The 112,891-nt window shown below is 59.7% G+C and carries 109 protein-coding genes, 7 tRNA genes and 3 pseudogenes (2 of these 119 only partly in view); 87 read left to right on the top strand and 32 right to left on the bottom strand.

Annotated features, from left to right (window positions below):
- Positions 1–1,076, top strand: the 3' portion of a protein-coding gene (locus BBAG_RS06990; RefSeq protein WP_003824928.1) for a diacylglycerol/lipid kinase family protein. 4 nt of this gene lie to the left of the window's left edge; 1,076 of the gene's 1,080 nt are visible here — the last part of the coding sequence; the start codon falls outside the window, past its left edge; it ends in the stop codon at positions 1,074–1,076.
- Between the two features lie 57 nt (positions 1,077–1,133).
- On the opposite strand, the gene BBAG_RS06985 is transcribed toward BBAG_RS06990, so the two are convergent.
- Positions 1,134–1,739: a TetR/AcrR family transcriptional regulator gene (locus BBAG_RS06985; protein WP_033509177.1), complete on the bottom strand. Its 606-nt coding sequence runs from the start codon at positions 1,737–1,739 to the stop codon at positions 1,134–1,136.
- A gap of 191 nt (positions 1,740–1,930) precedes the next feature.
- On the opposite strand from BBAG_RS06985, the gene dnaX reads away from it, so the two are divergent.
- From dnaX to BBAG_RS06965, 4 genes are all read left to right on the top strand, one after another.
- Positions 1,931–4,651, top strand: coding sequence for a DNA polymerase III subunit gamma/tau (dnaX, locus tag BBAG_RS06980; protein ID WP_003824924.1), 2,721 nt, complete (start codon positions 1,931–1,933; stop codon positions 4,649–4,651).
- A 3-nt stretch (positions 4,652–4,654) separates the two neighbouring features.
- Positions 4,655–5,257 (top strand): recombination mediator RecR, encoded by a 603-nt coding sequence (gene recR / locus BBAG_RS06975; protein ID WP_003824922.1) that lies wholly within the window; start codon positions 4,655–4,657, stop codon positions 5,255–5,257.
- A 143-nt stretch (positions 5,258–5,400) separates the two neighbouring features.
- Complete coding sequence (locus tag BBAG_RS06970) at positions 5,401–6,165, top strand: aspartate kinase (RefSeq protein ID WP_035137079.1); 765 nt, start codon at positions 5,401–5,403, stop codon at positions 6,163–6,165.
- Positions 6,166–6,207: 42 nt separating this feature from the next.
- The gene (locus BBAG_RS06965) at positions 6,208–6,771 is read left to right on the top strand and encodes an ACT domain-containing protein (RefSeq protein ID WP_003824918.1); all 564 of its coding nucleotides are present in this window, start codon (positions 6,208–6,210) and stop codon (positions 6,769–6,771) included.
- Positions 6,772–7,068: 297 nt separating this feature from the next.
- Here the strand turns inward: BBAG_RS06965 and asd are convergent, their stop codons facing one another.
- Positions 7,069–8,163, bottom strand: coding sequence for an aspartate-semialdehyde dehydrogenase (gene asd / locus BBAG_RS06960; protein WP_003824916.1), 1,095 nt, complete (start codon positions 8,161–8,163; stop codon positions 7,069–7,071).
- Positions 8,164–8,461: 298 nt separating this feature from the next.
- On the opposite strand from asd, the gene BBAG_RS06955 reads away from it, so the two are divergent.
- The 4 genes and pseudogenes from BBAG_RS06955 (at position 8,462) to leuA (ending at position 11,963) form a co-directional block, all read left to right on the top strand.
- Entirely contained in the window at positions 8,462–9,082 is a 621-nt protein-coding gene (locus BBAG_RS06955) for a DUF5701 family protein (protein ID WP_033509175.1), read from the top strand.
- A 308-nt stretch (positions 9,083–9,390) separates the two neighbouring features.
- Positions 9,391–9,561: pseudogene (locus tag BBAG_RS08880) on the top strand (zinc-ribbon domain-containing protein); the annotation flags it as partial.
- A 12-nt stretch (positions 9,562–9,573) separates the two neighbouring features.
- A complete protein-coding gene (locus tag BBAG_RS06950) occupies positions 9,574–9,975 on the top strand; it encodes a PASTA domain-containing protein (protein WP_033509173.1) in 402 nt (133 codons plus the stop codon).
- Between the two features lie 80 nt (positions 9,976–10,055).
- Positions 10,056–11,963: a 2-isopropylmalate synthase gene (leuA, locus tag BBAG_RS06945; protein WP_003824911.1), complete on the top strand. Its 1,908-nt coding sequence runs from the start codon at positions 10,056–10,058 to the stop codon at positions 11,961–11,963.
- Between the two features lie 246 nt (positions 11,964–12,209).
- On the opposite strand, the gene BBAG_RS06940 is transcribed toward leuA, so the two are convergent.
- The 4 genes from BBAG_RS06940 to BBAG_RS06925 form a co-directional block, all read right to left on the bottom strand.
- Entirely contained in the window at positions 12,210–14,567 is a 2,358-nt protein-coding gene (locus BBAG_RS06940; protein WP_231855859.1) for a transglycosylase domain-containing protein, read from the bottom strand.
- Positions 14,568–14,711: 144 nt separating this feature from the next.
- Positions 14,712–15,887, bottom strand: a complete 1,176-nt coding sequence (gene glf, locus BBAG_RS06935) for a UDP-galactopyranose mutase (protein ID WP_035142207.1) — start codon at positions 15,885–15,887, stop codon at positions 14,712–14,714.
- A 118-nt stretch (positions 15,888–16,005) separates the two neighbouring features.
- Positions 16,006–17,277, bottom strand: coding sequence for a DNA polymerase IV (gene dinB, locus BBAG_RS06930; RefSeq protein WP_003827326.1), 1,272 nt, complete (start codon positions 17,275–17,277; stop codon positions 16,006–16,008).
- A gap of 254 nt (positions 17,278–17,531) precedes the next feature.
- Positions 17,532–17,618: transfer RNA gene (locus BBAG_RS06925), tRNA-Ser, on the bottom strand.
- Positions 17,619–17,819: 201 nt separating this feature from the next.
- Here BBAG_RS06925 and BBAG_RS06920 point away from each other — a divergent pair.
- From BBAG_RS06920 to rpsI, 7 genes are all read left to right on the top strand, one after another.
- On the top strand, positions 17,820–19,199 hold the full coding sequence (locus BBAG_RS06920; protein ID WP_003827324.1) for a CapA family protein: 1,380 nt from the start codon (positions 17,820–17,822) through the stop codon (positions 19,197–19,199).
- A gap of 26 nt (positions 19,200–19,225) precedes the next feature.
- Positions 19,226–20,263, top strand: a complete 1,038-nt coding sequence (locus BBAG_RS06915; protein ID WP_003827322.1) for a D-2-hydroxyacid dehydrogenase family protein — start codon at positions 19,226–19,228, stop codon at positions 20,261–20,263.
- Between the two features lie 51 nt (positions 20,264–20,314).
- Positions 20,315–20,956, top strand: a complete 642-nt coding sequence (locus tag BBAG_RS06910; protein ID WP_003827320.1) for an IMPACT family protein — start codon at positions 20,315–20,317, stop codon at positions 20,954–20,956.
- Between the two features lie 109 nt (positions 20,957–21,065).
- Positions 21,066–21,689 carry a hypothetical protein gene (locus BBAG_RS06905; RefSeq protein ID WP_003827318.1) on the top strand — a complete coding sequence of 208 codons (624 nt, stop codon included), beginning with the start codon at positions 21,066–21,068 and terminating at the stop codon, positions 21,687–21,689.
- 38 nt (positions 21,690–21,727) lie between these two features.
- Positions 21,728–23,899 (top strand): 4-alpha-glucanotransferase, encoded by a 2,172-nt coding sequence (gene malQ, locus BBAG_RS06900; RefSeq protein ID WP_003827316.1) that lies wholly within the window; start codon positions 21,728–21,730, stop codon positions 23,897–23,899.
- Between the two features lie 290 nt (positions 23,900–24,189).
- Complete coding sequence (gene rplM, locus BBAG_RS06895; RefSeq protein ID WP_033508831.1) at positions 24,190–24,639, top strand: 50S ribosomal protein L13; 450 nt, start codon at positions 24,190–24,192, stop codon at positions 24,637–24,639.
- 20 nt (positions 24,640–24,659) lie between these two features.
- Entirely contained in the window at positions 24,660–25,151 is a 492-nt protein-coding gene (gene rpsI / locus BBAG_RS06890) for a 30S ribosomal protein S9 (RefSeq protein WP_033508830.1), read from the top strand.
- 224 nt (positions 25,152–25,375) lie between these two features.
- On the opposite strand, the gene glgX is transcribed toward rpsI, so the two are convergent.
- The gene (gene glgX / locus BBAG_RS06885) at positions 25,376–27,970 is read right to left on the bottom strand and encodes a glycogen debranching protein GlgX (RefSeq protein WP_033508829.1); all 2,595 of its coding nucleotides are present in this window, start codon (positions 27,968–27,970) and stop codon (positions 25,376–25,378) included.
- Positions 27,971–28,193: 223 nt separating this feature from the next.
- Here glgX and BBAG_RS06880 point away from each other — a divergent pair, with 223 nt between their 5' ends.
- The 4 genes from BBAG_RS06880 to BBAG_RS06865 all read left to right on the top strand — a co-directional run bounded on the left by BBAG_RS06880 (position 28,194) and on the right by BBAG_RS06865 (position 30,476).
- Positions 28,194–29,198 (top strand): zinc-dependent alcohol dehydrogenase family protein, encoded by a 1,005-nt coding sequence (locus BBAG_RS06880; RefSeq protein WP_003827308.1) that lies wholly within the window; start codon positions 28,194–28,196, stop codon positions 29,196–29,198.
- 202 nt (positions 29,199–29,400) lie between these two features.
- The gene (locus BBAG_RS08875) at positions 29,401–29,643 is read left to right on the top strand and encodes a hypothetical protein (protein WP_003827306.1); all 243 of its coding nucleotides are present in this window, start codon (positions 29,401–29,403) and stop codon (positions 29,641–29,643) included.
- A complete protein-coding gene (locus BBAG_RS08870) occupies positions 29,643–29,969 on the top strand; it encodes an MFS transporter (RefSeq protein WP_003827304.1) in 327 nt (108 codons plus the stop codon). Before BBAG_RS08875 ends, BBAG_RS08870 begins: the two co-directional genes overlap by 1 nt.
- Positions 29,970–30,077: 108 nt before the next feature.
- Positions 30,078–30,476, top strand: coding sequence for a VOC family protein (locus tag BBAG_RS06865; protein WP_003827302.1), 399 nt, complete (start codon positions 30,078–30,080; stop codon positions 30,474–30,476).
- Positions 30,477–30,758: 282 nt separating this feature from the next.
- Here the strand turns inward: BBAG_RS06865 and BBAG_RS06855 are convergent, their stop codons facing one another.
- Positions 30,759–31,892, bottom strand: a complete 1,134-nt coding sequence (locus tag BBAG_RS06855) for an ROK family transcriptional regulator (RefSeq protein ID WP_033508823.1) — start codon at positions 31,890–31,892, stop codon at positions 30,759–30,761.
- Positions 31,893–32,406: 514 nt separating this feature from the next.
- Between BBAG_RS06855 and adhE the strand changes: the two genes are divergently transcribed.
- The 33 genes and pseudogenes from adhE (at position 32,407) to BBAG_RS06690 (ending at position 52,541) form a co-directional block, all read left to right on the top strand.
- Complete coding sequence (gene adhE, locus BBAG_RS06850) at positions 32,407–35,133, top strand: bifunctional acetaldehyde-CoA/alcohol dehydrogenase (RefSeq protein WP_003827295.1); 2,727 nt, start codon at positions 32,407–32,409, stop codon at positions 35,131–35,133.
- A 649-nt stretch (positions 35,134–35,782) separates the two neighbouring features.
- Positions 35,783–36,091 carry a 30S ribosomal protein S10 gene (gene rpsJ / locus BBAG_RS06845; RefSeq protein ID WP_003827292.1) on the top strand — a complete coding sequence of 103 codons (309 nt, stop codon included), beginning with the start codon at positions 35,783–35,785 and terminating at the stop codon, positions 36,089–36,091.
- Between the two features lie 16 nt (positions 36,092–36,107).
- A complete protein-coding gene (gene rplC / locus BBAG_RS06840) occupies positions 36,108–36,758 on the top strand; it encodes a 50S ribosomal protein L3 (RefSeq protein ID WP_003827290.1) in 651 nt (216 codons plus the stop codon).
- A 6-nt stretch (positions 36,759–36,764) separates the two neighbouring features.
- Positions 36,765–37,424 (top strand): 50S ribosomal protein L4, encoded by a 660-nt coding sequence (gene rplD / locus BBAG_RS06835; protein ID WP_003827289.1) that lies wholly within the window; start codon positions 36,765–36,767, stop codon positions 37,422–37,424.
- 5 nt (positions 37,425–37,429) lie between these two features.
- Positions 37,430–37,726: a 50S ribosomal protein L23 gene (gene rplW / locus BBAG_RS06830; protein WP_003827287.1), complete on the top strand. Its 297-nt coding sequence runs from the start codon at positions 37,430–37,432 to the stop codon at positions 37,724–37,726.
- A 36-nt stretch (positions 37,727–37,762) separates the two neighbouring features.
- Positions 37,763–38,593, top strand: a complete 831-nt coding sequence (gene rplB / locus BBAG_RS06825) for a 50S ribosomal protein L2 (protein ID WP_003827286.1) — start codon at positions 37,763–37,765, stop codon at positions 38,591–38,593.
- Between the two features lie 14 nt (positions 38,594–38,607).
- Positions 38,608–38,886: a 30S ribosomal protein S19 gene (gene rpsS / locus BBAG_RS06820; protein WP_003808025.1), complete on the top strand. Its 279-nt coding sequence runs from the start codon at positions 38,608–38,610 to the stop codon at positions 38,884–38,886.
- Between the two features lie 15 nt (positions 38,887–38,901).
- Positions 38,902–39,261: a 50S ribosomal protein L22 gene (rplV, locus tag BBAG_RS06815; RefSeq protein ID WP_003827285.1), complete on the top strand. Its 360-nt coding sequence runs from the start codon at positions 38,902–38,904 to the stop codon at positions 39,259–39,261.
- Between the two features lie 2 nt (positions 39,262–39,263).
- Positions 39,264–40,067: a 30S ribosomal protein S3 gene (rpsC, locus tag BBAG_RS06810; protein ID WP_003827284.1), complete on the top strand. Its 804-nt coding sequence runs from the start codon at positions 39,264–39,266 to the stop codon at positions 40,065–40,067.
- A gap of 6 nt (positions 40,068–40,073) precedes the next feature.
- The gene (gene rplP, locus BBAG_RS06805; protein ID WP_003827283.1) at positions 40,074–40,493 is read left to right on the top strand and encodes a 50S ribosomal protein L16; all 420 of its coding nucleotides are present in this window, start codon (positions 40,074–40,076) and stop codon (positions 40,491–40,493) included.
- 1 nt (position 40,494) lies between these two features.
- Positions 40,495–40,746, top strand: coding sequence for a 50S ribosomal protein L29 (gene rpmC, locus BBAG_RS06800; protein WP_003827282.1), 252 nt, complete (start codon positions 40,495–40,497; stop codon positions 40,744–40,746).
- 2 nt (positions 40,747–40,748) lie between these two features.
- On the top strand, positions 40,749–41,009 hold the full coding sequence (rpsQ, locus tag BBAG_RS06795; protein ID WP_003827281.1) for a 30S ribosomal protein S17: 261 nt from the start codon (positions 40,749–40,751) through the stop codon (positions 41,007–41,009).
- 139 nt (positions 41,010–41,148) lie between these two features.
- The gene (gene rplN, locus BBAG_RS06790; protein ID WP_003827280.1) at positions 41,149–41,517 is read left to right on the top strand and encodes a 50S ribosomal protein L14; all 369 of its coding nucleotides are present in this window, start codon (positions 41,149–41,151) and stop codon (positions 41,515–41,517) included.
- Position 41,518: 1 nt separating this feature from the next.
- The gene (gene rplX, locus BBAG_RS06785) at positions 41,519–41,854 is read left to right on the top strand and encodes a 50S ribosomal protein L24 (protein WP_003827279.1); all 336 of its coding nucleotides are present in this window, start codon (positions 41,519–41,521) and stop codon (positions 41,852–41,854) included.
- Positions 41,851–42,426 (top strand): 50S ribosomal protein L5, encoded by a 576-nt coding sequence (gene rplE, locus BBAG_RS06780; RefSeq protein WP_003827278.1) that lies wholly within the window; start codon positions 41,851–41,853, stop codon positions 42,424–42,426. Before rplX ends, rplE begins: the two co-directional genes overlap by 4 nt.
- A 1-nt stretch (position 42,427) precedes the next feature.
- Positions 42,428–42,613, top strand: coding sequence for a type Z 30S ribosomal protein S14 (locus BBAG_RS06775; protein WP_003808046.1), 186 nt, complete (start codon positions 42,428–42,430; stop codon positions 42,611–42,613).
- Positions 42,614–42,696: 83 nt separating this feature from the next.
- Positions 42,697–43,095 carry a 30S ribosomal protein S8 gene (gene rpsH / locus BBAG_RS06770; RefSeq protein WP_003827277.1) on the top strand — a complete coding sequence of 133 codons (399 nt, stop codon included), beginning with the start codon at positions 42,697–42,699 and terminating at the stop codon, positions 43,093–43,095.
- A gap of 17 nt (positions 43,096–43,112) precedes the next feature.
- A complete protein-coding gene (rplF, locus tag BBAG_RS06765) occupies positions 43,113–43,652 on the top strand; it encodes a 50S ribosomal protein L6 (RefSeq protein ID WP_003827276.1) in 540 nt (179 codons plus the stop codon).
- Between the two features lies 1 nt (position 43,653).
- Complete coding sequence (gene rplR / locus BBAG_RS06760) at positions 43,654–44,025, top strand: 50S ribosomal protein L18 (protein ID WP_003827275.1); 372 nt, start codon at positions 43,654–43,656, stop codon at positions 44,023–44,025.
- The gene (gene rpsE, locus BBAG_RS06755; protein WP_003827274.1) at positions 44,022–44,750 is read left to right on the top strand and encodes a 30S ribosomal protein S5; all 729 of its coding nucleotides are present in this window, start codon (positions 44,022–44,024) and stop codon (positions 44,748–44,750) included. Before rplR ends, rpsE begins: the two co-directional genes overlap by 4 nt.
- A gap of 5 nt (positions 44,751–44,755) precedes the next feature.
- A complete protein-coding gene (gene rpmD, locus BBAG_RS06750; RefSeq protein ID WP_003827273.1) occupies positions 44,756–44,941 on the top strand; it encodes a 50S ribosomal protein L30 in 186 nt (61 codons plus the stop codon).
- Between the two features lie 2 nt (positions 44,942–44,943).
- Positions 44,944–45,396 (top strand): 50S ribosomal protein L15, encoded by a 453-nt coding sequence (gene rplO, locus BBAG_RS06745; protein WP_003827272.1) that lies wholly within the window; start codon positions 44,944–44,946, stop codon positions 45,394–45,396.
- A gap of 184 nt (positions 45,397–45,580) precedes the next feature.
- The gene (gene secY / locus BBAG_RS06740; protein ID WP_003827271.1) at positions 45,581–46,918 is read left to right on the top strand and encodes a preprotein translocase subunit SecY; all 1,338 of its coding nucleotides are present in this window, start codon (positions 45,581–45,583) and stop codon (positions 46,916–46,918) included.
- Between the two features lie 103 nt (positions 46,919–47,021).
- On the top strand, positions 47,022–47,588 hold the full coding sequence (locus tag BBAG_RS06735; RefSeq protein ID WP_003827270.1) for an adenylate kinase: 567 nt from the start codon (positions 47,022–47,024) through the stop codon (positions 47,586–47,588).
- Positions 47,589–47,765: 177 nt separating this feature from the next.
- The gene (infA, locus tag BBAG_RS06730) at positions 47,766–47,984 is read left to right on the top strand and encodes a translation initiation factor IF-1 (RefSeq protein WP_003827269.1); all 219 of its coding nucleotides are present in this window, start codon (positions 47,766–47,768) and stop codon (positions 47,982–47,984) included.
- A gap of 21 nt (positions 47,985–48,005) precedes the next feature.
- Positions 48,006–48,119, top strand: a complete 114-nt coding sequence (rpmJ, locus tag BBAG_RS06725; RefSeq protein ID WP_003808136.1) for a 50S ribosomal protein L36 — start codon at positions 48,006–48,008, stop codon at positions 48,117–48,119.
- Between the two features lie 145 nt (positions 48,120–48,264).
- Positions 48,265–48,642, top strand: a complete 378-nt coding sequence (gene rpsM, locus BBAG_RS06720) for a 30S ribosomal protein S13 (protein WP_003827268.1) — start codon at positions 48,265–48,267, stop codon at positions 48,640–48,642.
- Between the two features lie 82 nt (positions 48,643–48,724).
- Entirely contained in the window at positions 48,725–49,123 is a 399-nt protein-coding gene (rpsK, locus tag BBAG_RS06715; protein WP_003827267.1) for a 30S ribosomal protein S11, read from the top strand.
- Positions 49,124–49,201: 78 nt separating this feature from the next.
- The gene (locus BBAG_RS06710) at positions 49,202–50,200 is read left to right on the top strand and encodes a DNA-directed RNA polymerase subunit alpha (RefSeq protein WP_003827266.1); all 999 of its coding nucleotides are present in this window, start codon (positions 49,202–49,204) and stop codon (positions 50,198–50,200) included.
- Positions 50,201–50,284: 84 nt separating this feature from the next.
- Positions 50,285–50,752 carry a 50S ribosomal protein L17 gene (gene rplQ / locus BBAG_RS06705; RefSeq protein WP_003827265.1) on the top strand — a complete coding sequence of 156 codons (468 nt, stop codon included), beginning with the start codon at positions 50,285–50,287 and terminating at the stop codon, positions 50,750–50,752.
- Between the two features lie 187 nt (positions 50,753–50,939).
- Positions 50,940–51,848 (top strand): tRNA pseudouridine(38-40) synthase TruA, encoded by a 909-nt coding sequence (truA, locus tag BBAG_RS06700; protein ID WP_003827264.1) that lies wholly within the window; start codon positions 50,940–50,942, stop codon positions 51,846–51,848.
- 174 nt (positions 51,849–52,022) lie between these two features.
- A pseudogene (locus tag BBAG_RS08375) lies at positions 52,023–52,370 on the top strand (circularly permuted type 2 ATP-grasp protein); the annotation flags it as partial.
- 82 nt (positions 52,371–52,452) lie between these two features.
- Positions 52,453–52,541, top strand: a tRNA-Ser gene (locus BBAG_RS06690).
- Between the two features lie 116 nt (positions 52,542–52,657).
- Here BBAG_RS06690 and BBAG_RS06685 read toward each other — a convergent pair.
- On the bottom strand, positions 52,658–53,488 hold the full coding sequence (locus tag BBAG_RS06685; RefSeq protein ID WP_003827260.1) for a hypothetical protein: 831 nt from the start codon (positions 53,486–53,488) through the stop codon (positions 52,658–52,660).
- A gap of 75 nt (positions 53,489–53,563) precedes the next feature.
- Here BBAG_RS06685 and nusA point away from each other — a divergent pair, with 75 nt between their 5' ends.
- From nusA to ribF, 5 genes are all read left to right on the top strand, one after another.
- The gene (gene nusA, locus BBAG_RS06680; RefSeq protein WP_003827258.1) at positions 53,564–54,604 is read left to right on the top strand and encodes a transcription termination factor NusA; all 1,041 of its coding nucleotides are present in this window, start codon (positions 53,564–53,566) and stop codon (positions 54,602–54,604) included.
- Positions 54,605–54,763: 159 nt separating this feature from the next.
- Positions 54,764–57,523, top strand: a complete 2,760-nt coding sequence (infB, locus tag BBAG_RS06675; RefSeq protein WP_035142206.1) for a translation initiation factor IF-2 — start codon at positions 54,764–54,766, stop codon at positions 57,521–57,523.
- A gap of 237 nt (positions 57,524–57,760) precedes the next feature.
- On the top strand, positions 57,761–58,264 hold the full coding sequence (rbfA, locus tag BBAG_RS06670; protein ID WP_003827253.1) for a 30S ribosome-binding factor RbfA: 504 nt from the start codon (positions 57,761–57,763) through the stop codon (positions 58,262–58,264).
- Positions 58,248–59,384 (top strand): tRNA pseudouridine(55) synthase TruB, encoded by a 1,137-nt coding sequence (gene truB / locus BBAG_RS06665; RefSeq protein ID WP_003827251.1) that lies wholly within the window; start codon positions 58,248–58,250, stop codon positions 59,382–59,384. The genes rbfA and truB overlap by 17 nt, the downstream gene beginning before the upstream one ends.
- An 84-nt stretch (positions 59,385–59,468) precedes the next feature.
- A complete protein-coding gene (gene ribF / locus BBAG_RS06660; protein ID WP_003827250.1) occupies positions 59,469–60,641 on the top strand; it encodes a bifunctional riboflavin kinase/FMN adenylyltransferase in 1,173 nt (390 codons plus the stop codon).
- 15 nt (positions 60,642–60,656) lie between these two features.
- On the opposite strand, the gene radA is transcribed toward ribF, so the two are convergent.
- Positions 60,657–62,081, bottom strand: a complete 1,425-nt coding sequence (radA, locus tag BBAG_RS06655; protein WP_033508849.1) for a DNA repair protein RadA — start codon at positions 62,079–62,081, stop codon at positions 60,657–60,659.
- Between the two features lie 78 nt (positions 62,082–62,159).
- Here radA and BBAG_RS06650 point away from each other — a divergent pair, with 78 nt between their 5' ends.
- Positions 62,160–62,759, top strand: coding sequence for a hypothetical protein (locus BBAG_RS06650; RefSeq protein ID WP_033508821.1), 600 nt, complete (start codon positions 62,160–62,162; stop codon positions 62,757–62,759).
- An 84-nt stretch (positions 62,760–62,843) separates the two neighbouring features.
- Positions 62,844–62,933 carry a 30S ribosomal protein bS22 gene (locus BBAG_RS08370; RefSeq protein WP_004268639.1) on the top strand — a complete coding sequence of 30 codons (90 nt, stop codon included), beginning with the start codon at positions 62,844–62,846 and terminating at the stop codon, positions 62,931–62,933.
- Between the two features lie 187 nt (positions 62,934–63,120).
- Here the strand turns inward: BBAG_RS08370 and rpiA are convergent, their stop codons facing one another.
- The 3 genes from rpiA to pgm form a co-directional block, all read right to left on the bottom strand.
- Entirely contained in the window at positions 63,121–63,819 is a 699-nt protein-coding gene (rpiA, locus tag BBAG_RS06645) for a ribose-5-phosphate isomerase RpiA (RefSeq protein WP_003827246.1), read from the bottom strand.
- 108 nt (positions 63,820–63,927) lie between these two features.
- Complete coding sequence (locus BBAG_RS06640) at positions 63,928–64,890, bottom strand: ribonuclease H family protein (protein WP_033508847.1); 963 nt, start codon at positions 64,888–64,890, stop codon at positions 63,928–63,930.
- A 247-nt stretch (positions 64,891–65,137) separates the two neighbouring features.
- On the bottom strand, positions 65,138–66,814 hold the full coding sequence (pgm, locus tag BBAG_RS06635; protein WP_033508820.1) for a phosphoglucomutase (alpha-D-glucose-1,6-bisphosphate-dependent): 1,677 nt from the start codon (positions 66,812–66,814) through the stop codon (positions 65,138–65,140).
- Positions 66,815–67,138: 324 nt separating this feature from the next.
- Here pgm and BBAG_RS06630 point away from each other — a divergent pair, with 324 nt between their 5' ends.
- Together BBAG_RS06630 and BBAG_RS06625 are read left to right on the top strand one after the other, a co-directional pair.
- Positions 67,139–69,235: a glucose PTS transporter subunit IIA gene (locus BBAG_RS06630; protein ID WP_033508819.1), complete on the top strand. Its 2,097-nt coding sequence runs from the start codon at positions 67,139–67,141 to the stop codon at positions 69,233–69,235.
- A gap of 31 nt (positions 69,236–69,266) precedes the next feature.
- Positions 69,267–70,127 carry a PRD domain-containing protein gene (locus BBAG_RS06625; protein WP_407921667.1) on the top strand — a complete coding sequence of 287 codons (861 nt, stop codon included), beginning with the start codon at positions 69,267–69,269 and terminating at the stop codon, positions 70,125–70,127.
- A 51-nt stretch (positions 70,128–70,178) separates the two neighbouring features.
- On the opposite strand, the gene BBAG_RS06620 is transcribed toward BBAG_RS06625, so the two are convergent.
- On the bottom strand, positions 70,179–71,285 hold the full coding sequence (locus BBAG_RS06620; protein WP_033508817.1) for a diacylglycerol/lipid kinase family protein: 1,107 nt from the start codon (positions 71,283–71,285) through the stop codon (positions 70,179–70,181).
- Between the two features lie 112 nt (positions 71,286–71,397).
- On the opposite strand from BBAG_RS06620, the gene serS reads away from it, so the two are divergent.
- The 3 genes from serS (at position 71,398) to BBAG_RS08595 (ending at position 73,258) form a co-directional block, all read left to right on the top strand.
- Positions 71,398–72,684 (top strand): serine--tRNA ligase, encoded by a 1,287-nt coding sequence (gene serS / locus BBAG_RS06615; RefSeq protein ID WP_033508816.1) that lies wholly within the window; start codon positions 71,398–71,400, stop codon positions 72,682–72,684.
- Positions 72,685–72,981: 297 nt separating this feature from the next.
- Positions 72,982–73,066 (top strand) — tRNA-Ser (locus tag BBAG_RS06610).
- Between the two features lie 3 nt (positions 73,067–73,069).
- Positions 73,070–73,258 (top strand): hypothetical protein, encoded by a 189-nt coding sequence (locus BBAG_RS08595; protein WP_147554666.1) that lies wholly within the window; start codon positions 73,070–73,072, stop codon positions 73,256–73,258.
- Between the two features lie 89 nt (positions 73,259–73,347).
- Here BBAG_RS08595 and BBAG_RS06605 read toward each other — a convergent pair whose 3' ends face one another.
- Both BBAG_RS06605 and BBAG_RS06600 read right to left on the bottom strand, forming a co-directional pair.
- Complete coding sequence (locus BBAG_RS06605) at positions 73,348–74,028, bottom strand: LuxR C-terminal-related transcriptional regulator (RefSeq protein ID WP_003827235.1); 681 nt, start codon at positions 74,026–74,028, stop codon at positions 73,348–73,350.
- Positions 74,025–75,515 (bottom strand): ATP-binding protein, encoded by a 1,491-nt coding sequence (locus BBAG_RS06600; RefSeq protein WP_033508815.1) that lies wholly within the window; start codon positions 75,513–75,515, stop codon positions 74,025–74,027. The genes BBAG_RS06605 and BBAG_RS06600 overlap by 4 nt, the downstream gene beginning before the upstream one ends.
- A 113-nt stretch (positions 75,516–75,628) precedes the next feature.
- Between BBAG_RS06600 and BBAG_RS06595 the strand changes: the two genes are divergently transcribed.
- Entirely contained in the window at positions 75,629–77,518 is a 1,890-nt protein-coding gene (locus BBAG_RS06595; protein WP_081443777.1) for a PspC domain-containing protein, read from the top strand.
- Complete coding sequence (locus BBAG_RS06590; RefSeq protein ID WP_003827229.1) at positions 77,515–78,051, top strand: hypothetical protein; 537 nt, start codon at positions 77,515–77,517, stop codon at positions 78,049–78,051. Before BBAG_RS06595 ends, BBAG_RS06590 begins: the two co-directional genes overlap by 4 nt.
- On the opposite strand, the gene BBAG_RS06585 is transcribed toward BBAG_RS06590, so the two are convergent.
- The 5 genes from BBAG_RS06585 to BBAG_RS06565 all read right to left on the bottom strand — a co-directional run bounded on the left by BBAG_RS06585 (position 78,040) and on the right by BBAG_RS06565 (position 84,288).
- Complete coding sequence (locus BBAG_RS06585; protein ID WP_231855857.1) at positions 78,040–79,578, bottom strand: alpha/beta hydrolase family protein; 1,539 nt, start codon at positions 79,576–79,578, stop codon at positions 78,040–78,042. The two genes, BBAG_RS06590 and BBAG_RS06585, sit on opposite strands and share 12 nt — an antisense overlap.
- Before the next feature lie 207 nt (positions 79,579–79,785).
- On the bottom strand, positions 79,786–80,502 hold the full coding sequence (locus BBAG_RS06580; protein WP_003827224.1) for a DUF4125 family protein: 717 nt from the start codon (positions 80,500–80,502) through the stop codon (positions 79,786–79,788).
- A gap of 8 nt (positions 80,503–80,510) precedes the next feature.
- Entirely contained in the window at positions 80,511–82,580 is a 2,070-nt protein-coding gene (locus BBAG_RS06575; protein WP_003827222.1) for a DUF4037 domain-containing protein, read from the bottom strand.
- A gap of 188 nt (positions 82,581–82,768) precedes the next feature.
- On the bottom strand, positions 82,769–83,956 hold the full coding sequence (locus BBAG_RS06570; protein ID WP_003827217.1) for an MFS transporter: 1,188 nt from the start codon (positions 83,954–83,956) through the stop codon (positions 82,769–82,771).
- Between the two features lie 258 nt (positions 83,957–84,214).
- Positions 84,215–84,288, bottom strand: a tRNA-Pro gene (locus BBAG_RS06565).
- 261 nt (positions 84,289–84,549) lie between these two features.
- Between BBAG_RS06565 and lysS the strand changes: the two genes are divergently transcribed.
- The 4 genes from lysS to BBAG_RS06545 all read left to right on the top strand — a co-directional run bounded on the left by lysS (position 84,550) and on the right by BBAG_RS06545 (position 89,242).
- A complete protein-coding gene (gene lysS, locus BBAG_RS06560) occupies positions 84,550–86,223 on the top strand; it encodes a lysine--tRNA ligase (protein WP_003827211.1) in 1,674 nt (557 codons plus the stop codon).
- Positions 86,224–86,573: 350 nt separating this feature from the next.
- Entirely contained in the window at positions 86,574–87,674 is a 1,101-nt protein-coding gene (gene menA, locus BBAG_RS06555) for a 1,4-dihydroxy-2-naphthoate octaprenyltransferase (protein ID WP_047750300.1), read from the top strand.
- A 152-nt stretch (positions 87,675–87,826) separates the two neighbouring features.
- The gene (locus BBAG_RS06550) at positions 87,827–88,567 is read left to right on the top strand and encodes a phosphoglyceromutase (protein ID WP_003827206.1); all 741 of its coding nucleotides are present in this window, start codon (positions 87,827–87,829) and stop codon (positions 88,565–88,567) included.
- 120 nt (positions 88,568–88,687) lie between these two features.
- Positions 88,688–89,242 (top strand): TetR-like C-terminal domain-containing protein, encoded by a 555-nt coding sequence (locus BBAG_RS06545; protein ID WP_003827204.1) that lies wholly within the window; start codon positions 88,688–88,690, stop codon positions 89,240–89,242.
- 252 nt (positions 89,243–89,494) lie between these two features.
- Here the strand turns inward: BBAG_RS06545 and BBAG_RS06540 are convergent, their stop codons facing one another.
- Together BBAG_RS06540 and phoU are read right to left on the bottom strand one after the other, a co-directional pair.
- Positions 89,495–91,375, bottom strand: a complete 1,881-nt coding sequence (locus tag BBAG_RS06540) for an oleate hydratase (RefSeq protein WP_003827202.1) — start codon at positions 91,373–91,375, stop codon at positions 89,495–89,497.
- Between the two features lie 242 nt (positions 91,376–91,617).
- Positions 91,618–92,298 carry a phosphate signaling complex protein PhoU gene (phoU, locus tag BBAG_RS06535; RefSeq protein WP_003827201.1) on the bottom strand — a complete coding sequence of 227 codons (681 nt, stop codon included), beginning with the start codon at positions 92,296–92,298 and terminating at the stop codon, positions 91,618–91,620.
- A 222-nt stretch (positions 92,299–92,520) separates the two neighbouring features.
- Here phoU and BBAG_RS06530 point away from each other — a divergent pair, with 222 nt between their 5' ends.
- Positions 92,521–93,786: a sensor histidine kinase gene (locus BBAG_RS06530; protein ID WP_003827199.1), complete on the top strand. Its 1,266-nt coding sequence runs from the start codon at positions 92,521–92,523 to the stop codon at positions 93,784–93,786.
- An 86-nt stretch (positions 93,787–93,872) separates the two neighbouring features.
- On the opposite strand, the gene BBAG_RS06525 is transcribed toward BBAG_RS06530, so the two are convergent.
- Both BBAG_RS06525 and serC read right to left on the bottom strand, forming a co-directional pair.
- Positions 93,873–94,127, bottom strand: coding sequence for a hypothetical protein (locus BBAG_RS06525; RefSeq protein WP_003827198.1), 255 nt, complete (start codon positions 94,125–94,127; stop codon positions 93,873–93,875).
- A gap of 10 nt (positions 94,128–94,137) precedes the next feature.
- Positions 94,138–95,280, bottom strand: coding sequence for a phosphoserine transaminase (gene serC, locus BBAG_RS06520; RefSeq protein ID WP_003827196.1), 1,143 nt, complete (start codon positions 95,278–95,280; stop codon positions 94,138–94,140).
- Between the two features lie 193 nt (positions 95,281–95,473).
- Here serC and BBAG_RS06515 point away from each other — a divergent pair, with 193 nt between their 5' ends.
- From BBAG_RS06515 to BBAG_RS06505, 3 genes are all read left to right on the top strand, one after another.
- A complete protein-coding gene (locus BBAG_RS06515; protein ID WP_003827194.1) occupies positions 95,474–96,391 on the top strand; it encodes a CHAP domain-containing protein in 918 nt (305 codons plus the stop codon).
- A 168-nt stretch (positions 96,392–96,559) separates the two neighbouring features.
- On the top strand, positions 96,560–97,306 hold the full coding sequence (locus BBAG_RS06510; protein ID WP_033508813.1) for a C40 family peptidase: 747 nt from the start codon (positions 96,560–96,562) through the stop codon (positions 97,304–97,306).
- A 214-nt stretch (positions 97,307–97,520) separates the two neighbouring features.
- A complete protein-coding gene (locus BBAG_RS06505; RefSeq protein ID WP_033508811.1) occupies positions 97,521–98,555 on the top strand; it encodes a universal stress protein in 1,035 nt (344 codons plus the stop codon).
- Between the two features lie 80 nt (positions 98,556–98,635).
- Here BBAG_RS06505 and BBAG_RS06500 read toward each other — a convergent pair whose 3' ends face one another.
- Entirely contained in the window at positions 98,636–99,049 is a 414-nt protein-coding gene (locus tag BBAG_RS06500) for an OsmC family protein (protein ID WP_033508809.1), read from the bottom strand.
- 227 nt (positions 99,050–99,276) lie between these two features.
- Between BBAG_RS06500 and BBAG_RS06495 the strand changes: the two genes are divergently transcribed.
- The 3 genes from BBAG_RS06495 to BBAG_RS06485 all read left to right on the top strand — a co-directional run bounded on the left by BBAG_RS06495 (position 99,277) and on the right by BBAG_RS06485 (position 101,425).
- Positions 99,277–100,077 (top strand): thymidylate synthase, encoded by an 801-nt coding sequence (locus tag BBAG_RS06495; RefSeq protein ID WP_003827178.1) that lies wholly within the window; start codon positions 99,277–99,279, stop codon positions 100,075–100,077.
- Between the two features lie 74 nt (positions 100,078–100,151).
- Positions 100,152–100,814: a dihydrofolate reductase gene (locus BBAG_RS06490; protein ID WP_003827177.1), complete on the top strand. Its 663-nt coding sequence runs from the start codon at positions 100,152–100,154 to the stop codon at positions 100,812–100,814.
- Between the two features lie 89 nt (positions 100,815–100,903).
- The gene (locus BBAG_RS06485; protein ID WP_003827175.1) at positions 100,904–101,425 is read left to right on the top strand and encodes a low molecular weight protein-tyrosine-phosphatase; all 522 of its coding nucleotides are present in this window, start codon (positions 100,904–100,906) and stop codon (positions 101,423–101,425) included.
- Positions 101,426–101,749: 324 nt separating this feature from the next.
- Here the strand turns inward: BBAG_RS06485 and BBAG_RS06480 are convergent.
- Together BBAG_RS06480 and BBAG_RS06475 are read right to left on the bottom strand one after the other, a co-directional pair.
- Positions 101,750–101,825 (bottom strand) — tRNA-Phe (locus BBAG_RS06480).
- A 44-nt stretch (positions 101,826–101,869) separates the two neighbouring features.
- A tRNA-Asp gene (locus BBAG_RS06475) sits at positions 101,870–101,943 on the bottom strand.
- Positions 101,944–102,208: 265 nt separating this feature from the next.
- On the opposite strand from BBAG_RS06475, the pseudogene trmB reads away from it, so the two are divergent.
- Together trmB and BBAG_RS06465 are read left to right on the top strand one after the other, a co-directional pair.
- Positions 102,209–102,982: pseudogene (gene trmB, locus BBAG_RS06470) on the top strand (tRNA (guanosine(46)-N7)-methyltransferase TrmB); the annotation flags it as partial.
- 159 nt (positions 102,983–103,141) lie between these two features.
- Positions 103,142–103,213: transfer RNA gene (locus BBAG_RS06465), tRNA-Glu, on the top strand.
- Between the two features lie 162 nt (positions 103,214–103,375).
- Here the strand turns inward: BBAG_RS06465 and BBAG_RS06460 are convergent.
- Complete coding sequence (locus tag BBAG_RS06460; protein WP_003827171.1) at positions 103,376–103,936, bottom strand: 3'-5' exonuclease; 561 nt, start codon at positions 103,934–103,936, stop codon at positions 103,376–103,378.
- Positions 103,937–103,966: 30 nt separating this feature from the next.
- On the bottom strand, positions 103,967–104,449 hold the full coding sequence (mscL, locus tag BBAG_RS06455; protein ID WP_231855915.1) for a large conductance mechanosensitive channel protein MscL: 483 nt from the start codon (positions 104,447–104,449) through the stop codon (positions 103,967–103,969).
- Between the two features lie 252 nt (positions 104,450–104,701).
- Between mscL and fucO the strand changes: the two genes are divergently transcribed.
- Complete coding sequence (fucO, locus tag BBAG_RS06450; protein WP_045920441.1) at positions 104,702–105,853, top strand: lactaldehyde reductase; 1,152 nt, start codon at positions 104,702–104,704, stop codon at positions 105,851–105,853.
- 177 nt (positions 105,854–106,030) lie between these two features.
- Here the strand turns inward: fucO and BBAG_RS06445 are convergent, their stop codons facing one another.
- Together BBAG_RS06445 and trxA are read right to left on the bottom strand one after the other, a co-directional pair.
- Positions 106,031–107,035 carry an aggregation-promoting factor C-terminal-like domain-containing protein gene (locus tag BBAG_RS06445; protein ID WP_003827165.1) on the bottom strand — a complete coding sequence of 335 codons (1,005 nt, stop codon included), beginning with the start codon at positions 107,033–107,035 and terminating at the stop codon, positions 106,031–106,033.
- A gap of 149 nt (positions 107,036–107,184) precedes the next feature.
- The gene (gene trxA / locus BBAG_RS06440; RefSeq protein ID WP_003827163.1) at positions 107,185–107,523 is read right to left on the bottom strand and encodes a thioredoxin; all 339 of its coding nucleotides are present in this window, start codon (positions 107,521–107,523) and stop codon (positions 107,185–107,187) included.
- Positions 107,524–107,654: 131 nt separating this feature from the next.
- On the opposite strand from trxA, the gene BBAG_RS06435 reads away from it, so the two are divergent.
- From BBAG_RS06435 to BBAG_RS06410, 6 genes are all read left to right on the top strand, one after another.
- A complete protein-coding gene (locus BBAG_RS06435) occupies positions 107,655–108,281 on the top strand; it encodes an NUDIX hydrolase family protein (RefSeq protein ID WP_152595336.1) in 627 nt (208 codons plus the stop codon).
- A 118-nt stretch (positions 108,282–108,399) separates the two neighbouring features.
- Positions 108,400–109,245, top strand: a complete 846-nt coding sequence (locus BBAG_RS06430) for an alpha/beta fold hydrolase (RefSeq protein ID WP_003827158.1) — start codon at positions 108,400–108,402, stop codon at positions 109,243–109,245.
- Position 109,246: 1 nt separating this feature from the next.
- A complete protein-coding gene (nudC, locus tag BBAG_RS06425) occupies positions 109,247–110,362 on the top strand; it encodes an NAD(+) diphosphatase (protein ID WP_003827157.1) in 1,116 nt (371 codons plus the stop codon).
- A gap of 134 nt (positions 110,363–110,496) precedes the next feature.
- The gene (locus BBAG_RS06420) at positions 110,497–112,134 is read left to right on the top strand and encodes a L,D-transpeptidase (RefSeq protein WP_003827156.1); all 1,638 of its coding nucleotides are present in this window, start codon (positions 110,497–110,499) and stop codon (positions 112,132–112,134) included.
- A 56-nt stretch (positions 112,135–112,190) separates the two neighbouring features.
- Positions 112,191–112,595 carry a glycine cleavage system protein GcvH gene (gene gcvH, locus BBAG_RS06415; protein WP_003827154.1) on the top strand — a complete coding sequence of 135 codons (405 nt, stop codon included), beginning with the start codon at positions 112,191–112,193 and terminating at the stop codon, positions 112,593–112,595.
- Positions 112,592–112,891, top strand: the 5' portion of a protein-coding gene (locus BBAG_RS06410; RefSeq protein WP_003827151.1) for an App1 family protein. It continues 918 nt past the right edge of the window; only the first 300 of its 1,218 coding nucleotides appear in the window; its start codon is at positions 112,592–112,594; the stop codon falls past the right edge of the window. Before gcvH ends, BBAG_RS06410 begins: the two co-directional genes overlap by 4 nt.

Raw genomic sequence — 112,891 nt, 5'->3', positions numbered from 1 at the left:
ACAAGCAGAAACGGCATACGATCGTAGCGGTAGTCGGCAATCCGGCGTCAAACAACGGCAAAGGAGCCAAAGCCGGCAGCCGTGTGCTGGATTTGCTGAATGAGCGAGGCAGGGCACACGGTTTTGCGGCGAAGGACCTGACCGGCGAAACTGTTACCGAATCCATTGCCAACATGCAAGCCGCGCAAGGAACCTACGATTATCTGATTGTGGTCGGTGGCGACGGCATGGTCAGTCTGGGTGTCAATGCCGTTGCGAATAGCGGCACGCCAATGGGCATTGTCGGGGTTGGCTCCGGCAATGATTTCGCCAGGGGACTCAAGTTGCCGGTGAACCGTATCGAGACTGCGGTGGAGGGCATCGTCGGGGCCATCGTATGCGGCTCATGCATGGATATCGACATGGGGTATGTGAGCGGGCAGAACCTGGCCGACGCCATGCCGGGTGCAGGTGACGCCGGGCTTGGAAACGGGCGTTTCTTCGCGGGAATGCTGTCCTGCGGCATTGATGCGAGCATCAATGATCGAGCCAACCGTTCACGACTGCCGGGCGGATCGTTGCGCTACTTTGCCGCGGTGCTTGCGGAACTGCTGCATATGAAGCGATACGGGTACCACGTCGAGGCCACCACGGCCGACGGAACCGTCGAGGAATGGGATATGGCCACACCGCTGCTCACAGTGGCCAATTCAAGGCATATCGGCGGCGGCATCGAGGTTTCGCCGTATTCGTCCCTCGACGACGGATTGCTTGACATGGTGTGGATGAATCGTATGCCTGGCTGCGTTGAGCTTATGCGAGCTTTGCGCCACGCGTATGATGGCAGGTTGCTGGCCTCGCGATTCCTGTCTTGGCAGCGCGTGCGATCCGTGAGTATCACGCGGTCGGCTGATGGTGACGAGCCGCCTACGGCGATGGCCGATGGTGAGTGCGTGGGGCCGCTGCCGTTGCATGTCGAATCCCGCAAACAGATGTTGCGCGTACTCCTTCCTCCTGCGGTTGTCAACTGGCATCGAGGTCGGCGCGGCAAGGAACAGATCGATCAGTTCATCGCACGCGATGGCCGTGCCATATGAGCCGGGAACGCATCGGAAAAACATCCCGGGATTACGCCGGCACGAAGCCGAGACTGTTTAATCGAGGTGAACGTAATCGTTGAGATGCAATGTTTGCGCGATGAGCTTCTTCACCGTCAGATTCGGCACGTCAGGGTGCGAGCGGATAAGCGAGATCATTCCGGAGACCAGCAGTATGAACGTTTCATGCACGCAAATAATCGGCATGCCATAGTGGGTCTCGAAATCCTGAGCGGTGGTCCGCTGCAACATATCGGCTATGCGGTCGGTGATACGGTCGAGAAAACGGATGTACAGCGCGGCGTTGCCATCCTTGACTATTCGGTTCGAGAAGGGGCTTTCCTCCACGATGAGTTTGCGAATGAGCTTGACGAAGTCGTTCAACGACCCGTCGATGTCTCCGGGTTTGCGGGAGGCGTCCCACTGCTCCAGCTGCGCGAGAATGTCGCCGACCACATCGTCGAGAACCGCATCCGCCACCTCGTCTTTATCGGAAAAATAGTGGTAGAACAGGGAGCGTGTCATATGTGCCCGGTTCGCGATGTCGCTGACAGTGACTTTGGAGAAGCCCTGTTCGGCACATATGTCGCGTGTCGCGCGCACGATGGCTGCGCGCCGGGCGTCGCCCTTTCCACTGGGCATTGGGGTATTACCGGAGCTCATAGCACCAGTGTACGGGATGATGCAGGATACAACCGTACGATGGGCTGTGGTGTTGGCAGGCGGAAATCAGTACAGTAGATGTGTTGTGCGTCTTCCCCCTTAGCGGGCAAGACGATGTTGAGACGGGAATGCGGTAAGGTGACGGTGCGTATGCGATGCGTGCTGGCTAGTACCGGAAGGTGTTGAGAATTATGGCGTTGGCCCTTTATCGTCGTTATCGCCCTGATACGTTCGAAGGCGTTATCGGGCAGGAACAAGTCACTGTGCCACTGATGAGGGCCCTTGACGAAGGCAAGCTGACGCACGCCTACCTGTTTTCCGGGCCGCGGGGATGCGGCAAAACCAGTTCCGCGCGTATTCTCGCGCGTTGCGTCAATTGCGCTAAAGGTCCCACCTCGCATCCCTGCGGCGAATGCGAGTCGTGCAAGGATCTCGCTACCGGAGGCCCCGGTTCCATCGACGTGGTCGAAATCGACGCGGCTTCGCACAATGGCGTCGATGACGCCCGCGAACTGCGCGAGCGTGCCGGTTTCGCGCCGGCTCGCGACCGCTACAAGATCTTTATTCTCGACGAGGCGCATATGGTTACGCCGCAAGGCTTCAACGCCTTGCTGAAAATCGTTGAGGAGCCGCCGGAACATGTGATGTTCATCTTTGCCACCACCGAACCGGACAAGGTAATCGGCACTATCCGCTCACGTACCCACCATTATCCGTTCCGCCTGGTGCCGCAGGAGATCATGGGCCCCTATCTTGAGCAGATCTGCGACAAGGAAGGCATCAAGCCTGAGCCTGGTGTGCTGAAACTGGCCATGCGCGCTGGTGGCGGATCCATGCGAGACACCTTGTCGGTGCTTGACCAGCTGATGATTGGTTCCGTCGATGGGGTCATCACGCATGACGCTTCCGTGGCATTGCTGGGTTTCACGCCGGAAACGCTTATCGGGCAGGCCGTTGATGCGGTTATCGACGGCAATGGCGAAGCGCTGTACGACGTGGTGCAGAAAGTCGTGGTCGGTGGTTTCGACCCCCGTCGTTTTGTCGAGGATCTTCTGGCTCGTGTACGTGATCTTATGGTGCTTACGCTGGCTGGCGATCGAGCGGAAAGCGTGCTATCCGACTCCGCCGAGGGCGAGGATCTGGACGAGCTGCATCGTCAGGCCAAGGCGCTCGGCCTTTCCGCACTTACGGTAATGGCCGACACCATGAACTCCACGTTGAGCACTATGACCGGTGCCATTTCGCCGCGTATGCGATTGGAATTGCTCGCAGCACGCCTGCTGGCCGAGCATGAGAGCGGATGGTCCATCATGCAACAGACCGCTGCCGTTCCAGTCGCGCCCGGCGGCAATGCCGCTGCTCACGATACGAAGCCGGCCGTCACATCGGGCGCGCATACCGGTTTCGCCGGAGCTTCACGTCATGCCGGCGCGCCGGCGCAGGGCGGTTTCGCCGGCGCGGCCCGTAATCAGGAGCATGACCGGGGAAACGCTGGGGTGACGGTTTCGCCGGCACCCTCGACGACGGTGCCCGTACAGGCGGCCGATGCCTCGGAATCCGCACCTGCCGTAGTATCGGCTCCCGCGAATCTCCAGGCCGATGGCTGGGCGATGGGAACGCAGCCGGATGCCACTGTGCCGAATAACCGCACCCCGGACGAAACATGGGATGCGTTGGTGCGCGATCTTCCCGAGGACGTGCGTCGGTACGTGTCCCGCAGCAAAGTACTGCGCATCAAGTATGAAGCCCAGTCGAAATCCGGCAATCCTCGCCTATGGCTGAAATTCGATAAGGCATTGAGCAAATATGCATTCGCCCTGGCCGTGGCCAAGGAAGAAATCGACGGCACCACCAAGGTCGTGGACATTGTGCGTGCCGAAGTGCGTAAGGCATTCGGCGAGCGCGTTGAAATCGCTCCTACCAGGCTGACGGACGATGGCGTGCGTGCGCCGGCGTTCAAGCAGCTTCCGGCGAGCGAACAGCAGCGCATCAAAGCCCAGGTGCTTCAGGAGAACATGCGTTCCACGGCGGCCGGCGCTTCGCAGTGGGCGGAGAATTCCAATGATGCCGACCGTGAGCAATCCGACGCGTCGAACGAACAGCCGGGAGCGTCCGACGATGGTGACTCCCATCGATCGCTGAACGGGTTCGCCCCGGAAAGACCGGTTTCGCAAGCATCGGAGCAGAACGGGAATGGCTCGTCTCAAGCTGCCGAAGCGCAATCCGTAGCGGGGGACGACGATGACCCGTGGGCGACGCCTGCAGTGCCCGCTGTGCCGGCGAACCCCGATCGTCAGGGCGAGGGGCAGCCCGAACATCAGAGCGAGCATGAAAGCAAACATGTTGCGGTGCCGGATGTCAGCGATGGCATCGATCCGTGGGCCGTACCAACGGCATCCGCACAATCGGCATCTGCACAATCTGCATCGTCCGCTTCGGAACAGTCCGCAACGGTGACGGCACCGTCTGCAACCGGTGAATCCGTGACGGGCGATGCGAGTCGTCATAATGCGCAGGGGCGTGATTACGCTGCCCAGGAACCGCATTGGGGTGCCTCCGCAGGCGAGCATGTCCAGCAGCAGGAGAATGCCGGCACCAGCCAGCTCGCGGCGACTGACCCATGGCAGGCGTCAGGCGAACCTATCCCTCCGGGGCCTGAACTGGCTATCGACCCGGCGGTGGAACCCGACCCGTGGGCTATGTCCGCAGCTGCAGCCGCGCCGCCTCAGCCGCAGGTTGCCGCGGACGAGGATGAGTACTCGATGAGTGACGAATCCCTGGGGGAGGCTACGGCCATGAGCATGGACGACATCAAGCGCCTGTTCGAGGTCAAGAAGGTCGAGGAGTTCACGGCCGACGATCCGCACAATCCGCGTAACATGCACCAGACAACGAAGCATACGGAGGAGTGACGCATGGCATTGGCTTATGACGGTGCGATCCAACGGCTGATCGATGCTTTTTCCAAACTGCCGGGAATCGGTCCCAAAGGCGCTCAGCGCATCGCTTTCTACATCTTGGGCAGTGACGAACGTGAGGCGGCCGATCTGGCCGATGCCATCACCGAGGTGAAAGCGAAGGTGAAGTTCTGCGAGGTGTGCGGAAACGTATGCGAGGCGTCGCCATGCCCGGTATGTCTGGACCCGCGCCGCGATCACAGCATCATCTGCGTGGTCGAGGAGCCCAAGGACGTGATGAGCATCGAACGCACCCGCGAATACCACGGCCTGTACCATGTGCTCGGTGGCGCCATTAACCCCATGGCGAACGTGGGGCCCAACGATCTGAACATCGCCAAGCTGCTGGAACGATTGGGCGACGGCAGCGTTACCGAGGTGATCCTTGCACTCGACCCGAATATCGAAGGCGAGGCCACGACCACCTATCTGAGCCGGTTGCTCAGCCAGGTCGGCATCAAGGTGACGCGTCTGGCAAGCGGGTTGCCCGTGGGAAGCGATCTTGAATATGCCGACGAGATAACGCTCGGCCGTGCGCTTTCCGGTCGTAGGGAAGCCTGATGGTCAGCTGTATTACTGGCATCGGCATCGTCCCAAATCGTGAACGGGGTCAAGAACGGTAATACGCTTCTCCATATAATCGTCACACTTGCGTACTATGAGACGCGGGTTTGAAAACTTTCAAGACAGAGGATAGGACAGCAGTGGCTCTCATCGTGCAGAAATACGGCGGCTCCTCCGTGGCCGACGCCGAATCCATCAAGCGCGTCGCCCGCCGTGTTGTGGAGACGAAGAAAAAGGGCAATTCCGTTGCAGTGGTCGTTTCGGCCATGGGCGATACCACCGACGATCTCATCGATCAGGCGCTGAGTATCGATTCCAACCCGCCCGAGCGCGAGATGGATATGCTGATGACCGCAGGCGAACGCATCTCCATGAGCCTGCTCGCCATGGCCATCCACGCCGAAGGCGCCAGCGCACGTTCCTTCACTGGTCAACAGGCCGGCTTCTTCACCGACACTCGGTATGGTGCGGCGCATATCAAGTCCGTGAAGCCGGATCGCGTGAAGCATGCGCTTGAGGAAGGCGATGTGGCGATTGTCGCCGGTTTCCAGGGCATCAACGCCAACGGCGACGCCACCACGCTCGGTCGTGGCGGGTCCGATACCTCCGCAGTCGCTTTGGCGGTTGCCCTCGATGCCGACATGTGCGAGATCTACACCGATGTGGATGGCATTTTCACCGCCGATCCGCGCATCGTCCCGACCGCCAAGCGCATTCCCAGCATCGACTACGATTCGATTCTTGAAATGGCCGCATGCGGTTCGAAGGTGCTTGCGCTGCGCTGCGTCGAATACGCCCAGCGTTTCAACATGCCGTTGCATGTGCGTTCGTCCTTCTCCCACAGGCCGGGCACGCTGGTCGTGCCGAATGGTGTGGACCCGCGCACGCTGCCGAATCTCGACTAGTCAACGAAATCCCCATCCCAACAGAAGCGAAGGCAAGAGAACATGAGCGATAAGAACGAATCCATGGGCGACCTGTTCCCCGATCTTGGCCCGGAGGCCCCGGTCATCTCCGGTGTTGCGCACGACCGCAGCGAGGCTTTGGCCACCGTGCGTGGCGTGCCGAACGAGCCCGGCATGGCGGCCAAGGTGTTTACCGAGCTGGCCATGGCCGGCGTGAACGTCGACATGATCGTGCAGGCGGGCGCTTCCGTCGGCACCGCCGACATTTCCTTCACCGTGCCCGAATCCGCGGTCAAGCAGGTGCAGGAGATCCTCATCGAAAAGCACGATGTACTCGGTTACAAGTCCTTTGACGTGGATTCCAACGTGGGTAAGGTCGCCGTGGTGGGCGTCGGTATGAAAACCCATTCCGGCCTGGCCGCCAAGTTCTTCAACGCATTGAGCGACAAGGGCATCAACGTGCTGATCATCTCCACTTCCGAGATCCGTATCGCCGCCCTGGTGCCGCTGGATCAGCTCAACGACGCCGTCAAGGCGCTGCACACCGCGTACGGTCTTGACTCCGACCAGGTGGAGGCCGTGGTGTACGGCGGCACCGGTCGCTGATTCGGGTTCCGACTCGACGTTTTCCGCATGAGGCGGGTTCCACGCAAGCGTGTGGGCCCGCCTCAAGTGTTATGTAAGCATGTTTGTGCGTTTGCATATTTGCGTATTCGCGCATCATGCTGCGTACCGTTTTTCGCATCGAGCCTCCCTGCAAGCCATGCTGCGCGGCATCAGCCATATAAGCGCAGAAACGGAGGCCGGATCGGTTTTACCGACCCGGCCTCCGTTTCTGCGATGTATTGATGCGAACGCGTGCGTTATATGCGGCGCATTACCGCATTACCGCATCGCCGCGAATCACTTCTTGGTGATGTAGCCCAATGCCTTGAGCATTTCGGCGCTTTCCAGAGCGCCGCCGGCGGCACCACGCAGGGTGTTGTGCGCCAGTCCCACGAACTTCCAATCGAAGATGGAATCCTCGCGCAGGCGTCCGATGGAGACGCCCATGCCGCCCTCGTAGTCCACATCCTTGAGCACCTGCGGGCGATCGTCCTCGGTCAGGTACTGGATGAACTGCTTCGGGGCGTGCGGCAGGCCGAGTTCAGCGGCCTTGCTGGTGTAGTTGACCAGACGGTCGATGAGCTCATCCTTGGTCGGGTTCTTGCCGAAGTTGATGAACACGGTGGCGGTGTGGCCGTTGAGCACGGGCACGCGGATGCACTGCGACGTGATCTTCAGCGGGCCGTCGAACGGCACGATCTCGCCCTTGGCTTCGTCCACGTGGCCGAAGACCTTCAGCGGTTCCTTCTCGGACTTCGCCTCTTCGCCGGAGATGAACGGAATGATGTTGCCCACCATTTCCGGCCAATCCTTGAAGGTCTTGCCAGCGCCGGAAATGGCCTGGTAGGTGCTTACGATAACCTCATGCGGCTCGAACTCCTGCCATGCGGCCAGTGCCGGGGTGTAGGCCTGAATGGAGCAGTTCGGCTTGACGGCGATGAAGCCATGCGTGGTGCCGAGACGCTTCCTCTGGTGTTCGATGATCGCATAATGCTGCGGATTGATCTCCGGCACGACCATCGGCACGTCCGGCGTCCAGCGGTGGGCGCTGTTGTTGGATACCACCGGGGTTTCGGTTTTCGCGTATTCCTCTTCGATGGCGCGAATCTCGTCCTTCGGCATGTTCACTGCGGAGAATACGAAGTCGACGTCCTTGACCACGTCTTCAACGTCGGCCACGTTCTTGACCACCATGTTCTTGACGAACTCGGGCATCGGGGTTTCCATCTTCCAGCGGCCGCCGATGGCTTCCTCGTAGGTCTTGCCGGCGCTATGCGCGGATGCGGCAAGGGTGACCAGTTCAAACCACGGATGGTTTTCGAGCAGCGTGACGAAACGCTGACCGACCATACCCGTAGCTCCGAGAATGCCGACTTTGATTTTTTCGGACATAACAACCTCTCGCTTACATGATGGAATTGTTGCAAATTTCGTATGATTCACGCTTGAGGTCGACCAGCCGGCCCCAAACGACGTCGTGGGCGGCCACACGCGTTGTTTAATTCTACGAAAACGTGCAGTCAAGCCGTTTCCGCTATCCGTATGGTGGCCGTATGGTGGTCTGCGCGTCGGTGCCTGCCGGGGTTTCGGCTGGTTGTATGGTTGTTCGGCGGTATGATTCGCATGCCGTGGGTCTGGCGTGGTGCTGCGCTGGCGGAAACGCTCGTGCATGGTGCGTACACTAGTAGACATGTCGAAGGCATCAGAAGAGGCGCAAAAGCAGCTGGATCGAATCGTGGCGTTGGGATACCCGGATGTGGCCGATATGTCGGCCGACGCGTTCCGTGCGCTGGCGCGTCCGCTTATCCGTGCGTTGGAGGACTCCGACTTGGGGGCTGAGATTCTGCTGATTCCCACACGTGAGCTGGTGTCGCCCGAATCGTTGATCGCCCGAACCTCCATCAATCGCATGGCCGGGTTCACCACCATGCCGCCGCGTGATATCGCCAGTTTTCTTCCGCAGGACGGATTCGAGCCGCCTGAGGGGCCGTTCTATCTGGCGATCGAGCCGCATACCGGAACCTGCTATCTCAATCGTGAGCCCGATGTGGCGCGTAAGCTCATCGATGCCGACGATCGCCTCCCGCTTACCCTTGAGGAGGGGCTTGCCATCGCCACCCAGCATCCTGACTGGCTGGAGGTCAAGAACGGGTTCAATCTGCTTGGCTCGCGGTCGACGGATGGGCGTGTGCCGAGTATTTGGATGAGTCAGAATGCCCCGCGTCTTGGCGCGGTCTGGCCGAACTCCCGCCACGCGTGGCTGGGCAACGCCTACTGTGTCGCCCGCCGTGGTATCAGCCTGTTCCGTTGACTCTACCGCCCTGCACGCATGCGCCGAGCGGTTCGATGTTCCGCGAAGCAAAGGGCGTTCATCAGGCCTTGTGAGGGCCGTTATGTGCGTTTTCCCCGGCGGAAGGCGGTGCATTGGTGTTTTCCCGCATATACATAAAGTAAAGGTGTTGTCTGGTTGGGCTGCCGTATAGGTTCCGTAGGTGGTTTTGCGGTTCCGTAGGTGGTCAGATGTAGTACCGGACTTGAGAAACGGCTTACATAAGGCCGTTTCTGTTGTGGTTTTCAACGGCCAACCACCTACGGAAGGCGTAAACCCCCTACGGAACCATCCGTGTTTGCGAAAGACGCCGTCTCGCATCACATCGGGGCCGACCGGCAAATATACTGGCATACAGTGGAAGGGTTTGCCGCACCGTCAGAGAGGGGATAGGGGTATTCTGCACGCAATGCGGGAGCAGGAACGGCGAATACGATAGGTTCTGCACCAGTTGTGGTGCCGCCTTGGAAGCTGTGGCTCAGGAAGATGCGCTGCGGGATCAGCCTAGGGAAAATCTGGGTGACCCGGCGATTTCGGTGCAGGAACCTGCGCAAGGCGATGATGGCCTGCCGGCGGATATCGTAGGCCGGGACGTTGCCGGGGTGAAGGCGGATCTGGAGTCCAGAGGCTACACCGTCAAGACGGAGAAGCGGTTGTCTTCCAAAAAATACGTGGGCAAGGTATCCTGTTCCATTCCCGGCCCCGGCAGCAAGCTTAGCGACGGGCAGACCGTGACCTTGTATGAGGGTCGAGGCTTCGATGGGTGGGGCGAAGGTGCCGGGTTCAAGTGCGAATGGGGGCGGACCGCCGTCATGTTGGTCGAACTGTTGTCATATCACGAAACGCGGTTAATCATTGGCGCGGGGAGCCGCTAGGATTAGCCCAAGCGCATAGGTAACATGCGCGTAACAATTGATGGCCGGAGGAACCGGCAAAACCAAGATAAGGAGGAGTGATGGGTCAGGATCAATCGTCTGTGTTTGATCTCGCGGCTGTGGCTGCGGCGTCCAACGGAGGTAACAACGACCCGCTGCTGCCTCCGGCGCGTTTCATTGGAGCTCCGCAAAAGCCCAGCAAGATGCCGTACGCCAAGTACGTTGCATACGATAAGCAGGTGCCGTTTGATTACCCGGAGCGTACGTGGCCGGGCAAGCGACTGCAGCGTGCACCGCGTTGGTGCTCCGTCGATCTTCGTGACGGCAATCAGGCCCTCGTCAACCCGATGGATTCCGAGCGCAAGCTGCGCTTCTGGAATCTGCTGGTGTCGATGGGCTTCAAGGAGATCGAGGTCGGCTTCCCGTCGGCTTCCGAAACCGATTTCGACTTCATCCGCATGCTGATCGAGCGCGAACTCATCCCCGACGATGTCACCATCGTCGTGCTCACCCAGTGCCGTGAGCATCTGATTCGCCGCACGTATGAGGCGCTGAAGGGCGCCAAGCGTGCCATTGTGCATTTCTATAATTCCGTATCCGTGCTGCAGCGTGAGGTCGTCTTCCGTAAGAACAAGGAAGAGATCAAGAAGCTGGCCATCGACGCCGCCGAACTGTGCAAGAGCCTGGAAAGCGAAGCCGAAGGCATCGACCTGTACTACGAGTATTCCCCGGAATCCTTCACCGGCACCGAACCGGAATACGCCGTCGAGGTCTGCAACGCCGTGACCGGCGTGATCAAGCCGACCCCCGAGCATCCGATGATCATCAACCTGCCGGCAACGGTGGAGATGACCACTCCGAACGTGTTCGCGGACGAAGTGGAATACGTGTCCAATAATTTGAACGACCGCGACGCCATCGTGCTGTCCCTGCACCCGCATAACGACGAGGGTATGGGCGTCGCCGCCACCGAGCTTGCGGTGCTGGCCGGCGCCGACCGTGTGGAGGGCTGCCTGCTGGGCAATGGCGAGCGCACCGGCAACGTCGATCTGGTCACGCTTGGCCTGAATTTCCTGACCCAGGGCATCGATCCGCAGATCGACTACTCGAATGTTCCGGAGATTCGCAAGACCGTCGAATACTGCAATCAGATCAAGATCTCCGAGCGTCACCCCTATGCGGGCAACTTCGTGTTCACCGCGTTCTCCGGTTCCCATCAGGACGCCATCAAGAAGGGCCTTGAGGCTCGTCAGGTGGCCGCCGATCGTGCTGGTGCCGATCTGGACAAGTTCGTATGGCTGGTGCCGTATCTGCCGATCGATCCGAAGGATATTGGACGCTCCTACGAGGCGATCATCCGTGTGAACTCCCAGTCCGGCAAGGGTGGCATGGCGTATCTGCTCAAGACGAACCATAATCTTGATCTGCCGAAGCGCCTGCAGGTCGAATTCGACAAGGTCGTACAGAACTTTGCCGATGAAACCAAGAAGGAAGTCAAGGACGAGGATATCTGGCGTCTGTTCAAGGACGAGTATCTGCCGGTCGAGGAGTCTGGTGTCACTGCCGCTGGCGCGGTGGTCGGTGACAGCAGCGATGAGACCCTGAAGCAGTGGGGTCGCTTGAAGCTGCTCAAGGTGGCTGTGTCTTCCGGTGAGGACGGTTCCGATACCGTGCTGAAGGCCAAGGTGCTTGATCGTGGCATCGAACCGGGTGATGAGCCTCGTGAGCGTGAGGTTTCCGGCATTGGCAACGGGCCGATCGCCGCGTTCCTTAACGCGCTGTCGAACTTCGGCATCGAGGCTTCCGTCATGGATTATGCCGAGCACACCATGTCCGTCGGTACCGACGCCATGGCCGCCTCTTACGTGGAATGCCAGGTTGGCGAGGATGCCGAAGCCCAGATCATCTGGGGTGTCGGCATTGATTCGTCCATCACCACCAGTGCGCTGAAGGCCATCATCTCTGCCATCAACCGTTCCGAGCGCTGATTGCCGGCAACGCTTGCGCAAGCGTGAAGGATAAGGGCTGCACCTGTTTTCCGTTGAACGGGTGCAGCCCTTGCTTGTTGCCGTTGCGTTTCGTGGGCTAGAGCGTTGCGCCTTGTTGCCGTATGTGCGATGGCGAAAGTGCGGCCATAGCTATGAGAAAACCCCGTTCCGTATGAGGGATCATATGGAACGGGGTTCTTGTGTTCGCAGCGTATTGTGCTGGCCGCTAGGCCCGTTGATGCGGACTTACTCGGTGCCTCCGGTGGTTCCTCCGGAATTGGATTCGCCGCCGGTGCCGCCGCTGTTGTCGGTGGTTCCGCCGGTGTTCGTGCCGCCAGTGCCGGTGTTGGCGCCGCCGCTGTTGTCGGTGGCATTGCCTCCGGTATCGGTGCCGCCGCTTGTGGTGCCGCTATTGGTGTTCGTGCCACTGTTGCCGGTGGTACCGCTGTTGCTGTTGGTGCCTCCGGTGGAGTTCCAGCCATAGGATCGGTAGGAGTAGGAGTACGAGCTTGAATAGCCGGTGCCCCAGGTACCGTCGGAGCCGCCCACCTTGCCGTTGTCCTTGGCGGTCGGGAATACCTCGTTCGTGGTGTCCGCCAACGCCTGCTTCATGTACTGCGTGAACAGGTGCACGGGGTAGTCGGAGCCGCCGGTCCATTGTCCGAAGGCCGGGATCTGCTGCGGATTGCCGTTCGCATCCGGGTACCACATCGAGAACACAGATACCACGGAGGGCGTGTAGCCGCAGAAGCTTGCCGCATACGAGTTGTTCGAGGTACCGGACTTGCCGGCAATGGTGTGCCCGACATTCAACGCTTCGGTGGCGGTGCCGGATTGCACGACGCCGGTCAGCGCCTTGGTCACCAGGTTCGTATCGTTGGCTTGGAACACACGTTCGGTGGAGGACGGCGCCAGGTACAGGTCCTTGCCTGCGGAGCTTTTCACGCTGGCCACGATGTGCAGGGTCGGCTTGTTGCCCTGATTGGCGAGTGTGGCGTATGCCGCGGTCATGTCCTTGACGGTGAGCGCGTTGTTGCCGAGCACGGTGAATGGTTCGGAACCGTCGAGCGAAGTGCTTTCCACACCAGCCGTGCGAGCGGTTTCGGCGATTTTCTTCGTGCCGAGTTTGGTCTGCAGGTCCATGAACACGGTGTTCGACGACAGTGCCGTGGCCCGGTACAGGTTGATGTAGCCGTAGTTCTCGTTGCCGAAGTTGCTTACCGTGCTGGTGATGCCGGGGAAGGTGCGGTAGGAGTTGCCGTTGAACACGGTGTTCAGACTCACGCCTTCCTGCACCGCGGCGAGCAGTGCGAACGGCTTCATGGTGGATCCGACTTCATACTGTGCCTGCGTGGCGTTGTTGTACTGCTTGGCCAGGTAGTCGTCGCCGGCGTACACGGAGAGGATCGATCCATCCTGCGGGTTGGCGCTCATTGCTCCGAACTGCATGCCGTCCGGTACGACTCCGCTCATGCCGTTGTCGGAGGGGCTGACGACCTGCTGCATCAGATCCTGCTTGCCCTTGTCGATGGTGGTGATGATCTTGTATCCGCCGGTATCCAGATCATCGGTGGTGAAGGCCTTGGCTTGCACCAGTTCGCTGCGCACCATTTGCAGCAGGTAGCCGTTCGGCCCCTTGTACACGTCCTGCAGCTGGGTGTTCTGCGAAGTGGCCGGCATTTGAGCTTCCTTCGCTTCCTTGCCGGTGATGTAGCCGTCTTCGCGCATGATGTTGATGACGCGCTTGAATCGTGATTCGGCTTTCTTCTGGTTCACCGCCGGATCCCAGTTGGAGGGGGAAGGGATGATGCCGGCCAGCATGGCGGCCTCATTGAGGGTCAGATCCTGGGCGTTCTTATTGAAGTAGGCTTTGGCTGCCGCCTGGATGCCGTATGCGCCGCGGCCCAGGTAGATGGTGTTCATGTAATTGCACAGCACCTCATCCTTGTCCTGCGTCTGCGCGATCTTCAGCGCAAGGACGGCTTCTCGGATCTTGCCCTTGTAACTGGTGGTTTCGCCCAGATAATACCGTTCGGCGTACTGCTGGGTGATGGTGGAACCGCCTTGGCGCGTGCCTTTGGTCAGATTGTTGACGAGTGCACGGGCGATGCCCCTGATGTCGATGCCGTTGTCTTCGTAGAATGTGCGGTTTTCGGAGGCGACGATGGCGTTGCCGACGTATTTCGGCAGAGCGTTGCACTGGATGATGGTGCGGTTTTGCTTGGAGAATGTGCCGAGTTCCGTGACTCCGTCGTTGTAGTACACGGTGGTGTTCTCCGCCATGGCGACTTTTTCGGGCTGCGGAATCTCCGTGGTGATGTACAGATAGGCGAAGAGCCCGATGCCTGCGACGAGTCCTGCCCCGATCAGGCCGAGAATCCATTTGAGAATGAGATGCTTGCGGCGGCCTTTGAGTTTCGGGCCTTTGCCGTTGGTGCGATGGTTGCCGCCGCGGTAGTGGCGTGCGGCGGGCGCGTTCGTCGTCCTCTTCCTGGCCTTGGAACCGCTGTTCGTGCGACGGGTCCCGGTCGTTTTCGCGGAACCGGCGGATCGACCCGACGAGTGGGTGCTGCGGCCACTGCTTGCGCTACGAGTTTGTGACATATGTTCTATCGTAACCATAAGGCATGAGAAAACCTCTGTTTTTCGTCCGATGGGAGCGGAAAAACAGAGGTTTCCGTCGAATCCTCACAAATCCCTTCTACCAGAGGGCTGGTGTTTGCTACCTCTTGTTTTCTGGGTGTCGGCTCACTTCTTGAGCATTGGGGCGACCCGCTCCTCGTACGCGGTCAACGCCGTGTCGATCACCTGGTGCATGTCGTAGTACTTGTACGTGCCCAGACGCCCGCCGAACACCGTGAGCGGCTCCGCCTCCGCCAGCTCCTCGTAGCGCGCGTACAGCTCCCTGTCGGCCTCCGTGTTGATCGGGTAGTACGGCTCGTCCCCGCGCTCCGCGAAACGGCTGTACTCCTCCCACACCACCGTCCTGTCCGGGTTCTGCGAGTCCCGGCGCTCCGGGTTGAAGTTCTTGAACTCGATCGCGCGCGTGTACGGCACGTCCGCGTCGGAGAAGTTCATCACCGGGCAGCCGAAGTGGTCGCCCTCGTCGTAGCGCACCTCCCTGAAGTCCACGGTCCTCCACTTGAGCTCGCCCAGGGAGTAGTCGAAGTAGCGGTCCACCGGGCCCGTGTACACGACCGGCACGCCCGCCGCGGCCAGGTCCTTCCTGTTGAACGGCTGGGACCCGTCGAAGAAGTCGGCCCCCAGGGTCACGTGGATGCGCGGGTCGTCGATCATGCGCTCCATCCACGCGGTGTACCCGTCCGCGGGCAGGCCCTCCCACGTGTCCTTGAAGTAGCGGTTGTCGTAGTTGAAGCGCACCGGCAGGCGGCTGATGATGCCCGCGGGCAGGTCCTTCGGGTCGGTCTGCCACTGCTTGCCCGTGTAGTTCTTGATGAACGCCTCGTACAGCGGACGGCCGATCAGCGAGATGCCCTTGTCGTTGAGGTTCCGCGGGTCCGTGCCCGCCAGCTCGCCGGCCTGCCCGGCGATCAGGGCCCTGGCCTCGGCCGGCGTGTAGCTCGCGTGGAAGAACTGGTTGATCGTGCCCAGGTTGATCGGCAGGGGGTACACCTCCCCGTCGTGCGTGGCGTACACGCGGTGCACGTAGCCGGTGAACGACGTGAAACGGTTCACGTACTCCCAGACCCTCCTGTTGGACGTGTGGAACAGGTGCGCGCCGTACTTGTGGATCTCCGCGCCGGTCTCCTCGTCCATGTAGCTGTACGCGTTGCCGCCGATGTGGTCGCGCACGTCGATGATCTCGACCCTCGCGCCCGCGTGCTCCACGGCCTGCTGCGCCACGGTCAGGCCGAACAGGCCCGCACCCACAACCACCAGATCCGGATATTCGATTTGCGCCATAGCAAAACCTTTCATTGTCGATGTGCGCTTTTCCTGCGGTACAGTGTAGCGCCCACCCGTCTTTTTGCGTGTTCGCCGCCGTCTGGTATGGCGTGTGAAGGCAGGCGTGCGGTGCGTGTCAGATGCCGAGGTTCGCGGCCTGATTGCCGTATTTGCTGCGTACGGCGTCCAATGCTGCTTCCGCCGCTCGCAGTCTGTTCGATGTGGTGGTTTCGTCGGTACGTCCATGTTCTTCAAGCAGGTCATCCAGCGACGGCTGTATCGCGGTGTTATTCGCTTCGGTCAGGCCGCTGACGCTGACGCCAATGAGTCGCACGGGTCTGGGTAGCGGCTGTGTGGCGTCGTCGCCGCGCATGTCGAGCATGGCGTGCAGCAGTGTGACGCATGTTGGGTACAGCGTGCTTGCCGCGTCAGCCGGCTGGCCGAGGGTGCATGACCGAGTGCGGTATCGTAAATCCGTGAAACGGAGTTTTACGGTTACGGTGCGGGCCATGAAACCACGGTTGCGTAATGATCTGGCGATGGTGTTGCAGGATTCGCGCAGCTGCTGGCAGGCGATTCGCTGATCGGTGGTGTCCTCCAACAGCGTTTCCTCGGAGCCGATGGATTTTTCCACATGCGTCGGCGTGACAATGCGATCGTCCATGCCGCGTGACGCCATCCACAGGTGCCGTGCGTTGGCAGGCGAGCCTGTGGCCTGGGTGAGCTGTTCCATGCTGAGCTGGCTCAGATCGGCTACGGATGCGATACCCCACGTGTTCAGTCGTTGCTCGAGTTTTGGGCCGATTCCGGGAATGCTGCGCAACGGCATCATCTGCACGAACTCCGCCGACCGGCTGCTGGGGATGAGCAGCATGCCGTTGGGTTTGGCATTCGTGGATGCGATTTTCGCCACCAGCTTGTTGGCTGCGATGCCCACCGAGCAGGTTACGTGGAACCGGCGTTCCACTTCATGCCGGATCCATGCGCCGATGGCGCTGGGCTTGCCCCAGCGCAGCAGTGCGCCGGAAACATCCATATATCCTTCGTCCACGGAAACCTGTTCGAAGCGGTCGGTGACGGTGAGGAACACATCGCGCATGATCGATTGGGAGACTTTGCGGTAGTACCGTATGTCGACCGGCAGGAACACCGCATTGGGGCAGAGCTGCCGTGCGCGTGCCGATGGCATGGCCGAATTGATGCCGTATCTGCGCGCCTCGTAGTTTGCTGCGGATACCACGGATCGCGGGCCGGTACCGATCACGACGGGTTTGCCCTTCAGTTCTGGCTGGCGTGCCACTTCCAGCGAGGCGTAGAACGCATCCATGTCGATATGCAGCACGGTGCATCCGGACTCGTCATGGCCCCAGTCGCGTTTGGCCGCCGCCAACCTTGGTGCAGTGCTCATATCTTCATGGTACGGGCCGTGGCGCGGATTGTCGAACACTTGTTCGAGTGTCGTTCCGTTGCGGTGCGGTCGGCCGGTTACCTGGCGGGGTGCTGTGCCGTATGCCGCCAGCGCCGACCCCACTGTGGGCACGGATCGACTGGTCGTCGGCGGTGGAAGTGCAATGTACGTGCGCAACGACTGACGAAACGGTTCCACCATGAACGTTTCGGCACGAAAAAAGGGTTCCCGAATCGCTTCGGAAACCCTATCCGCGGAGTGAGGGGGATTCGAACCCCCGAGCCGCTAACGCAGCTAACACCTTAGCAGGGTGCCCCTTTCGGCCACTCAGGCATCACTCCGGTGCGTCATTACGACGCAACATCACGTTACTTTACACCACGTACGCAAGTCAACCCGCCGAAATATCGCAAATCGGGGAAATTCCTCATATTTCGCAGTCCTGCTGGCGTGTCGAGCGACGCTTCGAATATCCGTCGGGCTCGGCTACCCTTATTCGTAGAGACATGTGACGAGAAGAACACAGGAACGAAGGGATTGCAATGATGCAAGACAGCGGGGAACACTATCACGGACAGCATGCGGCGAAACGCTCACCCATGCCGATGATCGTTGCGGCCATTGTGGCATTGGCATTGGCCGTGGCGCTCGCGGTCGGCATATGGCATGCGGCGACAACGCATGGCAAACGGGCCGCGCAGGCAGGTAACGCCGCGGTCTCATCGAATACGACGAAATCCAAATCGTCGGCGTCGAATGCCGATTCCGCAACAACCGTTGCGAAGCATCACGGCAATTCGCCGGATTGCCCAGACACGGACTGCATCTCCATGCTGGTCAATGGCGATTTGCTGTTCCACGAAGGGCTGTGGGAGCATTTCGCCGGGCCCGACACCTCTGCGACGGACGGCACCGCATTCAACTTCGACCCGCTGCTCGAGCCGATGAAGAAGTACATCCAGGCGTCCGACATCGCCGTCTGCGAGTTCGAGACGCCCATCGCGCAGCGCGGCGGCCCGTACAGTGCGTATCCGATTTTCAATATTCCGCCCGAAGTGGCCGATGCCGCCAAGCATGTCGGCTATCAGGCGTGCACTCATGCCACCAACCATTCCTGGGACCAGGGGTCGGAGGGCATCGCCCGCCTGTGGGACACGTTGGAGGCCGATGGCATAGCGCAGACGGGATCGTATAAGACCGAGGCGGACTCGCTTCAGCCTCTGGTGCTCACATCGCCTACGGGTGGCGGCAAGCTGGGTCTCGTCACCGGAACCGTGTCGCTCAACGGCATGACCGCCGATCAGGACTGGCAGGTCGATCGGTTGCGCGAAAGCGGCGACCCTCATCACGACAGCGATATTCAGAAGGCGGTCGCCAAGGCCAAGAAGGCGCGCGAGCAGGGGGCCGATGTGGTGGCCATAGCTATGCATTCGGTGCAGGAATATCTCGATTACGCCGATTCGTGGCAGGTTTCCGAAGCGCATGAGCTGGCGGATACCGGAGCGTTCGACGTGATCTATGGCGCCGGCTGCCATTGTGCCCAGCCGATCGAGAAATATAACAACACGTGGATCATCTATGGTGTGGGCAACGCGGTGACGGTCACGTCGTATATTCCCGGTAATGAGACGAACAATCAGGGGGTGACCGCCCGCATTCAGTTCGCCGGTAAGAAAGGCGTGGCCGGGTCTTGGCGGGTGAATCGCATCGACTGGCTGCCGACTGCGAATATGCGCCAAGGGGAGTACCGGTGGTGTCCGATATCCTCCGACCATCCCGATGGGACCTGTTGGAGCGAGAGCGAGGATGAGACGCAACGGCAACGCATCTCGAAGGTGATTTACAGCATGGGCGCCGACACGAATGTGGTGCGTGAATGGAATCTTACCGCCGAGCAGCAGGCCAGGCAGGCGGGCAATTGACGTCCGATGCTCGTAGTGTGGCTGGTATGACGCAAGTGTATGAAACGCAGGCCGAGCGTACCGACCTGCCATTGGTGGTAATGCCGTCCGTACTCGATTCGATGGTCGAGCCGATTCGATTGCAGTTTCCGCAGTTGCACGATATCGCCCGTGTGCGCATGTTCGAAGAGTTCACGTCCGACGAGGATGCGATCGCAAGCCGCTTGCGCGATGCGGATGTGCTGCTGGTCGGCGGCTACCATATCAGCGACGATCTGCTGCGTCGTATTACAGGCCATGGCCCAAACGGCGCCGATGAGGGGCATGTCAGGTGCATCGTGTTCTGCGGTACGGGGGTGGCGAGCTATGTGGATCTGGACTTGGCTCGTGAATTCGGCGTGCGCGTGTGCAATGCCGAGCATTATGGCGACCATGCCGTCGCCGAGCATGCGTTTGCGCTGATGTTCGAGCTGATTCGCCATGTGGGCGAGCTTGATAAGGACGTCAAGGCCGGTAATTGGGCGTGGAAGGGCGGCGATGGTCTGCAGTTGGCCGGACGTCGTCTCGGCATCATCGGCCTGGGCGGCATCGGTTCGACAGTCGCTTCGATTGCCAAGGCGTTCGGCATGGAGGTTGGCGCCTGGAGTTCGCATGTTCCCGAAGCGCTGTTCGAGCGGTGTGGCGCCGAGCCTGTCGCGGATATGAATGAGCTTATCGCGTCCAGCGATGTCGTCTCCGTACATCTGCCGCTTATCGATGGTGTCACGCGCGGCATCATCACCGCGGAGCATCTTGAGCATTTGCGCCCGGGCACGTTGTTCATCAACACCGCGCGCAGCGAGGTCATCGAGCCGGGGGCGCTGCTTGCGCGCCTGCAGCGTGGCGATATTCCGGCCGGTCTTGACGTGTTCGACCATGAGCCGTTGAAGTCCGGCGACGCCATCTGCCAGATTCCCGGCATTGTGCTCACGCCGCATGTCGGTTGGCGTACCGACGGCGCGTTCAGGGAGCTCACCCGTCAGATGGTCGAATGCGTACGCGCGTTTCTCACCGGCGGCGAATGCAATGTCGTCGTGCATGAGTGACGGTATTCGGATTCACACGGCTGGCTGGTAAGGAAAGAGAGCCCGAAGCTTATGCGAACCATTCTCAACCCGGTTGACGCGCCGGCGCACGACGCCTTTGTGGAGAAGAAATCCGAATTCATAGGCGATGCCGCGCATGTCGACAGTCTGGATGAGGCGATCGCCTTTGTCGGCACGATTCGTGATCGGCACCCCAAGGCCCGTCATGTGGCGTATGCCGCCGTGGTGGGCGGTTCGGACGGCCGTGTGTCGGAGCGTATGAGCGATGACGGCGAACCGTCGGGTACGGCGGGCAAGCCGATCCTTGACGTGCTGCGCGCCAATGGTCTTACCGATTGCGTGGTTGCCGTCACCCGGTATTTCGGCGGTATTCTGCTGGGCTCCGGTGGTCTGATCCGCGCATATTCCACGGGCGCATCGATTGCCGTCAAGGCGGCGCAGGGCGCGGATATCGTGCCCTGCCAGCGGTATTTGGTGACTTTGGAGTATCCGCAGTTGGCGAGGTTCCAGCAATTGCTCGCCGGAGTCGACGGCGTGCAGTCGGATGAAACGTACGCCGCCGATATCACGCTGACCGCCACGTTGCCGTTGGGCAACGCCTCGTCCTTCGAGGATCGCGTGAGGGAGACGTTCAACGCCACCATCAGCCCCGAACCCATCGATACGGTGAACCGCGCCATCGCCAGCCGCTAGTGCTGCGTCGTGGTCGGTACGGCCTAAAACCGCCTGGTGTTATTCGCCTGCGCCTGTGCCCGGCGTGAATCGATTCGCAGCTGTCGGCTCTGGTCTACACTGGGAAGGCGTGACTGACGAAACAACCACCGAGAATTTTGAGCCGCTGACCGCTACCTATGAGCGTTTGCGCCATAGCGCCGATGCCACGGAACTTTCCGAATTCGCGCGTCGACCGTTGCCGGACCGTGACGATCAGGCGGCGTTTTCGCGTGCCACGGCACTGCTTGAGGCAGTGGGCGGCAATCCGAATACGCCGTTGGAAGATCGAGTGTTTCTGGCTGAATCGATGCCGTTCCCGAATGTGCTGGTGAAGCTCGCCAAGGATCCTCAGGCTTCGGTGCGCAAGGCCGTGGCTGGCAATACCGACGATAAGAACTGGCTGGTCGGCAGATTGACCAAGGATCCGGATCTTGAGGTGCGCGACGCGGCGTTGCGTAATCCGAAGACGTCGTGGAAGATGCGACTTGAGGGAGCGCAAAGCGAAAGCAGCGATGCTCGGATTCTGGACTTTCTCGCTACGCTGGGAACGGAACTCGAACCGGATGCGCCAAAGGTGTTGTCGTCCATGGTGCGTCGTGCCGTGGCGCTAAATCCCAACGTTTCTTTGCAAACGTTAGCTAAGTTGGAAAACGATCCTTCGCCGGAAGTTCGTCATGCCGTCGAAAAACGTCGCAAGGAACGCGGAAAATAGCTCGATATGTCTCAGCTAAGCCGTTACACTAAGAGATTATGAGCGAGAGAACCGAAAGCGAAGAGCGTCTAGCTCGACCGCTAATCCAGTTGGCGAAGTTGGCAGGAATTGTCACCAGTTATGTTGGCATGAGCCGCGACTACCACGAAATCAAAGATGATGTTCTGGTCGCGGTGTTGGGAGCTTTGGGCATTGACGCTTCAAGCGACGCGGCTATCAGGCAGTCCACCAAGCAGATTCTGAACGAACGGTACGGCAGACTGGTGGCACCCACCGTCCTGCATAATGTCGGTTCCGAAAGCCATGTGCTGGTGAATGTCGGCGTGACCGATGTGCCAAGCGCCACCATCACCCTTGAGAACGGCGAGCCGTACAGGGGCGTGATTCTTCCCGACGCCGGCGACGGATCCATTGCCCATACGGTGGATGATCGGTTCGTCGTCACTGCATCCGTTGTCGTTCCTGCAGATCTTCCGGAAGGCTACCATACGCTGCACGTCACGGTGGGCGATCGCACCGAGGACGCCACGCTGATCAGCGCCCCCGCCAAGGTCGAGCTGCTCGACGAGATGAAGCACGGCCACCTGTGGGGCTGGATGGCCCAGTTGTATTCGCTGCGTTCCTCCAAGTCCTGGGGCGTGGGCGATTTCGAGGATCTGTCCAACCTGCTGATTGAAGCCAAGCGCAAGACCGGCGCCGACTTCACCCTGATCAACCCTGTGCATGCCGCAGAACCGGTCTCTCCGCTGACGCCGTCCCCGTACCTGCCGGTATCCCGCAGCTTGGTGAACTTCACCTATATTCGTCCGGAGGCAATCGAGGAATACCGTTTGCTGGGTGCTGAAAGCCTTGACGAGATCCGCAAGCTGTTCGAATCCATCGAACCGCTCAACAACAAGGCCGAAAAGATCGACCGCGATGTCATGTGGCACGCGAAGATGCAGGCGTTGTGGATTATCTTCAAGGCCGGCCGTACCTCCGCAAGGCAGCGTGAGTTCGCAGACTTCTGCGCCAAGTCCGGCGAGGATCTCGAGGCCTACGCCACATGGTGCCTATGCTACGACAAGTGGGGCTCCGCCGAAGACGTCGCCACCAACTGGATTCATCGCTATACGAAGGAATCCCCTGAAGTGCAGGCGCTGCGCGAGCAGTTCCCCGACACGTTGAACTTCTACCGCTGGCTGGAATGGATCGCCACCGAGCAGCTTGACCGCGCCCAGCGCAATGCCCGCAACGCCGGCATGCGTATCGGTGTCATGGCCGACATGGCGGTCGGCGTCCATCCGCTCAGCTCCGAGGTCTGGTGGTGCCCGGAGCGCTTCGCCAAGGGCGCTACCGTCGGCGCGCCGCCGGACATGTTCAACCAGCAGGGGCAGGATTGGAGCCAGCCTCCGCTGAACCCGATCTATTTGGATCGCACTGGCTACAAGGTCTACCGCGATATGGTGCACAACATGTTCACCCATGCCGGTGCAGTGCGTATCGACCATATTCTCGGTCTGTTCCGCCTGTGGTGGATTCCGTCCGGGCATAAGGCGGATGACGGCGCGTATGTGCGCTACGACTCCGATGTGATGCTGGGCATCCTCGCCCTTGAGGCGTCCCGTGCGGACGGCGTTGTGGTCGGCGAGGATCTTGGCGTGGTACCGGCCCATGTGGCGAGTTCGCTATCCTCCCATGGCCTGCTGGGCTGTGCTGTGGAGTGGTTCGAACAGTTCGACGGCACGTTCCGTTCCCCCGCCGATTGGCGCGAATACGCCTTGGCCTCGGTCAATACGCATGATCTGCCGCCGGCAGCCGGCTATCTTGAGCTGGAGCACGTCAAGTTGCGTGAGCGTCTTGGCCTGCTGGAAGGACCGAAGGAAGACTTCGAGCGTTCCGCGATGGCCGAGCAGAACGCCATGATCACGATGCTGCTCAATAACGGCTATATCGACAAGGAGATCGCCGATCACCGCGAAGAGCATGAAAAGGACATCATCGCAGCGCAGTACCGTGCGCTGAACGGTTCGCCGTGCAAGCTGCTTGCCGCATCGATCACCGACGCGGTCGGGGAGAAGCGTACGCAGAACCAGCCCGGCACCAACAACGAGTATCCGAACTGGCGTGTTCCGCTTGCGGATGCCGAGGGCAACACCGTGCTGCTGGATACCATGTTCGATCGCGCCGATGTCAAGGAACTCGCCGCCATCATGCGCAACGAAAAGTAATCTTCAGCGTCGATATTTCACGAGAACGCGTACGTTTCCAAGGCCTCGGCAGAGGCTTGGCACGTGCGCGTTCTTTTGTCTTCGCGTGTGTCGGTTGTATGTCAAGCCTGGCCAATACACTAGTGAGTTGTTGTGTTTCCCTAAGGGGTCCTTCAAAGCGCATTCCCACTCGCAATCGAGGACTTTCAGGGAGCCCACGGATAATGAGGTGGAGATTTTCCGGTTACGCCCTAACCAAGCGTATAAGGAACGTCAAAACCCGGAACACAATATATAGAAAAGGTAGAACAGTGAAGACTTTCACTCCGAAGCCCGCCGATCTGAGCCATGAGTGGTACATCGTTGACGCCACCGACGTGGTGCTGGGCCGTCTCTCGTCTCAGGTTGCAACCCTTCTGCGCGGCAAGAACAAGCCGACTTACGCTCCCCACGCTGATTCCGGCAATCACGTGATCGTGATCAACGCCGCCAAGGTGGCGCTGACCGGCAACAAGCTGGGCAAGGAACTGTACAAGCACTCCGGTCGCCCGGGTGGCCTGCGTCGCGATACCTACGCGCAGCTGCTCGAGAACAACCCGGAGCGCATCATCACCAGCGCCGTCAAGGGCATGCTGCCGAAGAACAAGCTCGCCAAGGTGCAGCTTGGTCGTCTGCACGTCTTCGCCGGCGAAGAGCATCCGCACACCCCGCAGAAGCCGCAGGTCTTTGAGATCGCTCAGGTTTCTCAGCAGGCTAAGTGAACCGAAGGGAGATAGAGAACATGGCTGAAAACACCAACAACTCCGCGGTTCAGGAAACCGAAGAGGAGCTCACCAGCTACACCACCGAGACCAATGCAGGTGCTGGCACCGGTACCTCCGCGATCGAGCCGGGCTACGGCACCGGTCGTCGTAAGGAAGCCGTCGCCCGCGTGCGTCTGGTTCCCGGCACCGGCAAGTGGACCATCAACGGTCGCACCCTGGAGGAGTACTTCCCCTCCAAGCTGCTGCAGCGTGAGGTCAACTCCCCGATCGTCCTGCTCAAGCTCGAAGGCAAGTTCGACGCAATCGTCCTCGTTGACGGCGGCGGCACCACCGGTCAGGCCGGCGCCATCCGTCTCGGCGTGGCTCGCGCCCTGAACGCCATCGACCGCGATGCCAACCGCGCCACCCTGAAGAAGGCTGGCTTCCTGACCCGCGACGCTCGCGTCGTGGAGCGCAAGAAGGCCGGTCTGCACAAGGCACGTCGTGCACCGCAGTTCTCCAAGCGTTGATTTCGCTTATCGGCAGGAACCCCTCGAAGGAAGCCCTTCGAGGGGTTCCTCGCATATTTGGGCGCTGAGTGCCTGAAAGTGCCTGTATCTTGCCTGCCAGTTGGACGTCCGCGGCCATCAGCACCTATATCGGGCATCCATATCGTACGGGGCCGGTGTTTTCCCGTTCCTCCCCTGAGGAAACGTAGAAGGCACCGGCCCCGTATGCGATTGCATGCAAGCAGTTAGGCGAAGTCGGTCTGGCGCATGATCGTGATGCTCATGGACGGCACCGTCCATATATTCGCGTTCGTCGCTGACGTACTGCTATCGGTCTGTTTGTTATCGGCGGGCTTGCTGTGACGATGCGCCTGCAATATGCGTTGCTGCACCGCACTGTGGGCCAGAAGGCGGTATACGCGCGTTTTACCTGTCAGCCCGGGCAATGTGACGGTATCGGTGATGTCTTCGGTACGCGCATACGGTTTGGCGGCCGGCTGCTGTTCGGCATCGTCCTGTTCGGATTGCACGGTCTGAATCACCTGCCCGATGCGGGTGTCTTTTGGCACGAAATGCGTCCAGGTGGAATCCTCGTTGGATAGATCCACCTTTTCCACGTTCGTTCCCTTGGCAGGGCGGGCACCGGTGGTTTCGGCGGAGCACCAGAGCGGTTGCCATTCGGTATCGGTAGGCAGATGGAACTGCATATCCTTGCGTTCCCCGTTGATCAGCAGGATCACATCGAGCTCGTTGAGGGACAACAGACGCATCGCGAAGCTGCGGATGCTTTTGTCGAACCAATCCTGCTCCTTCGGCGTTGTGCCGTTCGGCAGGAACCATTGCACGCGGCTCGATGGCTTCAACAGCCCGATTTGGCTGAGCCTGGTGAAGAAATCCTCATGATGGTACAAATCCAACGATTTGCGGATGGAGATGAGCTTGGAAACGGATTCCAGGCGGTGCGTTTCCGGTGTTTTGGTGCTGTGATACAGCCAATCCCATGTCAGCCAGGTGATGTCGTTGTCCTGACAGTAGGCGTTGTTGTTGCCGTTCTGAGTGTTGCCGAACTCGTCGCCGGCGAGAATCATCGGCGTGCCGAGCGAGAGCAGCACCATGCCGAGCAGATTCTGCGCGGCGCGTTCTCGTTTGGACATGATGACGGGGTCGTCGCTGGGGCCTTCCACTCCGAAGTTGTTCGAACGGTTCATGTTCGACCCGTCGTGGTTGTTTTCGCCATTGGCCTCGTTGTGCTTATGCGAGTACATGGTCAGGTCGTGAAGCGTGAAGCCGTCGTGGCATGCCACGAAATTCACGGAGGCGGTTGCGCCGCGCCCCGGGTCCGTGGCGAACAGATCGGCCGAACCGCACAGGCGTGTGGCCATCTCCTGCATGCCGATGGTGTTGCCTTGGGTCTGCTCGGCTTCGGACAGCCAGAAGGTGCGTGCCGTATCGCGGAACCTGTCGTTCCATTCCGCGAAGGGAATGCCGAACTGGCCGGTTCTCCACCCCTGATTGCCCAGATCCCATGGTTCCATGATGATTTTGAGATTGCCGAGCAGCAGGTCGGAGCGCAGCGCATACAGGAAGGGGTGATACCGGGTGAATTCGCCGTCCAGTCGTGCGATGCTTGGGGCAAGGTCGAACCGGAATCCGTCGATGCCGATGCGCTTGGCCCAGTAGCGCAGCGAGTCGACTGCGAAGGTGGTCACATGCGTGTTGGTGAAGTCGAGTGTATTGCCGCATCCGGTGGTGTCTTCCAGGTAGGCGATGTTGTTTTTCTGCCTGCGGTAATACGAGAGATTGTCGAGGCCGCGCCAGCAGATGCTTGGCCCGGCCGAGCCGCCTTCGCAGGTGTGGTTGTACACCACGTCCATCAATACTTCGAAGCCGGCGTCATGCAACGCCTGCACCATATCGATGACCTCCTGGCGTACGGCGTTCGCGCCCGCCTGCTGTGCGGCTTTGGTGGCGTATGAGGCTTCGGGGGAGAAGTAGCTGAGTGTGGAATACCCCCAATAGTTGCGTTTGCCGCGTTCCTGAAGGAACACTTCGGGCTGGCTGGCCTGAATGGGCAGCAGTTCGATGGATGTTACGCCCAGGCCCTGCAGATAGGCCAGTGTGGTGGGGTGTGCGAGGCCGGCGTAGGTACCGCGCAGTTCTTCGGGAAGCCATGGCGCGTTGGCGGTGAAGCCTTTGACATGCAGTTCGTAGATGACGGTTTTGCTCCACGGCACATGCGGGTGCACGCTTTCGCTGTCGAACTTGGTGGTGGCGCGGTCGTCGATGGCCACGGATACCGGCATTTTGCCCAACGAGTCAATGGTGTTCATTTTGCCGAACGGGTCGCCAACGATTTTGCCATCCTCAAGTTTGCATTCGTAGGCGAAAGCGGCCGGGTCGAGTTGCATGGTGCCATCGATGCCCTTGCCGTAGGGGTCGAGCAGCAGCTTGTAGGGGTTGAAGCGTACGCCATGCGAGGGGTCCCATGCGCCGTCCACACGGTAGCCGTACCGCATGCCGTCCCATGCCTTGGGAATATGCACGGACCACAGGCCGTAGTTCGGGCCTTCCATTTTGAATAGGGTTTCACGCACGTAGGTCGATTCGATGATGCGTGTGCATACCTTGAATTCGCTGATCTGTTTGACGAGCGGAATCGAAGTGTTGGGGAACAGTCGTATGGCTTCGCTGTAGAAGGCGCTGGGCTGGTCTACTGGTTCGATGACGCAGAACCATACCTGGTCTGCGGTTTCGGAACGGACGATGGCATCGGCGCCGCCGTCATCGGTGAAGTACAGGCCAGGTCTTGTGGCATAGCGGTGAAGCGTGGGGTTTTGCATACCTCTCATTGTAAGTGGGTTGGTCGTTAGGTACTGCATCGCCAGGTGATTGGTTCGCGCGACGCGCCGACAAAACCATTTATGAAAAATACTTTAAGAAAACAGATTTGCAAAACAGGATAAAAGAATGTATGCTGAAGGACATCAGGCAGAACGAACTGCCGGACAATAACCGTTATATCCGCAAGGTGCAGAAACGCTTTCGCTGACGAAAGGAACAATCATGAAGGCTCTGGTGCTCACTGGTGTGAAGGAATTCGAGATCCAGGATCTGGATACCCCGGAGATTCTTCCGAATGAAGTACTGATCAACACGGCGTATGCCGGCGTATGCGGCACGGATCACGATCTGTATGCAGGCCGTCCGGGTTCCGCATCCGCAGTCCCGCCAATCGTGCTTGGTCATGAGAACTCCGGCGTTGTGGCCGCGGTCGGTTCCGCGGTGACCAACGTCAAGGTGGGCGATCGCGTAGCCGTCGACCCGAATATCTACTGCGGCCAGTGCGAGTTCTGCCTGACCCAGCGTCCGGAGCTTTGCGATCATCTGAGCGCCGTTGGTGTCACCCGTAACGGTGGCCTTGCCGAACAGTTCACTGCACCTGCGTCCGTGGTCTACAAGCTGCCCGACAATGTCTCCCTACGCGATGCTGCGGCCATCGAACCGGTGTCTTGCGCAGTGCATGGTCTCGACCTGCTCAAGCTGCGCCCGTATCAGAAGGCGCTGGTGATCGGCGACGGCTTCATGGGGCAGATCTTCGCCCAGCTGCTGCAGGCCTATGGTGTGCATCAGGTCGATCTTGCCGGCATCTTCGATGAAAAGCTGCAGCGCAACAAGGAGCAGTTCGGTGTGAGCGAAACCTACAACACCACGCGTGAGCAGATTCCGGCGGACTCCTACGATGTCATCGTCGAGGCGGTCGGCCTGCCGACCACGCAGGCTCAGGCCGTCGCCGCAGCCAGCAAGGGTGCGCAGGTGCTGATGTTCGGAGTCGGTCCGCAGGAGGCCCACTTCGAGATGAACACCTACGACATCTACAAGAAGCAGCTCACCATCCGGGGCTCCTTCATCAACCCGCTGACCTTCCGTGATGCCATCTCGCTGGTCTCCTCCGGCAAGATGAATATCGGCGGGCTCATCAGCCATGAGCTCAAGCTCGAAGAGGTGCAGGACTTCCTCGAAGGTAAGATCACCGGTGTTTCCAAGGCCGTCGTCAAAGTTGGCAAGTGAGGCGATGTGACCCTGTAAGGTCAATTCGTCAGTGGTATTGCAAGGCCGCCGCAAATTGTGCTCTCTGGTGCGGCGGCCATCCATCCCCGTCCATACCGGGTGCTGCGGCAAAGGGGCTGCGGCATCCCCAGCTCGTTACAATGTGTGTATTATGAAGCGGCTTCCTCGGTGTTGAGCGAAAGTCGAGTGGGGGTTATTGCAAATGATTAGGGTGCTTGAGCGTCTCGGCGTTCCTCGTGTACTGATGCTCGGCTTTTTGGCCGTCGCGATTTTCATGACCGGTGATGGTTTCGAACTCACCTTCCTGTCCAAGTTCATGGTGGATCAGGGATTCACCTCGTCCCAGGCGTCGCTGCTGGTCACCACCGTATACGGCTTGTTCGCGGCATTCGGCGGGTGGTCTGCCGGCGTACTTGCCGAGATGTTCGGCGCGCGAATGCGCTGATGATGATTATTGCTGCGATCATTGTGGGCATCGGCACCTGTGCCTTCTCGTCGTTGCCGACCATCATGACGCTGTACGCAGGCGAAGGCAGGCAGGGTGCCGCATTGTCCGCGTATAACCTTGCCGCGGGTCTCACCACATTCGCCGGTCCCGGTATCGCGACCATACTGCTGCCGACCATCGGCTATGGCGGTGTGTGCTGGACCTATGCTGCGCTGTATGTGCTGGCGTTCGTGCTCACGCTGTTCATCCGCCCGAAGCAGCCCGGGTTCGATGAGCATGGTCACCGCATCAAGTCGGCGGGGCAGGGGGCGGAAGCTGACTGATTCCGCGCAATAGAATACCGATGATCGGCAGGCTGTACGGCGTTGCGCCGGGGCGTGTGCAAGGCATATTCGTTATATTTATTTCAATTACTTCAAAGGAGAACCATCATGAGCAAACCCATGACCGCATTCACCACTGATCTGCAGCATTCCGGCATGATCGCCAGGGATCTCGACGAGACCATCGAGTTCTACACCAAGAAGCTCGGATTCGAAGTGGCCGGCATCTTTCATAATGGCGAGAACCGCTGTGCATTCCTGCGTTACGGCCATCTGACCATCGAGACGTGGGAGGGCGAGCCTGCGCCGATGACCACTGGCGCCATCAACCATTGGGCATTCGATACTCCGGACATCGAAGCGGCATTCGAGAACGCCAAGGAACTCGGTCTGAACTTCAAAGACACCGAGATTCAGCACATCGACAGCTTCTGGGAGCATGGCATCCGCTACTTCAATGTGTACGGGCCGAACGGCGAGACCATCGAGTTCTGCCAGATCGTCTGAGTCTGTTACTGGATAACGGCGAGGGGCGTGTCTTCATTCATGGAAATCGGATGGAGGCACACCCCTCGCCGTTTATATATCATGCGGCTTTGCGCGTGTATGGTATGAGGGTTCTGCATGCGGTTGAGGTTGATGACTGTTGAATGCGGAAAGTCCGGTGGGCATGATTGCGATAATGGGATTGGCGGCGGTTGCGCTTTCGCCAGGCGTCTCAGCGATGGGGCCGGCATGGACTCCATCCGCTCCGCCATCAAAACCATTCCCAGTTCCTGACAGTGGCCGTCAGACTTCCGTATTGCAGATATCGGTCACATAGGACTGCACGAAACGCAATGCCGCGCCGATGATGTTCTGATCGTCAGTGCACCTGCTTTTGCGTAGCGAGAAATGCTCGGAATGGAATGGGCTGAGGGCCTCCACGCGACGTTTGAGATCCGTAATGGCGTCGTCATCCAGGTACTGCGATGCCTCGCCGCCGATAATGATGTCTCCGGAGAATACGGCGCGAATATTGGCAATGGCCTGTGCTACATGGTCCATCCATTCCCCGTATCGCTGCCTGTGCTCAGGCTCGCCTTGCGCCAGTACTGAGAAGAATCCCGATAGGCTTTCCCCGTCGATGGCCAGCGCCTCGGGGGAGCAGTAGGTGTCCACGCAGCCGCGCTGGCCGCAGTAGCAGATTCGTCCTCCAGGCACAAGGCACATATGTTCGATGGTGCCGTTGCTCAGGTTCGGGCCCTGGTATAGGGAGCCGTTGACGATGACGGCGCCGCCCGGCCTGCGTTCCAGATATACGCATACCGCGTCGCGTATCGTATGGTCGAACCACAGTTCGGCCATGGCGGAGGCGTCGGAATCGTGGATCATAATGGCCGGCAGTTCGATGTGACGGGTGAGCTTTTCCAGTGTGAGCCCGGTGTTGCTCATGATCTTGCCGAAGGTAATGGCTGTACCATCGGCGGAGATGATACCTTGCATGGAATAGGCGACGCCGAGCACCTCGCTGCCGGACCGTACGACCTTACCGGCGAATTCCGTGACCAGGTCGCCGACCATATCGTAGTAATCGCTGTCGTTGCAGTATGTTGCGCGTTTGCGCCTGCGCATAATGACGTTGCCGTAAAGATCCACCGCCACCATGGTGATGGCGTTTGTTCGCATGGTGATGCCGATTGCCGCGTGGGATTGCGCTTTGAACACGAAGGTCTGTGCCTTGCGTCCACCGGTTGAGTCCATCGGCTCGCCCTGCTCGACCAGCCCCTCGTCGGTGAGGGTGCGCAGATTCTGTGTGATGGTGGGCAGACTCAGGCCGAGCTCACGTTCGAGCATCTGTTTGGTCTGCGGGCCATGATGATACAGATGGCTGATGATGGCCTGTCGGTTTGCGGTTTTAATGGTGGTCGAGGGTGAACTCATCGTTGGTTCCTTCCGTTGCGTGTCTGAACCCCACTTTATCAAAAGGCTTTTAGAAATGTCGGGCAAGTCGGTCGCAGTAATTGCCTTCAGTATTTTCCGTGCGTGATTACCTTGGAATTCCAAGTATTTTCCCCGCTTTTAGAAAGCCTGTTGTGTAAAGTGTGTATGATTCAGGCGTTATGTGATACTAATTTTACAAAACTACTTTCGAAAATAGGGTATATGTCATGTTTGCTTCTGTGTAGAAACTAACAAAAACGCTCAAAATCATTAAAATGAACATGATTTCTTGCAAAAAAAGTTCGCAATTACACATCAATGCATCAATAACGAACATGAAACACACAACCCGCGTAGAGTGTGAAAAGGTGTAGACATTCATGTATATTGTGGGGCAGGTCACAGGCGATTCGAGAATGTCACGGGTCGCCGTGACAGGACTGCTGCATTGCGGCAATCAGCGTTAGGGAATAACGCACCACGTTTCAGATCTCTATTAGAGGAGGATCCTACAGTGGCAGAGACTAAGAACAGCGCAGCGAAGCCGGCTCCGGAAGAAAAGCTCGCCGCAGCCGAAGCTGAAGTGGACGCACTCGTGGCCAAGGGCCAGAAGGCTCTCGTCGAATTCGAAAAGCTCGACCAGAAGCAGGTCGACCATATCGTCGCCAAGGCCTCCGTGGCGGCGCTGAACAAGCATTTGGTACTCGCCAAGATGGCCGTGGACGAGACCCACCGTGGTCTGGTCGAGGACAAGGCCACCAAGAATATCTTCGCCTGCGAGCACGTCACCCATTACATGGCCGGCCAGAAGACCGTCGGCATCATCCGCGAAGACGATGTGCTGGGCATCGACGAGGTCGCCGAGCCTGTCGGCGTGGTCGCCGGTGTCACCCCGGTCACCAACCCGACTTCCACCGCCATCTTCAAGTCCCTGATCGCACTGAAGACCCGTTGCCCCATCATCTTCGGCTTCCATCCGGGCGCCCAGAACTGTTCCGTGGCCGCCGCCAAGATCGTACGCGACGCCGCCATCGAGGCAGGCGCCCCCGAGAACTGCATCCAGTGGATCGAGCATCCTTCCATCGAGGCAACCGGCGCCCTGATGAAGCATGATGGCATCGCCACCATCCTCGCCACCGGCGGCCCGGGCATGGTCAAGGCCGCATACTCCTCCGGCAAGCCCGCCCTCGGCGTCGGCGCCGGTAACGCGCCGGCATACGTCGACAAGGATGTGGACATCGTCCGCGCCGCCAACGACCTGGTGCTGTCCAAGCACTTCGACTACGGCATGATCTGCGCCACCGAACAGGCGATCATCGCCCACAAAGACATCTACAAGGACCTCATCAAGGAGCTCAAGCTCCGCAAGGCATACTTCGTCAACAAGGAAGAGAAGGCCAAGCTCGAGCAGTACATGTTCGGCTGCGTGGCAGGCAGCGGCCAGACCCCGAAGCTGAACTCCGTGGTGCCGGGCAAATCCCCGCAGTTCATCGCCAAGGCCGCAGGCTTCGAGATTCCGGCCGACGCCACCATTCTGGCCGCGGAATGCAAGGAGGTCTCCGACGACGAGCCGCTGACCCACGAGAAGCTCGCCCCGGTGCAGGCCGTGCTGAAGGCCGACAACAAGGAGCAGGCCTTCGAGATGTGCGAGACCATGCTTAAGCTCGGTGCTGGCCATACCGCCGCCATCCACACCAACAACGAGGATCTGGTCCGTGAATACGGTCTGCGCATGCACGCATGCCGCATCATCTGGAACCAGCCGAGCTCTCTTGGCGGCATCGGCGATATCTACAACTCCATCGCCCCGTCGCTCACGCTGGGCTGCGGCTCCTACGGCGGCAACTCGGTTTCCGGCAACGTGCAGGCCGTCAACCTCATCAACATCAAGCGCATTGCTCGGAGGAACAACAACATGCAGTGGTTCAAGATCCCGGCCAAGACCTATTTCGAGCCGAATGCCATCAAATACCTGCGCGACATGTACGGCATCGAGAAGGCCGTCATCGTGTGCGACAAGGTGATGGAACAGCTCGGCATCGTCGATAAGATCATCGACCAGCTGCGTGCGCGCGACAATCGCGTCACCTTCCGTATCATCGACTACGTCGAGCCGGAGCCTTCCGTCGACACCGTCGAGAAGGGCGCGGCGATGATGCGCGAGGAGTTCGAGCCGGATACCATCATCGCGGTCGGCGGCGGCTCCCCGATGGACGCCGCGAAGATCATGTGGCTGCTGTACGAGCACCCGGAAATCGCCTTCTCCGATGTGCGCGAGAAGTTCTTCGATATCCGCAAGCGCGCCTTCAAGATCCCGCCGCTGGGCGAGAAGGCCAAGCTGGTGTGCATTCCGACCTCCTCCGGCACCGGTTCCGAAGTCACGCCGTTCGCCGTGATCACCGATCACAAGACCGGCTACAAATACCCGATCACCGATTATGCGCTGACTCCGTCCGTGGCCATCGTCGACCCGGTGCTGGCACGCACCCAGCCGCGCAAGCTGGCTTCCGACGCTGGCTTCGACGCTCTGACCCACTCCTTCGAAGCCTATGTGTCCGTGTACGCCAACGACTTCACCGACGCCATGGCGCTGCACGCGGCCAAGCTGGTATGGGACAATCTGGCGGAATCCGTCAACGGTGAGCCAGGCTTGGCTAAGACCAACGCCCAGGAGAAGATGCACAACGCCGCCACCATGGCTGGCATGGCCTTCGGCTCCGCTTTCCTCGGCATGTGCCATGGCATGGCCCACACGCTGGGCGCGCTGCTGCACATCGCCCACGGCCGCACCAACTCCATCCTGCTTCCGTACGTGATCCGTTACAACGGCCAGATTCCTGAGGAACCCACCTCCTGGCCGAAGTACAACAAGTACATCGCGCCGGAACGCTACCAGGAGATTGCCAAGAACCTGGGTGTCGACCCGGGCAAGACCCCGGCCGAAGGTGTGGAGAACCTGGCGAAGGCCGTCGAGGATTACCGCGACAACAAGCTCGGCATGAACAAGAGCTTCCAGGAGTGTGGTGTGGACGAGGACTTCTTCTGGTCCATCCTCGATCAGGCCGGCATGCGTGCCTACGAGGATCAGTGCACCCCGGCGAATCCGCGTATCCCGCTGATCAACGATATGAAGGACATCGCCGTGGCCGCGTACTATGGCGTCTCTCAGGCCGAAGGCCACAAGATTCGCGTGGAGCGTGAGGGCGAGGCCGCCACGGAGGAAGCCTCCGAGCGCGTGTGATCTGTTCAAGTCACGGATAAGATCGCCGTATGCATGCCTATATATAGGTATATAGGTGATGCGGTGCGGATAATCGCATCCATGAGCGAATAGCGGATATGGACCCCACAGAGATCATCTGTGGGGTCCATTATTTGTTTATTCGTAAAGTGATTCTCGGAACAATACCGGCATGGCACTTCTGCGTGCGGTGCCGAGTGTGGTGCGCCAATTATGGTGCGAGGATTCATGTTGTGCACGGCATTTCCTTGGGATGCCATATGGCTGTTGAATGGTCTTGCCGATCAGCTTGTGGCGTGGAGCATATGATTACGAGGATTGTTCCTGTAGCGTGGGGACGCGTGTCATCAGCCTCGAATCCGCATATGTACTACTACCGGCCGCAGGAGCGACACGCCCGGATTCTAAAGCGGCCGTATTAGTCACACCCCAATGTTTTAATAAACAAGTTGCCTGTTTTGGGCTCGCAAATTGGAATTAAAAAAGCGAGCGCGGGGTTGCGATTACTTCGGTGATTGCAATGGGCCGCGCACTGATGATGGATGACCGCTAGTGGGACGTATGTCCAACGGAGGCCATACGCGCCGGTGCCCTTAACACGAAACAGGCTGGTAAACAGTACACGAATCGCTAGAAAGGGCGGACGGCAATGGCGGGACAGAAAATCCGCATCAGGCTTAAGTCCTATGACCACGAGGTCATCGACCAATCGGCGAAGAAGATCGTCGAAACGGTGACGAACGCGGGCGCAACTGTTGTTGGCCCCGTTCCGCTGCCGACCGAGAAGAACGTTTTCTGTGTTATTCGTTCTCCTCATAAGTACAAGGATTCTCGCGAGCACTTCGAGATGCGCACGCACAAGCGTCTTATCGACATCGTGGACCCGACCCCTAAGGCCGTGGATTCCCTGATGCACATCGACCTGCCCGCAGATGTCAACATCGAGATCAAGCTGTAAGGGAGGAGGAACCGCTATGTCGCAAAGAGCAGATCGTAAGGCCCTGCTGGGCAGGAAGCTCGGCATGTCCCAGGTGTGGGATGAGAACGGCTTCTTCGTTCCCGTCACGCTTGTTGACGTGTCCACCAACGTGGTGACCGCCATCAAGACCGAAGAGACCGACGGCTACACCGCAGTCCAGATCGGCTATGGCCAGATCGACCCGACCAAGGTGACCAAGCCGCTGGCTGGCCACTTCGCCAAGGCTGGTGTTACCCCGCGTCGTCACCTCGTCGAGGTGCGCGAGGACAACGCCACCGAGTACGAGCTGGGTCAGGAACTCACCGCTGAGGTGTTCGAAGAGGGTGCTGAGGTCGACGTGACCGGCACCACCAAGGGTAAGGGCTTCGCCGGCACCATCAAGCGCTGGGGCTTCAAGTCCTACCGTCGTACCCACGGCTCCCACAAGAACGAACGTCGTCCGGGTTCGGTCGGCGCTTGCGCAACCCCGAGCCGTATTCTGAAGGGCAAGCGCATGGCTGGCCGCATGGGTCATGTGACCTCCACTGTGCAGAACCTCACCATCGTTTCCGCGGATGTTGAGAACGGCGTTCTCGCCATTAAGGGTGCCATCCCCGGCCCCAAGGGCGGCATCGTTCTCGTCCGTTCGGCAGTGAAGGGAGCCTGATAAATCATGGCAAACGTTACTCTGAACGTCACTGACGCCAAGGGCGCCAAGACCGGCACCGTTGAGGCTCCTGCTGAGATCTTCGGCTTCTCCGCCGAAGAGGTGCGAGCTCACGTGCCGCTGATCCACCAGGTTGTGGTGGCTCAGCTCGCCGCTGCTCGTCAGGGCACTCACGCCACCAAGACCCGCGCCAATGTTTCCGGCGGCGGCAAGAAGCCGTGGAAGCAGAAGGGCACCGGTCGCGCACGTCAGGGCTCGATTCGCGCTCCGCAGTGGTACCACGGCGGTGTCGTGTTCGGTCCTCAGCCGCGCGATTACTCCCAGCGCACCCCGAAGAAGATGAAGGCCGCAGCCCTCAAGTACGTGCTGTCCGATCGCGCTAACGCCGATCGCATCGCAGTCGTTGACTTTGCTGTCGCCGACGCTCCTTCCACCAAGGCCGCTGTTGCTGCACTGACCCCGATCACCGAGAACAAGTTCACCACCGTCGTGCTCACTCGCGACAACGTGAACGAGTGGCTCTCCGTGCGCAACATCCCGACCGTTCACCCGATTTTCGTTGATCAGCTCAACACGTACGACGTGGTCACCGCGCAGTACGTCGTCTTCTCCAAGGAAGCCTTCGAGGCTTTCGTTGCTGCGAAGACCGAGCCGAAGGAGGCCTGATTTAGATGGTCGCTATTCACAAGCCGGCACACGACGTGATTCTTAAGCCCGTCGTTTCCGAAAAGAGCTACGCCGCTTCCGATCGTGGTCAGTACACCTTTGTGGTGGCCCCGAACGCGAACAAGGTGCAGATCAAGCAGGCTATTGAAGAGATCTTCAACGTCAAGGTGACGAAAGTCAACACCCTCAACCGCGCCGGCAAGCGTCAGCGCACCCGCACCGGTTTCGGCCAGCGTGCTTCCCAGAAGCGCGCCATCGTGACCGTCGCCGAGGGCCAGACGATCGACATCTTCGGTAACTGAAGGTTAGCCGAGAAAAGTTAAAGGAAGAACTACATTATGGCTATCCGCGTATATAAGCCGACGACTGCAGGCCGCCGCAACGCGTCCGTCTCGGACTTCTCCGAGATCACGCGCTCCACGCCTGAGAAGTCGCTGGTTCGCAAACTGTCCAAGACCGGTGGTCGCAACTCCTACGGCCGCATGACTTCCCGTCATCGCGGTGGTGGCCACAAGCGCCAGTACCGTCTCATCGACTTCCGTCGTTGGGACAAGGATGGCGTGCCCGCCAAGGTTGCACACATCGAATACGATCCGAACCGTACCGCCAACATCGCCCTGCTGCATTACGCAGACGGCGAGAAGCGCTACATCATCGCGCCGAAGGGCATCAAGCAGGGCGACGTCATCGAGACCGGCGCTCAGGCTGATATCAAGCCGGGCAACAACCTGCCGCTGAAGAACATCCCGACCGGTACGATCGTTCACGCCATTGAGCTCCGCCCGCTGGGCGGCGCGAAGATCGCCCGCTCCGCAGGCACCTCCGTGCAGCTCGTGGCTAAGGACGGCGCCTACGCCCAGCTGCGTATGCCGTCCGGCGAAATCCGTAACGTCGACGCCCGCTGCCGCGCTACCGTCGGCGAGGTCGGCAACGAAGAGCACGCCAACGTGCAGCTCGGCAAGGCCGGTCGCGCTCGTTGGATGGGCAAGCGCCCGATCACCCGTGGTGAATCCATGAACCCGGTCGACCACCCGCACGGCGGTCGTACTCGCGGTGGCAAGCCGCCGGTTTCCCCGTGGGGCAAGGGTGAAGTTCGTACTCGCCGTCCGAAGAAGGCTTCGAACAAGATGATTGTCCGTCGTCGTCCGAACGGTAAGAACCGCAAGTAAGGAAGGTCGAGAAGATGACTCGTAGCATCAAGAAGGGCCCCTTCGTCGACGCCCACTTGCAGAAGAAGGTCGACGAGCAGAACGAGAAGGGCACCCACAATGTCATCAAGACGTGGTCCCGCCGTTCTATGATCACCCCTGACTTCATCGGTCACACCTTCGCCGTCCACGACGGACGCAAGCATGTGCCGGTGTTCGTCACCGAATCCATGGTTGGCCACAAGCTCGGTGAGTTCGCCCCCACGAAGACCTTCAAGGGTCACGTGAAGGACGACAAGAAGGCCCGCCGCTAAAGGAGAGAATGACTTATGGAAGCTAAAGCAATCGCTCGTCACGTCCGCGTGACGCCGCGCAAGGCTCGCCGCATGGTCGACCTCATCCGAGGCAAGCAGGCGACTGAAGCCATCACCATTCTGAAGTTTGCTCCGCAGGCCGCGTCCCTTCCGGTTCGCAAGGTCCTGGAGAGCGCTATCGCCAACGCTCGCGTCAAGGCCGAAAGGGCTGGCGAGCCGTTCCGCGAGAACGAACTGGTCGTGAAGGAAACCTACGTGGACGAAGGCGTGACGCTGAAGCGTTTCCGCGCCCGTGCCCAGGGTCGTGCCGCTCGTATCAACAAGCGCACCAGCCACATCACGGTCGTCGTTGCCAACAAGGAAGGAGACCGCTAAAGATGGGTCAGAAGATTAATCCCTTTGGCTATCGCCTGGGTGTTACTGAGAACCATCGTTCCAAGTGGTTCTCCGATTCCAACAAGGCCGGCGAACGCTACCGCGACTTCGTGCTCGAGGACGATAAGATCCGCAAGGAAATGAGCAAGGATCTTGAGCGCGCTGGCGTGAGCAAGATCGTGATCGAGCGTACTCGTGATCGTGTCCGCGTGGACATCCACACCGCTCGTCCGGGTATCGTCATCGGCCGTCGTGGCGCCGAGGCTGAGCGCGTTCGCGCCAAGCTGGAGAAGATTACCGGCAAGCAGGTTCAGCTCAACATCTTCGAAGTCAAGAACGCCGCGCTGGACGCCCAGCTCGTCGCTCAGGGCATCGCTGAGCAGCTGACCAACCGCGTGACCTTCCGTCGTGCTATGCGCAAGGCCCAGCAGGACGCCATGCGCGCCGGTGCCAAGGGTATCCGCATCAAGCTCTCCGGCCGTCTCGGCGGTGCGGAAATGAGCCGTTCCGAGTTCTACCGCGAGGGTCGCGTTCCGCTGCAGACCCTGCGCGCCCTGATCGATTATGGCTTCTTCGAGGCCAAGACCACTTACGGCCGTATCGGCGTGAAGGTCTGGATCTACAAGGGCGACATGACCGAACGTGAGTTCGAAGAGCAGCAGGCACAGCAGAACAACCGCTCCGGCCGTCGTGGCGATCGCCGCCCGCGTCGTGGCAACCGTTCCGCAGCCAAGCCGCAGACCGCTGAGGCTCCTAAGGCCGAAGCCGCTGCCGAGGCTCCCGCTGCCACGGAAACGAAGGAGTGAGCAAGAATGCTTATCCCAAAGAGGACTAAGTACCGCAAGCAGCACCGCCCGGTTCGTACTGGCATGTCCAAGGGCGGCAACGAGATCAACTTCGGTGATTTCGGCATCCAGGCTCTGGCACCGGCCTACGTGACCAACCGCCAGATCGAGGCTGCTCGTATCGCCATGACTCGTTACATCAAGCGTGGCGGCCGTGTGTGGATCACCATCTTCCCGGATCGTCCGCTCACCAAGCATGCGCTCGGTGCTCGAATGGGTTCCGGTAAGGGCGCCCCGGAATTCTGGGTTGCCAACATTCACCCGGGCCGCGTGATGTTCGAGATCGGTGGCGTGTCCGAAGACGTCGCTCGCGAGGCTCTGCGCCGCGCAATCGACAAGCTCCCCATGAAGTGCCGTGTGATTGCACGTGAAGGCGGTGACATCTGATATGGCAGTCGGAACCGAAGAGTACTCCATCAAGAATCTCAACGAGAAGACCAACGCGGAAATCGAAGGCTTCCTGAAGAAGTCCAAGGAAGAGCTGTTCAACCTGCGCTTCCAGTCCGCCACCGGTCAGCTCGACAACACGGCTCGTCTCAAGGCCGTCAAGCATGACATTGCCCGCATGTACACTGTGCTGCGTGAGCGTGAGCTTGGCATCACCGCTGAGCCGGCCGCTGAAACCGTTAAGGAGAAGTGAACATGGCAGAAGAGCGCAACTTCCGCAAGGTTCGCCGCGGTTATGTCGTGTCCGATAAGATGGACAAGACCATTTCCGTGGAGCTTGAGAAGCGTTCGACCCACCCGCTGTACGGCAAGGTCGTTCGTTCCACCAAGACGGTCAAGGCCCATGATGAACACAACGAAGCCCATGTTGGCGACCTCGTGAGTATTATGGAAACTCGGCCTCTGAGCAAGACCAAGCGTTGGCGTCTCGATAGCATTATCGAACGCGCCAAGTAAATAAAAGTTCGGCAAGGCTCGCCGTACACTGGGCGCAGCAAGTACACCTCTAGGGGTGTTGCTATTGTGGCCATCTGGAAAGATGGTCACTTTGCTGCGCCCAGTGTGCGGGGAGAACCAGCTCGGCTAAGGAGAATCAATGATTCAGCAGGAAACGCGGCTTCATGTCGCCGACAACACGGGTGCCAAGGAACTCCTTGCCATCCGCGTGCTCGGTGGATCGAAGCGACGCTATGCCGGCCTGGGCGACGTCATCGTCGCCTCGGTCAAGGACGCGATCCCTGGCGGATCGGTCAAGAAGGGCGACGTTGTCAAGGCAGTCGTCGTTCGTACCGTCAAGGAGCACCGCCGTGCGGATGGCTCCTACATCAAGTTCGACGAGAACGCTGCGGTTATTCTCGGCTCCGGCCGTGAACCGAAGGGCACTCGTATCTTCGGACCGATTGCTCGTGAACTGCGCGATAAGCGCTTCATGCGCATTGTGTCCCTCGCCCCGGAGGTGATCTGATATGGTAGCCAAGATCAAGAGCGGCGACCTGGTCAAGGTCATCCGTGGCAAGGACCGCGGTAAGGAAGGCACCGTTACCCGCGTGCTCTCCAACGATCGTCTGATCGTCGAAGGTGTTCAGATCGTCAAGAAGCACGTGCGCGCCACCCAGCAGGGTCAGCAGGCAGGCATCGTCTCCGTCGAGGCTCCGATCCATCGCTCTAACGTGATGCTGATCGACCCGGAGACCAAGAAGCCCACCCGCGTTGGCGTGAACGTCAAGGAAGAGGCTCGCGACGGCAAGGTCAAGACCGTGCGTGTGCGCGTTGCCAAGAAGTCCGGAAAGGAGCTGGCATGACCGACACCACTACCGTCGAAGCGCCGGCAACTCCGCGCTTGAAGGTGCAGTACAACGAGCAGATCGTGCCTGAGCTGGAGAAGGAGTTCAAGTACTCCAACCCCATGCAGGTCGCACGTGTGCAGAAGGTCGTCGTCTCCATGGGCGTCGGCGCTGCAGCCCGCGATTCCAAGCTCATCGAAGGCGCAGTCAAGGACCTCACCGCCATCACCGGCCAGAAGCCGAAGATCACCAAGGCCAAGAAGTCCGTCGCACAGTTCCATCTGCGTGAAGGCCAGGCCATCGGTGCATACGTGACCCTGCGTGGCGATCGTATGTGGGAGTTCCTGGATCGTCTCCTGACTCTGGCTCTGCCGCGTATCCGCGATTTCCGCGGCATCAACGGCCACCAGTTCGATGGACAGGGCAACTACAACTTCGGTCTCACCGAACAGTCCATGTTCCACGAGATCATCCCGGACGAGATCGATCACCAGCGCGGTATGGATATCACCGTGGTGACCAGCACCAAGGACGACAAGGAAGCTTACGCTCTGCTTAAGCACCTTGGCTTCCCTTTCAAGGAGAACTGATATGGCAAAAACCGCTCTGAAGAACAAGGCGGCCGCTAAGCCGAAGTTCAAGGTGCGCGCTTACACGCGCTGCCAGGTCTGCGGTCGTCCTCATTCCGTGTATCGTAAGTTCGGCCTGTGCCGCATCTGCCTTCGTGAGAAGGCACACCGCGGCGAGCTGCCCGGCGTTACGAAGTCCAGTTGGTAAACATCGACGCTGAAGGTCCGCGGCTGATTCTCCGATAGGGGATAGGCGGCGGAAACCACGGCGAGAAAGGGCACTAGCCCACAATGACAATGACAGATCCGATCGCAGACATGCTTACGCGTCTGCGTAATGCGAGCGCGGCAAAGCACGAAACCGTGGATATGCCGTACTCCAAGTTCAAGGCGAACATTGCCGCGATTCTGAAGCGCGAAGGCTTTATCAAGGACTTCACCGCCAAGGAAGCACGAGTCGGCCAGACTCTTGAGGTCACCCTCAAGTACGGCCCCAACGGCGAACGTTCCATCCAGGGTATCAAGCGCATCTCCAAGCCGGGCCTGCGTCGTTACGCAAAGTCCGATTCCCTGCCGATGCCGCTCGGTGGCCTTGGTATTGCAATCATCTCGACCTCGTCGGGACTGCTGACCCAGAAGGAATGCCTCGACCGAGGCATTGGCGGCGAAATCGTCGCTTACGTGTGGTGAGAAAGGAGAGCTGAAACATGGCATCGCATATTGGTAAGCTCCCCGTCACCGTTCCTGCTGGCGTGGAAGTCAAGATTGAAGGTCAGAACTTCTCGGTTAAGGGCGCTAAGGGCTCCGATTCCTACGTGATTCCTGAGGGCATCACCGCTGCCGTCGAAGGCAATGAAATCGTCCTGACCCCGGCTGACGATCAGCGCACGACTCGTGCAATGCACGGTCTGAGCCGCTCCATCATCGCCGGCATGGTGAAGGGTGTGCACGAAGGCTACACCAAGACCCTGGATATCGTCGGCACCGGTTACCGCGCCGTCGCTAAGGGCAAGGGCATCGAGTTCTTCCTCGGCTACTCCCACACCATTACCGTGAACCCGCCGGAAGGCATCGAGTTCGAACTGCCGAACCCCAACCAGGTGATCGTCAAGGGCACCGACAAGCAGGTTGTGGGTCAGGTTGCTGCGAATATCCGCAAGCTGCGCGCTCCGGAACCCTACAAGGGCAAGGGTGTCAAGTACACCGACGAGCGCATTCTGCGCAAGGCTGGAAAGGCTGGTAAGTGATATGAGCGTAGCTATTCTCGGAAAAGGCAAGAAGGTTGCTCTCAAGCGCCGTCACGCACGCATCCGCAAGCACATCGCTGGTACCGCCGAGCGTCCGCGCCTGGTGGTCACCCGTTCCAACCGTCACATGGTCGCCCAGATTGTGGACGACACCAAGGGCATTACCCTGGTGTCCGCTTCCACTCTGACCGCTGAATTCGCTGGTTTTGAAGGCACCAAGGTCGAGGCCGCCAAGAAGGTCGGCGAGCTGGTTGCCGAAAAGGCCAAGGCCGCTGGCATCGACAGCGTCGTGTTCGACCGTGGTGGCAACAAGTACACCGGTCGTGTCGCAGCTGTTGCTGAAGGCGCCCGTGAGGGAGGTCTGGCACTGTGAGCGAAGAAGTGAAGGAAACTCAAGTGGCTGAAGAGACTCAGAACACTCAGGCCGCTCCGGCTGAAGAGAAGTCCAACGACGATCGTCGTGGTGGCCGTCGCGGCCAGCGTGGCGAAGGCCGTCGTGGTGAGCGTCGCAACCGTCGCGAAGAGAACAAGGGCGACGAGCTCCTTGATCGCGTTGTGACCATCAACCGCGTGTCCAAGACCCACAAGGGTGGTCGTACGTTCAGCTTCGCCGCCCTCGTGGTGGTCGGCGACGGCAACGGCACCGTGGGTGTCGGCTACGGCAAGTCCCGTGAGGTCCCGGCTGCTATCGCCAAGGGTCAGCTGGACGCCAAGAAGCACATGTTCAACGTGCCGCGCGTGCGTGGCACCATCACCCACCCGGTCATCGGTCATGATGCCGCAGGCACCGTTCTGCTGCGTCCGGCCGCTCCCGGTACTGGTGTAATCGCCGGTGGTCCGGTGCGCGCCGTCATGGAGTGCGCTGGCATCTCCGACGTTCTGACCAAGTCCATGGGTTCGCCCACCGCGATCAACATGGTGCGTGCGGTCGTCGACGCCCTCAAGCAGCTTGAGGAGCCGGAGGAGATCGCTGCTCGCCGTGGCCTGTCCCTCGAGGAAGTTGCTCCGGATGCTCTGCTGCGCGCTCGTGCAGCCGGCATTGCCGAAGCTCGCAAGGCTCGCGAAGAGGCTGCCGCTGAAGCGAAGGATGGTGAGTGATTCACATGGCTAAGAACCTGAAGATTACTCTGCACCACGGTCTCGTGAACCGTAAGCCGAACCAGCGTGCGACTGCACAGACCCTCGGCCTGCGCAAGATCGGCCAGACTGTTGTCCGCGAGGACACTCCGGCTGTGCGCGGCATGGTCAATGCGCTTCGTCACCTGGTCACCGTTGAGGAGGCTGACTGATTATGGCAGATAACGAAATTCTGCAGATGCACGATCTGAAGCCCGCCCCGGGCGCCAAGAAGGACCGCATTCGTGTGGGCCGTGGTGAAGGCTCCAAGGGCAAGACCGCTGGTCGTGGCGCTAAGGGTCAGACCAAGCGTACGCACGTTCGTCCGGGCTTTGAAGGTGGCCAGCTGCCGCTGTACATGCGCCTGCCGAAGCTGCGTGGCTTCAAGAGCCCGTTCAAGACCGAATATCAGGTCATCAACATCGCCAAGCTTGCCGAGTTCTTCCCGGAGGGTGGCGAGCTGACGGTGGCCGATCTGGTTGCCAAGGGCGCCGTCCGCGACGGCTACCCGGTGAAGGTCCTTGGCGATGGTGAGACCACCGTCAAGTACACGCTCAAGGGCGTGAAGGCTTCCGCCTCCGCCAAGGCCAAGATTGAGGCCGCAGGCGGTTCCATCTCCGAAGACTGATTGAAGTTTTCGGTAGTGTGATACGAATATGGCTCCCTTGTCTTGTACAAGGGAGCCATATTCGTTTTTTTGTGAGATGTGTTCACACGAAGTAGACACTGTCGACTATGCTCGTGCGTTAGTGAATTGCATTTGTTTTGTGGTGTGTCAATTGTGCGCCTAACACCATAAGGGAGGAATCTAGGTGAGGACGTTAATCCAGGCCTTGAAGACGAAGGAACTGAGGAAGAAGATCCTCTTCGTTCTTTTCATCATCATTATCTATCGCATTGGCTCGTTCATTCCTACCCCGGGTGTGGACTACAAGGTCGTGCAGAAGTGCGTTACCACGCTGTCCGGCAATCAGGAGAACTTCATCGGACTTGTCAATCTGTTCTCCGGCGGCGCCATGCTCCAGTTGTCCATCTTCGCACTGGGCGTTATGCCGTACATCACCGCGTCCATCGTCATCCAGCTGTTGCGTGTGGTGATTCCTCGCTTCGAGGCGCTGCACAAGGAAGGCCAGTCCGGTGAGACCAAGCTGACCCAGTACACGCGTTATCTGACCATCGGACTTGCAGTGCTGCAGTCCACCACCATTCTCGTCACCGCTCGCTCCGGCGCACTGTTCAACTACCAGTGCTCCCAGGTGATCCCCGATGGCTCTGTATGGAATCTTGTGGTCATGGTCATGATCATGACCGGCGGCACCGGCCTTATCATGTGGATGGCCGAGCTCATCACCGATAAGGGCATCGGCCAGGGCATGTCCGTCCTGATCTTCATGTCCATCTGCTCCGGCTTCCTGCCCCAGCTGTGGGAGATCGGCTACGGTACCAACGGCAAGAACGGCGATTGGGGCAAGTTCGCCATCGTGGTCTCCGTGCTGGTGGTCATCCTCATCTTCGTCGATTTCGTCGAACTGTGCCAGCGCCGTATCCCGGTGCAGTACACCCGCCGTATGATCGGCCGTAAGATGTACGGCGGCTCCTCCACCTACCTGCCGCTGAAGATCAACATGTCCGGCGTTATCCCGCCCATCTTCGCCTCCTCCATCCTGGCCATCCCGACGCTGATCGCACAGTTCGGCAATTCCGACCAGTCCTGGGTCAAGTGGATCAACGCCAATCTGGCCAACACCACTTCGGTGTGGTACATCGCGCTATATGCACTGATGATCGTGTTCTTCTGCTTCTTCTACACGTCGATCACGTTCAACCCGGACGAGACCGCCGACAACATGAAGCAGTACGGCGGCTTCATTCCCGGTATCCGTGCAGGCAGCGCCACGAGCCGCTACCTGACCTACGTGATGAACCGTCTGAACACCGTCGGCGCCGTGTACCTGCTGTTCGTGGCGTTGATTCCGACTGTACTGATCATGGCGTTGAACCTCAACGCCAAGCTTCCGTTCGGTGGTACGACCATCCTGATCATCGCAGGCGTCGGCCTTGATACGCTGCGCCAGGCGAAGGCTCAGACCGAGCAGTTCCAGTATGCTGGTTTCCTGTTCGAAAACACCGATCATAAGGAAGGCAAGTGATAGGTCGACTCTGACCTAGCCTTTCCACGGAGCGCTACGGAAATTCACTTCGGTAGCGCTCCGTTACGTATAACCACCCCAACAGAATAGAAAGAGAAATCTCATGCGTCTGCTGATTATGGGCCCCCAGGGCGTTGGCAAGGGTACTCAGGCTGCTCTGCTTGCCGAGCATTACGGCATTCCCGCCATCTCCACCGGCGATATCTTCCGTGCCAACATCAAAGGCAAGACCGAGCTTGGTCTTAAGGTCATCGCCTACACGGACAAGGGCGAGCTTGTTCCTGACGAGCTCACCAACTCCATCGTCAAGGATCGTCTGGCTCAAGACGACACCAAGAACGGCTGGATCCTCGACGGCTATCCGCGTAACGCGGCTCAGGTCGAAGCCCTTGACGCCATGCTCGAAGAGCTGGGCACCCCGCTTGATGCCGTCGTCGCCCTTGACGCCGACCATGACGTGCTGATGGCTCGCATCGCCAAGCGTGCCGAAGAGCAGGGCCGTACCGACGACACTCCGGACGCCATTGCCAAGCGCCTTGCCACCTATGCCAAGGAGACCGCTCCGCTGCTGGACACCTATAAGAGCCGTGGTCAGCTGGTTGCCATCGATGGTGTCGGCGAGATCGACGCCATCCAGAAGAACATCGTCGAAGCGCTCGATGCGCGCTGATCCGGTGGTAATTCCCTGAGAGGGAATGGCAAACCACCGTGTAAACGGTAGCTGCAGGGCCCCCAAGATCGCAAAGACACGCCGTCTGTGATCTTGGGGGCCCTGCTGTGTATTCTTGCAAGTTGGTGTTTCTTCGGAAACGTCAAGTAATGCACCCACAAGGATGGACTGGAGCTTATGGCAAAAGACGGTGTGATTGAAGTCGAAGGTCAGGTAGTCGAAGCGCTGCCGAACGCCATGTTTCGCGTTGAACTTGAGAACAAGCACATCGTGCTGGCCACTATCTCCGGAAAGATGCGGAAGAATTACATCCGCATCCTCCCGCAGGATCGCGTGGTGCTCGAAATGAGCCCGTACGATCTGACTCGCGGACGCATTACGTACCGTTATAAGTAAAGGTACAAGTAAAGGAAAACCATGAAGGTCAGCCCTAGTGTGAAGAGGATCTGCGAAAACTGCCGCGTGATCCGTCGTCACGGCCGCGTCATGGTGATCTGCGTCAACCCGCGCCACAAGCAGCGCCAGGGCTGAGCAGATTCCCCAGCGGCATAAGTAACAAGGCACTTTCTCACAGCGCCTTCCCTTGGGAAGCGACGTTGAACCACGAGTACGTAGGCTCGTGCCGGTCCAACCGGACGAGAGGGTGCAAGACCTACGGAGAACAGAAGGAATCGCAATGGCACGTCTTGCCGGAGTCGACATCCCTAACGAGAAGCGCATTGAGATCGCCCTCACCTACATTTTCGGTGTGGGTCGTACTCGTGCGAAGCAAACGCTTGCTGCGACCGGAATCAACCCGGATATTCGCGTCAAGGATCTTACCGACGAGCAGCTGATCACGCTGCGTGACTACCTCGAAGCCAACTTCAAGATCGAGGGCGATCTGCGTCGTGAGATCGACGCCGATATCCGTCGTAAGATTCAGATCAACTGCTATCAAGGCCAGCGTCACCGTAAGGGTCTTCCTGTGCGCGGTCAGCGCACCAAGACCAATGCTCGTACCCGCAAGGGCCCGAAGCGCACGGTCGCCGGAAAGAAGAAGGCCACCAAGTAGTAGGTGGCATGGCATACGCCACGAGGAGTGGATCCTCATCGCGTAGGCCTGCAAGAAATTCGTTACTAGGAAACGAGGATCAATGGCAGCTCAGAAGCAAGCCGCGCGCAAGCCTCGTCGCCGCGACCGTAAGTCGGTCCCGGTCGGGCAGGCGCATATCAAGTCCACTTTTAATAACACGATCATCTCGATCACCGATCCGTCCGGCGCTGTGGTGTCTTGGGCTTCCGGTGGCGACGTCGGTTTCAAGGGCTCCCGTAAGTCCACGCCGTACGCTGCCGGTATGGCTGCCGAGTCCGCCGCCCGCAAGGCGATGGAACACGGCGTCAAGAAGGTCGACGTATTCGTGAAGGGCCCGGGTTCCGGTCGTGAAACCGCTATCCGCTCCCTGCAGTCTGCAGGTCTTGAAGTCGGTTCCATCACCGACGTCACCCCGCAAGCACACAACGGCGTTCGCCCCCCGAAGCGCCGTCGCGTCTGAGCACTATAAGACAATATTCATCCAACGTGCTTATGTTCGGCGAGTGCACCGCCGATCAGAAGCTGAAAGGATACCACAGTGCTTATTGCACAGCGTCCGACTCTTACCGAGGAATCGCTGAATCCTCAGCGCTCCCGTTTTACTATCGAACCGCTTGAACCGGGCTTCGGCTACACGCTTGGCAACTCGCTGCGCCGTACCCTGTTGAGCTCGATTCCGGGTGCCGCTGTCACTTCGGTACGTATCTCCGGTGCCCTGCATGAGTTCACCACTCTGCCGGGCGTGCAGGAAGACGTCACCGAGATCCTGCTGAACATCAAGGGCATCGTGCTGACCAGCGAATACGATGAGCCTGTTGTGATGTACCTGCGCAAGAGCGGCAAGGGTGAAGCCACTGCTGGCGATATCACCCCTCCTGCCGGCGTAACCATCGCCAACCCCGATAAGCACATCGCCACTCTGGCCGAAGACGGCGAACTCGAGATCGAGTTCACCGTCGAACGTGGCCGTGGCTACGTGCCGGCGTCGATGAACAAGCAGGATGCTGACGAAATCGGCCGTATTCCGGTTGATTCCATCTACTCCCCGGTGCTCAAGGTGAGCTACAAGGTCGAAGCCACCCGTGTGGAACAGCGCACGGATTTCGACAAGCTCATTCTGGACGTGGAGACCAAGCCGGCCATTTCCCCGCGTGATGCGGTGGCTTCCGCCGGTTCCACCCTGGTGGAGCTCTTCGGTCTGTGCCGTGAGCTCAATGTTCAGGCTGAAGGCGTTGAGGTTGGTTCCGCTCCCGTGGTGGAGGAAGCCAATCCTGAGCATGCCGTGCCGATTGAGGATCTGAACCTCACTCAGCGCAGCTACAACTGCCTGAAGCGTGAGGGCATCCACACCATCGGTGAGCTTGTCTCCCACACCGAGCAGGATCTGCTCGACATCCGTAATTTCGGTATGAAGTCCATTGACGAGGTTAAGGAGAAGCTCCAGTCCTTGGGTCTTTCCCTGAAGGCTTCGCCGCTCGGCGACTTCGACCCCAATAATCTCGAAGGCGGCACTTTCTTCTCCCCGGAAGACGAGTGATCGCATAATCTTCGACCAACCGCTTGACCGGTTCGGATGTTCGGGCTCTTGCCCACCTGAACCGGCCTGGCAAAAGGAGTAACAATGCCTACACCCAAGAAGGGCCCGCGTCTGGCGTCCAGCCCGGCACACGAGCGCCTTATGCTCGCGAACATGGCTACCAGCCTGTTCCAGAACGGCCGTATCACGACCACGCTGCCGAAGGCCAAGCGTCTTCGTCCGCTGGCTGAGCGTCTGATCACTTTCGCCAAGCGCGGTGATCTGCACTCCCGCCGTCGCGTGATGCGCGTCATCCGCAACAAGTCCGTGGTGCATAAGCTGTTCACTGAGATCGCTGAGCAGATGGAGCAGCGCGAAGGCGGCTACACCCGCATCGTGAAGATCGCCTCCCGTACCGGCGACAATGCGCCTGCGGCCATCATCGAGCTCGTCACCGAGCCGGTGAGCCCGAAGAAGGCTGTCGTGAAGGAAGCCGAAGCCGCAACCAAGGTTGCCGCCGAAGCTGAAGTTCCTGCTGAGGAAGCCAAGGACGAGGCCGAGAAGGCTGAGTGAGTCGGTTCCATAACTGACTGAGGGGCCGGGAATCCGTGTGATTCCCGGCCTTTTCCATATTCGACGCGCATGCAGTAGACAAGTGCGTCTGCCGGCAAGCCGGATCGGCATACCGATGGCGTCTAGTCCATGGTGGTGAAGGGACCAATGGTGGTGAAGGCCGAGGGATTTCGTACTATGGGGGATTATGAGACTTCGGATTGATTTGGCATATGACGGCGGCGGATTCTATGGATGGGCGGTACAGCCCGATATTCGCACGGTCCAGGGGGAGATCGAACAAGCTTTGCATCGTATTCTGCGCGTCGATCCGAACGATGCGTCAGAACCGCTTCGCCTGGTGGTCGCCGGTCGCACCGACACCGGCGTGCACGCCAGCCATCAGGTATGCCATATCGACATGTCGCCGGACATACTGGAACGAGCGGTCGGCCATATGAAAGTGCCTGCAGTGACGGCTTTGGAACATCGTCTGCAACGGGTGCTGCCCGACGACATCACCATCCATCGCATCAGCGAGGCGCCAGTCGGCTTCGACGCCAGATTCTCCGCCCTGGAACGCACCTATGTGTATCGCATCGCCGATCGAAGCAGCGAAGTCGACCCGCGTCTGCGCGGCTGCGTGCTGCATATCGACGGCGATCTCGATATCGAGGCGATGAATCTTGCCGCGGCGCAGACCATTGGGCTGCACGATTTTGGATCCTTTGCCACGCCCAATCCCGGAGGCACCACAATCCGTGAGGTGAAACAGGCGGATTGGGCGAGGGTACCGGCGCAACCGTTGATTGCCCAGCCGATGGCGGGGAAGGGGTATGTCGTGCCGACATTCGAATCGGGATTGGTGTGCTTCACCATCGTCGCCGATGCCTTCGCCCGGAATATGGTACGTTCGCTGGTCAATGGCTGTGTGCAGGTTGGGTTGGACAAGCGCGATCTCGACTGGTTCAAAGGCAAGATGGCCGTTCCCAAGCGAGAAGGCAGCACAGGACCGATCGCACCGCAGGGGCTGACCTTGGAACACGTCGCCTACCCGGCAGACGATCAGCTGGCCGCTCGTGCGCAGGCGATTCGGGCGAAGCGCACCTTGCCGTGACGGCATAGGCGGGGTCAAGGAGCCTTCGATGCTCCCGTTTTTCAGGGATATTTCCGACGTGTCAAGACCGTAACATCAAAGCCCGCTTACGGTAACGCCGGTTCTCTACGTTCGTTCGTATCGCAGGCACCGCCAGACGGCGGGAATGTCGAACGAGCGGAAGGGGTCGGGCGAATGATCGAATCAGCGGCACGTACATTGGCAAAGGAGCTGGTATCCCGGCGCGAGGAGATCAATCGCGAGCTCAGCCGCAACGGTGTGCGTTCCGGCGTATACAAGGACGGCGAATATCACGATCGGTTGTTCCCCTATGATCCCGTGCCGCGCATCATCGAATCCGATGAGTTCGACCGTCTTGAAGCAGGCCTTAAGCAGCGTGTGCAGGCGTTGAACGCCTATCTGAACGACATCTATTCCGATAAGCAGATCGTTCACGACGGCGTGATACCCGAGGAATTCGTCTACACGTCGGCCGGCTATTATCCGCAAGTGAACGGCGTCACCCCGCCTGGAGGCGTGTTCGTAGGGCAAAGACATGACACGTCCGACACGATTTGCCGTATCGGTTTTTTATGGCATAATAGACAAGTTGCTTTGCAACAATGGATAAGTGTCCGAGCGGTCTAAGGAGCACGCCTCGAAAGCGTGTGAGGGCGAACCCCTCCGCGAGTTCGAATCTCGCCTTATCCGCCAATACAGAAAACCGCAGCCCAACGGCTGCGGTTTTCTGTTATGTAACGGTTCTTATCGCCAAAGCATCCTTGGTCGCTTTAGGCGATACAAGTGCCGTCTATGTGCATCGGTTCTGACTACTCGGATTGCTGGGATAGCACTGCCTCGTCAACAAGCGGATAGCCCAGCTCGTAGGCATGCCAGAGCCTTGCCTTTGCCGTATCGGCAAGCCAGGCAAGGGTGTTCTTGGAAATATGCTTCGAATCCGTAAGAGCCGTGAGATAGGATCGAGCGCAATTCATCTCGATGGCGGCGAGCGTTGGAGTCTCAAGCATATTCGCCGGGTCGTGAACGGTCTGCGGATGCGAAATCAGCTGGTCGACGGCATACACTTTCTGCCGTGGATCCGAGCTCGCACCGGAGAGCGAGACCAGACGTTGGGCTGCGGTCTTATGGGCGTCGCTGGCCGCCAATGTGGCGTTATCGACGCCACGTGCGGCCAATACGCCAAGCGAGAAACCCGCACGATCCTCTTCCAAGGCGATATCGAGCAATACGTCAGTGTCCATATCGAGCTTGACCAACGCGCCGAAATCCACGCTGGGCGCAGATGCCGCGGCGAGTCCCAAGCGTCCTGCGAGCTGCTGGGCCGTATAAGCCGCCTGTGCGGCGTGTGCGATGCCTTCAGCGGCTCTTGCCGGGCACGAGACGGACACGGAGGACCAGGACGAGGCTGCGATCAGGGCGTTGAGGTAGCGGCTCATCAGCGGTCTGCCGGCTGCCATGGCGCTATTGCTGGATACGGCGGATTCGTAGGCGCTTTCACAAGTGTCTGGTTTGGCGGCCTCGTTGACCTGTGCTTCGAGATTCGGAGTCGAGCATCCCTCAAGAGACAGAAGAAGGGCTCCGGCGGCTGCTATCGCCAGAGCCTTTGTGCCATGAAGGGAAGCGTCTCGAAGTGTCTGCATAAAACAGTAGAATAAACACTAACTATGACCATATGAGCCTAGTACGCAATAATTTAAAGGGAGGTCTTGCGGAACATGGAACTGGACCTGGCAGGAATTCATAAGCTCGCAGCGGAGCAGGGTATTGACGCTGAAACACTTGATGATGCTCTTTCCGAGGCGTTGCGTCTCGCATATCTGAAGACGCCGCATGCCGCCAAGCATGCACGTATTGAACTTGACGATCGCGCCGGCACGTTCACCGTGTGGGCCGCCGACGAGATTCCCGGAACCCCGACCGAGGAGAATCCGCATCCCGCACCCACGCTGGGTGAGGAATACGACGACACTCCCAAGGATTTCGGCCGTCTCGCTGCCGCCACCGCTCGTCAGGTCATCACGCTGCTGTTCCGTCATGCCGAGGATGAGAAGATCTTCGGTGCGTTCAGCGGCCAGAAGGGCAAGCTGATTACCGGCATCGTGCAGCAGGACGTGAAGGACTCCTCCAATGTGCATATTGCCATGGGCGATGTGGAAGCATTGCTGCCGCGTCGTGAGCAGGTGCCTGGTGAGCGTTATCGCCATGGCGAGCGTCTGCGCGTCTACGTGGTGAACGTTGGCCGTGGTCTGAAGGGGCCGGAGATCATCGTCTCCCGTTCCCATCCGGAACTGGTGCGTTGCCTGTTCGAACGCGAGGTTCCCGAACTGGTTTCCGGCGCGGTGTCGATTATGGCCATCGCTCGAGAGGCCGGCGCGCGAACCAAGATCGCGGTCAAGGCCAACACCGAAGGCGTCAATCCGAAGGGTGCCCTGATTGGCCCCGGCGGTGCTCGCGTTCGTGCGGTGATGGAGAACCTTGGCCAGGAGAAGATCGATATCGTCGATTACTCCGACGATCCGGCAAAGTTCGTCGCATCGGCGCTGTCCCCGGCGGTTGCCACCGGCGTTCAGATCATCAGCGAGAAGAACAAGACCGCCATCGCCTTCATCCACGATGACCAGCTGTCGCTGGCCATCGGCAAGGAAGGCCAGAACGCTCGTCTTGCCGCCAAGCTTACCGGCTGGAAGATCGGCATTGAGTCCGCTGAGACCCATGCCAAGAAGATGGCCGAGCAGACCGAGCAGGCGGACGAGTAATCCAACGCTTTGGGTATGCTTGTGCCGGAAATTATCAGGCATAAGTAGGCTCTTAGTCGAACGACGAGGATACACACGATTATGGTTGCACGATGAACAGGCTCACCGTCATCGAGCATTGACTGCGCGGGCGCGTGGTCACAGATAGGAGAACAAGTAGTGGCAAAACCACGCGTATATGAAATCGCCAAGGACCTTGGCCTCGACAGCAAGACCGTGCTGGAGAAGCTGAAGGATATGGGGGAGTTCGTCAAGTCGGCTTCCTCCACTGTCGAGCCGCCGGTCGAGCGTAAGCTCAAGGCAGCCCTGGCTCCGAAGGGCGACGGCGCAGCCAAGGGTAAAGGCAAAGAACAGCCGAAGGCAGCTGCTCCCAAGGCAACCCCGAAGCCGATCGCAAAGCCTGGTCCGGCAAAGCCCGGTCCCGCTAAGCCGGGCGCGGCTAAGCATTCCGCCGTACCAGGGCCCAAGCCTCATAGGAACAACAACCCCCAGCAGCGTGGCGATAGGCCCGCCGCTCAGCATGCGCAGCAGTCCAAGCCTGGCGCACGTCCCGCCAAGCCGGGGCCCAAGCCCGCTCCGGCCCAGCACGCAGCACAGGGCGGTTCCTCGGCGCAGCGTCCGCATACTCCAGGCCCGCGCCCAGGCAATAATCCATTCAGCCGTAAGCAGGGCATGCATACTCCGACGCCGGGTGATATTCCGCGTCCGCATCCGATGGCTCGCCCGACGGTGAACAACAACGCGGATAGGCATGGCGGTCGCGGTCGTGGCGGTCGTGGCGGATTCCGTGGAGGTCGTCCGGCCCAGGGCGGGCAGGGTGCACGTCCGGGCCAGTGGGGGCAGAACCGTAATGGCGGTGGCGCACAGCGCGGCGGCCAGCAGAGCGGCGGTGCACGTGGTGGCTTCCGCAGCGGCGGTCAGCAGAGCAACTTCCCGAGCAGCGCTCCGAACAATGGTCCCGCTCGTGGCGGCGGTCGTGGTCGCGGCGGTACCGCAGGCGCATTCGGCCGTCAGGGTGGCAAGTCTTCGAAGGCCCGCAAGAACAGGCTGGCGAAGCGCCGCGAATATGAGGAGATCAAAGCACCGACCATCGGCGGCGTGCGTATTCCGCGCGGCGACGGTCAGGTGATTCGTCTGCGTCAGGGTGCAAGCCTTGCCGATCTGGCCGAGAAGATCAACGTCAATCCGGCAGCCCTTGTCACCGTGATGTTCCATCTCGGTGAGATGACTACGGCCACACAGTCCCTCGATGAGGCGACCTTCCAGATCCTTGGCGAGGAGATCGGCTGGGATATCAAGCTGGTTTCCGCCGAAGAGGAAGACAAGGAACTGCTGCAGCAGTTCGACATCGACCTTGACGAAGAGGAACTGCAGGACGACAAGGATCTCAAGCCTCGTCCGCCGGTCGTCACCGTTATGGGTCACGTCGATCACGGTAAGACTCGACTGCTGGACACCATCCGTCGAAGCAACGTCATCGAAGGCGAGGCTGGCGGCATTACCCAGCGTATCGGTGCATATCAGGTTTCCGTCACCCTTGAAGGCGAACAGCGCAAGATCACCTTCCTCGACACCCCTGGCCATGAGGCCTTCACCGCCATGCGTGCACGTGGTGCCGAGCTTACCGATGTCGCGATCCTCGTGGTCGCCGCGGATGACGGCGTGATGCCGCAGACCGTCGAAGCCATCAACCACGCCCAGGCGGCACACGTGCCGATCGTGGTGGCGGTGAACAAGATCGATAAGGAAGGCGCCAATCCTGATAAGGTGCGTGGTCAGCTCACCGAGTTCGGTCTTGTGCCGGAGGAATACGGTGGCGACACCATGTTCGTCGACATCTCCGCCAAGCAGGGCACGAACGTCGACAAGCTGCTGGAAGCTGTGCTGCTCACGGCCGACGCCGAACTCGACCTGCGCGCCAACCCGGATATGGACGCTCGCGGCGCCACCATCGAAGCGCGACTCGACAAGGGGCGCGGTGCCGTGGCCACCGTGCTGGTGCAGTCCGGTACCCTCCATGTGGGCGATTCGATTGTTGCCGGTACCTCGTATGGCCGCGTGCGCGCCATGCTTGACGAGAACGGCAAGCAGATGAAGACCGCAGGCCCGTCCTGTCCGGTGCAGGTGCTCGGCCTTACCTCCGTGCCTACCGCAGGCGATCTCTTCCTCGTGGCCGGCGACGACCGCGCGGCACGTCAGATCGCCGAGAAGCGTCAGGCCACTGAGCGCGCCGCACAGTTGGCGAAGCGTCGCAAGATCGTCTCCCTCGAAAGCCTGAAGGAGCAGTTCGCCAAGTCCGAGGTGGATATGCTCAACATCGTCATCAAGGGCGATTCCTCCGGTTCCGTCGAGGCACTGGAAGACTCCCTGATGAAGATCGAGGTCTCCGACGAGGTCGGCATCCAGGTCATCCACCGCGGTGTCGGCGCCATCACCCAGAACGATGTCAACCTGGCAACCGTCGACAAGGCCGTCATCATCGGCTTCAATGTGCGTCCGAACCGTCAGGTGGCTGATCTGGCCGAGCGCGAAGGCGTGGAGATCAAGTACTACTCGATCATCTACAAGGCCATCGAAGACATCGAGGCGTCCCTCAAGGGCATGCTGAAGCCGGAATACGAGGAGGTCACCACCTCCCACTCCGAGATCCGCGAGATCTTCCGTTCCTCCAAGTTCGGCAACATCGCCGGCGTCATGGTGCAGGACGGCGAGGTCAAGCGTGGTACGAAGTGCCGTATTCTGCGCAACGGCGTGGCTACCGTCAACGATCTGGAGATCTCCTCCCTGCGTCGTTTCAAAGACGATGTGCAGTCCGTCAAGGAAGGCTACGAGGCCGGTATCAATCTCGGCAGCTTCAACGACATCGAGATCGGCGACATCATCGAGACCTTCGAGATGCGCGAGATCGAGCGTAAGTAGACGCCGTATTCGGCAACGCCAACCGTATGAATGATCAGTGTACGTTTCCGATTCACAGGAATACTGTGGGTCGGAAACGTGCACTGACTTCGTTTAATGAGCCTATGCCCGGGTGGATTCTCGCGTGATACCGAAATCCAAGACGGCAAATCCCCGCACCGGGAATGGCTGTGCGGGAATTCGTAACCAAACGATGCAAGACGATATAAGACGAAACAAGCTATGTAAGGAAGATTCATGGCAGGAACCAACCCACGCGCCGCGCGTATCGCGGCACTGATCCAGCGTGTGATCGCCTCCTCGATGGAGGCCCAGTTGCATGACAAGCGTCTGGCGAATATCACCATCACCGAGGTTCGTGTGACCAACGATCTGCAGCTCGCCAAAGTATATTGGACCCAGCTTGGTCATGAAGGCCACGAAGATGGCGAACGCAAGCGTGCCCAGCAGGCGCTGAATCAGGCCAAGGGTCGTCTGCGCTCCCTGGTGGGAACCAAGGCGGGTCTGCGCCTGACGCCGCAGCTGCAATTCGTATTCGACGAGGTGCCCGGCGAGGCACACGAGATCGAAGATATTCTCGCTGTGGCTCGCAAGCGCGACGAGGAACTCGCCAAGGCGCGTGAAACCGCCCAGTATGCCGGTGAGGCCGATCCGTACAAGCATCCTGAGGAGACCGCGGAAGATCCGGAATCGGATGGTTGGGACGATGACGACGATTGGGACGATGACGACGAAGCCTGAGCCATGCGGCTTGCTGTTGGTGGACAAGCCTCAGGGGGTTACCAGTTTCGATATGGTCGCCGCTGTGCGCGGCACCCTGCATATTAAGAAAGTCGGGCATGCCGGCACATTGGACCCGATGGCCACCGGTCTGCTGGTCATCGCTTTCGGGCGTGCCACACGCTTGCTGAGCGCCATTGTGGAGCACGATAAGACCTATGAGGCGACCATACGCCTTGGCCTGAGTAGCACCACCGATGATGCCGAGGGTGAGATTCGCCGTTATGATGCTGCCGAAGGAGTCCGGTCACTGAATCTGGCCACCGACCTTCAACAGGCGAGACAACAGGTGGAAGACGCCATCGGCAGGGACTTCCTCGGCACCATCGAACAGGTTCCCAACACGTTCTCCGCCATCAAAATCAACGGCAAACGTGCCTACGATCTTGCCCGCGAAGGCAACGACGTGGAGCTTACGGCACGCAAGGTCGTCATCGGCGAATTCACCGTGCGTGACGTGCGACAAGGATACGTCGGCATGGCGGACGCGACGTGCCCATTGAGTGAATCGGCCGACGCGGATCATGCGGAACCGGTACTCGACGTGGATGTGCGTGTCAGTTGCTCGTCCGGCACGTATATTCGCGCACTGGCACGTGATTTGGGAGCGAAGCTCGGTGTGGGGGGATACCTGACCAGACTGCGTCGTACCCGAGTCGGTCGTTATGCGCTGCCCGACGATGCCAGTGGGTGTGTCGATGCCAAGGTCGATCGGGAACGTGTTATTACGGCGCATACCGAGCGAAAAACCTTCACAAATCGTGAGGGGGAGACCATCACCCGTAATCGGGCCGTGCTCGATACGCCGTACGGGCAGGGCGCCGAACGTACCGCATGGGTGCTCCATCACGCGCTGAGTATGCTGGAGGCCGCGCAGGGGGCTATGCCTACTGTGGCCATTAGCGGGGAGGAAGCCGTGGAGTTACGCTTCGGCCGCCGTATCGAGCGGGTGGTGAGTCAGGACACCGTAGCCTATGTTCCCGCCGATGCGAACGAGCGGAGCGAGGCCGACGTCGTGGCCATCATCGGCCGTGCCAATGCGCATCAGGCCAAACCGATTACCGTGTTCCCCGTGCAATAACGGCTTGGAACGCCGCCTGCTACAGTGGATGCGGCGCAACGTAGGAACGTGAACGCAAAGAGCACAACGCGAAGGACATCACGCATGAACATCACGACTTTGATCCCCGACGAGCACGGCGACATCGAATGGCCCGATGTGGATAAGGACCGCCGCGTAGTGATTACGCTGGGGGCATTCGATGGCATGCATCGCGGTCACCAGGCGGTGATCGACCGGGTCGTGGAACTCGCCAAGCGGCATGATGCCGGTTCTGCGGTGATGCTGTTCGATCCGCGCCCGGCGTTTGTGCATGCGCACGGCGGCAACACGCCGGAAGTGGATGCCGATGCGCTTTCCGGTGTGGATGAGCGCATCGCCGCCATGGAACGGGCCGGCATCGAACAGGTGTATGTGGTGCGTTATTCGCTGGCCTTTGCGGAAAAGTCCTATATCTTCTTCCTTGGCCAGCTCACCGGCAAGCTTGGCATGCGTACGTTGGTGCTTGGCTCCGACGCCGCATTGGGCGCAGGGCGTAAAGGCGACGTGCAGGCGATTGCGAATCTTGCGGCAGCCACCGGTGTTTTCGAACTGGATGTGGTGGATGATCGCGGGCCCGGCGAAGTGCGTATTCCACGCAATTGGATGCCGCAGATGCCCAGCAAGTGGGGCGAGCCGGCCAATCCGCTGGAAGGCGCGACCAAGGCCGAGCGGCGTGCGTGGAGCAAAAAGCACCAGGCCAAGCCCGTGCGTACATGGAGTTCCAGCAATGTTCGCTATCTGCTGGGCAACGGAAGGATCAACGAGGCCGATGCGATTCTCGGCCATCTGCATGCGGTGACCGGTGAAGTGGTGCATGGTGAGGAACGCGGGCGTTCCATCGGATTCCCCACTGCCAACCTGGGTGCGAGCATCACCGGATATCTGCCGGTGGATGGCGTATACGCCGGTTGGCTGGTCGATCTTGGCAAGGCCCCTGCGAACGCGGGGCTTGAGGATCGTGTGGAACTGGTGTGTAACGCGGTCGGCGCGCAGCGCTGGCCGGCTGCTATCTCCATCGGCACCAAACCCACGTTCAGCGAAGCCACCGGCAGATACGAACGCGTGGTCGAAGCCTACTGCCTGAGCGAGGACTGGCTTGAACTGTATGGCCACACCGTGCGGGTGGAGTTTGCCGGATTCCTGCGACCGCAGGTGAAGTTCGGCAGCGCGGATGAACTGGTTGCCGAACTTAAGCGCAATGTGCAGACCACCAGGGAGATCACCTCACGGCAGTAAGACGTGGGCAGGAGACTACCTGCCTGCAAGTCCCAGCGATTCCAATGCGTCACGCAGCGAATCGACCTGTATGATGTTCAGCCCCGCCACGGAGACCCGCTTGCGCAGCACCGGTGTGACTGCGGTGGTGAACCCCAGTCTTGCGGCTTCACGCAACCGGTATTCCAAGCGTGGCACCGGCCTGACCTGGCCGGTGAGCGAGATCTCGCCTATTGCGCAGGTGGTTCGGGCGATAGGCGTGTGCTTAGCGGCGCTGGCCAGCGCCGCGACAATCGACAGGTCGCATCCGGGTTCCTTGGCGATGCCGCCTGCGATGGTGGATACATAAAGATCATTGCCCAGCAGGTTGAGTTTGCCGTGGCGGTACAGCACGGCCGTCAGCATGGCGATACGGCTGTTATCCACGCCATTGACGGCTCGTCGTGGCGTAGGCAGCACGGAGTCGGTGACCAATGCCTGCACTTCGATGGGCAACGACCGATGACCGTCGAGTGTGAACGTGACGCATGTACCTTCGACCGGCGTGCTGCCGGCATCCCCGTTCGAGGACAGGAACAGGCCCGAAGGGTCGCTTACCTCTTCGATGCCCTCGCCGCTCATATCGAAGCATCCGACCTCATCGGTCGGCCCGAAACGGTTCTTTACCGCGCGCAGCAGTCGTAGTGCGGTTGCGCTATCGCCTTCGAACTGGCATACCACATCCACCAGGTGCTCCAATGTGCGTGGGCCGGCGATCGAGCCATCCTTGGTCACATGCCCCACCAGCAGCACCGGTACGTCCAGGGTTTTCGCGGTGTCGATAAGCGCGCTTGCCACTTCGCGCACCTGGGTCGAACCCCCCGAAATGCCATCGACATCCTGCGAGATGATGGTCTGCGCCGAATCGACGATGGCGAGTGTGGGCTTATAGCGTTCGATCAGTCCGAGCGCCGTGGCGAGATCGGTGGTGGCCGCGAGCAGAAGATTCGGCTCCACGGCGTTGATGCGTGTGGCGCGTAGGCGGACTTGCGCCTGGGATTCCTCGCCGGAGATATACAATACGGTGCCGTTGGCGTTCCGGTAGGAACGGGCGATATTGCCGGCGGTTTCGAGCAGCAGCGTGGATTTGCCGATGCCAGGCTCTCCGGCGATCAGCACTACGGAACCCGGGACGATGCCGCCGCCGAGTACGCGGTCGAATTCCTGGAATCCGGTGGCGACGCGTTCCACACTGTCCGTTGCGACATCGGTGATCGCGGTGGCGGCGCTAGACGCGATGGCGTCGCTTGCCTTGGTCCGCGAGGTGCGCCCCGGTTCCGCTGTACGGGAGCGTGCGGCCGGGCGTGCCTCGTGGAATTCCTCGACCGTCCCCCATTGGCCGCATTCGGGGCAACGGCCCACCCATTTCGGGCCGCTCCAACCGCATTCTGAACATAGGTATTGCACGGACGTCTTTGCCATGGAACCGACGCTACCGGGGCAAAGCGACAAGTCCATATGCGAGCCTTGAGCGTCAGGCGGCTGTGTCACAATCGGATTATGCCGAATACACGCAGTTCATCGCATCGCAAGTTGTTCATTGTCATCATCGCGGCTGTGGCAATCATCGTATTGTCCATGATGTCGGCTTTCGTCTGGCCCGGCTGGGCATTGAGCAAGCAGGTCGATCAGTCGCAGCAACAGCAGGTTGCGGAGCCGACCAAGCCCAGCATCGATGCCGCTGCCTTGCCGAAGGACGCCACCGAATTGCTTAAGGCCATGCCCGATAGTGTGCTGAATTATGCCCGTACCAAGGCGGATGCTTCCGAAACCTGGAAGTCGGCTTCGCCGTTGGAGGAATATACGGTGACCTATGGCACTGGCGCGAAGAGCGGCAATATCACTGTGATCGTCGGGCAATGGAGTGCATCCGATTCCGCGAAAACGCAGTATGATTCCCTGACCGGCAATCTCAGCGGCAAGACGTTGTATTCCGGGGCGGTGAAGGTGCAAGGCAATGAGACCGGGGAATACGTGATTAAGGAAAATGCAGAGAACCCGAAATTCGCAACGGCGGTGTGGTACAACGATACGGTCGTGTTTCAGGCCACCGGTCCTGCGAGCGGCATAGAACGTTTCGTCCAGAAGTTCCCATTGTGATACACGGGTGTGGCGCATAGTCCGCAAGAACGTGTATAGTTTGAAAAGTTGCAACTTTACGATTAATCGGAATGGAGGCTTCAGATGGGTTCCGTCATCAAGAAGCGCCGCAAGCGGATGAGCAAGAAGAAGCACCGCAAACTGCTGCGTAAGACCCGCCACCAGCGCAAGTAGTCTTACAAGGCTTTAAGGCATTGAAACCCCGCGAGGCATACGCCCGCGGGGTTTGTTTATCTGGCGATGCGCATCACCGGGTTGCGGGGAATCGGAAATACCGTGTACCGGTCATGACAAAACGGCCCGGCGGAATCATTGTCCGCAGGGCCGTTTCGCAGTGTTCAGCCGTTGACGATGGCGCGCGTCACTTGTTGGAATTGGTCAGGATGCGCGGGCCGTCAGGGTTGCCCACGATCACGGTGTCGACCATGTTGAGGAACAGGCCGTGTTCCACGACGCCCACGGTGTTGATAAGATCCTCGGCCAGCTCGGTCGGGTGGTCGATGCGTTCAAGATGCAGATCGACCACGAAGTTGTTCTCGTCGGTGCGTACTTCCTTGCCGTCCGCATCCAGTCGCAGCACTGGCTTATAGCCCTTGGCTTCGAACTTCTTGACGACCTGGCCGGCGCCGAACGGAATCACCTCGACGGGCAGCGGGAACTTGCCGATGGTGTCCACCACCTTGGATTCGTCGACGATCCAGACGATCTTGTTGGAATTGGTCGCCACGATCTTCTCCCACAGCAGTGCGGCGCCGCCGCCCTTGATGCCATTGAAGTCCTTGTCGACCTCATCGGCGCCGTCGATGGTCACATCGATGTGATCGACGTCATCGATGTCCACGATCTTGATGCCGAAGCTTTCGGCCTGTTCCTGCGTGCGGCGGGAGGTGGTGACGCCGGTGAACTGCAGTCCTTCCTCCTGCACGCGGCGGCCGAGCTCATCCACCAGGAACCTTACGGTGGAACCGGTGCCGAGTCCGGCGATCATGCCGTTGTGAACAAGCTTGGCGGCTTCGATGCCGGCTGCCTTCTTCATTGCGTCCTGTTGTGCTTTATCCATGCCTTCTCCTTGTTGTATGGGCGCTGTGCAGCGTCATTGCCAGTAGTTGATTCCATCCTACCGCGCCATGATGGCGACGGTATGCTCTGCCTATTGTAGTGTGCGGGGCTACCGTCTGGTGAATGGCGCATTGACGAGGTGCAGGTTGCCGTCGCCGTCCACATATCCTTCCACTTCGAGGAAGCCGTGAATATGCATCGGTTCGCCAGTGAAATAAGGGCTGGTCTTCGGAGCGGGGGAGAAGACCAGGTCGCCTGAGACACGCAGGCCGGAGGAGGCTCCGACGTGAGCCGCTGGGCGGGATGGCGAGGGGGCGGCTGACTGAGGTAGGGATGTTGCGGTTGCGGCGTTGTCGACATTGGTATGCTGCGTGCGGCCGAAGAGCTCATCGGAGGGCGGCAGGACCGCGTCATCCCGCTGCTCAGATTGTTTCACAGGCTGTTTCACGCGGTGCTCCGCTGTCGTTTCTGCCGTCGTCGCCGGCTTGTCGTCGCCGGTTGCCTCGTCCACGGCATATTGCGGTCTGAGCGAGTCGGCGCTCGCTTTGCCTTCCAGAACCAGCTGAACATCCGGAGGCACGTCAGTGCCCTCGGCGTAATCGGAATGCAGCAGGGATTGCCATCCTTCAATGGGCAGATAGCCGTCCTTGGCGCCGGAACGGCAGTCCGTGGCGTACCCACGCGCCAGCTCGTCGACCAGTTCGTTGCCGACGTTGCCGGCATGGCCTTTCACCCATCGAAAGTCGACGGGGCCTTCCCTTTTGGCGATTTCGGCATCGATGGCCTTGATCAGTTCAACGTTTTTCACAGGCTTCTTCTGCGAATTCCTCCAGCCGTTTCTTTTCCAGCCCTTCACCCACTTGGTGGAGCAGTTGATGGCGTACTGCGAATCGGATTCGATGAGCAGCGGCTCGGCGCCGGGGTGCGCGCGCAGGGCTTCGAGCACGGCGCACAGTTCTCCAATCTGATTGGTGCCGTTGGTGGCGCCACCGTGGTCGTACCCGCGCTCATCGTGATGGTGCCCTTCCGTGCCGCCGGCGTTCTTGGCATGATCGGCCCATGCCCATCCCATGGGACCGTTGGGATTGCCCAGTGCAGAGCCGTCTGTGGAGATCGTAATCGTCATGCCTATAACCCTACGAAGTCCGTCCGACGCTGCCGCACGCTGTCATATTGCTAGGTGGGTGCGGTTGCGCGGATTTCCCGTATGGGTGGTAGCGAAGGCATATGCGCAGATGGCTGCACGGATACAGGAAAGCGCCTGCCTCTGATTCTTGTGGACCAGAGACAGGCGCTTAGGCTAGGGAACGGAACGGGGACTACTCGGCCAGAGCCTTGTCCACGACCTCGGTCGCCTCGGCAAGCACCTTATCCAGAGCCTGAGGAGACTCGAAGGACTCGGCGTACACCTTGTAGATGTTCTCGGTGCCGGAGGGGCGTGCCGCGAACCAATTGTTCTCGGTGATGACCTTCAGACCGCCGATCTTGGCGTGGTTGCCAGGGGCCTCGGTGAGCTTGGCGGTGATGTCCTCGCCGGCCAGCTGCGTGGCCTCGACATCGTCGCCGGTGAGCTTGGCGAACTTCTGCTTCTGCTCGAGCGTGGTCGGGGTATCGACGCGCTTGTACCAGCTTTCGCCGAAACGCTCCACCTGCTCCTGGTGCAGCTGGGCCGGGTTCTTGCCGGTCTTGGCGGTGATTTCCGCAGCCAGCAGGTCGGGGATCAGGCCGTCCTTGTCAGTGGTCCACACGCGGCCGTCCTTGCGCAGGAAGGACATGCCGGAGCTTTCCTCGCCGCCGAAGGCGACCTCGCCCTTGAACAGCGGATCCACGAACCACTTGAAGCCGACCGGTACCTCAACGAGCTTGGCGTTGATGGATGCGGCCACGCGGTCGATCAGGGAGGAGGACACGAGGGTCTTGCCGATGCCGGCGTTTTCCGGCCAACCCGGGCGGTTGCCGCCGAACAGGTACTCCACGCACACGGCGATGTAGTGGTTCGGGTTCATCACGCCCCAGTTCGGGCAGACGATGCCGTGGCGGTCGGCGTCCGGATCGGTGCCGCCGACCAGATCGTACTTGTCCCATGCGCCGTTGTTGAGGGAGTCCACCAGACCCTTCATGGCGTACGGGGAGCTCGGATCCATACGGATCTTGCCGTCATGGTCGATGGTCATGAAGCTCCAGGTCGGGTCGACCTGCGGGCGCACCACGTCGATGGTCAGGTTGTACTTCTCGTTCATGAGCGGCCAGTAGTTGACCGAAGCGCCGCCGAGCGGGTCGATGCCCAGGCGCACGCCGGAGGAACGGATCACGTCGAAGTCGATGACGTTCTCCAGATCGGCCACGTAATGCTCACGGAAGTCGAAGCGCTCGACCAGATCGGACTTGATGGCCTGCTCGAACGGCACGCGCTTGACGTTCTTGAAATCGCCGAGCAGCTCGTTGGCGCGGTCGGCGATGGCGTTGGTCACGTCGGCCGGTGCCGGGCCGCCGGTGACCGGGTCGTACTTGAAGCCGCCGTCGGTGGGCGGGTTGTGGGACGGGGTGACAACGATGCCATCGGCCAGGCCGTCGCCGGTGAAGCGCTGGGTGCCGTCGGCGGCGCGGTTGTGGGTCAGGATGGCCTGGGAGACAACCGGGGTCGGGGTGAAGTCGTCACGGGAATCGATGCGTACGCGCACGCCGTTGGCGACGAGCACCTCGATGGCGGTCTTCCATGCCGGCTCGGACAGGGCGTGGGTGTCACGGCCGATGTACAGCGGGCCGGTCACACCGGCCTTCTTACGGTATTCGGCGATGGCCTGGGTGATGGAGACGATGTGGGCCTCGTTGAAGGAGGTCTTCAGAGACGATCCGCGGTGTCCGGAGGTGCCGAAGGAGACGCGCTGCTCCGGGACGTTGGGGTCGGGGACGACGTCGTAGTACTTGCCAATGACTTCGTCGACATTGATCAGATCTGCTGGGGTGGCGGGTTTGCCCGCATTGTTTGCAACCATGCGCTCTATTGTGCCACGGACCATAGGCGAATGTGCGGTAATGTCATGTTTTGTTCATTGAAAACGTTGGCATAAATTCGCTGTTCGGCGTGTCGAAGATGGCAGTAGATATATGACAGCAAACCTTTACGTTGCCGAGCGAAAGTTTTGCCAATCGTGTAAACATAGGGTAAGCTAATTTTCATTCGACTACTCGCAGGGTTGCTAGTCCATTACGACGCAAGACCTGAGGCTCGGCATATGCATGTCGTGTCTCAGGTCTTTTTTGTTTGTGGCGGCACAGCGCAGGAACGAAGAATGACAATGTACAGGAAGGAAGAGAACATGGCTGAGTCAACCGCGTCTCAGATCATCGCCGCGATCGGTGGTGCTGAGAATGTCCGCAGTCTCACTCATTGCGCCACGCGTCTGCGTTTCGAACTCGTGGATGCCGGCAAAGTCGATCAGGCCCGTCTCGACGGTACCAAGGGTGTGCTCGGTACCGTGCCGCAGTCGGGCGACCGCTACCAGGTCGTTATCGGCGGCGGAGTCGCCAACGTATACGAAGACATCATGCATCTGCCGGAGATGGCCAAGGCCGGGGCGTCCGCAGGCAAGGCTGCGAAAAGCACCGGCGAGATGACCGATGCCGAGGTCAAGGCGGCGGAACGCGCCAAGGCCCGCGGCAAGTTCGCATGGCTTGATTCGTTCTTCGAATACCTTTCCGATTCGTTCCGCCCGATCCTGGGCGTGCTGCTCGGCGCATCCATCATCATCGCTCTGGTCAACCTGCTCATCTCGCTGAACGTCATTCCGAACGACGAAGCCTCCGCGGGCTGGGTGTTCATCAAGGCCATCTGGAAGGGCGTGTTCTACTTCCTGCCGATTATGGTCGCCTACAATGCCGCCAAGAAGCTGAAGGTCGACCCATGGCTGGGCGGCGCGATCATGGGCATGCTCATGACCCCGCAGTTCACCAGCCTGATGGACACCAAGACCTTCCCCGACACCACGTGCGTTACCAACGCGGCGCTCGGCACCACCTCCTGCACGGCCAAGATCTTCGGTCTGCCGATGCTGCTGAGCGACTACTCCGGCAACGTGTTCGTGCCGTTGCTCATGGCCGCCGTGCTGGCAGTCGTCTACCACGGATTGAAGAAGATCATCCCCGAAAGCGTGCAGCTGGTCTTCGTCCCGTTCTTCTGCATGATCATCGTCGGTGCCCTGACCGCCTTCCTCATCGGACCGCTGGGCGTCTGGGCAGGCAACGAGCTCGGTATTGGCCTGTCCTGGATGAACACCCATGCTCCGTTCGTCTTCGCCATCATCATCCCGCTGCTGTACCCGTTCCTGGTGCCGCTGGGTCTGCACTGGCCGCTCAATGCCCTCATGATCATGAACATCAACACGTTGGGCTACGACTTCATCCAGGGCCCGATGGGCACTTGGAACTTCGCCTGCTTCGGCGCCACCGCCGGCGTGCTCTTCCTGTCCATGCGTGACAAGGATCCGGTTATGCGCCAGACCTCGCTCGGTGCGCTTGCCGCAGGCCTGCTCGGCGGCGTTTCCGAGCCCTCCTTGTACGGCATCCACCTGCGCTACAAGATGGTCTACAAGCGCATGTTGGTCGGCTGCGCCACCGGTGGCGTCGTCATCGCCATTCTCGGCTGGCTCTTCCCGTCCACCGTCGCCTCCGGTCAGGTCGTGCACGGCGTGACCACTACGGCATTCGCCTTCACCTCCCTGCTGACCATCCCGGTGTTCAACCAGATGTGGGTGTACGGCGTGTCCATCGCAGCGGCGTTCATCGTATCCTTCCTGATGGTTGCCATGTTCGACTACCGCACTCCGGAACAGAAGGCCGAAGCCAAGCAGCGTGCCGCCGACTATGCCGCTGAAAAGGCCGCTGCCAAGGGCAAGTCCGCTGATGCCCCGGCAGCCGTCGAAGCCGCCCCGGCAGCCGAGACCGGTACGAAGACCGCTGTGGAGACCACCACTGTGGGATCTCCGCTGTCCGGCCATATCGTGTCCCTCGACGAGTCCGGCGATCCGGTGTTCGCTTCCCGTGCCCTGGGCGAAGGAGTCGCCATTCAGCCGACCGATTCCACCGTGGTGGCACCGGTGTCCGGCGTGCTGTCCACCGTGGCCGAAACCGGCCATGCCTTCGGCATCAAAACCGATGACGGCGTGGAGGTGCTCGTGCACGTCGGCATCGATACCGTGAAGATGAATGGCGAGGGCTTCGCCGTCGCCGTAAAGACCAATCAGCGAGTGAGTGCTGGTGATACGCTGGTCACGGTTGATTTCGATAAGGTCAAGGAAGCTGGCTACAGCACTACAACGTTGATGACGGTAACCAACACCATGGCCCTGGCCTCGGTCACCCCGAGGACGGATATCGATGTGAAGGCCGGTGATGCAGTGCTCGACATCCAGCACTGACGACATCGACGTCGGGAAGGGAACGAAAACAGTGGAAGTGCTTCGCGTATTCAATAACAATGTTGTCTTGGCGAAAGACGGGAAAAGCGAAGTGATTCTCACTGGGCGTGGCCTTGGATTCCAAGCCAAGCCGGGGCAGCGTATTGACGAGTCCAAGGTCGTCAGGCGATTCGTCCCCTCCGACGGTCGTGATCCGGATCATATGGCGGAACTGCTGGCAGATATTCCGCCTGAGATCATTCGATTGGTCGCTGAAGCCATGACGAGAATCGGCATGGGCGCCCAGGTTGAGCGGCGCCCGGCTCTCGTCATGGCTTTGGCCGATCACCTGACCGGTGCCATTCGGCGCATCAACAAAGGAGTCAACGTCGAATATCCGCTGCAGGCGGAAGTGCAGTCGTTGTATGCGCGAGAGTATGAGCAGGCGGAAAAGCTTGTGGCGATACTCAACACGTATCTCGGCGGAATCCTCCCTGAAGGCGAAGTGTCCGCCTTTGCGATGCATCTGGTCAATGCCGGGTTCACTACGGGGGATCTGTCTCGCACATATAAGATCACGGGCGTGATTCAGCAGATGCTCAAGGTCATCGAGCAGTCATACGGGGTGAAGCTCGATCAGCACAGCGTCAACGTCGGTCGTTTCATTACGCATCTGCGCTATCTGTTCGTTCGCATCAGCCAGAACAAGCAGCTTGATCGAGAGCCGCAGCCGATCATCAACTCGATTAAGGAAACCTATTCCGATGCCATGCGTTGCGCCGACAAGATCGCTGCTGTCGCGGCATTGCGGTTGGACGCGCATCTTACCGAGGACTCTTGCCTTGCATATCTCCCGCGTCACCATGGATGCGGTGGAGGATGGCGTCAGCGCATAGTCCTATCCAATATATGAAAAGCTAGGGGGATTGCCCGCCTACGGCCAGACGTTTCTTGCGTCTATCGTTCAGTCCTGGTGAACGTCGGGCGTCGCCTCCGGTACGCGTACCGTCAAGGCGCGTTTCTCCACACTGATTCGTATATGTTTCGTTTCCCCGAGGATATCGCCATCCACTTCGGCCAAAGCCGGTTTCTCCAGTTCCAGTTCGGCGCTGACGCCCTGAATCTGGTCGACGGTGGAATTCATGGAAATCGGATTCTGCTCGGGCTTTTTGGTGACGGTCTGGTATGCAATATCGCTGAAAAGGTTGGCCCAGCCGATAAGTCCGCCGGTCGTGTCGATAATCTCAAAATCAAGGATGCCGTCATCGTAGGAGGCCTTGGGCATCAGGGAGAACACGGGGATATCCCCGCAATTGCCGGCCATGAACGTGCGGAAGGTGAGATTGCTCTTCGAATGCATGCTGCCGTCGGCGCTGGTGATGGTGACAGTACCATGGTATTTGGGTGCGAACAGGTTCTTCATGCCGCCCACGAAATATGCCAGCCAGCTGATGTTCTTCTTGAGTTGCGGGTCGGTGTCGTCGATCATCGCGGCGTCAAAGCCGATTCCCGCGATGATGAGGAACGCATGGGCGTGGTTCTCCTTCTCGTTGTCGAGAAGCATCATGCGCCCCATGTCCACATTCCGCGACCCATGCGAGGTTGCCACGGTGAGCGCCGTTTCGATGTCGCCCACGGGGATGCCCATATTTCGTGCGAAAAGATTGCCCGTGCCGATGGGAATGATGCCCATCGCATGCCCGGTGCCGGAAAGCGCGCTGGCAACGGTGCGCACGGTTCCGTCGCCGCCTACGGCGATTACCACGTCGGCGCCGTGGTCCAGCGCCTCCTGTGCGCAGACGCGGCCGTCCTTATCGAGTTGGGTTTCGATGAACTCGATGTCGTTAAGCCCGTGATTCGCGCAGTATGAGGCGATGAAACGTCTATGTTCGCTGGCCTGAGGTTTCGAGGGGTTGATCACGAATGCGTAGCGGACGGAATCGTTGTCTCGCTTTCCGAGCACATCGACCAGAGCGCGGCGTTTGCGCGAACGTACGACAAGAACGATCGCCAGCACGATGGCGATTACCATCGCGATTACCGTAACAATGAGGAGCGCACTTCTAGACATGCCACCTATTGTTACGAAGAGTCAGGATAACGGCGACGTTCTTTTCGGGAATTCTCCCCAATCCTGCACGAACGGCTGCGATGCGTCGTTACGCGGCACTAGGCTTAGGCTCATGCTTGATATTCAATTCATTCGTGAACACGCTGATGTTGTTAAGGAATCGCAACGCAAGCGCGGGGAATCCGTCGAACTCGTCGATGAAGTGCTGACCTCCGATGAGGCGCGTCGTGCGGCGCTGAGGGATTTCGAGGCCGCTCGTGCGCAGCAGAAGGAAATCGGCAAGAAGGTCGCCGCCGCTTCCGGCGACGATAAGGCCAAGCTCATTGCCGAGACCAAAGAGCTTTCCAAGAAGGTCTCCGAATACAAGGCCGCGGCCGATGCCGCCACCGGCGAATACACCACCGCCATGTGGAAGCTGTCCAATATCGTCGAGCCGGAGGCACCGGCAGGCGGCGAAGACGACTATGTGGTCGTCAAGAAGGTCGGCGATATCCGTGACTTCGCTGCCGAAGGCTTCGAACCCAAGGACCATCTCACGCTTGGCCGCGGCGTTGCAGGCATCGATATGGAACGCGGCGTGAAGGTCGGCGGTTCCCGCTTCTACTTCCTGCGTGGCGCCGTGGCCCGCATGCAGATCGCCATGCTGACCATGGCCGTCGACCAGGCCGAGGAGCACGGATTCACGCTGGCCATCACCCCGACGCTGGTGCGTCCTGAAGTGATGCGCGGCACCGGCTTCCTCAACTCCCATGCGGACGAGATCTACCGTCTGCGCGAGCCTGACGACCAGTACCTGGTCGGTACCTCCGAAGTGGCGCTCGCCGGCATGCATGAGAACGAGATCCTGAACCTTGAGAACGGCCCGCTGCGCTACTGCGGCTGGAGCTCCTGCTACCGCCGCGAAGCCGGTGCCGCCGGCAAGGATACTTCCGGCATCATCCGCGTGCACCAGTTCGACAAGGTGGAGATGTTCGTCTACGCCAAGCAGGAGGACTCCTACAAAGAGCATGAGCATCTGCTGGCCATGGAGCAGGAGATGCTCGGTAAGGTCGAGGTGCCGTACCGCATCATCGACACCGCCGCCGGCGATCTGGGCTCCTCCGCGGCCCGCAAGTTCGACTGCGAAGCCTGGGTTCCGACCCAGGGCCGTTACCGCGAGCTCACCTCCACCTCCAACTGCACCGAGTATCAGGCCCGCCGTCTGAACATCCGCGAGCGCACGGAGGATGGCTCCACCCGCGCCGTGGCCACGCTGAACGGCACCTTGGCCACCACGCGTTGGCTGGTCGCCATCATGGAGAACCATCAGCAGAAGGACGGTTCCATCGAGATCCCGAAGGCCATGCGCGCCTACATGGGAGGCAAGGAAGTCATCGAGCCGACCAAGTGGGAAGCCTGATCGCTTGAATACTGATTGATCATCAGCTGCATACGGCGTCAACGTTGCTGCGTTGGCGCCGTATTCGTATGGTGTGGACTGCCGATGGAGGACTGCCGATGGAGGAAGACCGTTGTCGGGATCCGATATTCCCATGTTATGCTGTGGATAACTTGTGCATAACTACTGGATGCGGTGGATATGTTGTATTGCATATCCCGGTCGTGTCGCGGCGGGGAAGGGTGACGCTACAATAACTGAGGTGCCTGTTCGCATGCATACGTGTGATGCGTGTTCGTGCGGATGGTTTGGCACGTAGGGTAGATGTCTGAGCGGTCTAAAGAGACGGTCTTGAAAACCGTTGAGGTGCAAGCCTCCGCGAGTTCGAATCTCGCTCTGCCCGCTTGTGAATGAACCGCAGTCATATGGCTGCGGTTTTTTGTTGCCTATAACCACTGAAACCGCCGAAACACCGCCGTTCTTGACTGTTTCTGCGGGGTTAGCGACAATTGCTGTGATGAAAGTGACGAAATATGATACTGCCGTCACAGAAATTGTCATACAGGCCGCAGTAATTGTCATTAACCCCGCATGAGCTGGATTGCGCCCCTGCGAGGAACCGAAACCAATGCCGCGCAGTTATGCGTCGATAACAGTATGCATCGGCATCAGTGCGTTCCGGCATCACACGATACGTCGATCGGCGGCCCAACGGGTCAACTCGGTGCGATTCGACAACTGCAGCTTGCGCAGTACGGAGCTGACATGGGTCTCCACGGTTTTGACGGAGATGAACAGTTCCGCGGCGACCTCCTTATACGTGTAGCCGCGTGCGATAAGCCTCATGACCTCCTGCTCGCGGTTCGACAACCGGTCCAGCTCATCATCGTGGATTGAGCCGCCGATCGAGCTGTTCGTCGATGACCCGTTTTGGAAGGCCGATAGTACGAAACCAGCCAGTTTTGGCGAAAACACGGCATAGCCCTCATGTACCTGCTTAATGGAGGAGATGAGGTCGCTACCGGAAATCGTTTTGGTCACATAACCTTGCGCCCCAGCACGGATTACGGAACCGACATCCTGTGGCGAATCGGAGACTGATAATGCCAAAAACACGGTATCGGGGGAGTAGAGGCGTGATTTGGCAAGGATTTCAGTGCCACCGCCGCCTTCGCCGCCCGGCACATGCACGTCCAGCAACACCACGTCCGGCTTGGTCTGCGCGATCATCGCCACCGATCCCTCCACGTCCGCGGCCTGACCGACCACATCGAAATGCGGTTGCAGCGTGGCGATCACACCGGCGCGGAACATCTCATGATCATCCACGATGGCGATTCTGATGCGTTGCTCCGGTTCGCTCATTGCTGCTCCTTAACCTGGGAATGTTGCGATTGCTGTGCCTGTTGCGGCTGTTGCAACGGCTCGGCGCCTGTTTTCTGCGTCACAATCGGCATATGCATGCGCACCTCCGTGCCCCAGTTGGTGCGTGACACAATCTCTACTGTACCGCCGCGCCGTTTGACACGTCCGATAATCGACTCGCGCAAGCCCAAGCGGTTCGCAGGCACGGCATTGATATCGAAGCCATCACCATGGTCGCGTACGAACACCTCCACCAGTTTGTCGTTTGCCTCGCAGTAGACGGATATTGGTTCGCCGCCATGCGTCACGGCGTTGACGAGCGCCTGTTGCGTGGCATCCAGCAGTGCATCGGTCTGCGTACTCGGCAGTGCGTCTCCCACCGTCACCACCTCAATCGGCTTACCGTGCGTATCCTCCACATGAGCCGCGATTTCCTTCAACCCGGCATTGACGGAACGGTCCGACGTAGTGCGCTCCTGATACAGCCATTCACGCAGTTCGCGTTCCTGCGAACGCGCCAGAGAGAACACGGTCTGCTGGTCGCCTGCGTGAAGCTGAATCAACGCCAGCGTCTGCAATACGCCGTCATGCAGATGGGCGGTCATGTCGGCGCGCTCCTCTTCGCGTTCCTTCAATGCGCGTTCCGTGCCCAGATCACGAATCAGGGCCATAATCCACGGCACAATCGCCAACAGCACGCCGACAAGCATCGCCAATCCGGCAAACAACAGATCAGCCGTGGCATGCCGCACGGATTCCACCATGTGCACATGCGCGGCGACATAGATCGCATATGCGGAGAAGATAAGCGCGATGCCGCCGAGCATCGTCCACAGCTGGCCTTCCTCCGCATTGAACCGCAGCCAGGAAACACCGATGCCGACCATGCCGAGCAGCAACGGCAACACCAGCGAACCCGGCATGCCTCCGGCCAGCATGATGCCGCATATGGCAAGTGCAGCCAGTCCGCTTAAGGCCAGCAATGCAGGTTTCGGCGCCTGCCTGAGCATCTGCTCCAGGCTTTCGGACGATGACGGGTTGCCTCCGGACGTAGCTGTATCCGCGGCATTCCCGGTGGCAGGCGATGGTATTCCGCCGCTCTGTGCGCTTCCTGCGTTGCCGCGTGACAGTGGCGCATCGCTTACGGATTGGCTGCCGGCAATAGCGTACGCCCGCTGCACCGGGTCACCGACCGGAACAGTGATCCACAGGAAGATATAGGTGATTGCGCCGGAGCCGAAGAAGAACGTGGCGATGATGAAGATCAGGCGGATCAGATGAACGGAGATACCCAGATGCATGCTGATGGCTTTGGATACGCCGGCCACCATACGGCCATATGCGGGGCGCAGCAATGGCAGACGTGCCTGCTTGGATGGCGTCGCGCGGCCTTCGCGCCACGCCTGGTCACGGCACCAATACATATAGACCGCACTGGCCTGCTCGTACTGTTCCTGCGTGTAGCGTGGTTTGGCTAAGGACTTCATGATTCCATTGTGCCTTGCCAGGGTCATGGATTCAGGGCTTTGAGCCAGTGTTCAGGGCAGATTCAGGGTGTTCCCTGATACGGCTGACGGTTGAGGGTTGCTGTAATGGAAGCATGAGCAATGCAAACAATAATCCTCAGGATGGTTGGTGGAACGCGGGGTCTGCCGGGCCGTCGCCACAGCCGCAGTCCCAATCGTCACCCCAATCACAGGCGCAATCCCCGGCATATCAGCCGCAGCCGAATCGTGGCAGCCGGTTCTTCTTCTGGATCCGCTCCAGCCGCATCATACGCGGCCGTGACCGTTGGATCGCAGGCGTATGCGATGGCATGGCCCGCAGGTTGGGATGGAGCACGACTTTGGTGCGTGCGTTGGTAATCCTTACCTCGCTGCTGTTCGGCGCCGGAGCCGCGTTCTACGCATTGGCTTGGCTTCTGCTTCCGGACGAGACGGACGACAGGATCCTGTGCGAGGAGCTGATCAATGGCCATTGGGATTGGAACTGCCTTGGCGCACTAATCTGTGCCGCAGCGGCGATTTGCCTTCCCGGCGTGGGCTGGGCGGCGTTCGCCATGGCCGCGCTGGCGCTGTGGCTGCTGATCAATCGTCAATCGTATGCGGCGCAATGGCAGCAGCCCCACATGCCGCAGCCGCAATCCCAGCAACCGCCGGCACGGCAGTCGGGGCAGTCGACTCAACCGAATCGGCCGACTCAACCGACCCAGCCGGTCGCCCCGGCACAGCCGTTCGTCTCGACCCAGTCGCAGTATGCGCAACGGCAATCGCAGAATAATGCCGCGCGCGGGCCTGCGCAATCGCCGTACCAGACGTTTCAACAGCCGGTAAACGAGCCTGCCGCGTTTGTCACGGCCAGCGTGCCCCCGACATTCTCCGCTCCGCCACAAGACAAAACACCCCAGCCACGGCCGAAGCGTGTTCGCCGCAAGCCGGCTGGCCCGTTGCTGGTGCTGGCGACTCTTGGCCTGGCATTGCTGGCGATCGCCGGAACCGGCTGGTGCGCCACCACGCTCGCAATCGATTGGGAGTATCCGCAACGGCTGCTGCGCCTTGCCACGATGTGCTGCGGTGGCATCTGCCTGGGCATTGGCATAACAATCGTGATACTCGGCTGCGTGGGGCGGCGAGCCGGCGGCCTGCATCCGTTGGCGTGGTGCGCCGCGTTCATGGCTGTGGTGATGGCATTCTGCATGGGCATGGTCACGTTGGAAAGCCGCTATTGGCAGATTCCGAAGGACTATCGGCGTGTGACGGTGAGTGGGACCATGACATGGAGCGACACCAGTGATGCGCAGATGAAACGCTACGAGCGTGGTTTGGTGATATCCGGCAAGGATTACGCCAACGATGTACTGAATATCGATTTGAGCGGTTATCCGACCACGCATGGCAAGCATAAGGTCAGGCTCGAAGACGGCACGTACGGCGAAAGCTCCTGCCCGACAGGCACGCTGAATCTGATGGCGGCGAATGTTCAGGTGGCGGTCACATTGCCGGACGGATGCCAGTGGTCGGTTGGGGACCAGGATAACGGTTTCAGCAACATCGTGGATTATGTGGGTGGCCCGGACGGCCTCACCTTCAACAACGGTATGGGCTGGATCGGCTTGTTCCTCGACAATAGTGGCACGCAACACGGCGTCAACGGGTTGAGCAAGGGAGTCCCGGCGCTTGCCGGTACTTCGGACTACGACGATTTCAGCAACTACGATAATGCGGATGAGCACGACGACGCCGTCAAATCCGGTGATGCGGTATATGACGGCACGAATCTCGACAAAGCGTTCAAAACCATCTACGACCACAAATGGTATTGGCCGTCCATCGAGTCGGACAAGGCTCCGCAACAGCCGGATCTATGCATCAACATCGCTGGAACGGCCGCCGGCAGCGTCACCGTGCAATACGCGTCCGACAGCAAGCTGCCGTTGGGATCGGCAAATGCGAAATCGCAGCACAGCGCCGATGGAAAGGAAACGAAATGAATGACGACGCAACCCGCGAGATGCCGGTTCTGAATATCGCCGACGTCGCTGATATGCCTACGCAGACCCTGCCGGTACATGAACCGGCACACGAATCGACACGCAAGCCGGCAAATACCCAGTCGGTGCATGCAGAAACTGCGCCTGCAGAGCCTGCGCATACGGAATCGGCACATCCCCAATCGGCGCGCCCCATCGAACCGGTCGACCCATCCAAACAGGTGCATATCGGCAAAGTCGACGGCAACCTGGTGATTCGTCCGTCCGGGCCGAGTGCCGGAACCATAGTATTGGGCGTGTTCCTCTGCCTGATTGGCCTGATGACGATGCTATGCCTGCTGCCGATCGGCGTATGGCACTGGATGCCGAATCCGCAGACGCTCCTGATCGGCGGCATCGGCGGACTTGGCGTGCTGCTGCTCATCACAGCAGCCGTATGGGCGGCAGTCTCGGCAATACATAATCGCCGCGAATCGGAGGAATCCATGGGCGGGGAATCAGCTGCGGGAGATTCCATGCCCCTAGCTAAATAGTCCCCAGAACGCCAAAAGCAGCAAAGACAGCGCCGAAGCCAGCATACCCAATGTGGCAACGGCTGTGTGCCCGCCGCCCCAGGTTTCCTTGCCGGCTTGGCTTGCGGCGGCGTGCAGGTCCGGCCGTGCATGTTCCGCATGAGCGTACGGCGGCTTTGGCATGCGCATGACGGCGTATTGCGCAATCAGCCAGGCAAACGCCACCAGTTCCAGCCAGGTCAACGCCACCACGCCATGCCAGTTGCGGGCCAGCACGGCCGAGTTGCTCGTCAATGTGATCGCATCCTGAATCACCATGACCAGATAGGCGAGGAGTGCGCATGTCGTTACGGCGGCCAACGCCACGTTCAATATGAGTGCGATGCGCAGCGGAACGGGGAAACGATGATTGTTCGTCTTATGGCGACGTGTTCGAATCATGTGCGCGAGCGTCAATATGATGCCGCCGAAAACGGTTGCTACGCAGCATGCCAGGCAGAGCAGGATAGCGCTCGTCAGCACGCCAAGCGAGGAGAGCAGACCGGCATCGGTGGATGGCGGGGCCGCGAACTCCTGATGAGGCCGGCTGCCCGCAATCATGGGTGTCTTCCAGCCGCCTACGCCGGTGCCGGCGGCCACGGCGTTCACCCAATCCTCCAGATCGTGCGTGTAATGCGACGCCAAGGGCAGGTTGGGAGCCGACAGGCTGCCGGTGCGCATCTGATGATTGGCGTTGTAATACCGCAGTGTCACATTATGGTTGCCTGCAGCATTGGCGGCCCGGGTCAACAGCCGCGCGCCCTGTTCGATCGGCATTGCCGTATCTTGCGTGCCGTAGTTGATCAGCAGAGGCATCGTAAGCGATCTGCGGTAGTAGGCGGCGTCGAAATCAGCATAATTCGGACCGACGTTGTCCACGCTCAGGCTGGTGAGTTTCGGAATGATATGAATGATGGCATCCGGCGCGCCAGTGGCCTTAAGACAGCTGGTGGCCGCCATGGCCATCTGCTGCCGACCTGAGACTACAGGTGATGATGTCAGGATGGCGAATGCCAGATCGGGGTGCTCATGAGTCAATACGGTGGCGATCCATGTGCCTTCGGATTCGGCGTAGATGCCTGTTTTGGCGGCGTCCACGCCCGGCCAGCTGCGCAGAACCCGCAAGGATTTTGCATAATCGTTGGCACTGGACACATAGTCACGGCTCAACATGGAGTAATTGTCAAGCCGCTTATCCGGTACCAAAGTGGTGATGCCTGCAGTGGCCATGGCCCGGGCAATATCGCCGTAGGCCTCGGACGATTTCCCGGTGCCCGAGCCGTGCATGAACAGACAGGCCGCATGGCCTTCCGATGCCCCAATCGGCTCCCGCACGATTGCCACGGCCTTCACCCTGCCGCTCAGCTGGATTGTGATATGCGTTTCTTTGACCTGATAACGGCCCTCCTGCGGCGTGACGACCCCTGTGGCCTGGATGGATGTGCTGGGCGAATGCACCGCGATATGATTCGTGAACGGTTCGACCTGCCATCGAGGCGTGCATGCCATGCCGAAAGCGCATAATAGCGCCGTCAGCACTAGCGCAATGACTATGGTGGCCGCGAACGTCATCCATATGCGTTGCATTGTCGTACCAGATGGGCTGGTTGTTCCTGTTTTCTGTGATGTATCCGATACTGTTTGCACAACTGCCACTGTAGGTCGCTACGGCGTCGGATGGGTTTCAGTATTCGGCGGTTCCACCATTCCGATGCGTCATTGCGTCGATTCCGCCTCCATAAGATCACGGAAACCGCCAAAACGCACCGTATTGGCAATCGTTTCCTCGGTCAGATTGCGCTGCTCGCCGGCCAAATGCTCTACAAAAGCGAGATACAGATTCAGCGTGTGCTCTGAATACGTGCCTAATTCGCCGCGTAGATAGGTTTCGAACGACGTGGCATCGGCGGTATCCTCGGCCGTGGTCAACACGCGCATGGCTTGCCCGAGTTTCGGGTAACGCTCGCGGAACTTGCGTGCCCACGCCACCTGCATGGCGATGATTCGCTCCTGCAATGCTTCGCGGGAAGCGCTCAGCGAGGGGATATACGGTTCGATATTCGCCGTGTATTCCTCGGGATGGGTGGAACGCATCATGCGTCCGTATTTTTCGGTGACGAGATTGCGACCGGTGGCGTCGGCTCGTTCAAGATCGTTCCGGTAGCTTGCCAGCAGGTCGTGCGGCCAGGTAAGGAACTGGCTGAGCCGCATCTGGTGGAACAGCGGCCAGTTGCCTTGGCATGCGGCACGTCCACCTTCATTGTTCGTATGCTGGAATTCGTTCCATTCCAAACGCACGATATGCTCGATGAGTTCGGCATCGCCATTGTTTTTCCAATCCCATGCGGTGCGATTCCGATCTGCCCCATGATTCCCGGTGCCTTCTTTCAGCACTGTCTGCATGTTGTCGTCCACGACGTCGTTCATTTCCATACCCACACTCACAGACTATGCAGACAGGGGGCGTCGGAGACGATATGCTCCTCGACATAGGGACGCTGCCATTCCAGAAACGTCTCCTGCGAACGGGTCAACCCTTCTCGCTGCAGTTCGCCGACGATATCCGCGCAGATGCGTTCGATGATCGTGTTGATGCGATCCGCAGGCGGTGTTGCCGTGGTGCTGGCCTTGTGCTTTGCCGTGGTGCCGGGCATACCGAAGCATGCAGCCGAGGCGAGGTGCAATATCTCTTCCAGCTGCATGCATACGCCGGGAAGACGCGTCGCCATGCGCCTGCTCAGGCGGCGCAACGCGGCAAAACGCCACTTGTAATAGGGTGCATACCCCACGGAAACGGGGTTGTTGATCAGAAAAACCAACGATATGGCGGCCTGCGTGAATTCATGGATGCTGGTCATGGCCGCCGCTCCGTCGCCGCGTTGCAGCATACGGGGCAGATTGTATTGCCCGGCTTGCGCCAGCATGCCCAAACGCCTGGAGATCAGGGACAGCCGCACATCCTCCGGCATGAAGGTGAACCCTTGGCGGGTTTTGGAGAATATGCCAAGTGCATCCGCGAAAATGCGGCCATTAGTTGCGGTGGCCAGTGTGGATTCGTCAAGTGCCAGCCACTCATGCGGTGCGTCCTGCGGTGGCGCCTCGCGGTATCCGGTAAGCGTTTCGAAGAAATCGCCGATGCGGAACACGCCATCCCTGCGCATTGTTCCCTGCGCGCGGGGAGTGGCGGGGGAGTCTGGTAGATCAGCCGAGGAATGTTCCGAACGCCATGCGTGGGCGATACGCTCATAATCCTCCTGCAACGCCGTGCCAATGGCAGCATAATCCTCATCCGTAAGCCACAGGCAGAACCGCGCCCCAAAATCATGGTCGCGCGACAGCGCATCATCGAAGCCGAAGCATTCCGAGCCGTAGCCGACCAGACCAACCGCAATGCGCTCCGCATAATCGGGGTATCGGCTTTGCAGCATCGGTTTGCCCGCCTGCTCCCAGAACCTGCGGGCCATCTCCATGCCGTTCATGCCATTCACGTCGCTCAACAGTGTTGCGGAGTCGGAGCCGGGCTCGGTGCAATCCGCGGCGTTGCCATTGATGTCTGCGGGAATGCCGACTTTCTGGCCGTTTTTCGCCGCCGAATCCAAGGCCTGGCGCAGATTGCCATCGGTGGTGCGCCAGTACTCCGTGTCCCTGCCGTAGCGCTTCTCGATTACGGCCAGAGCCTTGCGATAGTATCCTGCAGCCTCGCCGAAACGTTGCTGTGCGAACCGGACCTGTGCCATACCTGCCAATGCGGAAGCGACATGCGCTGAGTCCTTGCCCTGCCTGCATGCCGCCGTGTGAATGGCAAGTGCCTTGCGCGCATAGCGGTCGGCCTGGTCGATTTGCCCATCGGCAAGCAGCATCAGCGCCAGATTCGTGTATGAACTTGCCAAGTCGATGTCGGTGGATGGGTTTTCGCTGGCGGATGCAAGCAGGTCTATCGCCTTGCGGAGCTCGTGCTCGGCCTGCTCCGTCCTGTCGGTTTCGCTGTACAGCATGGAGAGATTGTTGTGCAACGCGGCGATGCGCCGGTCGTCGGGGCTGAACACCTGTTCGGCGCAATGCAGGGCCTGCGTATAGAGGTCTTCGGCCTGATCGTATTGTTTCGCGGCGCGCATCGCGGTGGCACAATTGATCAGCGTCGTGGCCCAGGTTTCGCTACCTTCCAATCCCATGCGTAGCGCCAGCTCGATGGTACGCTGCACGATCCACTGGTTCTTGTCGTGCCACCCCTGGGAGCGGTAGAATCCCATCGTTTCGTTGAGCACGGTGAGCAGTCCGGCATCGTCTTCGGCGTTTTCCGCATCGCTCATGGCCTGTTCCAAGTAGGGTGCGGCCTCGCTGGCCGCGGCATGGCGGGCGAATATCGCATCCAGCCCTTGCAGGAATCGGTCGGCGTCAAAAGCGGGTATGTTGTCGGAATCGTTCGAATCGGCTTGTGTGGTGTCGGAATCATCGGTTTGCTGATCGAATTGTGCGGTGAATTGCGCCAGCAGTGCTTCCTCGTCGACCATAGGCCCTCCCTGATTGTGCCGTATCGCATGCGTCGTGCTTCTCCTTTAAGTGTATGAGCCGATACGGTTCGGCGGTTCGCCGCACAGCACGAAGCCCGACTCGCTGGACTGCGAACCGGGCTTCGAAAACGCTGGACCATGGAAACGGGCGGTCGGATGAACTGGTCTCGTCGCGCCCTTTGATCGCATCACATTTGCACTTCGCGCATACGGTTGATGGCGTCGGTGTGCGTTTCGTATCGACGGGTGTAGATGACGAGAAGCGCCACGGCGAGCAGGCTGATGGGTGCGCCGGCAATGCCGGTGAAATGGTAGTTCATCGAGGTGGCGGTCAGTGCCGCGCCGCCGACGATCGAACCGATGGCGTTGCCGAAGTTGAAGGCGATCTGCACGCCAGCCCCGGCGATCAGTTCGCCGCCGCCTTCACCTGCCTGCACCATCAGCAGCTGTTGTGGCGACGAGTTGAAGAACAATGCGAAGCCGATGAGGAATGTCAGAACCGCTGTGGTCATATGGTTGCCAGGAATGAAGAACACCAGCAGCAGCCCGCACAGGGCGATGAAGTGCGAGAGCGCCGCGGTGGCTCCCGGCTTCCACATGTCGGTCAGTCTGCCGCCGACGATGCCGCCGACCACCATGCCCAAGCCGGCCAGCACCATCAGCATCGGTACCATGGCGGACGACCATCCGCCCGTCTTCTGCAGCCACGGCGACACATAGCTCCACCAGCAGAAGATGCCGGAGTTGCCGAAGAACACGGCCAGCAGAATGAACCATGGGCCGGGGTGGGTGAGGAAACGGAACTGGCCCTTGATGCCGACATCCTTGATCGGAGCGACAAAGGGAACCCATACGATGACCAGGAACAGTGTCATCAGCGCCCATGCGGCGAGAATCGCAAAGGCCAGGCGCCAGGAAAGCAGTTCGGAGAGCATGGTTCCCGCAGGTACGCCGAGCATATTCGCCACGGTCTGACCGGTCACCATCATCGACACGGATTGCGCTTCCTTGCCTTTGTCGGCAAGTGTTTTGGCGATCAGCGTGGCGGTGCCGAAGAACGCGCCGTGTGGCAGTCCGGAAATGAATCGTGCGGCCAGCAGCATGGGGGAGTTCACGGCGATGGCGCTCAGGGTGTTGCCTGCCAGCGCGATGGCCATAAACAGAATGATGAGGTTCTTGGGCGGCACCTTGCGCCCGAATACCAGAATCAGTGTGCCGAAGCATACGCCGATCGCGTAGGCGGAGATGTAATGGCCTGCTGCGGGAATGCTGACATGCATGGACGCTGCCGTTTGCGGCAGGATGCCCATCATCACGAATTCGGCGGCGCCGAGGATGAATGCGCCGGAAGCCAGCGCGAGGATGCTCTTCTTCATATGGTCCTTATGCTCGTGGAATGTGGCATGGGTAGGTGGGGTGATGCTGCCTACTCGTTGGTTGTGCGGTTTGTCTTGTTGACATGTTGCGTTGCGTTGCTCAGCCTACTTTCTCAATGCGCCGACGCTGAAACTTTAGTAATCATCGGTGGTTTGGGTGTTTCTCAATCTATCGACGCTAAGAAGTGCCTGAGCGTCGGTGGATTGGGATGGTTCGGGCAAAGAAAAAGGCGGAACATTTCTGTTCCGCCTTAGTTGTCGGGCTGGCGGGATTTGAACCCGCGGCCTCTTCGTCCCGAACGAAGCGCGCTACCAAGCTGCGCTACAGCCCGTTTGGCAACGTCCGTCAGTCTACAGCAAGGTTCGTGATATATGCAAATCGAGTAGTGTTCGGCGTGTCGCATTGGAATCAGGCCGATTGCGTGATCCGTGGGTCAAAGGAGCGTGGTCGGGGATCATGAATCGACGATCCTCGTGCCGCAAGGCCTCTCGCCGCGGCTGCAGTTGGTCGTAAGCGTTGGTAGTGCGAATAGCCTGACGAGGGTATGCGCGAGCGTGTGCCAAATCGCCCGTGTTGCGTACACTTGGCAATCATGTCTGAAGTTGTTGAGAACACTGCAAACGAAGAGGGCGAGAACACCCCTCATATGACCACTGTCGAACGCGCCGAGATGCTGCTTGCGCAGGATGGCGCCATCCGCGCCAAGATCAACGACGGCGCCACCTTGGACGAGGCCGTCGACCCATCCAACAAGGAATTCGGGCCGCTGGCCCACCCGGAGCAGGTGCAGATGCGCGTGGCCAAGCGTGCCATGATGCTCAAGGAAGGCATCCAGCCCTACCCGGTGACCCTCGACGTCACCGCCACCATCGAAGAGGTCCGCGCCAAGTACGACGGCAAGCTCGAAGCGGGCGACGAAACCGAGGACGTGGTCGGCATTGCCGGCCGTGTACTGTTCCTGCGTAACGCGGGCGGCCTGTGCTTCGTGCAGCTCGCAGCCGGAGACGGCACCAAGATCCAGGGCATGATCTCCAAGAAGGAGATCGGCGCCGATTCCTTGAAGCAGTTCAAGCAGCTGGTCGACCTGGGCGACCACCTGTTCATCAAGGGCCGTGTGATTGCTTCCAAGACCGGCGAACTGTCCGTGTTCGCCACCGAATGGGCCATCGCGGCCAAGGCGCTGCAGCCGCTGCCGGCCCTGCACAAGGAGCTCAACGAAGACACCCGTACCCGCAAGCCGTACATCGGCATGATCGCGGATGAGAAGATCCGCAACATGGTGCGCAACCGTTCCAAGGCCGTCGCCTCCCTGCGCAAGACCTTCGCCGACCATGACTTCCTCGAGGTCGAGACCCCGATGTTGCAGACCGTGCACGGCGGTGCCGCGGCACGTCCGTTCACCACGCACATGAACGCCTTCGACCTGGACCTCTACCTGCGCATCGCGCCGGAACTGTTCCTCAAGCGTTGCCTCGTCGGCGGCATCGACCGTGTGTTCGAAATCAACCGCGACTTCCGCAACGAAGGCGTCGATGCCACCCACGCCCCGGAATTCACCATGGTCGAGGCATACCAGGCCTACGGCAACTACGACACCATCGGCGCGCTCGTCAAGCAGCTCGTGCAGGACACCGCCATGGACGTGTTCGGCAGCCACAAGGTGACCCTGCTGGACGGCACCGAATACGACTTCGGCGGCGAATGGAAGACCATCAGCATGTACGACTCCCTCTCCGAAGCCCTGGGCGAGGAGATCGTGCCGAACGGCGGCCCGGACAGCCCCGGCACCTCCGTGGAGCACCTGGGCGAGATCGCCGACAAGCTCGGCGTGGAACGCGACGACGTGGAGAACCACGGCAAGCTCGTCGAACACCTGTGGGAGCACTTCTACGAGGACAAGCTGTACGAGCCGACCTTCGTGCGCGACTTCCCGGTCGAGACCTCCCCGCTGGTCAAGGGCCACCGCTCCAAGGCGGGCGTGGTCGAGAAGTGGGATCTGTACGTGCGCGGCTTCGAGCTGGCCACCGGCTACTCCGAGCTCAACGACCCGGTCGTGCAGCGCGAACGTTTCGTGGCCCAGGCCAAGGACGCGCTCGCCGGCGACGAAGAGGCCTGCGACATCGATGAGGACTTCCTGGAGGCCCTCGGCGTGGGCATGCCTCCGGCAGGCGGCATGGGCATGGGCATCGATCGACTGCTCATTGCCTTGACCGGCGCCACCATCCGCGAGACCATCACCTTCCCGCTGGTGAAGCCACTGAATTAAGGCGAAGCCTTAATTCATATTGGCTTCACGTGAAGGCGGTTCAAGAGAACAGCCCTGTGGGCTGTTCTCCCGCCGTAACCTTCCTTTTCAGTTGAAGCCACTGAATTAAGGCGAAGCACAGTTCGCAATAAACTTGATACGGACTGAAGGGACTGACGACCTACTCGGCCGTCAGTCCCTTCTGTTTTTGGCTGGCGGCGGGTCCGCGTGCGCATCAAAAAAATCATGATGAGCGGCCTCCGCAGTCTGAGCAGCCGCCGATTAAGAATGACGATGGTAAATTTGAATCCATATGGCTCACTCAACAATGGGGACGCCAGGAAAACTGGGCCGCACATAGAATGGTGTCCATGCAAATATCGACTTGGATTCGTGGCGCTCGCCCTCAAACGCTGCCGCTGGGTCTTGCCCCGGTTCTGGTCGGCGTTGCCGCCAGTTGGCGGTGGGATGCTTTGGGTGGCCTGCGGTCGTGCCCGGCTTTTCCGGGAGGATTGCTGGAAGAGCGTGATGCCGGTGATGTGCTGGGGCATTGTGCGTTTTCTCGGCCGTGGTTTGCGGTCGTTGCGATGTTGTGCGCCGTGGTGGCGGTCGGTCTGCAGATTGCTGTGAATTATCTCAACGATTATGCCGATGGCGTACGCGGCACGGACGCCCGACGAGGCAGTGACGCCGCGGGACCTCGGCGGTTGGTCGCTTCCGGAATTGACCCCAGTCGCGTGTTGCTGGCTGCCGCGGTCGCCGCTTTAGCCGCCTGTTCCGCCGGACTGGTCGCTGTCGTCATAACTGGTCGCTGGTGGCTGATCGCGCTTGGCGCAACCTGTCTGTTGGCGGGCTGGGGATATACCAACGGTCGGCATCCTTACGGATATCGGGGTCTGGGCGAACTTGCGGCATTCGTATTCTTCGGGTTGGTTCCAGCCCTCGGCACGCAGTATGCGCTAAGCGGGTCGATTACCGTGACGGGAGCGGCCGGTTCGGTGATCTGCGGCCTGTTGTCCGTCAGCGTCATGATGGTGAATAACCTGCGCGATCTCGAAGATGACGCCGCGTACGGCAAGCGTACGCTGATGGTGCGCATCGGCAGTGGGAAGGGCAAATGCTGGTGCATGCGTGCGCTGGGATGGGCTGCTGGTCTGACGGTGGTTTTCGCCATGCCATTATCGGTGTATGCCGGACTTCTGGATCTGCTCATAGAACTGCCTGCGGAGGTGGATCGCGACCGTTCATGCACGGAATATGGCATATGCGATGACTGGTCGTGGGGAAACGCCGATTGGATGAGCCTTGCGGCGTTCGTATCCATCGCAGGGTGTGTGGCGATTGCTACTCGTGCCGTCGCAGCCGTCCGGCATGACCAGTGGCGTCGGGCGTTGCCATTGTGCTCGATGACCTCGTTGGTCGCAGCCGGTGCGTTCGTGCTCAATGCCTGTCAGGTCGGTTTCATGGTGTAGCTGCATCCTGCATTTACGATTTCGTCATTGAGCATCGGCGATTGCATGATGATGCAAACGGCATGCAACAGAATGACAATTGTTGCATGGCCGTAACCAAATAATCGTCATCGACGGTTGTGTTGGCCGCACAAGGCGGTAGACTGACAGGTATGACTTACAAACTAGTACTGCTCCGTCATGGACAGAGCGCATGGAATAAAACCAATCAGTTCACCGGCTGGGTCGACGTCCCGCTGACCGAGCAGGGTGTCGAGGAAGCCAAGAACGGCGGCCGCCTGCTCAAGGAGAAGAACGTCCTCCCGGACATCGTCTTCACCTCGATGCTGCGTCGCGCCATCAACACCGCCAATGTCGCGCTGGACGAGGCCGATCGCCTGTGGATCCCCGTCAAGCGCAGCTGGCGTCTCAACGAGCGTCATTACGGCGCTCTGCAGGGCAAGAACAAGACCGAGATTCGTGAAGAGTACGGCGACGAGAAGTTCATGCTGTGGCGTCGTTCCTACGCGACCCCGCCGCCCGAGATCGATCCGAACGACGAGTACGCGCAGAACAACGATCCGCGCTACACCGGCGATCCGGTTCCGGAAGCCGAGTGCCTGGCCGATGTGGTCAAGCGCGTCGAGCCGTATTTCAAGTCCGACATCGAGCCGGAGCTGAAGGCCGGCAAGACCGTTCTGATCGCCGCCCACGGCAACAGCCTGCGCGCCATTGTGAAGATGCTTGACAACCTCTCCGAAGAGGAGATCGCCAAGGTCAACATCCCGACCGCAATGCCGCTGCTGTACGAGCTGGACGAGAACTTCAAGCCGATCAAGCCGCGTGGCGAGTACCTGGATCCGGAAGCCGCCGCTGCCGGTGCCGCCGCCGTCGCCGCTCAGGGCCAGAAGTGATCTGTTCCGTGTGAACGGAAAACTGTGATAAGCGGGAATCCGTGAGGGTTCCCGCTTTTGCGTGCCGGGACATGCGAGGGGGCATGCGCTGGCGGGGAAGACCGGAACGAGGAGGGATGCATGGCTTCAACCACCAAGCGTGCACTGGAATCGTCATTGAAGAAACTGCTGCTGGAAAAGCCGCTGAATAAGATCACCGTCACCGATATCTGCGAGGACTGCGGCATCAGCCGTATGACGTTCTACTATCATTTCCAGGACATCTACGATTTGGTGGAATGGTCCTGCCAGGAGGATGTCGGCAAGGCATTGGCAGGCAATCGTACGGTGGATACTTGGCAGAAGGGGTTGCTGAGCATTTTCAACCTGGTGCGTGAGAACAGGCCGTTCGTCATGAACGTGTATCGCTGCGTCAGTCGGGAGCGTGTGGAACGCTACCTATACGACATCACCTATGGCCTGCTGCGTGCCGTGGTGGACGAGAAGGCCGAAGGATTGCAGGTGCGTGAGGAGGACAAGCGGTTCGTGGCGGGCTTTTTCCGATACGCTTTCGTCGGCGTGATGTTGGATTGGGTGGCCGGCGATATGAAAGACGATCCGGAAACACTCGTCCATAAGATCGACACGATAATCCATGGCGATTTTCGCAGTGCTCTGGAACGATTTGCGCTATAGAACGTTGGAGACCACGAAAAGAGCCTCTGATGAGCGCTGAACACCGTAGGGCGCGGCATCGATGCTGCTATCTGTCTTAGTAATGGCAGATTCTGGGGGTGGTAGAAAACCAGGTGGCTTATTCATGGCCTGTAAAACGGCGATCCTTGGGTAGGAGCGTTGGAATTCCAACGCTCCTACCCAAGGATTTCGCCTATGGATGCCGCAGATAAGCCACTTAGGGTACAACAGGTCGATAAAGGCGTTGAAATGTCACCTCACACCTGTCTCCTTGAGCAGTTTCGCAATGTCGGTGTCCTGGATCTTCTTGCCGACCTTCTTCAGCACCAGTTTCTCCAGCAAGTTCAGATGGATGTCGCTCAGCGGCTTGCCGTCGCGCAGTTTCACCACGGCGTTGAGCAGATTGCGCACGTCATAGACCGAGCCCCACACCTCCGGTACGCCGCGATCCACGTCGCACAGCGTGTATACGGCTTCCATGCCGGTGCGCATCGAATATTCGGTGGTGAAGATCGTGTCGCGCGGCGTTTCCGCGAACTGGCCGAGGAAGGCGAAGTTCACGGCGCCATCCGGCACCACGTCGGGGCGGTCGCCTGCGGAGCGCGGCATGAAGAACGCGTCGATGTACGGCATCATCACCGGTATGGTGTTGGCGTGGTTCCTGGCCAGATCCTCGATTTTGTCAGCCGGCACGCCCATATGGTATAGCCATTCGGCGCAGATCTCCTCGCCGGTGCAGTCGCGCATCGGCTTCTTCACGTAGTTGCCCGGCTCGTCGGGGAACAGGCCGTATACCCACACGCACAGCTGGTCCTTTGGCTGGTCGTGGAACTGCTGTTGGCGGTTAAGCGTCCAGCTCAGCAGCCAGTTGGAATCCTTCGCCGTCACAATGCCGCCGGTCACCACGTGCCCGGTGAACGGGTCGCGCTTGCAGATCTGCTGAATATACGGTGGAATCTCCATATCGAGCGTGGTGACGGTGGCGCTCATCCACTTCGAATGTTCCGGGTCGCCGCAGAACACGTCCGGGTGGCCGAAGCTCGGATCCTGCTTGGCGATGCGCCGCCACATGTCCCAGCCGCCGCCGGGCCTGAGTTCCGGAGTCCATGCGGCAGCCGTGGTCTGCGAACCCATGGAGGAATTCTCCACGCAACCGCCGTTGGTGATGAACACCAGATCGTTCTCGGTCAGATCGATGCCGATGGTTTCGCCGTCGGCTCCGGTGATATCGATACGTGTGGCCTGCTTGCGGGTCTTCGAACTGAACGGGTTGCGCGCGAACACGCCGGACTGTGCCTGTGCGAGGAGGATCTCGTCCTGTCCTACACCGGTGTTCCCACGTACCGGCCCATCGCCACCGCCGATGGCGAACTCCACGTTCTCCACCTTCGTGTTGTAGTGGAATTGCACGCCATGGCTTTCCAAGTAGGTGATCATCGGCAGAATCATCGACTCGTACTGGTTGTAGCGGGTGAATCGCAACGCGCTGAAGTCCGGCAGGCCGCCGATGTGGTGGATGTAGCGCTTGATGTACAGTTTCATCTCCAAAGCGCTGTGCCAGTTCTCGAAGGCGAACATGGTGCGCCAATAGAGCCAGAAGTTGGAATCGAACACCTTGTCGTCGAAGAAGTCGGAGATTTTCTTGCCATACAGTTCCTCGTCGGGGGTGAAGAACAGCTTCATGATCTCCTGCGAGGCTTCGTCCGACAGTTCGAATTTGCCGTCGGTACCGGCGTCCTTGCCCTGATCGACGGTGGCGCGGCACAGCGAAGAGTTCGGGTCTTCCTTATTGAGCCAGTAGTATTCGTCGAGTACGGACACGCCTTCCGTTTCGATGGAGGGGATGGAATGGAACAGATCCCACATCACCTCGAAGTGGTTGTCCATTTCACGCCCACCGCGCATCACATAGCCCAAGCCGGGAATATTCGCGCCATCGCATGCGCCGCCTGGAACCGGGTCTTTTTCGAATACGTGGATGTGATTGCCGGGCATCTGCGCATCGCGTACCAGGTAGCAGGCTGCGGTGAGCGCGGCCAACCCCGTGCCGACGATGTACGCGTTCTTGTGGTCGATGCCCGCCGGCTTCTTTGGACGGGCGAATGCTTCGTAATTGCCGCTGGAATAGTACATGGCTTCCTCCTTTGGAAACGCTTCGTGCTGTTGCCATTATGCGCTTCGGCGACTGGCTTTGCCTTGAACAGATGAAGCGGTCTGTTTAGTTTTCATGCAATCGGGGCGAATTGTCAGAAAAACGGGGAAGCAATGACGGTTGGCTGCGTGTGAACGATGGGATACGGCGAAGGGGTCGGATCAGCTGGTGATCCGACCCCTTCGCCAGTGTCGATAAGAAGATGAGCTGTGGAGGAGATTGGCTACTCGGTCATGCCTTCCTTATCCGGGCCGGGGTTTTTGGACGGATCGAAGCCGGAGACGATGAACACCACCTGTCGTGCTGCGGAAACGGCATGGTCGCCGAGACGTTCGAGGAAGCGGCCCAGCAGCACGATGTCGATGATCTGCTGGCGGGTCATCTCCACATTGTCGTCGAGCGCCAGTTCGAAGGTCTGCTTATGCAGTTCGTCAAGCTTATCGTCGTCCAGAATGACGCGTTCCGCTGTTTTGGCGTCGCGATCGGCCAGCATGGCCACCATGTTGTCGCTGGTTTCGTCAAGGAACTCCTGCATTTGAGTGAAGGCGTTCTTTGCCTCTTCAGGCAGCGGGGACGCGGGGTATGCTCGACGGGAGGCCTCGGCCACATGCTTGGCGAGATCGCCCATGCGTTCGAAGGTGATCGCCAGGCGCATGGTGGAGACCACGACGCGCAGGTCGGTGGCGACCGGGTTCTGCTTGGCCAGCAGCTTCACGCACTGGTCGACCACGCTTTCCTGCAGCGCGTCGAGCTCCGCATCGCCGTCGATAACGGCTTGTGCGGCTTCGACGTTGGTTCCCAGCAAAGCCTCACCTGCTCCGCGAATGGCTTTGCGCACATTCTGTGCCATGTGGTCAAGGTCGTCGGCAACGGCCTTCATCTCTTCGTTGAAAATAACGCGCATTGTGTTTGTTCAGCCTTTCGTATGTGCTGTGTGCAGTCTTGTACCAGTCTATGCGCTGCGCTGCCAGCATGTGAGAGCCGACACGTAATGGCAACCGGAAGTTGGCGTGCAGTTCAACTCGGAGTTCACCGGGTGTTCATCTTTACGGGTGATTCATGGCCGCTGCGAAACCGGTATGTGTGTTGCGTCTTCAACGCATGACTTGTGTGGAACAATGGGCGTATGCTTGATTCTCCCGTTCCCTCGCTCATCGTGTTCGCGGTGTTTGCCGTTGTAGGGTTTTGCATTATCGTACTCTTGGGCACCATGGTGCTGGGGTGGGTCGAACCGTTGATCGAACGTTGGCTGGGCGGGGTGTCCGTAGCCGAATGGCTGGATGAGCGGCTTCATCACGTCAGGCGCAGACGTGCGGCGAACGACGATGATGCGAATCTTGACCAATCCACGTTCGGCCTGCTGTCGATTCTGCAAAGCGCGTCTTTGATCGTGGGCGATGATGACGAGGTGATCAGCGCGAATCCCGAGGTGTACCGTCTGGGCATTATGCGAGACGATCGCATTGTGAACGACAAGGTGCTTGACGCCGTGCACGAGGTTCGCGAGCATGGCGGTAGGCGTCTGTTCGATATCCAGACCACTACGGTCGCTCGGTTCGAGTCCAGCATCGACCCTTTGGAACGCAGTGAGGGCGTGGACGTGTATGGCGTGCAGCGGCCGAATTGGCTGAACGTCACTGTGGGGCGTGTAGACGCCAATCATGTGGTCGTACTGCTGGATGATGTCAGTGAGAGCGTACGGTTCAACCAGATTCGTGACTCGTTCATCGTCAACGTGTCCGAGCAGCTGCTGAAGCCGACCGAGGCGTTGAACAGGCTCGCCGACGAGCTTGAGCACGACGATCCTGACGTTGGGCGTGTGCATGCCGCGGCGCATGAGGTGCGTACCGCCAGTAGCCATCTGAATCACATGGTTGCTGATCTGCTGTTGCTGATCAAGGCGCAGGAGCCTATTGTGCCGAGCGCTGCCAATCGCATCAATGTGATGGAACAGGTGAACGACGTGGTCGATTCCATGGCTGGCGTTATTCGTGATGCAGGTGTCCGTCTACAGGTCGAGGGCGATCGTTCGTTGGCGATTAACGGTGATGTCTCGCAAATCAGAACCGCATTGTCCAAACTGTTGGAGAACGCGGTCCAATATTCGCCGAGGGGTGGGTACGTCAGCGTTTCGGTCGGGCTTGGCGAACTTGGCGATAATGTGCTGATTCGTGTGCTTGACCAGGGCAAGGGCATTCCGAAAAACGAGCAGTCCCATATTTTCGAGCGATTCTACCGTGGCGCCGATCAGGGTGGGCGCAAGGTCGATGGCGTGGGTCTCGGTTTGGCGATTGTCAAGCACGTGACGCTCACCCATCATGGTTCCGTGTCGGTATGGTCGGTACCGGGCCAGGGAAGCACGTTCACTATGACGCTGCCGCTTGCCCGTTGAAAGGCACGCCTTAAACGAATATGGGTGTGCCCCCATGGCTCTGCACCATGGGGCACACCCATATCCAGGTTTCGTCGACCCGGGTTTTATTGCCCCAAACGCCGGTAGTCCCATCGGTCGAAATGCTCCCATACAAGTAGCAGCAAGCCGATGATCACGCCGGAGATGCACACGATGCAGGCTTGCGTCATGGCGAATCCCATCGTGTCCAGCACGATGCAGCCGATCAATGCGATGGCCCACAATCCGGTGCCCAGCGAGAATACGATGCGCAGATCCACGCGTACCGGCTTAGGAGCCGGTTTGCGTTGGGCCGGGTCGATAATCGGAGCGAACTTCATAGGCTGTAGCTTACATCCGTTCCGCCACATAATCGATGCAGCGGGTGAGCGCCAACACATCGGAAGGCTCAACCGAGGGGAACACGCCGATGCGCAGCTGGTTGCGGCCGAGCTTGCGATATCCGGCGGTGTCTACGATGCCGTTGTCGCGCAGTATGGAGATCATCTGCTGGGCATTGATCGATTCGTCCAGATCCACAGTGACCACGGCACGCGAGCGCGCCGCCTCGTCGGAGACGAAGGGCTTGGCATATTCGCTGGCTTCGGCCCATGCATACAGGGTGGAAGCGGATTTGCTGCAGCGTGCGGTGGCCCATGCCATGCCGCCGTTGTTGTTGAGCCAGCGCACCTGATTCTCCATCATGATGAGTGTTGCCACTGAAGGCGTGTTGAGCGTTTGGTCCTTCCGTGAGTTCTCCACTGCGCTGGTCAGCGAGAGGAATGGGGGAACCCAACGGCTTGCTCCGGGCAGGTTCACGTTGGCTTCCACGCGGGCCGCGCGTTCGATGGCGGCGGGGGAGAGGACGGCGACCCACAGTCCGCCGTCCGAGCCGAAAGCTTTCTGCGGGGAGAAGTAGTAGGCGTCGGTCTGGCTGATGTCTACCGGCAGTGCGCCTGCGGCGGAAGTGGCGTCGATAAGCGTGAGCGCACCTTGTTCCTTGCTACCTTCGATGCGATGCACCGGAGCCGCAACGCCGGTGGATGTTTCGTTATGAGCCCAGCAGTAGGCGTCAACATATTCGGTGAGTTCCGGCAGACGGTAGGTGCCGGGTTCGCCTTCATAGATCACCGGATCCTCAAGGAATGGTGCTGCGGCGGCGGACTTGGCGAATTTGGCGCTGAATGAACCATAGGTGCCGAAGGCGGCCTGGCGGGTGATGAGGGATGCGCAGGCGATCTCCCAGAAACAGCTGGCGCCGCCGTTGCCGAGTGCGATCTCGTATCCGTCGGGCAGATTGAAGAAGGACGACAGTCCTTCCTTGATGGATCCCACCAGCTGACGCACCGGCGTCTGGCGATGGGAGGTGCCCAGCAGAGTGGTCGCGCCATCATCGAGTGCGGCGATCTGCTCGGGGCGTATTTTGCTCGGGCCGGATCCGAAACGTCCGTCCTCGGGCAGCATGTCGGTTGGAATCTTCACTGTATTGGCCATAAGTACCAACCCTAGCCACCAGTGCGGATGGGCGGGGCATGATGCCCACGTATTGCGATGTATGCACGGTCTCGGTGTTGCCGAAATCGTATGGTGTGTTGCCCGATGGGCATGGCGGTCTGTACAGTTGATGGGTAGCGAAGACGTCCATTGAATATAGATGTGTTCCAAAACCACTAAGGAGTGATTGTTTATGAAGCATGCTGCGCCACAAGCGGCCAGGACTTCACACACCCCGTTCGCCATGGTGCGTGGCGCTCGCCCGAGTCGGCTGAGCCATGCCGCATGCAGAATCGAAGGCAACGGAGCGGTGTTGGGGCTTGAGCCGGCAGTCGCCGCAAAGCTTAACGAGATTGCCCCGCAGACCAGGCGTTCCATGCGTGAGGCCGCACGTGCGGCCGAACGTCGTAATATTCTTCTAGGCTCCGCATCGCTTGCCGCGCTGGTGGGCACTGCGGCCACTGCCGTCAGCCTGACTGGGCCGGAACGGTCCTTTCCTATGGCAAGCGAAAGCGCATTCACCACTACTCAGATCCAGAACGTGAAGGCCGCCGCCTCGCGCTCCGATGTACGTGACGCCATTGTCTCCGATGAGACCCAGCAGTCCACCAATGAGGGCACGTGGTCTTTGGGCGATGTCAACGCCGATCTTGACGTGAAGCAGATGTCACGTTCCCTGGCGAACAACGAGAACGTCGCCACATTGATGGATCAGGATGGCGATGCGTTGCCGGCCGGGTTCAACCCGAACCACGATACCGGCGATACCGGCAATGCCTACGAATACAGCCAGTGCACATGGTGGGTGTATGTTCGTCGCCATCAGCTTGGTCTGCCGGCCGGCTCGTATATGGGCAACGGTTGCCAGTGGGCTTCGAGCGCCCGTTCATTGGGGTATTGGGTGGATAACACGCCTCGCCACGTGGGAGACATCATGGTGTTCCGCGCAGGCCAGGAAGGGTCGGATAGCACTTACGGCCATGTCGCGATCGTAGAGAAGATCAACGCCGACGGTTCCGTGACCACGTCCGAATGCGGTTCCGTTATGCAGGGCAAGACCTATTCGAAGACGTATCATAACGTTTCCGATTTCGAATACATCCATTACTGATACGGGCGTTCCCGCAGTCCACCATAATGCGGGGAGCCGTACCCATCTGGTGTTGGCGGACTCATTCCTCAGGCGGATTGCCGGTGCGGCGTGTCGCGCCATTTACGGCGAACCGGCATGGTGTTGTCCGTTTCCACAGGAAACCCTCGCTGGTATTGTAGGTAAGCGATGAAGACAGTACAACAAACAGTGTCAATGTTCGTCGCCGCCGTAGCTGTCTGCGCCACATTCGTCGCAGCGGCTCCCGCGGCCACTGCAGCCGATCAGTCGGGTGTGGTTGCTTCAGAGCGTTCCTTCCCCAAGACCTCCGTGGCCCGTAAGGATGTGCTCAAGGAATCCGTATCCACCGATGTCAAGGGCAATTGGGGTGGTATCGAATCCCTCAATGTGCCGAAGACCAAGTCCCAGGCCGAGAAGGACGCCGAGCAGGAACGCCAGGAGGCGGCTGCCCGCGCCCAGCAGGAAGCCGCGGCCCAGCAGGCTGCAGCCGCATCGCGTTCCGCGACCCGTTCCTCACTGGAATCCTCCAGCTCCGCTTCTCTTACCGTGAACCCCCCGGACAGCAAGACCGCTGCCGCCTTGGTCTCCTACGCCGAGCAGTTCGTAGGCCAGGTGCCCTATGTGTGGGGTGGGTCCACTACGAGCGGCTGGGATTGCTCCGGCTTCGTGATGTACGTATTCGCCCAGTTCGGCATCTCCCTGCCGCATAGCTCCGGCGCACAGGCCGGCTACGGTACCGCTGTTCCGTCGCTCGCCTCCGCTCAGCCGGGCGATATCATCGCCAACAGCGCGCACGCCGGCATCTACGTCGGCAACGGCATGGTGGTCAACGCCCTGAATCCGAGCCAGGGTACGCAGATCACCCCGGTCGCTTGGGCCTTCACCGGAAGCTATTCGATTCGCAGGCTGCTGTAAGGCGCAAAGCAAGTAGACCTATGTGAGGCACGTTCCTTATGGGGCGTGCCTCTTTTTCTACAAAGAAACAGCGTTTGTCGAGTTGAAACATGCCGTCAAGATGGTGTAAAACGTGGTATTTCCTTGCAGTTCCAACGATATTGGGAAAATCGAGCTATTCTTAGAAGTAGTGACGGCCCATCGTGGGGTCGTCAGCAATCTCAAGGAGGTCGCCATGATCAACGACAAGGCTGTTCTTGTTGGTGTGGATGGATCGAACGCCAGCTACAAGGCCACGTGGTGGGCAGCAAACTATGCCAAGCACGCGGGGCTCACTCTGCAGATCGTCTGCGCCTATTCGCTTCCCAGCTATGCGGCGGTGAGCTTCGACGCCACATATACCGCCATGGGCGATGACAACGCGGCGCATGCCGATGCGCAGGAGATTCTATCCAAGGCCAAGGCAATCGCCGACGAGCAGGGCGTTGAGGCCACCACCCTCATCGTCACCGGCGACCCGGCCTCCGTGTTCGTGGAGCTGTCCCGCAACTACAACCTCATCGTTATCGGCAACCGAGGCAAGGGCGGCCTTGCCGAACGCCTGCTCGGCACCACATCCTCCAGTCTTCCGGCATATGCGTACTGCCCGATCATCGTGGTGCCCTACACCGACGACGATGGCAACCTCATGCATCTGAACAACACCATCACCAAGGTGGCTGTCGGCGCCGACGAATCCAAGTGGGGTGTCAAGGCCCTGCAGATCGCCGCCGATTTCGCGGCATCCTGGAACGCCGAACTCGAAGTGATTTCCGCGGTGCCGGAGGTCAAGGGCGTCAGCTCCGACGACAGCGTCTACGACTCCTACATGGACGATCTGAAGACGCGTGTGGCTCCGTTGCAGGAGAAACACCCTGATCTGTCCGTGAACTGCCGCATCGTGCCGGGATCGGCGGTGCATACGCTGACCGAGGCCAGCTACAGCCATGATGTGGTGGTTGTCGGCTCTCGTGGCCGTGGCGGTTTCACCGGCCTGCTGCTCGGCTCGATCAGCCAGGGTCTGCTGCAGCATGCGGTGAGCCCGGTGTATGTGGTGCCGCGCAAGTATGTCGAGGCCGCGGAAAGCCGTTTGGACACGGTTCCGGGTTCTCCGGCCGATGTCAAGCCGAAGCCGCTGGACGACATCTCCGGTGTCGAAGAGGCCCCGGTGTCCACCGCATCGAGCGAGGTCGTCACCGAAATCGAGAAGACCATCGATCCCAAGCGCTGATACGCCATAATGCTGAAAACGGTAGGGCCGGCCATCCTTGAGCGGATGACCGGCCCTACCGGTATCTGAACTGATGCCACTCAGTGCTTGACGGTGACGTTCATACGCACTGGAGTCTCCTGCACGTAGGTGTGCTTGACGGTGCAGGCCTTGTCCACGTGACGGGAGATGCGTTCGGCGAGCTTGTCGGCATCCTCGTCACTCAGACCGGCTCCGGTGGCGTCGACCTCCAGCTGCTCCTCGAAGGCGGTGTATGCATCGTTGTCGGCGTCATAGGTGCCGTCCACCACGATCTTTGCGCCCTTGCCCTCGCCCAGGGTGTGCTCGACGGCGAACTGGCTGGACAATGCGGCGCAGCCTGCCAGGGCGATCTTCATCAGATCGCCGGGGGTGAACTGGCCACGGCCCTTACCGAACTTGATGTGCGCGCCATCCTCGCTGAAAGCGTCCCAGGAACCATCCTTGTTGCGCTCGACCCACAGTCGCTTTGCCATATGCTTCTCCTTAACCGAACGGCCATGTATGGCCATGTGACGATATCTCATCCATTATGCCCCACGCATCGCTGCCATGACGCCATGGTTCCATTCCCGACGCAATCCCGCCAGTGACGTAGGGATTCGGCGCTCATTTGATTACACTGGAACCCATGGCTTTAACTCCCGAACAACTCGCAGATATCCGTTCCCGTATCCCCGCCCGTCCCCAAACAAGCATCCCCATGCCGTATGAGGACCTGGTGCGTAAGATCTTCGCCGAAGGCACGTTGAAGTCCGACCGCACCGGAACCGGCACCATATCGCTGTTCGGCCAGCAGATGAGATTCGACCTGGGCGAATATTTCCCGCTGCTGACCACCAAGACCGTGTTCTTCAAAGGGCTTGCCTACGAACTGCTGTGGTTCCTCAAGGGGTCAAGCAATATCAACTGGCTACTGGAACACAACGTGCATATTTGGGACGAATGGGCCGACGAGAACGGCGATCTGGGACCGGTGTACGGTGTGCAGTGGCGCTCCTGGCCGGCGCCCACGCCACAGGATCCGAACCGTACCATCGATCAGATCTCAAACGTGCTTGACCTTATCAAGAATCACCCCGATTCACGTCGAATGGTGGTCTCCGCATGGAACCCGGCCGAAGTCGAGAACATGGCGCTGCCGCCATGCCACGCGCTGTTCCAGTTCTATGTGGCGGATGGCAAGCTCAGCTGCCAGCTGTACCAGCGTTCCTGCGACATGTTCCTCGGCGTGCCGTTCAATATCGCCTCCTACTCGCTGCTCACGCTGATGATGGCCCAGCAGGCTGGATTGGAGCCGGGCGAATTCGTATGGACGGGCGGCGACTGCCATATCTATGACAATCATGTCGAGCAGTTCATCGAGCAGCTGGGTCGTGAACCGTACCCATACCCGCAGATCCAGATCGATAAGGAGCCCTCGCTATTCGACTACAAGTACGAGGATTTCCACATTCTCGGCTACCAGCATCACCCCACCATCAAGGCACCCGTCGCCGTGTGACATGGTTGCACAGGTGCGTCTCCGCCGTCTAATAGACTGGTGAGCCAGTTCCGAGAACCCAAGGAGTGAGTGAAATGGAGCATGACAGTAATAGCCGCAGCGGCTATCACGAACCCGAGCCCGGAAGTGCCGGGCTGGAGGAATCCGAGGATTGGGGCGATGATTTCCCCAAGACATTCTCGGTGAATTTGATTTGGGCGCAAGCCCGCAGCAAATCGGGGCAGCAGGGAGCCATCGGCTACAAGGGCGGTATGCCATGGCATCTTTCCGAAGACCTGAAGCATTTTCAGGAGCTTACGGTGTCGCATCCGGTGATCATGGGGCGTCGCACCTGGGAATCCCTGTCGCCGAAATACCGTCCGCTGCCGAACCGGGACAACATCGTCATCACGCATGATACGCAATACCGTGCGGTTGGCGCCACGGTCGTCGGCAGTCTTGAGGACGCGCTTGATCTGGCACGTCAGGAGGCCATTCCGGATGACGGTCTCGACCGTTCGGAAATCTGGGTGATCGGTGGTGCGGAGCTGTTCCGTGAGGCGATGCCTATAGCCAATAAGGTGTATGTGACCGACATCGATGCCGAAGTCGACGCCGACACCTACGCGCCGGATATCGATGCGCTCGCCGAACGCGGGGAGTGGAGCGTGACGGACCGTTCGGCTCGACTCACACCGAAGAACGCGGATAGCGGCATTGAAGGATACCGGTTCCGCACATTCGAGCGTGTGCGCTGAAGTCATTGGATGTTGGGGTGCTGCAGGTTGCTCTGCGGCACCTCTTTTTTACCGGTAAGAGATAACGAATCCACCTGAAAAGGAACGATATGACCAACGACACCTATACGGTAATGACCGTCTGCACCGGCAACATCTGCCGTTCTCCGATGGGAGAGATCATTCTGCGGCACTTCTTCAACGAGCGCGGGCTTGGCGATCGCGTGAATGTGGAATCCAGCGGCGTCTCCGACGAGGAATGGAGTCATCCGATCGATCCGCGTGCCGTGCATGTGCTGCGCCAGCGCGGGTATGGCGATGAGATTCCGCGCGACCATTTCGCGCATCGCATCAGCCGTGACGAGATCGAGCGTACCGACCTGTTCCTGCCGATGACCGCATCCCATATGCATGCGCTGCTGCGCCAGCTGCCGCCGTCGAAGCGCGGCGAGGTGCATATGTACCGCAGCTTCGACCCGGATCTGCCTACGCCGAAGGCCGGGCATGAAAGCCAGATCGATCTGGTCGACCCCTGGTATGGCGGCCAGCATGAATTCGAGGTCGCCATCGATCAGATTGAGCATGTCGCACCATATATCGTCGACTGGGTGGAACAGCAGCTGCAAGGCTGACGGTGCCTATCGATTGCGCTGTATGCCCCAATAGAGGCCGGCATATGCGTTGTAGCGGTCAAGGCCGTGGCTCAGCCAAGCCTGATGCCCTACGATGCGCATATGCCGGCCTCTAGTGCGTTTTCGGTGTTATCGTGCATTCCACAAGCCTGGTTTGTTACGTGGCCGATTGATGGCTGTTTGCGGCCGTGCGGGAGGGAATGGTCGATTATCCGAAACAAGGTGGGCATGGTTGACGGCTACGGTATGTGGCGATGTGGAAGCGGTGGTATGCAAAGACGCTGGATAATAAAAAACCCTCACCGTTTCAGGTGAGGGTTCATGTGGTGGCTCCGAGCGGCATCGATCCGCTGACCTAACGATTTTCAGTCGTTCGCTCTACCAACTGAGCTACAGAGCCATAGAGTTGAAAAAACCCGGCGAACCGGGTTCTGACAATTCTAGCGACCCCGGCCGGACTTGAACCGGTGACCTCCGCCGTGACAGGGCGGCGCTCTAACCAACTGAGCTACGGGGCCGTGTTGTTTTCGTTCTTGCGAAGCAACAAGATGTAATATTACTGACTTCTGGAGATAGTGCAACTCTCGGCGTGTCGCGTTTGGCGCAATGTGCTCAAAACGGCTATTTTTCAACGATTATGGCGTAAAAATGCAGTGAGGACCCAATCTGGGCAGAGCGCATGGATAATAGGGAGCTATGCAAGAAAATAACGAAAAAAACCAGGAAATTCTCGACATGCCGGCTGACTCCGGTGCCGAACAGGCGCAGCATGGGCATCCCCTTCATAAGGTGCTCTCGTTCGTGCGTAGGTCCGGGCGGCTGGATGCGCGCCTTCAGCGGGCGTGGGACAACTATGCCGCCGATTATCTGCTTGACGTCAATGCCGGCGAGGGGTCGCTCGACGTGCGTGAAGGCTTCGTGCTTGACGGTGATTATGTGCGCAGCATATGGGGGAACGCCAATCCGCTGATCGTGGAGATCGGCTCCGGTCAGGGTGAGAACGTCGTGGCGGCGGCGCAGGCGAATCCGGATGTGAACTTCCTGGCTTTGGAGGTGTACGACCCCGGTGTGGCCCACACGCTGCTGCTCGCGGGGAAGAACGGTCTTGGGAATCTGCGTGTGGCGCAGGTGAACGCCCCGGAGCTGTTCAAGGTCATGGCGGACGGCGTGGCTGCCGAGGTGTGGACGTTCTTCCCGGATCCGTGGCCTAAGAAGAAACACCATAAGCGCCGCATCGTGCAGCCGGAGCTTGCCGGACAGGTGCGCCGTGCGCTGGCTGATGGGGGAGTGTGGCGCATCGCCACCGATATCGAGGACTATGCGTTGCATGTGCACGAGGTGATGGATGGTCTTGACGGCTGGGAGAATGCCGGAGGGGTTACCGTGAGCCTGCCGGTGGAGCATGTGGGCAAGGGCAATGCCGATATGGCGGCCGATATGCCACATGCCGATTTCGCCGAATCCGAGCGCTTCGCCGGGCGCGTGCTGACGAACTTCGAGAAGAAGGGGCTTGCCGCCGGGCGTGTGATTCACGATTTCACCTACCGCAAGGCCTGATTGCCGGCCGCTTGGCGTGCGCATTCAGGTTCGGTGCCGTTGGGGTGACAAGGCTTGTGTTTGCAAGGTTCTACAGCCTTCGACGCATAGTGCGACACGCCGAGACGTGGTCTTGATTTGCGTGTGGAGACAACTCGTGTATTATTAATCGAGTTGTTAGCCCCCTTCGTCTAACGGTTAGGACACCAGACTTTCAATCTGACAACGAGAGTTCGACTCTCTCAGGGGGTACCGATGAAGCCGCTGGAAACAGCGGCTTTTCTTATATCCGTAGCGACTCGTATTTCCGGTATCGGCATGTATGCGCCGTATAGCCGCAACGTATATGGCTATGTAACAGGCGCGGGACCCGGCATTTTGCCGGCTCCCGCGCCTCTGGAATATCTGTGGCCCTCAGAGATTCGCCAGCAGCGGTTTCATGCGCTCGTAGCATTCCACGGTCTGCAGGGCATCGCTCAAGCCGCGGTGCTCCTCCTCGTCGGCGATGCCGAAGCGTTGGATCAGGTCCACCAGTCGATGCTGACGCTCCTGTGGGAACAGTGCACGGCTCAACCGCAGCGTATCGATGAAATCGTATGAAAACGGCTTGCCGAGCGTGCGCATGCAGTTGTCGTACAGGAAGTTGATATCGAAGTTCGCGTTATGCGCCACAATCGTATCGCTCGGGCGCAGATGGGCGAGAAAATCCGGCAATACAGCCTCGATGGGGGAGGCGTTGCCCACCATCTCGTCGCTGATGCCGGTAAGACCGGTGATGAAGCCGCCTACGGGCCTGCCGGGGTTCACCAGCTTGCTGTATTCGGCGGTGACAGTGCCGTGTTCGACGCGCACCGCGCCGATTTCAATGATGCGGTCGCGTGCCGGGCTGATGCCGGTGGTCTCCAGATCGACAACCACATAATCGTCCGTTGCAATAAGCAGACTATTGCCTTTGAAGTCGCGTTGAATAGCCATGAATGCTCCGATATGGTGTTGTGCGTGATCTCACTGCTTGTCCGCACCGGCCGGCTGGGTGCGCTTGAGCTCGTCGCGGATCTCCTGCAGCACCGCGAGCGTCTGCTCTTCGGTGGTGGGCTCCGTGTTCTCCGCTTCCTCGTTCGCTCCCATATCACGTAGCTTGTTGATGGGCAGCACAATGCAGAGATACACGGCCACGCCGATAAGCAGGAAGTTGATGATGGCGTTGAGAATCGCGCCGAAGGAGATGGTGGCGCCGTTGAAGGTGATCGTCAGCACGCCGGACATGTCCGGAACGCCGCCGATCATACCGATCAATGGGCTGATGAGATGATTCACGATCGAGTTGACCACGGTGGTGACGGCGGAACCCATGACCACGCCGACTGCCATGTCGATCATCGAACCGCGGGAGATGAACTTCTTAAACCCCTTGATCGGGCCCTTGTCGGTCAGGGAGACCACCTTGCGTGCGGCCTTGTCCACGTTTTTGGCGAGATCGGCGGCCATATCCTGCGGATTGATGGGCGTATTGCTGCTATCGCTCATAAAAACTCCTTGCACCATGCGGTTGAATGCGTCCGTTCCATTATGCCCAACCGGGCGAATGGTGGGACGGGCAGGCAGAAAAACACGAACGGTGCAGTGCGTTGATGTTTCCGCTCACATTACGTGCGCGTATACTAGGTGATTGTTGGAACGCGTGATGAAGCGCGCAACCAAAGTTGAGTATCGAACCGGCTTTCAAAGGAGAATACGAGCATGGTCTATCGCATGATTTTCAACCAGACTGCATATTTCGGTCGTGGAGCGATCAAGGAGATCCCCGGTGTGGCCAGGTCCCATGGCTTTACCAAGGCGTTCATCGTCACCGATCCGGTGCTGTTGGAGACCGGTACCGCCAAGAAGGTCACCGACGTACTGGACGAGGCCGGCATGCCCTATGAGGTGTTCAGCAATGTCAAGCCGAACCCGCCGGTCGAATGCATCCAGGACGGCGTGGCCAAGTTCGCCGCTTCCGGCGCGGACTTCCTGATTGGTTTGGGTGGCGGCTCCCCGCAGGATACCTGCAAGGGCATCGGCATCGTCACCGCCAACCCGGAGTTCTCCGACGTGCTGAGCCTGGAAGGCGTGGCGGATACCAAGAACCCGTCCGTGCCGATCTTCGGCGTGCCGACCACTGCAGGCACCGCATCCGAGACCACCATCAACTATGTGATCACCGACACCGCCAACAAGCGCAAGTTCGTCGCCGTCGATCCGCATGATATCCCGATCGTCGCCTTCGTGGACCCGGATCTGACCGATTCCATGCCGCGTGGCCTGAAAGTCGCCACCGGCCTGGACGCGCTGACCCACGCCATCGAAGGCTATATCACTCCGGGTGCCTGGAGCCTGTCCGACTGCCTGTCGATGCAGACCATCCGTATGATCGCCAAGAATCTCGCCAAGAGCGCGGATGGCGATGTACCGGCCGGTGAACAGATGGCCTACGCCTCGTACATTACCGGCATGGCCTACTCCAACGTCGGCCTTGGCCTGGTACATGGCATGGCACACCCGTTGGGCGGACGCCTCGGTGTGGCACATGGCGTCGCCAACGGTATTCTGCTGGCTCCGGTCATGGAATACAACAAGGACTACACCGGCGAGAAGTATCGTGACATCGCCGATGCCTTCGGCGTGGAAGACGCCTACACCGGCGATATCGAGAAGGTGCGCGAGGAAGCCGTGCAGGCCGTGCACAAGCTCACCGTCGATCTGGGCAACCCGACCACGATCTCCGAGGTCGGTGCCACCGAAGCCGATCTTGAGCCGCTGGCCCATGACGCCTTCCACGACGTGTGCACGCCGGGCAACCCGCGCCAGGCCACGCAGGAAGACATCCTCAAGATCTACACCAGCCTGATGTGATTTTCGTGCGGCGCCTGCGATACCTATTGCAGTCGCCGCGCCATTGTGTGCGTGCCCATCGGTCGTTGTGCGATTCGTGCGACCGGTGGGCATGTTGCGTTTGGCGATAAACGGCAGCAAACGAAGAGGGGCACGGCTCGCAATGAGCCGTGCCCCTCTTCGTTCATGGATGAGGAATCAGTAGCAGTGATGCACCTGCCAGTAGCTGTAGGCGCCCTGCAGCGAACCGTACCGCTGGTTGCAGTAGTTGACGAACCACTTGAACTGGGTCTGGTAGTTGGTCGCCCAATCCGCACCTGCGGAAGCCATCTTGCTGCCCGGAAGCGCCTGCGGCAGGCCATAGGCGCCGGAAGATGCGTTCGTGGCGTCCACACGCCAACCGGACTCATGGTTGATGATGTACACGGCAGCGGTGAAATCAGCCTCGGTGTATCCGTTCGAAATCAGATAGTCATGAGCCCACGACTGCATTTCGGACGCGGGAACCGTGGTGCCCAGGCTGGACGCTGCGCTCGACGAGGACGAGCTCGACGACGAGGAGGCGGTGGAACCGGTACCGACCAGAATGATCTTGTCGGTAGGAGCCGTCTTGACATAAGAGGCGAACGTAGTAGAGGAAACGATCTTGCCGCCGGCGCGGGTGACGAGGTTCGTGGCCTCCATCACACCGTTCTTGCCTTCCTGCTGCACCTTTTCGGTGCCCTTCGGCAAGGCGTCCGTTTCCTTCTTGACCACATTGAACGTGATATCCGAATCGGTGGTTTCCAAAGTCGCGCCGGCGCGTTCGATGGTAATCACCGTGGATTCGGTGACCTTGGTGGTCAGCGAGGGGGAGATGGTGTCTTCCGGTTCAAGCACGATATCGCCCGCATCCAGCACGGATTTGACATCGGTGAATTTGGTGCCCAGAACGGTACGTGATTTGCCGTTGATCTTGACGGTGACATACGACGTGCCATCCACGGCGCCACGCTGGCCGCTACGGGAGACTTCTTTGGATGCGTCCGTGGCGGAGAACGAAGTCAGCGACGCATGGGACGACGAAGAATCCTGATAGAAATTCTGAGAGACGACACCGGCGCCTGCAAGCAGACCCACTGCTCCCGCCACCGAGACGAAACGCATCCACTGACGCTTGCTCAGGGATGCAAGAGTGGGGGTGCTTTTGCGATGTTTCGCCATCTTACTCCTTAACCATGAATGTGCCTCCGTGGCACACAACCTCTTCCATAGTAGCTAGGGCAAGGTACATGGGTGCAATGTCCTCGACGAAAAAACAGGCCCCGGCCATCCGAGCGACGAACCGGAGCCGTACAGTGGGTGCGCCGTACTCAGCCCTCGACCTGAACCGCCTTGGCCTGAGCGATCAGATCGTCCAGATCGGCGGACTGGAGAGCCCCGGCCTGCTTGAAGATGATCTGCCCCTTCTTCACCACCATCAGCGTGGGAACCGCCTGGATGCCGGCGGCCTGCGCAAGATCCTGATTGGCGTCGATGTCGATCTTGCCGAACACGACGTCGCTGTTCTCGGGCTTATTGCTGGCAGCCTCATAAATCGGCCCGAATGCGCGGCACGGTCCGCACCACGTTGCCCAGAAATCAACGAAAACCAGATCGTTGCCGGTGATGGTCTGCTCGAAATCGGCGGAAGAAAGCTGAGTGGTGGACATAGATACTCCTTTTGCGTGCGGACTGACATGCGAATCGTCCGACTTCAATGTTTCCACAATAGTAGATGCAATCAATCATTGAGCGACGGGCGAACACGCGCATGACGGCAAAACGCGCCATAATGAGACGTATGCCAGTGATGAATGATGAAGTGCCGGAAGAGGGCGATTTCGACGCCGGACGGGCACGTGGAGAATTCGATCATGTCACCCCCGAGGATTTCATCCGCGGAAGCGGCCACGGCAACCCGCCGGGATGGCTCGGTTCCGAAGAGATCAACCGCGTGCGCGGCGAGATGCCCATCGCCTACATCTGCGTGGTGCCGGTACGCACCGACGAATTCGGGCGTATCGTGCAGATCGGATCGTTGCTCCACGCCACCGACGACGGGTCGGTGGAACGTGCGCTGATCTCCGGAAGAGTGCTCTTCCACGAAACCCTGCGGGAAGCCATCGCCAGGAACATCTCCAAGGATCTCGGCGACCTGGCCCTGCCCGTGCTGCCGGTCAGCCCGCAACCCTTCACCGTGGCCGAATTCTTCCCCACGCCGGGAGTAAGCGAATACTTCGACCCGCGGCAGCACGCCATAGCGCTATGCTATGTGGTTCCGATCGCAGGCGACTGCCATCCGCAGGACGAGACGCTGGACGTAGAATGGGTCGACCCGCATGACGACAAGCTCAGTATCTTCCTGCAGCAGATGTGCAACGGGCACGGGCGCATCGTCCAGGCTGCACTGCAATGGGCTGGCATCTGAACCATACCGGGCTGCGCGACGGCAGGCGGGACGACTACGCTGAACGACTGTCACGACTGCCATGATCGACGAGGTCGAACAGACGCATGGAGCACTCTGAAACGAAGAGAGGAAATCAATGTTTGCAATCCACAATCGTGTGATACGCCAGGGAGACGGCGCCAGCACACCGCTGATTCTGACAAACGCCTACCCGGTGGACGGACGCATGTGGGAACGCTGCGCCGTACGCATCGCAGCGCTCGCCGACGAAGCCGGACTTGCCGATTTCGCCATCTGGGCGCCGGACATGCCGGGATCAGGCCTGTCCTCCACGCCCAGCGACGAACAATCCGGGCGCCGCGCCCCCAACGGCTCCTACCCCGACGCACTGGACCGCATGGCCGAATCATATGTGGCCATGCTGCACGAAGCCGGGTACGACAAAGCCGTTTGGGTGGGACTATCCATGGGCGGATACCTAGTCACCGATCTGTACCGGCTCCACCCCGAAGCGGTGGCAGGCGTGGCGCTATGCGACACCATGGCATCCAGCGACGGCGTAGGTGGCGAAGCGCGCCTGGAAACCTCCAACGCCTGCGAATCCACGAATGGCGTGCAACCCGTCATGCACTTCGCGCAGGCCGGTCCAGGCGATTCCACCGTGAAGCGCTCGCAGGCATTCATCGATCAGATGACCTCATGGATCCATGACCAGACCCCGGCGGGCCTCGCCTGGCGTCAGCGCATGACCTACGGGCGCCCGGAACTGGCAGGCGTGCCGGAACGCATGGACGTGCCGGTCGCAGTGGTGTCCGGCGAACTCGACCCGACCAGCAATCCGAGCGTGATGAAACCCCTTGCGGAACGCATCGGTAGCAATGCGGTATTCACCTCCATTGCGGATTGCGGCCATTTCAGCGCCGTCGAACACCCGGACACGGTGGCTGCGGCGTTGGTCGATCTGATGAGACGGGTGGACTGATATGGCATTGAATCCTTTGGCACTCACGCAGGTGCTTCCCTTCCTGCCGCTGGCACAGGGCGACATCGATTATGAAACGGAACGACGCGGCGAACCGGATCTGCTGCGCAAGGTGCTGCTCGAACCTTCCGCCACGGTGATGCTGACCTGTGACGGCAGAGTGGCGGTGCCGCGTGGGCAGGGCGCCAAAGCCGACTATGAGAATGCGGCGATGCGCCTGGCCACGCTGCCCGGCGCCTATGTGTTGGACGCTTTGGAACGGCACCCCGGAGCCGTGGGCATGTTCCTCGGCGGCTATACGGGGTTGGCCGACGGCCAGCATGTGGTTGCGGTCGACATCACGCGTATCGATGGCGAATCCGATGAGGATTGCAATGCCGGCGATGCCGGAACCGTGGACGGGCAATTGGCCGGTTATGGTCAGTGTGCGGCGAATGGTGCCGATAACGCCGGGAACACTGGGAAAGCGGATATTCTGCAACAGGCGACTGCCCGATTCGATTGGGTCGATCTGCGTGGATTCGCCCCTCACGCCAACGCACGCGAAGCCGGTCAGGCCACCAGCGCGGTGGCACTGAGCGTGTGGCATAACCGGCAGCGTCACTGCCCGGCATGCGGTGCGCCGGTCACGCCGGCAATGGGAGGATGGGCGCAACGGTGCTCCAGCAGTGCCGACGGCAACAGGCTGCTGTTCCCACGCGTGGAGCCGGCGGTGATCACCGTGGTGGTGGATTCCTCCGACCGTATGCTGATTCAGCACAATGCCGCATGGAACAATCCCACGCTGTATTCGGTGTCGGCCGGATTCGTGGAGGCAGGCGAGAACCTGGAGCATGCGGTACGGCGTGAAGCGCATGAGGAGACGGGCATTACGCTGGGCGAAGTCAAATACCTCGGCTCGCAGCCGTGGCCGTACCCGGCGTCGCTGATGATGGCGTTCAAGGCCCATGCCCTCGGCACCGACATCCAGGTGGACGGTTCGGAAACGGTGGACGCCCAATGGGTGACCAGGGACGAATACACGGCGGCGATTATCAGCGGACGCATCAGTGCTCCGGGCAAAGCGACCATTGCGCGGTACATGATCGAGCAATGGCTGGGCCATGAGCTCGGATAAGGCCCCGCATATCCCCTATCGCCAGTCGAAGCCCTGATATTCCAATTGTTTTTTGCGGTTCAATGGGGTGGCGTCGTCGTATAGTCTTTGAAGTTACGTTAGAGAGAGAACAAGAACCGAACGCAAGGATTACGATGATGTCAAAGAACACGGAGCAACTGCATTTGCAGGATCTGGCTGATACCACGGTCATTAATCCGGTGGATGCAAACGGTGCTCGCGGTCTTGAAGGGCTTGGGGCATTCCCTCCTGCAGGTGGCGATGGCTTCGCAGGATTCACCGCTGACGGCGGTGATGGAGGGAACATGCCGCTCGAAGCCAAGAAATCCCATAAGGGGCCGATCATCGTACTGGTTTCGATTGCGGTCATTCTGGTGGCGCTTATCGCCGTGTTCTTCACCATGCGCTGGCATTACGCCGATCGCGTCGCTCCGGGTGTGAGCTTCGGCTCCGTCAAGGTGACGGGTCAGACCCGCGGAGACCTTACCGCTACGGTGAATAAGGCCGTGAAGGATTCCTCCATCGTGGTCAAGGGCGACAACGACAGGCAGATATCCGCGACGTTGAAGGATCTCGGCGTAAGCGTGGACGTCAAGAAGACGGTGGACGATCTGCTGGCGGCGAAGAAATCCGAGAACCTCCTGCAGGATATCGCCCGCGTCAACCCGTTCTCGCATGAAAGCGTCAAACTTGCCGCGAAGGTGAACACCTATGAGATGAGCCGATTCCTGTCGGACAAGCTGATCAGCGACGACGAGCGCGCCGTGGCGTCTTCCATCTCCTACGACGCCAATGCGCAGGCGTTCGTCGTCACCGAAGGCAGGGATGGCGATACGCCGGATATCCAACCGGTCGACGCGGCTGTGGAACAGGCCATCAAGAATCCTGGCAATTCCGCCACGGTGGAGATCACCAACAAGCAGATCGACATGCCGATCACCACGGAAGAGGCGCAGAAAACCGCCGATGAAGCGAATCAGCGTCTGACCAACAAGATCGTGCTGACCAACGGCGACGCCAAGCAGTTCGAGCTGCCCGTCGACGAAGTGGCGAAGTGGATCAAGGCCAACGGCGACCCGTCGAAGGGCCAGATCACGCTCGACTACGACGCCGTCGCCATCAAAACATATCTTGCCGCCGTGCTTCCGCAGCAGCTCAATCAGGAACTCGTCCCGCAGGAAGACATCGTCGACGACAACAACAAGGTCATTCTTGAAGCCGCGGTCAAGGGCGTGAACGGCCTGACCGTCAAGAACACCGACAATACCGCAGCCCAGGTGGTTTCCGCGTTGAATGCCGGCAATGGCGCCACATTGCAGGTGGAATCGGATGTCAAGAAGTTCGACATCAAGCAGAAGAAGAGCGAATGGCGCATCGTGGTGGACAAATCCAGCCAGACCGCCACCGTGTACCAGAACAGTCAGGCCGTGAAGACCTTCCCCGTGTGCACCGGTTCGAACAAGCACGAAACCGATTCCGGCACGTTCACCATCTACCTGCGGTACGACGTGCAGGATATGAGGGGACTTAATGATGACCATACTACGTATTTCTCTCCGGGCGTGAAGTGGGTCAGCTACTTCAACGGCGGCGAAGGATTCCACACCGCCAGCTGGAACAACTATGGCATCGCCCACGGCGACCCGGTGAACTACGGCTCGCACGGCTGCGTGAACATGTATGAGGCCGATTCCAAGTGGATCTACGACCATTGCCCGCAGGGCACCATCGTACAGGTGGTCGGCTCGCAGCCATCCGGCGCGGTTCGCTGACGGCGCAAGCGCGATACCTCGCAATGAATTCGATTTCTTCTGTTAGGGTGTGAGTCATGAGCGAAGCACAGGATATGCAGCCGTTGAACCTCGATGTTCCCGATCATCTGGAATACACGCAGGATCATGTGTGGGTCGACACCTCCGGCGATCTTGCCGTGATCGGCATCACCGAATACGCGGCGGAACAACTCGGCGAACTGGTGTATGTCGATCTGCCTGAGCCGGGAACGCAGATCGAGGCCGGCGACGAAGTCTTCGAGCTTGAATCGTCCAAGGCGGTAGAGCCGCTGATCGCCCCGGTATCAGGCACCATCCGCTACGTGAACCAGGCGGTGAGCGACGACCCCAGCGTCGTCAACGGCGACCCGTATGGCGAAGGCTGGCTGCTGAAGGTCGAGCTTGACGACGATGAACCCGACCTGCTGAGCGCCGCGGAATACCTGAAGGCCGTTCGATGAGCATGCCAGATGGAACGACGGATTCGCAGATCGATGACATGCCCACGGTGCCGATTCCGGCACGGCATGCCGTTACGACCTTCGACGCCGCTTCCTCCCGTGAACGCATCGAGCTGAAGCCGCCATTGGTAAGAGCCGCACGTCGCGGCATTACCGGCGCATTCGGCCTTTGGGCACATGCCGCTACCGCAGTAGCGAAGAAGCTTGACTGGTTCCCCCGAGTCAACCCCTACGTAGGGTATGGCACCGAGGAATACTCCAGATTGATCTGCCGCACCGTGTATGCGCCGGAGCGC

Origin of the sequence: Bifidobacterium angulatum DSM 20098 = JCM 7096, assembly GCF_001025155.1 — a bacterium.
In the GTDB taxonomy this organism is placed as follows: domain Bacteria; phylum Actinomycetota; class Actinomycetes; order Actinomycetales; family Bifidobacteriaceae; genus Bifidobacterium; species Bifidobacterium angulatum.
Note: the sequence above shows the minus strand (reverse complement) of the source record. Positions and strands in the feature narration are given on the sequence as shown.

What these genes read in the sequence shown, in the direction of transcription:
- BBAG_RS06485 (WP_003827175.1), top strand. Translation starts at nt 100,904, where the DNA reads ATGACCAACGACACCTATACGGTAATGACCGTCTGCACCGGCAACATC.
- leuA (WP_003824911.1), top strand. Translation starts at nt 10,056, where the DNA reads ATGGGTCAGGATCAATCGTCTGTGTTTGATCTCGCGGCTGTGGCTGCG.
- phoU (WP_003827201.1), bottom strand. Translation starts at nt 92,298, where the DNA reads ATGCGCGTTATTTTCAACGAAGAGATGAAGGCCGTTGCCGACGACCTT.
- asd (WP_003824916.1), bottom strand. Translation starts at nt 8,163, where the DNA reads ATGTCCGAAAAAATCAAAGTCGGCATTCTCGGAGCTACGGGTATGGTC.
- BBAG_RS06910 (WP_003827320.1), top strand. Translation starts at nt 20,315, where the DNA reads ATGCGAACCATTCTCAACCCGGTTGACGCGCCGGCGCACGACGCCTTT.
- BBAG_RS06540 (WP_003827202.1), bottom strand. Translation starts at nt 91,375, where the DNA reads ATGTACTATTCCAGCGGCAATTACGAAGCATTCGCCCGTCCAAAGAAG.
- BBAG_RS06510 (WP_033508813.1), top strand. Translation starts at nt 96,560, where the DNA reads ATGAAGACAGTACAACAAACAGTGTCAATGTTCGTCGCCGCCGTAGCT.
- BBAG_RS06955 (WP_033509175.1), top strand. Translation starts at nt 8,462, where the DNA reads ATGTCGAAGGCATCAGAAGAGGCGCAAAAGCAGCTGGATCGAATCGTG.
- rplO (WP_003827272.1), top strand. Translation starts at nt 44,944, where the DNA reads ATGGCAGATAACGAAATTCTGCAGATGCACGATCTGAAGCCCGCCCCG.
- BBAG_RS06420 (WP_003827156.1), top strand. Translation starts at nt 110,497, where the DNA reads ATGATGTCAAAGAACACGGAGCAACTGCATTTGCAGGATCTGGCTGAT.
- truB (WP_003827251.1), top strand. Translation starts at nt 58,248, where the DNA reads ATGACGACGAAGCCTGAGCCATGCGGCTTGCTGTTGGTGGACAAGCCT.
- rplQ (WP_003827265.1), top strand. Translation starts at nt 50,285, where the DNA reads ATGCCTACACCCAAGAAGGGCCCGCGTCTGGCGTCCAGCCCGGCACAC.
- ribF (WP_003827250.1), top strand. Translation starts at nt 59,469, where the DNA reads ATGAACATCACGACTTTGATCCCCGACGAGCACGGCGACATCGAATGG.
- dinB (WP_003827326.1), bottom strand. Translation starts at nt 17,277, where the DNA reads ATGAGCACTGCACCAAGGTTGGCGGCGGCCAAACGCGACTGGGGCCAT.
- BBAG_RS06445 (WP_003827165.1), bottom strand. Translation starts at nt 107,035, where the DNA reads ATGGCGAAACATCGCAAAAGCACCCCCACTCTTGCATCCCTGAGCAAG.
- rpsH (WP_003827277.1), top strand. Translation starts at nt 42,697, where the DNA reads ATGACAATGACAGATCCGATCGCAGACATGCTTACGCGTCTGCGTAAT.
- malQ (WP_003827316.1), top strand. Translation starts at nt 21,728, where the DNA reads ATGAGCGAGAGAACCGAAAGCGAAGAGCGTCTAGCTCGACCGCTAATC.
- rplP (WP_003827283.1), top strand. Translation starts at nt 40,074, where the DNA reads ATGCTTATCCCAAAGAGGACTAAGTACCGCAAGCAGCACCGCCCGGTT.
- BBAG_RS06500 (WP_033508809.1), bottom strand. Translation starts at nt 99,049, where the DNA reads ATGGCAAAGCGACTGTGGGTCGAGCGCAACAAGGATGGTTCCTGGGAC.
- BBAG_RS06940 (WP_231855859.1), bottom strand. Translation starts at nt 14,567, where the DNA reads ATGTCACAAACTCGTAGCGCAAGCAGTGGCCGCAGCACCCACTCGTCG.
- rpsM (WP_003827268.1), top strand. Translation starts at nt 48,265, where the DNA reads ATGGCACGTCTTGCCGGAGTCGACATCCCTAACGAGAAGCGCATTGAG.
- rpsK (WP_003827267.1), top strand. Translation starts at nt 48,725, where the DNA reads ATGGCAGCTCAGAAGCAAGCCGCGCGCAAGCCTCGTCGCCGCGACCGT.
- infA (WP_003827269.1), top strand. Translation starts at nt 47,766, where the DNA reads ATGGCAAAAGACGGTGTGATTGAAGTCGAAGGTCAGGTAGTCGAAGCG.
- rplE (WP_003827278.1), top strand. Translation starts at nt 41,851, where the DNA reads ATGACCGACACCACTACCGTCGAAGCGCCGGCAACTCCGCGCTTGAAG.
- BBAG_RS06505 (WP_033508811.1), top strand. Translation starts at nt 97,521, where the DNA reads ATGATCAACGACAAGGCTGTTCTTGTTGGTGTGGATGGATCGAACGCC.
- serS (WP_033508816.1), top strand. Translation starts at nt 71,398, where the DNA reads ATGCTTGATATTCAATTCATTCGTGAACACGCTGATGTTGTTAAGGAA.
- radA (WP_033508849.1), bottom strand. Translation starts at nt 62,081, where the DNA reads ATGGCAAAGACGTCCGTGCAATACCTATGTTCAGAATGCGGTTGGAGC.
- serC (WP_003827196.1), bottom strand. Translation starts at nt 95,280, where the DNA reads ATGGCCAATACAGTGAAGATTCCAACCGACATGCTGCCCGAGGACGGA.
- BBAG_RS06525 (WP_003827198.1), bottom strand. Translation starts at nt 94,127, where the DNA reads ATGAAGTTCGCTCCGATTATCGACCCGGCCCAACGCAAACCGGCTCCT.
- BBAG_RS06880 (WP_003827308.1), top strand. Translation starts at nt 28,194, where the DNA reads ATGAAGGCTCTGGTGCTCACTGGTGTGAAGGAATTCGAGATCCAGGAT.
- BBAG_RS06460 (WP_003827171.1), bottom strand. Translation starts at nt 103,936, where the DNA reads ATGGCTATTCAACGCGACTTCAAAGGCAATAGTCTGCTTATTGCAACG.
- BBAG_RS06490 (WP_003827177.1), top strand. Translation starts at nt 100,152, where the DNA reads ATGGAGCATGACAGTAATAGCCGCAGCGGCTATCACGAACCCGAGCCC.
- nudC (WP_003827157.1), top strand. Translation starts at nt 109,247, where the DNA reads ATGGCATTGAATCCTTTGGCACTCACGCAGGTGCTTCCCTTCCTGCCG.
- BBAG_RS06920 (WP_003827324.1), top strand. Translation starts at nt 17,820, where the DNA reads ATGATGCAAGACAGCGGGGAACACTATCACGGACAGCATGCGGCGAAA.
- BBAG_RS06575 (WP_003827222.1), bottom strand. Translation starts at nt 82,580, where the DNA reads ATGGTCGACGAGGAAGCACTGCTGGCGCAATTCACCGCACAATTCGAT.
- rpsJ (WP_003827292.1), top strand. Translation starts at nt 35,783, where the DNA reads ATGGCGGGACAGAAAATCCGCATCAGGCTTAAGTCCTATGACCACGAG.
- BBAG_RS06570 (WP_003827217.1), bottom strand. Translation starts at nt 83,956, where the DNA reads ATGAAGAAGAGCATCCTCGCGCTGGCTTCCGGCGCATTCATCCTCGGC.
- BBAG_RS06775 (WP_003808046.1), top strand. Translation starts at nt 42,428, where the DNA reads ATGGCAAAAACCGCTCTGAAGAACAAGGCGGCCGCTAAGCCGAAGTTC.
- BBAG_RS06855 (WP_033508823.1), bottom strand. Translation starts at nt 31,892, where the DNA reads ATGAGTTCACCCTCGACCACCATTAAAACCGCAAACCGACAGGCCATC.
- rplV (WP_003827285.1), top strand. Translation starts at nt 38,902, where the DNA reads ATGGAAGCTAAAGCAATCGCTCGTCACGTCCGCGTGACGCCGCGCAAG.
- BBAG_RS06515 (WP_003827194.1), top strand. Translation starts at nt 95,474, where the DNA reads ATGAAGCATGCTGCGCCACAAGCGGCCAGGACTTCACACACCCCGTTC.
- glf (WP_035142207.1), bottom strand. Translation starts at nt 15,887, where the DNA reads ATGGCGCAAATCGAATATCCGGATCTGGTGGTTGTGGGTGCGGGCCTG.
- mscL (WP_231855915.1), bottom strand. Translation starts at nt 104,449, where the DNA reads ATGGCCGCCGATCTCGCCAAAAACGTGGACAAGGCCGCACGCAAGGTG.
- BBAG_RS06585 (WP_231855857.1), bottom strand. Translation starts at nt 79,578, where the DNA reads ATGGCATGCACGCCTCGATGGCAGGTCGAACCGTTCACGAATCATATC.
- BBAG_RS06605 (WP_003827235.1), bottom strand. Translation starts at nt 74,028, where the DNA reads ATGAGCGAACCGGAGCAACGCATCAGAATCGCCATCGTGGATGATCAT.
- BBAG_RS06590 (WP_003827229.1), top strand. Translation starts at nt 77,515, where the DNA reads ATGAATGACGACGCAACCCGCGAGATGCCGGTTCTGAATATCGCCGAC.
- dnaX (WP_003824924.1), top strand. Translation starts at nt 1,931, where the DNA reads ATGGCGTTGGCCCTTTATCGTCGTTATCGCCCTGATACGTTCGAAGGC.
- rpmD (WP_003827273.1), top strand. Translation starts at nt 44,756, where the DNA reads ATGGCTAAGAACCTGAAGATTACTCTGCACCACGGTCTCGTGAACCGT.
- rplD (WP_003827289.1), top strand. Translation starts at nt 36,765, where the DNA reads ATGGCAAACGTTACTCTGAACGTCACTGACGCCAAGGGCGCCAAGACC.
- rpsS (WP_003808025.1), top strand. Translation starts at nt 38,608, where the DNA reads ATGACTCGTAGCATCAAGAAGGGCCCCTTCGTCGACGCCCACTTGCAG.
- BBAG_RS06435 (WP_152595336.1), top strand. Translation starts at nt 107,655, where the DNA reads ATGCCAGTGATGAATGATGAAGTGCCGGAAGAGGGCGATTTCGACGCC.
- BBAG_RS06580 (WP_003827224.1), bottom strand. Translation starts at nt 80,502, where the DNA reads ATGGAAATGAACGACGTCGTGGACGACAACATGCAGACAGTGCTGAAA.
- BBAG_RS06600 (WP_033508815.1), bottom strand. Translation starts at nt 75,515, where the DNA reads ATGAAGTCCTTAGCCAAACCACGCTACACGCAGGAACAGTACGAGCAG.
- BBAG_RS08370 (WP_004268639.1), top strand. Translation starts at nt 62,844, where the DNA reads ATGGGTTCCGTCATCAAGAAGCGCCGCAAGCGGATGAGCAAGAAGAAG.
- BBAG_RS06985 (WP_033509177.1), bottom strand. Translation starts at nt 1,739, where the DNA reads ATGAGCTCCGGTAATACCCCAATGCCCAGTGGAAAGGGCGACGCCCGG.
- BBAG_RS06965 (WP_003824918.1), top strand. Translation starts at nt 6,208, where the DNA reads ATGAGCGATAAGAACGAATCCATGGGCGACCTGTTCCCCGATCTTGGC.
- rbfA (WP_003827253.1), top strand. Translation starts at nt 57,761, where the DNA reads ATGGCAGGAACCAACCCACGCGCCGCGCGTATCGCGGCACTGATCCAG.
- pgm (WP_033508820.1), bottom strand. Translation starts at nt 66,814, where the DNA reads ATGGTTGCAAACAATGCGGGCAAACCCGCCACCCCAGCAGATCTGATC.
- BBAG_RS06530 (WP_003827199.1), top strand. Translation starts at nt 92,521, where the DNA reads ATGCTTGATTCTCCCGTTCCCTCGCTCATCGTGTTCGCGGTGTTTGCC.
- rpmJ (WP_003808136.1), top strand. Translation starts at nt 48,006, where the DNA reads ATGAAGGTCAGCCCTAGTGTGAAGAGGATCTGCGAAAACTGCCGCGTG.
- BBAG_RS06735 (WP_003827270.1), top strand. Translation starts at nt 47,022, where the DNA reads ATGCGTCTGCTGATTATGGGCCCCCAGGGCGTTGGCAAGGGTACTCAG.
- BBAG_RS08875 (WP_003827306.1), top strand. Translation starts at nt 29,401, where the DNA reads ATGATTAGGGTGCTTGAGCGTCTCGGCGTTCCTCGTGTACTGATGCTC.
- BBAG_RS08870 (WP_003827304.1), top strand. Translation starts at nt 29,643, where the DNA reads ATGATGATTATTGCTGCGATCATTGTGGGCATCGGCACCTGTGCCTTC.
- rplX (WP_003827279.1), top strand. Translation starts at nt 41,519, where the DNA reads ATGGTAGCCAAGATCAAGAGCGGCGACCTGGTCAAGGTCATCCGTGGC.
- BBAG_RS06620 (WP_033508817.1), bottom strand. Translation starts at nt 71,285, where the DNA reads ATGTCTAGAAGTGCGCTCCTCATTGTTACGGTAATCGCGATGGTAATC.
- rpiA (WP_003827246.1), bottom strand. Translation starts at nt 63,819, where the DNA reads ATGGATAAAGCACAACAGGACGCAATGAAGAAGGCAGCCGGCATCGAA.
- rpmC (WP_003827282.1), top strand. Translation starts at nt 40,495, where the DNA reads ATGGCAGTCGGAACCGAAGAGTACTCCATCAAGAATCTCAACGAGAAG.
- recR (WP_003824922.1), top strand. Translation starts at nt 4,655, where the DNA reads ATGGCATTGGCTTATGACGGTGCGATCCAACGGCTGATCGATGCTTTT.
- rpsQ (WP_003827281.1), top strand. Translation starts at nt 40,749, where the DNA reads ATGGCAGAAGAGCGCAACTTCCGCAAGGTTCGCCGCGGTTATGTCGTG.
- rpsC (WP_003827284.1), top strand. Translation starts at nt 39,264, where the DNA reads ATGGGTCAGAAGATTAATCCCTTTGGCTATCGCCTGGGTGTTACTGAG.
- BBAG_RS06430 (WP_003827158.1), top strand. Translation starts at nt 108,400, where the DNA reads ATGTTTGCAATCCACAATCGTGTGATACGCCAGGGAGACGGCGCCAGC.
- BBAG_RS06685 (WP_003827260.1), bottom strand. Translation starts at nt 53,488, where the DNA reads ATGCAGACACTTCGAGACGCTTCCCTTCATGGCACAAAGGCTCTGGCG.
- glgX (WP_033508829.1), bottom strand. Translation starts at nt 27,970, where the DNA reads ATGCAAAACCCCACGCTTCACCGCTATGCCACAAGACCTGGCCTGTAC.
- BBAG_RS06495 (WP_003827178.1), top strand. Translation starts at nt 99,277, where the DNA reads ATGCCGTATGAGGACCTGGTGCGTAAGATCTTCGCCGAAGGCACGTTG.
- BBAG_RS06550 (WP_003827206.1), top strand. Translation starts at nt 87,827, where the DNA reads ATGACTTACAAACTAGTACTGCTCCGTCATGGACAGAGCGCATGGAAT.
- rplR (WP_003827275.1), top strand. Translation starts at nt 43,654, where the DNA reads ATGAGCGTAGCTATTCTCGGAAAAGGCAAGAAGGTTGCTCTCAAGCGC.
- BBAG_RS06640 (WP_033508847.1), bottom strand. Translation starts at nt 64,890, where the DNA reads ATGGGATGGGCATGGGCCGATCATGCCAAGAACGCCGGCGGCACGGAA.
- trxA (WP_003827163.1), bottom strand. Translation starts at nt 107,523, where the DNA reads ATGTCCACCACTCAGCTTTCTTCCGCCGATTTCGAGCAGACCATCACC.
- rplW (WP_003827287.1), top strand. Translation starts at nt 37,430, where the DNA reads ATGGTCGCTATTCACAAGCCGGCACACGACGTGATTCTTAAGCCCGTC.
- lysS (WP_003827211.1), top strand. Translation starts at nt 84,550, where the DNA reads ATGTCTGAAGTTGTTGAGAACACTGCAAACGAAGAGGGCGAGAACACC.
- BBAG_RS06865 (WP_003827302.1), top strand. Translation starts at nt 30,078, where the DNA reads ATGAGCAAACCCATGACCGCATTCACCACTGATCTGCAGCATTCCGGC.
- rpsI (WP_033508830.1), top strand. Translation starts at nt 24,660, where the DNA reads ATGGCTGAAAACACCAACAACTCCGCGGTTCAGGAAACCGAAGAGGAG.
- BBAG_RS06545 (WP_003827204.1), top strand. Translation starts at nt 88,688, where the DNA reads ATGGCTTCAACCACCAAGCGTGCACTGGAATCGTCATTGAAGAAACTG.
- BBAG_RS06630 (WP_033508819.1), top strand. Translation starts at nt 67,139, where the DNA reads ATGGCTGAGTCAACCGCGTCTCAGATCATCGCCGCGATCGGTGGTGCT.
- nusA (WP_003827258.1), top strand. Translation starts at nt 53,564, where the DNA reads ATGGAACTGGACCTGGCAGGAATTCATAAGCTCGCAGCGGAGCAGGGT.
- gcvH (WP_003827154.1), top strand. Translation starts at nt 112,191, where the DNA reads ATGAGCGAAGCACAGGATATGCAGCCGTTGAACCTCGATGTTCCCGAT.
- rplB (WP_003827286.1), top strand. Translation starts at nt 37,763, where the DNA reads ATGGCTATCCGCGTATATAAGCCGACGACTGCAGGCCGCCGCAACGCG.
- BBAG_RS06595 (WP_081443777.1), top strand. Translation starts at nt 75,629, where the DNA reads ATGAGCAATGCAAACAATAATCCTCAGGATGGTTGGTGGAACGCGGGG.
- truA (WP_003827264.1), top strand. Translation starts at nt 50,940, where the DNA reads ATGAGACTTCGGATTGATTTGGCATATGACGGCGGCGGATTCTATGGA.
- BBAG_RS06650 (WP_033508821.1), top strand. Translation starts at nt 62,160, where the DNA reads ATGCCGAATACACGCAGTTCATCGCATCGCAAGTTGTTCATTGTCATC.
- rplF (WP_003827276.1), top strand. Translation starts at nt 43,113, where the DNA reads ATGGCATCGCATATTGGTAAGCTCCCCGTCACCGTTCCTGCTGGCGTG.
- fucO (WP_045920441.1), top strand. Translation starts at nt 104,702, where the DNA reads ATGGTCTATCGCATGATTTTCAACCAGACTGCATATTTCGGTCGTGGA.
- rplC (WP_003827290.1), top strand. Translation starts at nt 36,108, where the DNA reads ATGTCGCAAAGAGCAGATCGTAAGGCCCTGCTGGGCAGGAAGCTCGGC.
- menA (WP_047750300.1), top strand. Translation starts at nt 86,574, where the DNA reads ATGCAAATATCGACTTGGATTCGTGGCGCTCGCCCTCAAACGCTGCCG.
- rplN (WP_003827280.1), top strand. Translation starts at nt 41,149, where the DNA reads ATGATTCAGCAGGAAACGCGGCTTCATGTCGCCGACAACACGGGTGCC.
- BBAG_RS06915 (WP_003827322.1), top strand. Translation starts at nt 19,226, where the DNA reads ATGACGCAAGTGTATGAAACGCAGGCCGAGCGTACCGACCTGCCATTG.